Below are 112,215 nucleotides of genomic sequence, written 5' to 3'. Positions count from 1 at the left end.
TGGAAGCCGCCGCCCTCGCGGGGCCCGGCGGTGAGCCGGCCGCCCGCCTCGGTGACGTGGGCGCGCATCCCGGCCAGCCCGCGGCCCTCGGCGGCGCCGTTCCAGCCCGCGCCGCGGTCGGACACCTCCAGGACGAACGCGCACGGGCCGTCGGCCAGGCGCACCGAGGCCCTGGTCGGGCCGGCGTGCCGGAGCACGTTCGTGAGGGATTCGCGGACCACCCGGTAGACGGCGTCCTTGAGATGGGCGGGCACGGCGGGATCGGCAGGCTCGACGTCGACCGGCAGGCCCGCGGCGCGTACGCCGGCGATGAGGCCGGGCAGGTCGGAGGCCGGCGGGTCGATGCCGTCGAGCGCGGCGCGCAGGTGGGCCAGGGCGGTGGTGCTGGTCTCCCTGATCGCCCGGAGCGAGGCCCGTGCCTGCTCGGGGTCGTCGTCGAGGACGACGAGCGCGAGCCCGGCCTGCATGGCGATGGCGGCGAGCCCGTGACCGGCGGCGTCGTGCACCTCCCCGGCGATCCGCGCCCGCTCGGCCGCCACCACCTCGGCCTCGCCGAGCAAAGCCCCCGACCGCCCGAGCGCGGCGTCCGCCTGCCCGAACCCGATTTCCGCCGCGTGCGGGACGGTCTGCGGGACGGCCCCCGCTGTGTGCGGGACGGCGTCCGCCGTGTGCGGGACGGTCTCCGCTGTGTGTGGAGCGGCGTCCAGCGTGTGCGGAGCGGCGTCCGGCGTGTGCGGGGTGGCGGTCGCGGAGGCATCGGCGGTGGCGGCGGGCCGGACGGGACGAACGGTGGCGGCGGGATGGGCGACCGCGGGCGCCGGGATCCCCCAGGCCGCACCCACCGGCCAGGCCCCGCGCCCCGAAGCCGCATCCCCGCCCCCCGGACCGCACAACGCCCCGCCCCCACCAACGGGCACACCCGGGACGAACGCGGACGGCGACGAGGAGGGGGAAGTGAGCGCGGACGGCGACGCGGCGTGCGAGGCGAGCGCGGACAGCGGCGTGCTGTGGGGGGCGAGTGCGGACGGCGGTGGGGCGGTGTCGGAGGCGTGGGACGAGGGCGGGGGCTCGGCGTCGGCGGCGGCCGCCGCTGCCGCGGCCCTGGCCTGCGCGAGGCCGCTGAACGACCACGGGACGGCCAGCCACCCGGCCCAGGCCAGCATGACGACGACCGGGACGTCACCCGCCCGGCTCAGGCGCGACAGCGCCGCGACCGACCTGCGCAGGCGCCCGCCGCGTTGCGTGTGCTCGCTCACCATCCCCCACCCGGCCAGGCTCGTGTCGCCCCGATCCTAGCGAGTTCTGGGCGGCACGGTCCGATCACCGCCCGCCCGGCCGCCCCGAGACGATCTTGACGACAGGGCCCGGATCAGCCCCTCGGGCCCGCACACGCCCCTCGACGAGGGACTGCCCGCCGATCGGGCTCAGCACCCGGCCGGTCAGCCGGTGTCGGGGTGGCGGTCGGCGTCAGCGCATCCGGTCGGTCAGCCGGTGTCGGGGCGGGGCCCCGGGTCAGCGCATGCCGTCGGTGAGCCAGCGCAGGGGGTTGTCGTGGGTGATCAGGCGGATGACGTCCTCGCCGGTGCCGGCCTCGCGCAGGCGGGGGAGCAGGCTGTGGAACAGGTGGGCGTAGCCGCAGCCGCCGTACCGCTGGACCTGGGCCACGCGGCTCAGGCCGGTGCTGAGGAGCAGGCGGTCGGCGTGGCCGTCCTCGATGAGGCCGAGCGCGATCCTGGCCGCCTGGTCGGGGCCGAGCGCCAGGACGCTGAGGCTGACGTACGCGCCCGCCTCGGCGATCTTGCGGGCGCCGCCCAGGTCGCCGGAGTAGCCGGCGGCCACGCGGGAGCCGGGCAGGTTCTCGCCGAGCAGGATCTCCAGCAGCGCCGGGGCGTTCTGGCCGTGGGTGGCGACGGGCAGGCGCGACTGCCGGGAGGCGCGGGCGGCGGCGCGCAGGCAGCGCTCCTCGCGGGCGGTGGGCTCGGCGCCCCAGCTGCCGACCTCGCCGATCACGCCGGGGAAGACACCCGTGCCGTCCACGCCGCTGGAGATCTCGGTCATCAGGCGCCGGGTGAGCTGCTCGACGTCCTCGTCGCCGACGTCGGTGAACGGCTGGGCGAAGAAGCCGGTCGAGGCGATCACCGGCACCCGGCTGCCCGCCGCGATGCGGGCCAGGGCGGCGGCGTCGCGGCCCATGCCGAGACAGGTGAGCTCGACCACCAGGTTGAGCTCGTCGGACTGGCGCAGCTCGCGGAGCTCCGCGGTGACAGTGGTCTCCTCGTCGAGCCAGCGGTGGGGGTCGGAGTCGATGCCGACCGCCCAGCGCATGTCGTTGCGCAGGTGCTCGTGGGGGAGTACGGCGCCGTTCACCGCTGCCGCGCGGATCGGGCCGGTGACGGTGCGAAGGATGACCTCGGGCATAGCCGACATTAACCGATAGTTGCCGGAATACCCTTACTTCTGGCGGGAAATTTTACTCTTCGTCCTGTTTGGCGGCCTGCTAGTGGTCTGCAAGTGTTCCTGCCAATGTGGGCCGTATCCTGAGAGGCAGCCGACGACACGGGGGAGACGTGCCGATCCAGAACTCCGAGACGGGCGACGCCGACGTGATGAAGGACGAGGCCGCCGGCCGCTCTGCCATGCCCGCCCGCCGCGGCGGTCTGAAGGGCCGGCTCGACGGCATACGGTCCACCCGCGCGGGCGCGCTCACGCTGAAGATCGTGGTCGGCGTCATCGGCGCGGTGATGGTGGTCGGCGGCCTGATCATGGTGCCGTTCCCCGGGCCGGGCTGGCTCGTGGTGTTCGCCGGGCTGGCGGTGCTGGCCACCGAGTTCCACTGGGCCCACCGGGTGCTGGAGTTCGGCAAGCAGACGCTGCACGCCTGGACGCAGTGGTACAAGCGGCAGGGCTGGACGGTGCGCATCCTCGTGCTGCTGGTGACCGTGGCCGCCGCCGCGGTGATCGTCTACTTCGGCATGCTGACGCTCGGCATCGACCTGCTGGAGATCGCCCAGCGTTTCGTCTAGTTCCGCGGGGGCTTTCAGACCGGGTCGTTATCGTTCCCGGAATCGCCGCCTTTCCCTGCCTATTCTGCGGGCGTGCTCGCTCACCTAGCCGTCGCGCTGTCGCTGACGTTCCTCGCCCCGGCCGCCGCTCGGGCCGACCTGACGTTGCCGGAAACCGGCGGCATGAAATATCACGAGAAATCGGGCGACCCGGTACGGCTCAGCGCGTACGGCCTCGGCACCGGCCGCACCTACCTGCGCGCCGCCACCGGCGACTCCTTCACCCGGCAGAAGGGCCTGTCGGAGGTGGCGGTCTCGCCGGACGGCCGCCTGACGGCCGGGGTGCCGTCGTCCTACCGGGCGGGCTACGACTCCGTGGTCGTCACCGACCGGGCCACCGGCAAGACCGCGCGGATCCGTACCGTCAAGAAGCCCATGACGGCGGCCTACGCCTCCTGGTCCAGGGACGGCAGGAAGCTCGCGCTCACCGTCGAGCAGAAGAGCGGCGGGACGTGGCGGGTGCTCGGCTTCACGGTGGTGGACGTGCGCGCGGGCACCGCGAGCACGGTCCGCGTCGCGGGCCTGGCCCGGAAGGCCGGCTTCTGGTGGAGCCCCGACGGCAACCTCGTCAGCATGTACGGCACCGGCCTGCGCATCTACCGCCCCACGGACGGCGCGGTGCTGCGCACGTACGCGGACGTGGGCCTGCCGACCGGCCCCGAGGACTCCTACGCGCCCTCGGGCAAACGCCTGACGACGTGGTGCCCCTCGCGGTTCAAGGAGCAGGTGTGCCTGCTCGACCTGGCCACCGGCACGATCGCCCAGCGCGTGGCCGTCAAGCCGGCGGCCCTGTTCGGCTGGTGGGACGACACCCATCTGATCGCCGTCACGACGGCCGGGAAGGGCCGCCGCCTGTCGGTGCTCGACCTGACCGGCCGGACGACGCGGGTGCTCGCGGATGTGCCCGCCGCCACCTGGGCCGCCGAGCTGTGGGTCAACTTCGCCAGGACCCGGGTGTCATAGGTACAGGCCCGTGCCGTGGTCGGTCTCCTGGGTGGCCACCGCGTGCAGGTCACGCTCGCGCATGACGAGGTAGACCCGCGCGTGCACCTCGACCTCGAACTGGTCTTCCGGGTTGAACAGCACCTTGTCGCCCACCTTGACCGCGCGCACGTTCGTGCCGACGCCGCAGACCTCGCCCCACGACAGCCGGTTGGCCATCTTGACCGTCGCGGGGATGACGATCCCGGAGCCGCTGCGCCGCTCCTCGGCCTCCTGCTCCAGCCGGATCATCACTCGATCGTGCAGCATCTGAATCTCGAACTTGGGCGCTTCCACGGGTCACAGTTTACGAGCCGCCGCAGCTCCGGAATCCCGCGGTCGTCCCAGGTCCCGCCTTCCCCGGGGATGGGGTCACGGCAGCAGGAGCTCGGCGTACACCGGACGGTGGTCGCTGCCGACCGGCGCGAGCACCCGGAAGTCCCGCACCGCCATGCGGTCGCCGGCCAGCACGTGGTCGATCGTCACGCCGGGCAGCGGGCCCCATCCGCCCCACGTCGTGGACAGGCCGCGGCCCATGGCGTCGGCCGCGTCGCGGTAGCCGGCGGCCAGCAGCTCGCGCAGCGGGAGGTGGTCGAGGGTGGCGTTGAAGTCGCCGGCCAGCACGCGCAGCCGTCCGCCGCCGCGCGGCAGGCGCTCCAGCCCCGCCAGCCAGCACGGCTGCCGGCCCGTCCGCTTGGGGGCGCACGGATGCACCGAGACGATCTCCACCCGGGCCCCGCCGGGGTGCGTCAGCACGGCCGTGGCCTGGCCGAACCCGCCCGCCTCGATCAGCTCGCCGGCGGTGAGGGGATGGCGGGCGTACACGGCCGAGCCGCCCACGCCCTTGGCGCGCCACGTCACCGCGTACGGCAGCAGCTCGCGCAGCCCGGCCGCCGTCAGCCGCCGCTCGGCGAGGGGCGTGAACTCCTGCAACGTCAGCACGTCCGGCCGCAGCGACCTGACCTGCGCGGTCAGCTCGGCCGCGTCGGCCGTGCCGACCAGCAGGTTGGCGGCCAGCACGCGCAGCGGCGCGCCGTGGGCGGCCGGCGCGGGGTCGGGCAGCGCGCGGGGCAGCACCGCGACGCCCAGCGCCAGCACCGTGACCAGCGCGACCGCCCCCGCCGCCCACCGCCGCAGCAGCCCGGCGAGTGCCAGGCCCAGCGCCGCCCCCACCGCCGCGTGCGGCGTGAACGCGACCACCGGCACCCACGGCCAGTCCGGCTCGAACCCGCTCAGGCGCACCGCCGCCCAGACGGTGAACGGCGTCACCGCGATCCAGCTCATCCAGCTACGCACGTTCTGTATCGCCATATGTCGTGAAAGGCGTTCACGGCGTGAGAAAGTGTGCTGCATGCGCGACGTGGAAGCCCGGGTCCTGAACGCCATCGACGAGGCGGAGACCGTCGGCCTGCTGGCCGAGACGGTGCGCGTCCCGAGCGTCACGGGCACCGACGCCGAGTCCGACCTCCAGCACCGCTTCGCCCGCCTGCTCACCGAGGCCGGCCTGGACGTGGACGTCTGGAAACTCGACCTCGCCGACCTCACCGCGCGCGCCGGTTTCCCCGGCACCGAGGCCCCCAGGCAGGAGGGCTACGGCGTCGTCGCCGTGACCGAGGGCGAGGGCGTGCCGGCGCTGGCCCTCCAGGGCCACGTGGACGTCGTCCCGACCGGCGACCTGGCCAAGTGGGAGGGCAGCGACCCGTTCGCCGCCCGGATCACCGGCGACGTGCTGCACGGCAGGGGCGCCTGCGACATGAAGGCCGGCCTGGTGGCCAACCTGGCCGTCGTGCGGGCGCTGAAGCGGGCGGGGGTGCGCCTGGCCAGGCCCCTCGCGGTGCACTGCGTGATCAGCGAGGAGGACGGCGGCCTCGGCGCGTTCGCCACCCTGGCCAGGGGCCACACGGCGGAGGCCGCGGTGATCACCGAGCCCACCAGCGGCGCGGTCATCACCGCCAACGCCGGCGCGCAGACCTTCCGGCTGGAGGTCGCCGGCCGCGCCGCGCACGGCGCCACGCGGTACGAGGGCGTCAACGCGATCGAGGTCTTCTGGCCGGTGTTCGAGGCGATCAGGCGCCTGGAGGCCGACCGCAACCGGGACGTGCCGGAGCTCTTCGGCGCCAACCCCATGCCGTACCCCATCGAGGTCGGCACCGTGCGGGCCGGCGACTGGGCGAGCACCGTGCCGGACCTGCTGGTCGCCGAGGGACGCCTCGGCGTGCGCCTGGACGAGGACCCGGCCGCGGCGCGGGCGGCCTTCGAGGAGGCCGTCGCCTCGACCGGCCATCCGTGGCTGCGGGACAACCCGCCCGCAGTGACCTGGCCGGGCGGCCAGTTCGCCAGCGGCCGGCTGCCCGCCGGGCACGAGCTGCTCGGCGCGGTCGACCAGGCCGTCGCCGACGTCGCGGGCCGCCGTCCGGCCGAGGCGGCCGCGCCGTACGGGAGCGACCTGCGCCTGTACGCGGCGGGCGGCGTCCCGACCCTGCACTACGGCCCGGGGGACGTCCGGTTCGCGCACGCGCCCAGGGAGCAGGTCGAGCTGGCCGAGCTGCGCGAGGTCACCCGCGCGCTGGCGCTGCTCGCGGTGCGCCGCTGCGGCGTACTGTGAGCAGCTCCCGGTACGACGGTCACAGGGATGACTCGACCGGCAGGCCGGCCCCGACCCAGTCCTCGATGCCCTCGACGTACCGGCGCACGTCGGTGTAGCCGAGCGCGGTCAGCCGGTTGGCCACGGCCTTGCTGTTGCCGCAGGCCGGGTTGGAGCAGTAGGTGACGATGGTGGCGTCCTTGTCGGGCAGCAGCTCGGCGGCGCGCTCGGCGACCTCGCTCTCCACCAGGGCGACGGCCCCGGGCAGGTGCTGCTGGGCGTAGTAGGAGCCGCCGAGCGTGTCGAGCACGGTCACGCTGCCCAGACGGGCGTGCAGCTCCTCGCGGGTGATGGTCATTGTGGCCTCCGAGCGAAATGGACTAGAGTCCGGATGTGTGAATGGCCAGGAACCTAACGGACCGCAGTCCGGTTCGTCAAGCGAGTCGCTGGAGCTGCTGACCGGCAAACCGGTCAGGGAACGCGCGGACGCGGCCCGCAACAGGGAGAAGGTGCTCGCGGCCGCCGCGCGGCTGTTCGCCGAGAAGGGCGTGGAGGCCGTGTCGATGGACGCGGTCGCCGCCGAGGCGGGCGTCGGCAAGGGCACGCTGTTCCGCCGGTTCGGCGACAAGTCCGGGCTGGCGGTGGCGCTGCTGGACGCCCGCGAACGCGACCTGCAAGAGCGCGTGCTGTCGGGGCCGCCGCCCGTGGGCCCCGGCGCTCCGGCCGCCGAGCGCCTGACCGCCTTCACGGCCGCCTACCTCGACTACCTCTACGCCCACCTCGACCTGGTGCGGATGTCTGAGACGGCCAGCCCGGGGGCCCGCTACCGCATCGGCGCCTACCGCTTCTGGCACCGCCACGTCGCGATCCTGCTGGCCGAGGCCCGGCCCGGCGGCGACGCCGACGTGCTCGCCCACACCCTGCTGGCCGCGATGGGCGCGGAGGCGGCCGGGGTGCTGCGCGAGGAGTACGGCCGCGAGCGCGCGACCGCGGGCATCACGGCCCTGGCCGCCGCCCTAGCCCAGCCGGTCTAGCTCAGGCGGTCCGGCTCAAGTGGTTCGGGTCAGGCGGGGGCGGCCACCCGCCGCCGCGCCTCGGGCACGATCATCGGCGTGCCCGACTGCGGGTCCTGGATGATCTCGCACCGCAGGTCGAACACCCGGTGGACCAGCTCGGGCGTGACGATCTCGGCCGGCACGCCCTCGGCCACGACCTCGCCGGCCCGCATGACGATCAGGTGGGTGGCGTACCGGCACGCCTGGTTGAGGTCGTGCAGCACGGCGACCATGGTCCGGCCGGCCTCGTGCAGGTCGGCGCAGAGGTCGAGCACCTCGATCTGATGGGAGATGTCCAGGAACGTGGTGGGCTCGTCCAGCAGCAGGATCGGCGTCTCCTGGGCCAGCGCCATGGCCAGCCACACCCGCTGCCGCTGCCCGCCGGACAGCTCGTCCACGATCCGGTCGGCCAGCCCGGCGACGTCGGTCGCGCGCATGGCCTCGGCCACGGCCGCCTCGTCGGCCCTCGACCACTGGCGCATGAGCCGCTGGTGCGGGTAGCGGCCGCGGGCCACCAGGTCGGCCACGCTGATCCCGTCGGGCACGATCGAGCTCTGCGGCAGCAGGCCCAGCCGCCGCGCCACCTCCTTCGACGGCAGCGCGGTGATCACGCTGCCGTCCAGGTGCACGGCGCCCTTCCTGGGCCTGAGCATCCTGGCCAGCGCGCGCAGCAGCGTGGACTTGCCGCACGCGTTCGGGCCGATGATCACGGTGAAGGACTCGTCCGGGATGGCCACGCTGAGCTCGGTGGCCACGACGCGCTGGTCGTAGGCGAGGGTGAGGCCGGTGCCCGACAGGCGGTGGTCAACCATCAGTGACGATCCTTTCGCAGGAGCAGCGCGAGGTACGTGCCGCCGACGGCGGCGGTGACCACCCCGACGGGAAGCTGGGTCGGCGCGAGCAGCCGCTGGGCGACCAGGTCGGAGGCGGTCAGCAGCACCGCGCCCATGAGCGCCGAGGCGCCCATCGTGACGCCGGGGGAGCGGGTCAGCCGGCGGGCGATCTGCGGCGCGGCCAGCGCGACGAAGACGACGGGCCCGGCCGCCGCGGTCGCCACGCCGGTCAGCAGCACCCCGGCGGTGATGGCCGCGGCCCGTACGGCCTCGACCTTGACGCCCATGGCCCGGGCCGCGTCGTCGCCCATCTCGATCATCCGCATCGGCCGCGCCACCAGCGCGCACACCGGCAGCAGGACGGCCAGCGCCACCGCGACCGGGATCGCGTGGTCCCACCCGCGCCCGCCGAGGCTGCCGGTCAGCCACGCGCCCGCGGTGGCCGCGTCGTTGATGTTGGCCCTGGTCAGCAGGTAGTTGTTGACCGCCAGCAGCAGCGTGTTGGCGCCGATGCCGACCAGCACCAGCCGGTAGCCCTGCACGCCGCGCCGGAAGGCCAGCGCGTAGACCAGGACGGCGGTGACCACGCAACCGGCCAGCGCGCCGCCCGCGATCGTCATGGCCGAGCCGCCCCCGACGACGGCGAGGATGCCGCCCGTCGAGGCGCCGGCGGTGAAGCCGATGAAGTCGGGGCTGCCCAGCGGGTTCTTGGTCAGGCTCTGGAAGATCGCGCCGCCCGCCCCGAACGCCGCGCCCACCAGCAGCCCGGTGACCACGCGCGGGGCCCGCAACCTGCTCACGATCAGCTCGGCGACCGGCGTGCCCTGGCCGAACAGGGCGTCCAGGATGTCGGGCACTGAGACGGTGAACTCGCCGGTGGCGATCGCCGCCACGCCCACCCCGCAGCCGACCGCCACGAGGGCGGCGCAGACGAGCAGGGACCGGGGCGCGAGCCGTACGGACCAGGGGCCGAGACGTACGGTCACAGCGCCGCCACCCGCCTGCGCCGGGCCAGCAGGATGAAGATCGGCGCGCCGATCACCGCCCACACGATGCCCACCTGCACCTCTCCCGGACGCGCGATCAGCCGCCCGACGACGTCGGCGCCCAGCAGCAGCACGGGCGCGGCCAGTGCGGAGTACGGCAGCACCCACCGCTGGTCGCCGCCGACCAGCGCGCGCACGGCGTGCGGCACGACCAGCCCGACGAACCACAGCGGCCCGGCGGCGGCGGTCGCGGCCCCGCACAGCAGCGTGACGGCCACGCCGGTGAGGACGCGCGTCCTGCCGACCGCGACGCCCAGCGAGCGCCCGGCGTCGTCGCCGAGCGAGAGCATGTTGAGCGGCCTGGCCAGTGTCAGCCCGAGCACCAGCCCCGCCACCATGAAGGGAGCCAGCCGCGCCAGCGTGTCCGCGTTCTGCCCGGCCAGCGAGCCGGTCAGCCAGAACCGCATCCGGTCGAAGGTCTGCGCGTCCATGCGCAGGATCGCCGAGGCGACGGCCGTGAACACCATGCCGAGCGCGACCCCGGCCAGCGCCAGGCGTACCGGTCCGGCGCCGGAGCGGCCGGCCGCGGCCAGCGCGTAGACGACGACGGAGGCCACCGCGGCGCCGCCGAAGGCGAACCAGACGTACACGGCGGGGTCGGAGAGGCCGAACAGGCCGAGCGCGAGCGTGACGCCGAGCGCGGCGCCCTCGTTGATGCCGAGCAGCCCCGGGTCGGCCAGCGGGTTGCGGGTCAGGCTCTGGATGAGCGCCCCCGCCAGGCCCAGCGTCGCGCCGACGCCGATGCCGAGCAGCGTGCGCGGTATGCGCAGCTCGCGGATGACGACGTGGTCGCTGGAGCCGTCGGGGGCGAGCAGCGCGTCGATCACCGTCGAGAACGGCACCGACCGCGCCCCGAGCGCCACGCTCGCCATCGCCACCAGCGCCAGCACCCCCGCGGTCACGACCAGCCCGCTCACCAGCACGGACGCGGAGCGGCGCGGCCGTGGCCCCTCCCCGGTCCCCGCCGCGGAACCGGATCGGTGTTCCACGGTCCCCGCCGGACGCCCGCCGGCGGGCTCAGCCGTGTCCTCAGCCGGGCGCACCCGACCCCCTCTCGTAGCGGTCAAACTTAGGCAAGGCTAATCTAATGTCTCCGTAAGAAGGCAAGCCTAACCTTAGGAGCTGGACATGTCGGGACCGGTATTCGCGCGCAGAAGCTTCCTGGCCGCCACGGCAGGGCTCGCGGCGGCCCTGACGCTGTCGGCCTGCGGCGGCGGCACCCGGGCGGCGGGCGACGGCGGCGCCACCGCCTCGGCCGCGCCCGCCGCGCAGGGCTGGACGTTCACCGACGACCGCGACAGGAAGCTGGACCTGCCCAAGCGCCCGTCCCGGGTGGTGGCCCAGGTGGGCGCCGCCGCCGCGCTGTGGGACTTCGGCGTGCGCCCGGTCGCCGTCTTCGGCCCGCACAAGCTCGCCGACGGATCCAGGGACCCGCAGGTCGGCAACGTCGACATCGCCAAGGTCGAGGGCCTGGGCAACGTGTGGGACGAGTTCAACGTCGAGAAGTACATCTCCCTCCAGCCCGACCTGCTGGTCAGCGGCATGTACGTCAAGGGCGACCTCTGGTACGTGCCGGCGAAGTCGAAGGAGACCATCGAGCAGGTCGCCCCCACCGCCGGCGTCATGCTCACCGGCCGCAGCGCCACCCAGGTGATCGGCAGGTACGAGGAACTGGCCAGGTCACTGGGCGCCGACCTCCAGGGCGTGCCCGAGGCCAAGGCCCGCATGGAGGCCGCGACCAGGGAACTGGCCGCCTTCAAGGACCTCAAGATCCTCATGATGTCCGGCGGCGCCGACGCCATGTGGGTCGTCAACCCGCCCGAGTACCCCGACATCGTGCATCTCACCGAGAACGGCCTGGACGTCGTCAAGCCCGCGAAGGTCGACGAAGGTGGCTTCTTCCAGACCCTGAGCTGGGAGAACGCCGACACCTACGACGCCGACGTGATCCTCTACGACACCCGCACCCAGTCGCTCAAGCCCGAGGAGATGCTGAAGAAGCCCACCTTCGCCAAGCTCCCGGCGGTCAAGGCGGGCCAGTTCTACCCGTGGCGGGCCGAGGCCCCCTTCAGCTACCAGGGCTACGCCGCGTTCCTGGAGGAGCTGGTGTCGAACCTGAAGAAGGCCAAGAAGCTTCAGTAGGCCCCGCGCACCTCGACGATCTCGGCGAGCGGGAACTCCAGGTAGTCGCCGGCCTCCTCGCACCAGGCGTCGAGCGCCCCGGCGCGCAGCTCGCCATGGCTGATCGTGGCCGTCAGGCCGTCGGCCAGCGTGATGGCCGCCCGGACTCCCCGGTCGACGACGAAGCCGAGCAGCGACTGCTGGGCGGTCGGCAGCCTGGTCGCCATCCTGCCGATGACCGCCCAGGTGCGGCCGTGCTTGCCGGAGTCGTCCCGGCCGGCCGCGACCAGGCGGCGGGCGTGCTCGTGCGGGTCGGGGGCGGGCTCGGCGATCACGTACGGCGCGTGCGGCTGCGAGCCGGGCGTGAACTCCGACAGCTCGGCCACCTGCCCGCCGGGCAGCAGGATCAGCTTGCCGTTGTGCGGCTCCTCGGCCCTGGCCCGGTGGATGGTGATCTCCCCGGTGTCGGAGACGGGCACGGGGGAGTAGCCGTTCTCGCGCAGGGCGGCCAGCGTGCGCTCGGCCGGGGCCGCGCTGATCAGCACCGTGGGAGCCAGCAGCCGCAGGCCCAGCCGGGCCAGCCGCCGGTGCCCGGCGATCTCGGCGAGCAGCGCGGTGTCGCCCGCCTGCACGACGCAGCCGACCGTGGAGACCGTCACCTCGCCGTGCCGGCGCGCGGTGTCGCGCACCAGGTACTCAAGGGGCTGCGGGATCGTGCCGACCGTGGCCAGCTCGTCGAGCAGCTCGTCGGCGTCGTAGCCGTGGTCGAGCGCGCCGCGCACGCTCTCGGTGGTGAAACGCCACACCGAGGCCGCGCCGCGCGACTCGCGCTCGGCCACCCGGTCGAGCAGTGCCGCCAGCTCCGCCGACGGCGGCCCGGTCACCACCGCGGTGAGGTCGGGCCCGAACAGCGCGCTCCTGCGCACGCTGGCCAGCGCCCTGGTGGACGCCTCGGCCAGCACCGGATCGTGCTCGACCTGCGGGACGGCGTCGTCGTTCTCGTCGCCGGGGTCGGCGGTCAGCCCGGCCAGGGCGCGGCCGAGGTCGGTGAGCGCGCCGTTGGCCAGCAGGCCGAGCAGCGTGGCCTCCTCCAGCACGGCCGGCGCGCACTCGGCCAGCAGCGCCTGGTCGAGCAGCGGGGCGTGCCAGTGGACGTTGCGCACGAGGCTGTCGCGGTCGGCGAAGGCGGTGCCGGCCGGCAGATGGGCCAGCGCCGCCAGCATGGCCCTGCGCACCCTGGCCACCGCGCTGCCCGAGGGGTCGTCGCCGAGCACGGTGGCGTACTTGCCGTCGACCTTGCGCAGGGACGACCGTTCCATCCGCCACCACGCCGACAGCAGCACCCGCAGCCGGGCCGAGCCCTCGTCGAGCCGCCAGCGGTCGAACCGCTCGGTGGGGATCATGCCGCCCGACTGCTCGTCCCAGGCCAGCAGCCTGGCCACCGCGCAGACCTCCAGCAGCAGGCGGGTCTCGTCCTCGTCGCAGCCGGTCTCCTTGGCCACCCTGCGGACCTCGCGCACGCCCACCCCGCCGGTCTTGAGCAGCGGCAGCGGGGTCTTGGAGGTGTTGTCGAGCAGGGCCGCGCAGCGCTCGACCACGTGCGGGGCGGCCAGCGTCATCAGGTGGTCGACCTCCTCCGGGTCGACCGGGATCGAGGCCACCTCGGGCGCCTCGGGCTGGAACGGCGGATGGTAGGCGGGGCCGCGCAGGCACAGCGCCACCTCGCGGGGGATCTCGGCGACGTGCCAGCTCGGGCGGAACAGCAGGCCGTGGTCGGCGCACCACTTCTCCGGCGTGCCGGGGGTGACGAACCGGCCGCCGTCGACGTCGCGGGCGGGGCCGTCCCAGGCGAGGCGGCCGAGCAGCGCGAGCGTGCCGTCGGGGGCGGTGGCCGTCAGCCGGTCGAGGCGGCCGGGGTCGGACAGCAGCTCGATGACGCGGGCGATCGTGCGCCGCTTGTTGCCGTGGGCGGGCAGGCCGAGCACGCGGGCCAGGGCGCGCAGGGCGTCGTTGCTGATCGTCCAGGAGTTGAGGTAATGCTCCAGCGGCTCGCCCAGGCCGAGCGGCGCCGCCCACCAGCGCGCCACGCCCTCGGCCAGATGGATCACGCCGTCGGCGTCGGGCCAGGCCAGCGCGTGGTCGTACAGATGGTCGAGCCAGGGGGCCACCGTCTGGCCCGGGACGCCGAGGAAGGCGGCCAGCCCCTCGGGCGTCGGCCGGCTCATGGTCAGGCCCGCCTCGGCCAGTTGCAGGGCGGGCAGCGGCAGCCCCCGCATGGCCTCCATGACGGCGAAGCCGTTGCCCAGGCGCTGGGCCAGCGTGTCGAGCCTGCGGGGCCAGGGCGGCGCGATGGCGTCGGGCCTGTTGGCCAGGATGCGGGCAAGCCGGATTTCGTCTAGTGTGCGCAGCCAGCCGAGCAGGTGATCTTCCATCTGTCAGCACTCTCATGGGGTCGCGTGGGACTCACCGTGAGCCATGACCATCCACGGTAGTGCAGAGCACCCCTCTCTCAGGAGAGGACCGCCCAGACGATCTTGCCGTGGGGCGCGAGTGCCGACCACCCCCAGCGGAGGCTGAGTGATTCGACGATGTGGAGACCCAGGCCGCCGGTGTCAAGGGGGCCAGGGTATCGCAGCACGGGCACCGAGGTGCCGGGATCGGTGAACGCGCTGGTGACGAGCGAGCCGCGGCGCACCAGGGACATGTGGACCGGGCGCTGGCAGTGGGGCTCGTCGAGGCGCAGACCGTGGCGCAGGGCGTTGGTGGCGAGCTCGGAGACCACCAGCTCCATGTTCTCGGCCAGCTCGCCGAGCCCCCAGCCGGACAGGGTCCCCGTGGTGAAGCTGCGCGCGGAGTGGACCGAGGACGCGGTGGGCGGGAGCACGTACGTGGCGCTCGCGGACGGGCCGGTCACCAGGAGATCGCGAGCCGCCTCCGGCCACCAGCCGACGGGCGGCCACCAGTCGAACGTGGTCCACTGGCCGGACGCCGTGGTGGATTGCACGTGATCATTCTGCGGCAATCTCTCGTGCAGGTGCAAGAGCGAATGCACGTGCAGACAACTCGTGCAACCGCTACGGTTCTCCTCAAGTGGTCAATATGGGGGAAAGGGGATCTTGTCTGCGGCCCATGATCTTTCGGCCGCCAAGTGACAGACTGTGTCTTCAAGGAAACGACACAAGGAGCAGCACGTGTCCATTGATCCGCCCGGCTCCGGCTCGACCGTTCGGCGCATCATGCTGGGTGCGAGCCTCAGGCGCCTGCGCGAGGCCTCTGGGCTCGACCGCGGCCAGGCCGGGTTCCACATCCGGGCGTCCGAATCCAAGATCAGCCGCATGGAGCTCGGGCGTGTCGGGTTCAAGACACGTGACGTGGAGGACCTGCTCACCCTGTACGGCGTCGTCGACGATGCCGAACGCCGTGCCCTGCTGGAGATGGTCCGCGAGGCCAACACCCCCGGGTGGTGGCACAAGTACTCCGCCGAGCTGCCCTCGTGGTTCACGACGTACGTGGGCCTGGAGGAGGCCGCGAGCGTGATCCGTACCTATGAGGTGCAGTTCGTGCCCGGCCTGCTGCAGACGGCCTCGTACGCGCGATCGGTCTTCCAGCTCGGCAATCCCGACGCGAGTCCGGACAAGATCGAGCGCCGCGTGCACATGCGCATGCAGCGCCAGGAGCGCTTCACCCAGAAGGACGGCCCCAAGCTGTGGGCCGTCATCGACGAGGCGGCGCTCAAGCGGACCATCGGCGGGCGAGAGGTCATGTCCGAGCAGCTCCAGCATCTGCTGGAAGTCGCCGCCCTGCCCAACATCACCCTCCAGGTGATGCCCTTCAGGTTCGGCAAGCACGCCGCCGAGGGGGGCGCGTTCAGCATCTTGCGGTTTCCCGAGTCCGATTTGTCGGACGTTGTCTACGTCGAGCAGCTCTGGGGTGCCCTGTACCTGGACAAACGTGAGGACATCGACCCGTACCTCACCGCCATGGAGCAACTGTGCGTGGAAAGCACCACGCCAGGGGGCACCGTCGAGCTCATCGGCGGTCTTCTCAGAAAGATGTAGATGAACCACACCTACAACGGCATGCCCGCGGCCGACCTCACCCAGGTCGCCTGGCGCAAGAGCCGCTACAGCAACTCGCAGGGCAACTGCGTGGAGCTCGCGGAGCTTCCCGACGGAGGGATCGCGGTCCGCAACTCGCGCTTCCCCGACGGTCCTGCTCTCATCTATACCCGCGACGAGATCCGGGCCCTGGTGCTCGGCGCGAAGGACGGCGAGTTCGACGGCCTCCTCGTGTAACGGCCTGTTCACCTCCGGCGCGCTCCCGTAACGGGGGCGCGCCGGTGGCGTAACCGGCGGGGAATTTCCGCAGGTCAGGATGTCGTACATGCTCGACCAGATGAACCTGTACCCGATCGCCGACGACGTGCTGCTCGCGCCGGGCGGCAAGGTCGTGGTCCGCACGTACGGCGTGGCGCCCGCGGGCGCCGCCATCTCCTACCGCACCTGGGTGACCGGCCTGCGCGACCAGCCGCGCTACTGGCACTGGGGCCACTTCGAGGACGCCGCCTCCGGGCACCGCCGGGTGCTGGAGTGGCTGACCGGCAGGGGGCCGCGGCCTTCCCAGGCGCTGACCTGATCGCTATCCTCGTGCCAAGCAAATGCTTGGTAGAGGAGGCGTGGTGCGGCGCGCGATCCACCTGCTCGAAGAGGTCGACTTCCGGCCGATGAACTCCAGGCGGCCGCTGGAGTACCTGACCTGGCTGACCCGCTACAAACGCGAGGACGAGAGCCGCGCCGGGCCCGCCCTGACCACCGGCATGTCCATCAGGTCGCGCGAGATCGACCTCGTCGGCGCCTTCTACGCCGTGGGCATCACCGGCCACCCCCAGTTCAAGGCCGTCACACTGTGGGACTGCCACGGCGGGTGGGACGGCGGCTGGCGTCAGATGATGGACATCTACCAGGGCGTGGACGAGCGCCTGTTCCTGTCCGACATCGACGACCTGCGCTTCTCCGCCTTCTCCAGGCCGCTCGGCGCCGCGCCGGGCTGCCCGCCGCTCGCCGAGGCCCCCGCCGCCGAGTTCTACCTCTTCGAGAGCGCCCGGGTCCGCCCCGGGGCCGCGCTGGACTACCTGGACGCCGTCCGCGCCGAGCGCGCCCCGCTGCTGGCCGAGCACGGCCACACCCTGACCGGCCTGTACGAGGTGCTGTTCTGCGACACCGAAGCCGTCACCATGTGGGCCGTCTCGCTGGACGACCACCTGGCCACCCAGCGCGCCCGCGACGCCGCGCTCGGGCTCGACGACGAGGTCCCGCCCGATTCCCGGCTGCTCGACTGGGGCAGGCGGGCCCGCGGCTACCTCGAAGGCCCCTGGCGCGAGACCCTGCTCGCGCCGTTCCCCGGCAGCCGTCTGGCGCGGGAACCGCGGCCGGGTTAGCGTCGGCTGCGGAGGCAGCCATGACGGACCCGTACCTCTACGGCGTGGGCGAGGCCGGGGGCGTGGCGTCCGTGACCGTGCCGTACGCCGAGCAGGTGGCGCTCATGGACGACCTGCTCGCCGAGCTGAGCCCGGCCCAGTGGGACGCGCCGATCGCCCGGCACGGCACGGTCCGCGACCTGGTCCGGCACCTGGCCGCCAACGACGCCACCGTGGCCTTCTTCATGGGCCTGCCCGGCGCGGGCGCGGCCCCGGAGCGCCGGCGCTGGCGGGAGCAGGCCGGGGCGCTGCTGGAACGGCTCTCCAGCGTCGGAGAGGTGCTGCTCGGGGTGGAGGTGGCGCTGGCGGGGGTGCGCCCGGCCCGCGCGCCGCTGCGGCAGGCCCTGGTCCAGCGCACGTTCGAGACCTGGACGCACGCCGACGACATCAGGGCCGCGACCGGCCGCCCGCCCGCGCCGCCGCATGCCGGGCACGTGCGCCTGGTCGCCGAGTTCGGCCTGGCGCTGCTGCCCCGGGCGCTGCGGGGGCCGCGCCGCGACGTCTCGGTCACCGTCGTGCTGACCGGGCCAGGGGGCGGCACCTGGACGGTCCCGCTCTCGCGCACCCCGGGCCGGGACGCCGGGCTGATCTCGGCCGGCGCGGTGGACTTCTGCCGGCTGGTGGCCGGCCGGTGGCCCCCGGACGCCTTCCCGCACGCGTCGGAGGGCGACCGGGACCTCGCCCGCGACCTGATCCGCGCCGCCGCCACCCTCGGCTGCGACTGACGGGTCTCCTCAAGGGGCCGCGCCCCCGGCCTCCCCCCTCAGGCCACCGGCGAGTTCCAGCTCAGCAGCACCGGTTCGGCGTGCTCGAAGCCGAGCCGGGAGTAGGTGCCGGTGTCGAGCCGCAGCAAACGGCCGTCCGCCGGGTCGAGGCCGAGCCAGCGGGCGGCCAGCACGCGCAGGAAATGGCCGTGCGCCACCAGCACGACCCGCCCCTCGGCCCCGCGGGCCCGCTCGATCACCCGGTCGGCGCGCGCGGCCACCTCGGCGGCGCTCTCGCCGGGATGCTCCGCGTCGCCGGGGATCACGCCGTCACGCCACAGGTACCAGCCGGGCCGGGTCTTCCTGATGTCCGGCGTGGTGATGCCCTCGTAGCCGCCGTAGTCCCACTCCCACAGGTCGGGGTCGACCTCGTAGTCCGTCAAACCGGCCAGCTCCGCCGTACGGCGGGCCCGCTGCGCGGGGGAGACCAGCGCCAGCCCGAACGCGGACGCCTTGACCAGCGGCGCCAGCGCCCTGGCCTGATCCTCCCCCTCGGGCGTCAAGGGCAGGTCGGTACGGCCGGTGTGCCGGCCGGCCGTGCTCCATTCGGTCGCTCCGTGCCTCAGCAACAACATCTCATCCATGAGGTCCATCATCCGGCAGAGCCGCCAGCTCCTCGACGACAGGGGTGAAGGCGGCCAGGTCACGCTCGTGGTGCAGCACGAAGTAGGTGACGCCGTGCGCCTCGCGCCAGTGGCGCAGCTGGTCCGCGATGTCGCGGCGGGTGCCGAGCAGCACCTGCGGCGTGTCGCCGAGGCCCGAGCTGTCGGCGGCGCTCCACGACTCCTCCGGCTTGCGCTCGCCCACCTGCATCACGCTGGTGCCGATCTCCAGCAGGTGGTGGCGGGGGCTCCGCCGCAGCAGCGCCAGCTTGGCGAGGAACGCCTCCGGTCCGGCGTCGCGCGGGTCGGGGCCGGTGCCGTCCGCCTTGACGCGGGTGCCGAGGTTGACGATGTCGGCGTGCTCGGCGGCCAGGGCCAGCATGCGGGGGCCGCCGCCGCCCAGCAGGATCGGCGGGCGCGGGCGCTGCACCGGCCGGGGCTCCTGCTCCAGCCCGGCCAGGCGGTAGTGCGCGCCCTCGTACGTCAGCGGGCCGCCGTCCCACAGGCCCTTGATCACCTCCAGGGCCTCGCGCAGCCGGTCGAGGCGCACGCCGGGCGGGTCGAGCCGCAGCCCGGCCCGGTCGTACTCGTCGGCCATCCAGCCGGTGCCCAGGCCGAGCTCCAGGCGTCCGCCGGAGAGCAGGTCCAGGGTGGCGGCCTCCTTGGCCAGCACGGCCGGGTGCCGGAAGTCGTTGGCGAACACCAGCGTGCCGACGCGCAGCCGGGTGGTGGCGCAGGCCGCCGCCGTCAGCGCCGCGACGGGCGCGAAGCGCGGTCCGACCAGATGATCGGGCACCAGCAGCACGTCGAAGCCGGACGCCTCCAGCCGCCTGGCCCGCTCGGCCCACTCCTTGCCGGACCGCGCCCCGCGCAGCACCGCACCGAACCTGAACCGTCGCACGGCATCCTCCTCGACCCGGATCTTACCAAGCGCTTGCTTGGAGTGGCACACTGGTGGCCATGGAGATCCCGGTACGCCAGGCGACGGACGACGAGGTGGCGTTCTTCGGCGAGCACGGCTGGGTCCGCCTGGACCGGCTGGTCGCCCCGGACGCGGTCGGCGAGCTGCGCGAACGGGCCCGCGAGCGCCTGCGGTCGCGCAGCCGGGCCGGGGACACGCCGGTCGACCGGGCCTTCGGGCAGTCCCGCGACGTCGCCGCCGAGGACGAGCTGTTCGGCGCGCTGAGCACCAGCCCGGCCATGGGCCGCAACGCCGTGCGGCTGCTGGGCGGGGTGCGGGCCGTGCGCGTGCAGGTCACCAACCTGCTGGTCAAGGAGCCGGGCGAGCACGGCGCCACCGAGTTCCACCAGGACTTCCCGTGGATGCCCATGGACCGCTCGGCCATGCTGACCGTGTGGCTGGCGCTGGCCGACGTGCCCGCCGACATGGGGTCGCTGCGCTTCTACAGCGGCTCCCACCGCTGCGGCCTGCTCGGGCGCAGCTTCACCCGCGCCGGGGACGACCAGCTCAGCCAGCATCCCTGGCTCGCCGAGCTGGAGCTGTCGCCGCCGCTCGACCTGCGGGCCGGGGACGCCACCGTGCACCACGCGCTCACCGTGCACGGCGCGCCCGCCAACCGCCGCGACGCCGCCCGCCTGTCGTTCACCGTCACCTACTTCGACGCCGACGCCCTCTACACCGGGCTGCCGTACCGGCAGACCGACGGGCTCGGCCTGGAGGTCAACCGGCCCTTCGAGCACGAGAGGTTCCCGTGCCTGAGACCGTGAGGGGGCCGGTCGCCGACCTCGGGGCGACGCTGATGCACGAGCACGTGTTCGGGCTCAGCCCGGAGATCCTGTGGAACTGGCCGGACGTCCCGGAGGGCTGGGACCTGGAGCGGCGGGCGCGGGAGGCGGCGGCCAAGCTCGACGCGCTCAAGGCCGAAGGCATCGACACGATCGTCGACCTGACCGTCGTCGGGCTCGGCCGGTACGTCCCGGCGGTCCAGCGGGTGGCCGAGCTGACGTCGGTGAACATCGTGGCCGCCACCGGGCTCTACACCTACGACGCGCTGCCGCCGTACTTCGGGAACCGAGGGCCGGGGTCGCTGTTCGGCGGCCCGGACCGGCTGGCCGAGTTCTTCGTCCGCGACCTCGCCGAGGGGATCGGGCGGACCGGGGTGAAGGCGGCCATGCTGAAATGCGCCTCCGACCACCTCGGCATGACCAAGGGGTGCGAGCGGGTGTTCCGGGCCGTGGCCGAGGCCCACCTGGCCACCGGCGCGCCGATCACCACGCACTCGCACAGCGCCTCCAGGGGCGGGCTGGAGCAGCAGCGGCTGCTCGGCTCGCTCGGCGTGGACCTGGAACGGGTGGTGATCGGGCACGCGGGCGACTCGACGGACCTGGCGTACCTGGAGGAGCTGGTGGCGGGTGGCTCCTACCTGGGCATGGACCGGTTCGGCATCGAGACGATCAGCTCGTTCGAGGACCGGGTGGCGGTGGTGGCGGCGATGTGCGAACGCGGCCACGCCGGAAAAATGGTTCTAGGTCACGATTCGTACTGTTTCAATGACCGGTTCGACCCCGACGTCGTACGGCGTCGCCATCCGAACTACCACCTCCTGCACATCTCCCGCGACGTCGTGCCCGAACTGCGCAGCCGCGGCGTCACCGGCGACCAGCTCCACCAGATGCTCGTCGACAACCCCAGGAGGATCCTGCGATGACCTCTGCGACGCCCCCCGCTTCGGCGCAGGACTTCGACGTCGCCGCCGACTGGCACGTCGCCGCGCCGTACGACTTCCTGCGCCGCCTGCGCGCCGGACGGCCGGTGTTCCGCAGCGAGCACCTGGGCGCGTACGTGCTGACCCGCCACGCCGACGTGCGCGCCGCGTACGGCGACCCGGCCCGCTTCTCCTCCGAGGGCTCGCTCACGATCTCCCGCAGCCTCACCCCGCAGACCCGCGCCAAGCTGGGCGAGCACGGCTCGTTCCTGTCCAGCTTCGTGGCCAACGTGGACCCGCCCGACCACACCCGCCTGCGCCGCTCGGTCTCCCGGGCCTTCACGCCGCGGGCCGTCGCCGCCATGGAGGAGCGCTTCCGGCGGCTGAACGAGGACGTCCTCGACCGGGTCGCGCCGAGGGGCCGGGCCGACTTCGTCGCCGAGATCGGGCACGAGCCGTCGGTCAAGCTGACCGCCCGCTTCATCGGCGTGCCCGCGGCCGACGAGGCGTTCGTGCAGGCGCACGTCAAGGACTGGTTCATGCTGTTCCTGTCGCCGCAGCCGCCGGCCCGCCAGCTTGAGCTGGCCGACAGCTTCCTGGCCTACCTCGACTACGTCGACCGCCTGGTGGCCGCCCGCGCCAAGGACCCGCGGGACGACTTCACGTCCCTGATGACCTCGCTGATCGGCGACGAGCTGAGCCGTCGTGAGGTCGTCGAGCTGATCTCCACGATCCTGCTCGGCGGCAACGACACCGTCCCCAACCAGCTCGGCAACAGCGTCCTGCGGCTGCTGCGCGAGGACGCCTGGCCGGTGCCGCCGGACCTGATCCCGGGGGCGGTCGAGGAGTGCATGCGGATCGACGGCGCCTCCCTGGGCTCCTTCCGGCACGCCGTCCAGGACGTCGTCCTGCACGGCGTGACGATCCCGGCGGGCTCGCTCGTCCTGCTGTCCACCGACTCCGCCGGGCACGACGAGACCGTCTTCCCCGACCCGGACCGGTTCGTGATCGACCGTCCCAACGCCGCCGACCACCTGGTGTTCGGGTACGGCATCCACTTCTGCGTCGGGGCCGCGCTCGGCCGCCTGCAGCTGCGCACCGCGCTCGACGTCCTCGGGCGCCGCCTGCCCGGCCTGCGGCTCGCCCCGGACGCGCCCGTCGCCTACCGCAGGTCGCTGGTGGGGCGCGGGCTGAGCGCGCTGGAGGTGGAGTGGTGACCGCGGATCCCCCGAACGGGCGGTTCGGCGGGCGGGTGGCGCTGGTGACGGGGGCGGGGTCCGGCATCGGCGCGGCGTGCGCGGCCCGGCTGGCCGCCGAGGGCGCCCGGGTGGGCGTGCTCGACCTGCGCGCCGCCCCCGCCCGGGCCACCGCCGCCGCCGTACGGGCCCGGGGCGGCGCCGCCATGGCGCTGACCTGCGACGTGTCGGACGAGAAGCAGGTGGCGGAGTCGGTGGCCGCGCTGGTGGCCGCCTTCGGCCGGGTGGACGTGCTGCACTCCAACGCCGCCTGCCTCGACCGCGACGTCTACGGCCGCGACCGCGACCTGACCGCGATGGACGCCGCCGTCTGGGACCGCACGATGGAGGTCAACCTGCGTGGCGCGATGCTGCTGGTCAAGCACGTCGTCCCGGTGATGCGCGACGGCGGCGCGATCGTCCTGACCTCCTCGGTGTCGGGCCTGACCGGAGACGTGGACCACGCCGCGTACGGCACCTCGAAGGCGGCCCTGGTGGGCTTCACCCGCTACGTCGCCACCATGTACGGCGCCCGCGGCATCCGCTGCAACGCCGTCGCCCCCGCCCTGGTCATGACCGCCGCCGCCGAGCGCGCCCTCACCCCCGGGCAGCTCGCCGACAAGGCCGCCGAACGCCTCCTGCCCTGGCCCTGCGCCCCCGAGGACGTCGCCGACCTGGTCGGCTTCCTGGCCTCGGCCGAGTCCCGCTGCATCACCGGCCAGACCATCGCCCTCGACGGCGGCACCCTCGTCCACCGCCCGGAACACGCCATCCACCGCTCCCGCGCCTGACCGCAGGGGCCGGTGGGCGGGAGCCCGGACAGGGGATCTAAGGTCTGGAGAAAAGCGGACTAAGGGGGACGGATGGAGCCGGTCGCGGTCGGGCTGATCGGGGCGGGGCCCTGGGCGGAGATGGCGCACGCGCCGATGCTGGCCAAGGGCCCCCACACCCGGCTCGCCGGCGTCTGGGCCCGCCGCCCCGAACAGGCCGTCAGGCTCGGCGCCCCGGTGTACGAGCGGGTCGAGGAGCTGTTCGACGCCTGCGAGGCCGTGGCGTTCTGCGTGCCGCCCGGCGTGCAGGCCGAGCTGGCCGTCCGCGCCGCCCACGCGGGCAAGGGGCTGCTGCTGGAGAAGCCGCTCGCCGACTCCGTCGAGGGGGCCATGCGGGTGGCCGAGGCCGTGGCGGAGACGGGCGTGCCCTCGCAGATGATGCTCACCATGCGCTACGCCACCCCGACCCGCACGTTCCTGGCCCGCTGCGCCGAGATCCAGCCGTTCGGCGGGCACGCCGCCAACATCTCCGGCGCGCTGCTCGGCGGCAACCCGTTCGCCACCCCGTGGCGGCTGGAGCGCGGCGCCCTGTTGGATGTCGGCCCGCACGTGATCGACCTGCTCGACGCCGCGCTCGGCCGGGTCGTCGGCGTGCGCGCGCACGGCAACCCGCTCGGCTGGACCGGCCTGCTGCTGGAGCACGAGGGCGGCGCGGTCAGCGAGGCGTCCCTGTGCATGGCGGCCGTCGGCGACCTGCCGCCCTCGACGTTCGAGGTGTACGGCAGGACCGGCAACGCCGTCCTGCTGCCCGGCGACGAGGACCCCTTCGAGGTCGTGGCCGAGGAGTTCGCCCAGACCGTCCGGCGCGGCGGCGGCCACCCGCTGGACGCGGCGCACGGCCTGCGCCTGCAGGAGATCATCGCCGCCGCGGAGGCGCAGCTCGCCGCCTGACCCCGGTGGCCTTCGACGCCTGCCCCCGGGGGTTTCGACGCCTGACCCCGAGACCCCTTGACGTCGAGGACGTCTGGGGCATTGATAACGTTTGTCCGACGCGCAGTGCTGCAGCGAAGTCCGGTGCGATTCCGGCGCTGTCCCGCAACTGTCATAGCCAGGTCGCCTGCCTCTGCGCCGACGTCATCAACCCTCGTGGAAAAGGGTGATCCGTCGCTCATCGCGGGTCTCTCGGTTCCGACAGTGTGAAAGGACTACTCGTGAGGCCCGTACGCACGGCCTTCGCGGGCGCGCTGCTGGGAACGCTCGTCCTGGCCGGATGCGGCCAGACCGGCGCCAATGTCGCCCCCTCCGAACCCCCCACCCCTACCACCGCGGCGGCGAGCACCGGGGACTTCCCGGTCACCGTCGAGGCGGGCAACGGCAAGGTCACCCTCGCCAAGAAGCCCGAACGCATCGTCTCGCTCTCGGCCACCCACACCGAGACGCTGTTCGCGGTCGGCGCAGGCCCCCAGGTCGTCGCGGTGGACGACCAGTCGAACTACCCGCCGGAGGCGCCCAAGAGCGACCTGTCCGGCTTCAAGCCGAACGTCGAGGCGATCATCGCCAAGAAGCCCGACCTGGTCATCCTCTCCAACGACCAGGACAAGATCGTCGCCGAGCTGGCCAAGGTGAACGTCCCCGTCCTGCTCGAACCGGCCGCCACCGGGCTGGAGGAGGCGTACGAGGAGATCAGCGAGATCGGCGCGGCCACCGGCAACAAGGCCAAGGCCGACGAGGTCGTCTCCGGCATGAAGGCGGCCATGGCCAAGCTGGCCGCCGACGCCCCCAAGGACAAGAAGCTCACCTACTACCACGAGCTGGACCAGACGCCGTACGCCGCCACGTCCAAGACGTTCATCGGCCAGGTCTACGGCATGTTCGGGCTGACCAACATCGCCGACCAGGCCCCGGACGCGGCGGGCGGCTACCCCAAGCTGTCGGCCGAGTTCGTCGCCCAGGCCGACCCCGCGCTGATCTTCCTGGCCGACGTCAAGTGCTGCCAGCAGAGCAAGGAGACGCTGGTCAAGCGGCCCGGCTGGAAGAACCTCTCGGCCGTCAAGAACGACCAGGTGATCCAGCTCGACGACGACCTCGCCTCCCGCTGGGGCCCGCGCGTCGTGGACCTGGCCCAGGCGATCGGCGCGGCCGTGGCCAAGGCCGGCGGCGCGGGCTGAGCGTGACAGGCAAGGCGCAGCCGTCGAGGGCGCGTCCCGTCTGGGTGGCGGGCGCCCTCGCCGTGCTGGCCCTCACGATGGTCGCCGGGCTGCTCGGCGGCGCGGCGGACATCTCGCCGTGGCAGGTGGTCCTCCAGGTGGCGGACTGGTTGCCGTTCGTCTCGGCCGACTCGGGCCTCGCGCCGGTCGAGCAGGGCCTGCTGTACGAGCTGCGCCTGCCCAGGGTGCTCGTCGCCGCGGTCGTGGGCGGCCTGCTGGCCATGGCCGGCGCCGGGTACCAGGGCGTGTTCCGCAACCCGCTGGCCGACCCGTACCTGCTGGGGGCCGCCTCCGGCGCCGGGCTGGCCACGACGCTGGCCATCGTGCTGCTGCCCGGCGCGAGCGCGAGCATCCCCGTCGCCGCCTTCGCCGGGGCGGTGGGCGGGGTGTTCCTGGCGTACACGCTGGGCAACGCGGCCGGCCGCTCCGGCGGCGGCACCGGTGGCGGCACCGCGACATTGGTGCTGGCCGGGGTCGCGGTCACGTCGTTCCTGACCGCGATCCAGACGTTCGTCCAGCAGCTCAAGGTCGAGGAGCTGGAGCGCATCTACTCCTGGATCCTCGGCGACGTCGGCGGCGGATGGGACCAGCTCCTGCTGGTGCTGCCGTACGCCGCGGTCTCCTCCGTCCTGCTCCTGCTGCACGGCCGGATGCTGGACGTGCTCAGCGTCGGCGACGAGGAGGCCGGCAGCCTCGGCGTACGGGCCGGGCGGGTGCGCCTGACCGTCCTCGTGGCCGCCTCGCTGGCCACCGCGTCGGCCGTGGCGGTCAGCGGGCTCATCGGGTTCGTCGGCGTGGTCGTGCCGCACGTCGTCCGGCGGCTGGCGGGCGGCTCGTACCGGATCGTGCTGCCGCTGTCGCTGATCGGCGGCGCGGCCTTCCTCGTGGCGGCCGACCTCATCGCCCGTACCGTGATCGCGCCGGCCGAGCTGCCCATCGGGGTCGTCACGATGTTCGTCGGGGCGCCGTTCTTCGTCGGCGTCCTGCGCATGACCAGGCGGGTGGCCACGTGATCGGCGTACGGGCCCTGTCGGTGCGCCTGGGCGAGCGCGACGTGCTGACCGGCGTCGACGCGCACGTGCGGCGCGGCGAGTGGCTGGCGATCATCGGGCCCAACGGCGCGGGCAAGTCCACGCTGCTCAAGACCGTCATGGGCGCGATCGTCCCGCACCAGGGAGAGATCGTGCTCGACGAGCGCCCGCTCGCCGCGCTCAAGCCCCGCGAGCGCGCCAGGCTGCTGGCCTACGCCCCGCAGACGCCCGCCCTGCCGCCCGACATGACGGTCTTCGACTACGCCCTGCTGGGGCGCACGCCGTACATCCCCTACCTGGGACGGGAGAGCCGGCACGACCGCGAGGTGACCGGGTCCGTGCTGGACCGGCTGGACCTGACCTCCTTCGCCGGACGCCGCGTCGGCGAGCTGTCCGGCGGCGAGCGCCAGCGCGTCGTGCTGGCCAGGGCGCTGGCCCAGCAGGCCCCCGTGCTGCTGCTCGACGAGCCCACCACCGCGCTCGACCTCGGCCACCAGCAGCAGGTGCTGGAACTGGTCGACCGCCTGCGCCGCGCCGACGGCCTGACCGTCGTCACCACCCTGCACGACCTGACCGTCGCCGGCCTGTACGCCGACTCCCTGATGCTGCTGGCCGACGGCCACGCCGCCGCCACGGGCCGCCCCGAACAGGTGCTCACCGAGGCGCTGATCGGACGGCACTTCGACGCCCGTGTCAAGATCGAGCCGGGCCCCGACGGGCGGCCCGTGGTGCACCTGGTGCGAGGTGGGACGTGAAGCTGACCTATCGCGTGGAGGAGGGGGCCCGGCTGGGGTCCCTGCTGTGGGAGTTCGGGCCCGGCTTCCGGATGATCTCCTCGGCCATGCTCGGCGGCGGCATCGGCCCCCGCGAATGGGTGCTGAACGCCCAGGTCGTGGCCGGTTACGCGCGCATGGACCCGGTGGACCACCTGGTCGAGCTGGGCCCGTCCGGCCCCGGCGTCGGCATGCTGACCGCCGCCTCCGTCGACCGGTACGTGCGGGCCGCCGACGGGGGAGCCGAGGCCGTGGCCACCGTCGGGCTGCGCGTCCCCACCTGGGCCGCCGCCCCCGAGGGCGCCGCCGACCCCGAACTCGCCCCCATGCGGGCGGGCACCGTCAACATCGTCACCGTCCTGCCCGTCGCCATGACCGACGCCGCCCTGGTGAACCTGGTCATGACGGTCACCGAGGCCAAGACCCAGGCGCTGATCGAGGCCGGCTACCCCTGCACGGGCACCGCCTCGGACGCCGTCTGCGTGGTGGTGCCGCAAGACGGCCCCGAGCAGCTCTTCGGCGGCCCCCGCTCGGAGTGGGGCGCCCGCGCGGCCCGCGCCGTCCACACCGCCGTCCGCCGCGGCGCCGAGGCGTGGCGCCCCGGTGACTACAGGTGACGATTTTGGGGGAAGTAGCATGTGGACAAGGGCGTGACTCCCGATACTGAGTGGGTGACCGCATTGGCGATCGAACCGACGACGAGGCGCACCGTTCTTCCCGGCGCGCCGCCGTTCACAGTCGACGACCTGCTCAGGTTCCCCGACGACGGGAACCGCTACGAGCTCTTCAACGGGAGTCTGGTAGTGAGTCCTGCCCCCACCCCCCCGCACCAGGATGCGATCTTCCTGCTTCAGACGATCCTGCACCGCGCCCTGCCGGCGCAGCTGAAGGTGTACTCGACCGTCAACGTCCGAGCCTCGGAGAGAGACCTCTTCATCCCGGATCTGGCCGTCGTCACCAGAGACAAGGCCAGAAACGTCAAGCTCGTCTTCGAGGCCGCCGACGTCCTGCTGGCCGTGGAGGTGGTCAGTCCGAGCACCAAGACGCATGACCGGGGCAACAAGGCGGCCGCCTACGCCGCTGCGGGAATCCCCGCATACTGGCGCATCGAACTCGATGAGGGGCCTTCTCTCTACGTGTATGAGCTCGACGGCGGCTCCTATCGTGAACCCGTCGCCCACAAGGCCGGCACGATGGTGAGTCTGTCGTCACCCTGCCCGGTCAGCTTCGATCCCGAGGAACTGGTCGACTACTGAAGCCGTAGTCGGTCGCGGCGCCTTCGGGGGTGATGTGGCCGGACTCCAGGTCGGCCAGGATCGCCGCCGGGTCCCTTTCCGACGGGGGGCCGAGGCCGCCGCCGCCCGTGGTCTCCACGACGAACGCCTCGCCCGCCGCGAACCGCACGTTGTTGACCTTCGAGGCCAGGCGTTCCACCCGCCCGTCCAGGTGGCGCTTGTGGAAGCCGCCCACCCTGCCGGGCAGGCCGCCGTCCCGGCCCGGGGGCGGGAGGCGCAGGCGGTCGCCGCGGGTGGTGACGTGGCAGTCGGCCAGGAAGCGGTAGACGGTACGCGAGCCGAGCCCGCCCCGGAAGCGGCCGGGGCCGCCGGAGTCGGCGATCGTCCCGACCGACTCCACGATCAGCGGGCAGCGGCTCTCCACCGGCTCGGCCTGCGGCACCGAGTTGCGGCCGATGCCGAAGTGCACGCCCGTCGCGTCCGGCCCGTCCAGCCCCTGCCGGGCGCCCACCCCGCCGAAGTCGTAGGACAGATGGATCCAGTACGGCGCGCCCACCGCCGCGATCGAGAACGGCTGGAGGATCCCGCTGGCCGCGATCGCGCGGTCCGGCATCGCGTCCGACATCGCCTGGAACACCGCTTCCATGGCGGCGTAGATGGGGACGTACCGGCCGCCGCACGGATACGGCGAACGGGCGTTCAGCAGGGAGCCCTCCGGCAGGACGACCTCGATCGCGCGCAGGCAGCCGTCGTTCATCGGGATCGTCGGGTCCAGGAAGCAGCGCACCGCGAAGACGGCCGCCGCCAGCGACTGCGACGCCGAGGCGTTGATCGCGGCGGGCACCTGCGGCCCGGTGCCGGTGAAGTCGAGGACGGCCGCGTCCCCGCCGAGCGTGACGGCGACCCGTACGTGGTGCGCCACCCCCGGCCGCACCCCGTCGTCGTCGATCGGGTACGACGCCTCGAACCGTCCCCGGGGCAGCTCCGCCAGCGCCGCGCGGGTCCTGGTCTCGGTGTGGTCCAGGTAGTCCTCGACGCCCGCGGCCAGGCCCGCCACGCCGTACTCGGCCATCAGGGCCTCCACGCGGGCGGCGGCCACCGCCGTCCCGGCCACCAGCGCCCGCACGTCGCCCATGACCTTGTCGGGCGTGCGGCTGTTGGCCCGCAGGACGGCCTCCACGGCCGGTTCGAGGCCGTCCCGGGTGGCCAGGCGGACCGGCGGGAGCTGGAGCCCTTCGAGGAAGATGTCGGTGGCCAGCGGCGCCATGCCGCCGGCCGACAGCCCGCCCAGGTCGGAGACGTGGATCATGGTGGCGGTGAAGTACGCCGGGACCCCGCCGGCGAACACCGGCCGGTAGACCAGCAGGTCGTTGGTGTGCACGCCGCCCCGGTAGGCATCGTTGAGCGCGTACGCCTCGCCGGGCCGCATGGTGTGCGGCGGGACGTCCTTCAGCAGCTCGGGCAGCGCGACCTTCAGGGCCATGCTGTTCATCAGCGTGGTCGCCATGGACTGCGCGACCAGGCGGCCCCCGGCGTCCAGGATCGCCGCCGAGGCATCGGAGCCCTCCACGATGAACGTCGAGTACGCCGACCGCACCACCACGATGCTGGCCTCCTCGGCGGCCACGACCAGCGCGTTCCTCAGCACCTCGGCGGTCAGGGCGTCGTTCACGCGGCGCCCTCCAGGGTCAGGAGCACCGCGCCCGACGGGCCGGCCGCCGCCCGCCAGCCGGGCGGGACGACGATCGTGGACTCGGCGTCCTCGACGATCGCCGGGCCGCGCACCCGGTCCAGCGTCCGCCGGGTGTGCACGGGGACGTCGAGCCACCCGCCGGCCTCGGGGAAGTACGCCCTCCTGCGGCTCTCCGCGTCCCCACCAGACCCGGGTGCGGCGGGCGTGGCAGGCGCGGCGGGCGTGGCGGCGTCGGTGACGCGGACGCGGTAGCTGACCAGCTCGATCTCCCCCTGCTGGACAATCCCATACACCTGCGCATATTTCGCGAAGAACCGCGACGCCAGCTCCTCCCGCGACTCCGCCCAGTCCACGGTCAGGTCGTGCGACTGGCCCTTGAACCGCACGTCCACCGACCGGGCCACCCGCACCCGGGCGACGCCCAGGTCGGCGGCGGCGTCGGCGGCCAGCGCGGCGAAGACCTCCTCCGGGTCGCCCGCGTCCAGCCGCGACAACACCCGGTCCGTCGAGAGCGCCCCCGCCAGCAGCCCGGCCGCCGAGGCCACCCCGCAGTACGCGGGCACCACCACCGTCGCGATCCCGAACCGCCGCGCCACCCCGGCCGCGTGCATCGGCCCCGCGCCGCCGAACGCCACCAGCGCGAACCCCCGCGGGTCGATCCCGCGCTGGACCGTCACCACGTGCACGGCCGCGGCCATCGAGGCGTTGACGATCTCGTGCACGGCGTGCGCCGCCTCCTCCCGGGACACCCCGAGCGGCCCGGCCAGCCGGTCCACGGCCTTGGCCGCGAGCGGCGCCGACAGCGGCATCGAGGCCGAGGAGAGATAGCCGAGCACGAGGTCGGCGTCGGTGACCGTCGGCTCGCCGCCGCCGAGCCCGTAGCAGGCGGGACCGGGGGAGGAGCCCGCCGACCGGGGCCCGACGCGCAGCGCGCCCGCCGGGTCCAGCCACGCGATGCTGCCCCCGCCCGCGCCGACCTCGGCCAGGTCGATGGCCGGCGTCTTGATCGGCACGCCGGTGCCCGCCCGCCGGCCGCCGAAGCTGCCCTTGCCGCCCACGTGGAACTCGTGGGTGATCTCCGGACGTCCCCCGCGCACCACGCACGCCTTGGCCGTCGTGCCGCCCATGTCGAACGAGATCACGTCCGGCAGCCCGGTCGCGGCCGCCGCCAGCACCCCGGCGGCCGGGCCCGACTCGATGGTGGACACCGCGCGCCGGGCCGCCAGCTCGGCCGAGACGACCCCGCCGCCGGACTCCATGACGTGCACGGGCGCGTCGATGCCGATCGCGGCCAGGCGCTCGCGCAGGCGCGACAGGTAGGAGGTCATCAGCGGGCCGATGTAGGCGGACATGATGGTGGTGGTGGCGCGCTCGTACTCGCGGATCTCGGGCCAGATCTCGCAGGAGGCCACCACGTGCGGCACGTGCTCGCGCAGGATCGCCGCGGTCCGCCGTTCGTGGGCGGGCTCGGCGTAGGAGTGCAGCAGGCAGACGGCCGCCGAGGTGATGCCGCGCCGGGCGATCTCCGCGGCGGCCCGCCGTACCGAGCCGGGGTCCAGGGGGGTGAGCACGGCGCCGCGGGCCGAGACGCGCTCGTCCACCTCGAAGCAGTCGCCGGGCGCGACCGGGGGAGGGGGCGGCGTGAAGCGCAGGTCGTACCGGTCCTCCTCCACGCGGGCGTGACGGCCGAGCGGGACGGCGGCGCGGAAGCCCCGGGTGGTCACGAACGCCACCCGCGCGCCGGTGCGTTCGAGCACCGCGTTGGTCGCCAGCGTGGTGGCGTGCACGACCCGGGTGACCCGGGCGGGGTCCACGGATCCGAGCGCGCGAGTAACGCCGGTGAGTATGCCCGCGATGGGGTCGTCGTGGGTGCTCAGACACTTGGCCACGGCGGTGACCCCGCCGGGGCCGCTCAGGACCACGTCGGTGAAGGTGCCGCCGACGTCGACGCCGATCGCGAACCCCATCCCGGTACGGTAGATCCCCGAGCAAGCGCTTGTCTATGTATCGATCTCTTGACTTACGGCATCTGATTGGGAACCTGGATCTATTCAGTGTTTGGAGCCAAGATGGCGCGCATCACAGCTCTGGCGGGCGGCGTGGCGGCGGCGCTCGTGCTGCTCGCGATCCCCGCCGCTCTCCCCGCCGCGGCCCACAACCATCCCAGCGGGATCACCGATCTGGTGACGCCGGCCGTGGTGCGGGTGGAGGCGGTGTCCCATGTGGAGATCACCCTGCTCGACCACATCGGCGAGCTGAAACACGTGGAGCGCTCCTACGACATCCCGTTCGCCTCGGGCACGGGGACCGTCGTCAACCCCGAGGGCGACGTCGTCACGCTCAGGCGCAACGCCGTCAACCCCGATGACGTCGCCGTCTACGCCGCCAACAAGATCTTCGCCGAGCACCACAAGGTGAAGATCCCGCTCGACTACCAGAAGCACAAGCTCAAGGACGACCTGCTCGACCACCACCTGCAGGAGTGCTACCCGCCCAAGACCAGCACCGCCACCTGCATCATCGACGTGACCACCGACATCACGGTGTTCACCAACGTCTCGCCGCCCGGCCAGGGCCTGAAGTACAAGTGCATCAAGGCCGGCAAGACCCCCGACACGCCCGCCGTGCTGGTCCCGCTCACGCCCGCCGCCGGCAGCGTCGGCATGCCGACCGCGCCGCTCGCCGACAAGGTGCCCGAGCAGGAGGGCTCGCCGACCAACGTGGCAGGCTTCCTCGGCCGGCCGGGGCCCGGCGTCCAGGAGACCGTGCAGATCGCCCACCTGGCCAAGGGCGGGCAGGCCGGCGTGTCCGGCAGGCCGTTCGCCGACCCGGAGAAGAAGGTGGACGAGCCGGTCAAGCTGGGCGCCCTGGTCGACCAGGGCCTGGCCGGCGCGCCGGTGATCGGCGACAAGGACGGGCACGTCATCGGCATGCTCATCGGCGGCGGCAAGACGGCCGCCATGCTGGGCGTCAGGGAGATCACCGCCACCCTGGCCGCGGCCAAGGTCGCGCCGCGCAGGGGCGCGATCGACACCGCCTTCGAGGCCGCGCTGACCCGCTACCACACCAGGTACTACACCGAGGCGGCGCCGGGCTTCCAGCGCGTCCTGGAGCTCTACCCCGGCAACGTGGTGGCCGCCACGCTGCTCAAGACGTCGCTGGCCAAGCGCGGCGGCCCCGAGGACCAGGGCACCAAGCAGGCGGCGGCGCCCCCGTCGCGCTCCACGCCGCTGTGGCCGTTCCTGGTGGCGGGCGGGCTGCTGCTCATCGCCGGGGCCGGCCTGGTGTTCCTGCTGTGGCGGCGGCGGGCCCCGGAGAGACCGGTCGAGCTGCCGGAGACCCTGCCGGTGCCCTCGCCCTTCGACGAGGGCGCGAGCCAGACCGTCGTCGTGCGCCGCTCGCAGCCGTTCCAGGCGGTCCCGCAACAGCAGCAGGTGATGACCGCCCCCGACTCGCCGCCGGTCAAGTACTGCACCTCGTGCGGCATGAGGCTCGGCCCGGCCCATCGTTTCTGCGGCTACTGCGGCCATCCCATCGAGACGTGATGCAATTGAACGACAGATCGCTCATCGGCCAGGAGGTGGCCGGGTACTACATCGAGGACATCGTCGGCAAGGGCGGCATGGCCGTCGTCTACCTGGCGCTCGACCCCCGGCTCAGCCGCCGCGTGGCGTTGAAGATCCTCAACCCGGTGCTCTCCGTGGACGACAGGTTCCGCCAGCGCTTCATCCTGGAGTCCAGGACGGTCGCCAGCATCGAGCACCCCAACATCATCCCCATCTACGAGGCCAACGCCGACGCCGACGGCGTGCTCTACATCGCCATGCGCTACGTGGACGGCCTCGACCTGCGCCGGCTCATCTACGACCGGGGCCCGCTGCCGCTCGCCCAGGCCAGCCAGATCTTCGCCCAGACGGCCGCCGCGCTCGACGCCGCGCACGCCCACGACCTGATCCACCGCGACGTGAAACCGGCCAACATCCTGCTGGCCGGCGACCACGTCTACCTGACCGACTTCGGCATCACCAAGCACCGCTCGTCGATCTCCGGCCTGACCCAGACCGACCAGTTCATCGGCACGCCCCGGTACATGTCGCCCGAGCAGATCAACAAGGAGCACATCGACGGCCGGTGCGACCAGTACGCGCTGGCCTGCGTGGTCTACGAGGCGCTGAGCGCGCGGCTGCCGTTCCAGCGGGAGAACGACATCGCGCTGCTGTGGGCGCACCTGGCCGAGCAGCCCGCGCCGCTGTCGCAGCTGCGTCCCGAGCTGCCGCCGCAGGTGGACGTCGTGATGGCGCGCGCGCTGGCCAAGGCGCCCGAGCAGCGCTACGCCACCTGCGTCGAGTTCGTGACCGCGCTGCGCGACGCGATCAGCGGCCAGGAGGCCGAGCCGGGCGGCCGGCACCCGTCGGGGCCCCATCTGGTCCCGCACGCCGTCCCGCGCACCGGCCCGCACGCGGCGCCGGTCCCGGGAGCGGCGGCGGGTCCACAGGCAGGCCCGCGTACGGGGCCTCAGGCCGTCCCACAGACAGGACCGCAGCAGAGCCCGTACGCGGTGCCCGGCACGGGCCCGCACGGCCTGGGGCAGCCCTCGGGGCCGCACGAGGACCATTCCCGGCGCGCGGCCCCCACCCATCCCACGGCTCCGGCCAGGCGGCCGGGGCGGCTGCCGATCGTGGCGGTCACCCTGGTGGCCGCCGCGGCCGCGCTGACGCTGGTCGCGATGATCATCTTCAACCACCGCGGCGACACCTGGTCGCGCTACGCCGCCAGCGCCGCCGCCCCGCTGGCCTTCGAGTACCCCGGCGACTGGACCGCGCGCACCCACCAGGACCTGTTCGCCGTGGCCTCGCCGCACGCCACCGAGTTCGAGTCGCTGTTCGTGGCCGGTCCGGGCGCCGACTGGTCGGCGATCTCCCAGATCGTCGCCGACGACCCCGACAGCGCCGTGGGGGTGTACGTCCAGGTCTCCGACACCCTCGACGCGGGCGGCGACTCCGAGCAGATGAAGAGCAAGATGGACAACCTGCTGCCCGGCCAGGTGGACCTGGGCAAGCCGGTCCAGGACCAGGCGGGCAGCAGCCCGGCCACCCGCTTCGACGGCGTGCTGCACGACCCGGCCGGCGGCACCCGGCTCGGATTCGTCAGCTACGTCATCGACCGTCAGCCCAAGACCATGCTCGTGATGTACTTCTGCGCCAAGAACACCTGCGACGACGCCGTCCAGACGCGCATCAGGCAGAGCGTGCGCCCTTCGTAGACTTGTAACTGACTTGTGCCCGGCTTGACCTGGGTGTCCAAGCCGGGCATCGGCCGTCTACCCTCCGCCTGTGGGCATACGAATCGTCATCGCCGACGACCAGGCGATGGTCAGGGCCGGGTTGCGCATGGTCGTCGAGAGCGACCCCGGCATGGAGGTCGTCGGCGAGGCCGGCGACGGACGCGAGGCCATCGCGGTGGCCCGCCGCACCAGACCCGACATCGTCCTGATGGACATCTCCATGCCTCGGCTCGACGGGCTGGCCGCGGCCAAGGAGCTGCTGGACACGCCCTCGCCGCCCAAGGTCATCACGCTCACGACGTTCGACACCGACGAGAACCTCTACGCCGCGCTGCGCGCCGGCACCAGCGGGTTCCTGCTCAAGGTGTCGCCGCCCGAGCAGCTGCTGGAGGCGATCAGGGTGGTGCACGCCGGCGACGCGCTGCTCGACCCGGCCGTGACCAGCCGGGTCATCGCCACGTTCGCCGGTCGCGCCGACCCCACGCCCTCGCCGATGCTGGCCGAGCTGACGCCGCGCGAGCTGGAGGTGCTGCGGCTGCTGGCCAGGGGGCTGACGAACGCCGAGATCGCCAGGGACCTGTACGTCGGCGAGGCCACGGTCAAGACGCACGTGGCCAGGGTGCTGATGAAACTGTGCCTGCGGGACCGGGCCCAGGCGGTCGTCTTCGCCTACGAATCAGGGGTTGTGCGCCCTGGTGCGGCCTGAGGTTTGACGGACAGGGGGGTACGTATGTGTATATTTTCCGTGAGAAGGCGGTAGCAACAGGAGATATTTCATGCCATCGTTCCCCCGGGTGCTGTTCGACGAGGCCCACAGCGAGTCGTGGACCATCCGCCGCGAGGTCGCCGAGACCATCAATCCCGCCCATCCCGACGACAACAGCTACGCGCGCGCGGCAGCCGCGCTGCGCCATCTGGGGCACGACGTGCTCGCCCACACCGAAGGCGCCCTGACGGCCGGGGCGCTGTCCGGCCAGGACGTCCTGGTGATCGCCCACCCGTCCGGCGACCGGTGGGAGCGCACCACCGGCCACGGCAGCCCCGTCTTCGCCGCCGACGAGCTGGACGCCGTCGAGTCGTTCGTGGCCGAGGGCGGCGGGCTCGTGGTGCTGGCCGAGGAGGAGCAGGACAAGTACGGCAACAACGTCGCCGAGCTGCTCGCCCGCTTCGGCGTCGGCGTCGGTCACACGACCGTGCGCGACCCGAGGAACGCCCACCGCGAGGTCGCCACCTGGGTGCTCGCCGAGCGCGCCACGGGCGACGGCGTGCTGGCCGGCGTCCAGCGGGCCTGCTTCTACCGTTCGGGCGTCCTGACCGCCCCCGAGGAGGCGACGGTGCTGTTCGCCACCTCGGCCACCGCCGACCCGGCGGGCGCGCCGCTGGCCGTCGCCCTGCGGCACGGCAAGGGCCGGGTCGTCGTGTTCGCCGACTCCGACCTGTTCGGCGACGACTCGATCGAGGACTACGACCACCGCAGGCTCTGGGGCAACGTGATCACCTGGGCCGCCCGCGTCCCCGGCGGCGACGAGGCCGCCGGATCCCGGGACGAGGCCAAGGCCGCGCTGTTCGCCCGGCTCAAGGAGGCCGTGGAGGAGCTGCGCCCGCTGCAGGTCAAGGACGGCTCGGTGCCGGAGGACAAGGAGCGGGCCAAGGCGCTGGTCGCCGAGATCGGCCGCCGCGTGGGCGACATCGCGCCCTACTTCCCCCATGACGCCGCCTACCTCCAGGCCGTCCAGGACGACCTGGCCGCCTGGGCCGAGCAGGACCTCGGCGTGCCCGACTTCCTGCGCGCCCTGGACCTCTTCCACCCCGACACCCAGCGCGTGGACGGCCTGGAGCACGTCGTGGTGTTCCCCATGTACACCCAGAACGGCAACCTCAGCCGCAACCTCGAAGCCGTCTGGATCCGCACCATCTGGCCCGACTGGCTGGCCCGGCTGGAGGCCGGCGGCTACGACAACCCGATGTTCGTGCCGATCGCGTTCGAGGACTTCACCTCCGGCTACGACACCCACTCGGCCGTGCTGTTCCCCGAGACGGTCGCGGTAAGCCAGGCGCCGGCCCGCTTCACCTGGGGCGGCATCTTCGCCGACCGCGAGTCCGCCCGGTTCCGCCGGGTCTCGGCGGCGGCCGCCGCCACGCTCCGGCTCGACCTGCCGCCGGACGCCGCCCGCCTGCTGGACTCCCAGCAGCTCGCCCAGGACACGTTCGTGCTGTGGGACCTGATCCACGACCGCACGCACAGCCACGGCGACCTGCCGTTCGACCCGTTCATGATCAAGCAGCGGATGCCGTACTGGCTGTACTCGCTGGAGGAGCTGCGCTGCGACCTGACGGCGTTCGGCGAGGCCGTGGAGCTGGAGGGCAAGGGCGTGCCGCACGCCCGGTACGTGCAGCTCGCCATCCTGTTCGACCGGCTGTTCAGGTTCCCGGTCACCGGTGACCGGGTGCGCAACTACGACGGGCTCGGCGGCCAGCTGCTCTTCGCGTACCTGCACCGCAACGACATCGTCCGCTGGACCGACAACCGGCTCACGATCGACTGGGAGCGGGTCGCGGACGGCGTGGCCGACCTGCGGGGCGAGGTCGAGAAGTTGTACCGCGACAGCATCGACCGGTCCAAGCTGGCCCACTGGCTGGCCGCGCACGAGCTGGTCAGCGCGTACGTGCCGCCGGCCCCCGGCTCGGTGTGGGCCAAGGGCGTCCAGGCCCTGCCCGAGGAGCAGAAGGCCAAGGTGGACGCGGTGCTGCCGGACGAGTTCCCGCTCAGCATGTTCTACGAGGCCCTGCGCCGTAAGCTGACAGACGTGGTCGAGTCGACTAAGGGGATCCGCGCATGATCATCCTGGTGACGGGGGCCGGCGGCCCCACCGGGGAAGCCGTTTCCGAGCACTTCCGCAAGCAGGGGCACACCGTGATCGGGGTCGACAAGGACGACGTCGACCTGCTCGACCGCGCGGCCGTCCAGGACCTCGCGGCCCGGATCGACGCCGAGCACGGCCGGGTCGACGGCGTGGTCCACCTGGTGGGCGGCTGGCGCGGCTCGCGCACGTTCGCCGACACCCGCCTGGAGGACTGGGACGCCCTGCACGACCTGCTGATCCGCACGCTCCAGCACGTGTCGCTGGCCTTCGAGCCGCTGCTGCGCAAGAGCGACAACGGCCGGTTCGTGATCATCTCCGCCAAGGCCGCCCAGCGGCCCACGGCGGGCGGCGCGGCCTACGCGGCGGCCAAGGCGGCCTCGGAGGCGTGGACGCTGTCCCTGGCAGACGCGCTGTCCGGCACGAACGCGGCAGCGGTCATACTGGTGGTGAAGGCCCTGGTCAACGACGCGATGAGGGCCGCCAAGCCGGAGGCGAAGTTCCCCGGCTTCACCGACGTCGGCGACCTGGCGGCGGCGATCGCCGGTCTCTACGACCGCCCCGCCGCAGACATCAACGGCACCCGATTGGACCTCACTTCTTGATCCCCCGGCACGACCCCCAGCTCAAGGCGTTCGCCAGCGACAACTACGCCGGCGTGCACCCGGAGATCCTCCAGGCCATCGTCCAGGCCAACGGCGGTCACCAGATCGCCTACGGCGACGACGTCTACACCGAGGCGCTGCAGCAGGTCTTCCAGCGGCACTTCGGCGACGGGGCGCGGGCCTGGCCGGTCTTCAACGGCACGGCGGCCAACGTGGTCTCGCTGCGCGCGATGACCGCCCACTGGGAGGCGGTCATCTGCGCCGAGAGCGCCCACATCCACACCGACGAGGGCGGCGCCCCCGAGGTGGCGGGCGGCATCAAGCTGCTCACCGTACCCACGCCCGACGGCAAGCTCACCCCCGAGCTGATCGACCGCCAGGCGTGGGGCTTCGGCGACGTGCACCGGGCCCAGCCCAAGGTGGTGTCCATCTCCAACACCACGGAGTGGGGCACCGTCTACACGCCCGAGGAGATCGCCGCGATCTGCGCCCACGCGCACGAGCTCGGCCTGCTCGTCCACCTCGACGGCTCGCGGCTGACCAACGCCGCGGCCGCGCTCGACGTGCCGATGCGGGCCCTGACCACCGACGCGGGCGTGGACGTGCTCTCCTTCGGCGGCACCAAGATCGGCCTGCTGTACGGCGAGGCCGTCGTGGTGCTCAACCCGTCGGCGGCCACCGGCGTCGACTACATCCGCAAGACGTTCATGCAGCTGTCGTCCAAGATGCGGTTCGTCTCGGCGCAGTTCGAGGCGCTGCTCTCGGGCGACCTGTGGCTGCGCAACGCGCGGCAGGCCAACGCCATGGGGCGGCGGCTGGCCGAGGCCGTGGGGCGCATCCCGGGCGTCACGCTGCCCCGGCCCGTGGAGGCCAACGCGGTCTTCGCGATCCTGCCGGCGGACGTCACCGAGCGGCTGCAGAAGCGCTTCCGGTTCTACACCTGGAACGAGGCGACCGGCGAGGTGCGCTGGATGTGCGCCTTCGACACCACCGAGGCGGACGTCGACGCGTTCGCGGCGGCGGTCGCCGAGGAGATGCGAGCCTGACCGGCGGTCAGGAGGCGTGCCGCTCCGCCTGCGTGGCCAGGCGGGCGGCCTGCCAGCCGCCCATCCCGTGCACGCCGGGCCCCGGCGGCGTCGAGGACGAGCAGAGGAACACCCCCGGCAGCGGGGTGCGCCACGGCGCGGCCGACCAGACCGGCCGCCGCACGAGCTGGACCAGGTCGTTCAGCCCGCCGCCGATGTCGCCGCCGACCAGGTTGGGGTTGCCCGCCTCCAGGGCGGCGGGGCCGGTGGCGTGCCTGGCCAGCACCCGGTCGCGGAAGCCGGGCGCGTACCGCTCGATCTGGGCCTCGACGGCGTCCGTCATGTCCGCCGCCGAGCCGTTGGGGACGTGGCAGTAGGCCCACAGCGTGTGCCCGCCCCTGGTCGGATCGGCCGCGTACGGCTGCACGACCAGCACGTACGGGCGGGGCGAGTGCCGTCCGGCGGCGACCTCCGCCTCGGCGAGCGCGATCTCCTCCAGCGTCCCGCCCAGGTGCACGGTCCCGGCCCGCGCGACCTCCGGGTCACGCCAGGGCACCGGGCCGTCGAGCGCCCAGTCCAGCTTGAAGACACCGGGCCCGTACCGGTAGCGGCGCAGGCCGCGGCGGTAACCGGCGGGCAGGTCGGCCATCGCGAGGAACTGCCGGGGCGTCACGTCGAGCACCACCGTCCGGGCGTCGAGCTCGTCGAGCCGCTCGACCCGGTGGCCGGTCACCGCCTCGCCGCCCAGCGACCGCAGCTCGGCCACCAGGGCGTCGGCCAGCACCTGCGAGCCGCCGCGCACGACCGGCCAGCCCACCAGGTGGGCCAGCGCCCCGAGCACCAGCCCGTAACCGGCGCTGACGGGGGAGCGCAGGTCCAGCATGGAGTGCGCGGCCAGCCCGGCCAGCAGCGCCCGCCCCTCGACGGTGCGCAGCGCCCCGCGGCCGAACGTCGTGGCCGGCAGCGCGGCCGCGGCCCCGAACCCGGCCGCCCGCGCGAACGTGCGCGGCCCGGCCCGCCACGGCCCGAGCGGGCTGAGCAGCACCTCCATGAGCGGGAACCCGGCCCGCGCCGCCGCCCCCGCGGTCGCCTGCCAGACCCGGCCGTCCCTGCCGAGCCCTTCGGCCGTACGGGCCGCGTCGCGGTGCAGCAGCACGGCCGGACGGTCGTCGAGCGGATGGGCCGCGGCCACTGGCGGATGGGCGAACTCGACCCCCTTGAGGCCGAGCGCCCGCATCGCCGGCGAGGCCAGCGCCATCGCCATCACGGTGGCGCCCAGGTCGTGCACCCGGCCGGGCAGCGTCAGCTCGCCGGAGCGCAGCCCGCCGCCGAACCGGTCGGCCGCCTCCAGCAGCAGCACCTCGCGCCCGGCGCGGGCCAGCATGACCGCGGCGATCAGCCCATTGGGGCCCGACCCCACGACGACCGTCTCAGCCCTTGCCGTGACCATGGCGCCCGCCCTTCCGCGCTCCGGGGCTCCAGCCTCTCACGCCGCCCCGCGCGGGGGTTCAGGAGGCCAGGATCGACGGGTACGGCTGCGCGCCCCGCTGCTTGAGCAGGTCGGTCATCAGCTTGATCTCACCGCTCTGCCCCTGGACGATCTTCTGGGCCATGCCGGCCACCTCGTCCCGCTTGGACAGCTTGAGCAGCCCCTCGGCCATCTCCACGCCGCCCTCGTGGTGGCGGATCATGAGCTGCAGGAACAGCACCTCGGCCTGGACGCCCTGCAGCTCTTTGAGCTTGGCCAGCTCCTGCGGCGAGGCCATGCCGGGCATCGCGCCCGCAGCCGTGCCCGGCGCCGTGCCCGCGGTCGCGGGCGTGGCGCCGTGGCCGTGGCCCGCCATCCAGGCCATCGGGCGCTGGTCGGTCGCCTGGTCGAGGCCCCACTGCTGCAACCAGCCCTGGAACATGCCGCGCTGGTTGGACTGCGTGGTGATGATGTCGAAGGCGAGGTTCCTGATCTCCTTGGCCGGGCCCTTGTCCCGGATGACGAACGCCATCTCCACGGCCTGCGCGTGATGCGTGGCCATGTCGCGGGCGAACCCGGCTTCGGGCGAGGAGTCCCCGGGCGTGGAGTCGCGGCCGAACAGCAGGAACGCCGCGGCGAGGAGCACCAGCACGGCGCAGACGATCAGAACGGGTTTTCTGGCGGGCTTTTCCATGGCCAGTCCAGCGTACCCATCCCCGCGCAAGCTGTGATCCGACGCTTATGCGCCTCTTATTCTCCGCATACGCCGGTAGGGCATAGGGTGACCGAAGTCAGGTACGCCGATGGAGGGACGATGACGAAGGAGAAGGCGCAGGCGCGGCGCGAGCATCTGCAGAAGATGCGGGCCGAGCAGCAGCGCAAACAACGCCGCGCCGCACTGCTCATGTGGGGGACGGGCGGTCTCATCGTCGTGCTCCTCGTCGGCGTGGTCGGCATCTACCTGGTCAACCAGGCGCGCGCGACCTCGCTCGACGCGGTGACCAACTACAAGTACGAGGCCGGCCAGCACGTCGCCAAGACGGTCACCTACAAGGAGACCCCGCCCGTCGGCGGCGAGCACAACAACTACTGGCAGCAGTGCGCGGTCTACGACAAGCCGATCCACAACGAGCACGCGGTGCACTCGCTGGAGCACGGCGCGGTCTGGATCACCTACCGCCCCGACCTGCCCAAGGCGCAGCTCGACGCGCTGAAGGACGTGGCCACCTCCACCGGCCAGCAGGACTACATGCTGGTCAGCCCCTACCCGGGCCTGCCGGCGCCGATCGTCGCCTCGACGTGGGGCCACCAGCTCAAGCTCCAGGACCCGTCCGACCCCAAGCTCCCGGCCTTCATCAAGAAGTACCAGAACGGCCGTGACACCCCCGAGCCGGGCGCCATCTGCGGCGGCCAGGACGCCATCACCACCACGTCCGACCAGGCCCCGCTGCCGCCCGCGCCGACGGGCAACACCCCGATGGAGACGCTGGCGCCCTCGCCCAGCCAGTCCAAGTAACTCCCCTTCGCGACACGTCGAGGGCCCGGCTCCGGCCGGGCCCTCGACGTGTGTCCGGGGGCTCGTGCTAGAGCTCGCCGACGAGCAGGCCGCGGCGCAGGCGGGCGTACTCCTCGAAGGAGATGCGGCCGTCGCCGTCGGCGTCGGCGCGCTGGAAGGCGGCCGAGAGCCCGTCGTCGCGGTTCCACAGCGTGCGGAACTCCGCGGCGGTGAGCTCGCCGTCGCCGTCGTGGTCGGCGAGGTCGAAGGTGGCGCGGAACATGGGGTTCAGCACGCCGTCGAGCGCGCCCGTGCGCACCAGCGCCTGGAAGGACTCGACGTACTCCTCCCTGCTGATCCGGCCGTCGTGGTCGGCGTCGAGGGCGTGCACGTGGACGTCCCAGGTGTCGAGGAACGCCGCCACGACCTTCTCGCCCTCGGGGCTGTCCGGCCGCGCGCCGGCCCGCCGGATGCGGTGGCGGGCCAGCGCGAGGTAGTCGTCCTTGGTCAGGAAGCCGTCGCCGTCGGTGTCGAGGTCGTCGAAGTTGCGTTCCGCGCTGCCGCGCAGGAGCACCGGATCCATCCAAGCCTCCGTCGTCACGGATCGTCATGGTCTCGCGACTCACCGTAACGCGCGGATCCGTGACGGCCAAGGCCCGGTCCCGTTCCACGCGACCGGGCCCGCGGCTCAGGTCAGCGCCTCCTCCAGCGGTGACCACTCCAGGCCGTGCGCCTCGGCCACCGGGCGGCTGGTCAGGCGTCCCTCGTGGGTGCTCACGCCCGCGGCCAGGGCGGCGTCCGTGCGGACCGCCTCGCGCCACCCCTTGCCCGCGACGGCCAGCGCGTACGGCAACGTCACGTTGGTCAGCGCGAACGTCGAGGTGTGCGGCACCGCGCCCGGCATGTTGGCCACGCAGTAGAAGACCGACTCGTGCACCCGGTACGTCGGCTCGGCGTGCGTGGTCGGCCGCGAGCCCTCGAAGCAGCCGCCCTGGTCGATCGAGATGTCCACCAGCACCGAGCCCGGCTTCATCCGGCTCACCAGGTCGTCGGTGACCAGCATGGGCGCCTTGGCCCCCGGCACCAGCACCGCGCCGATGACCAGGTCGGCCTCCAGCACGGCCTTCTCGATCTCCAGGGTGTTCGACGCGACCGTCTGGCAGTGGCCCTGGTAGATCATGTCCGCCTGGCGCAGCTTGTCGATGTTGCGGTCGAGGAGCAGCACCTCGGCCTGCATGCCGAGCGCGATGGCGGCGGCGTTCATGCCGGACACCCCGGCGCCGATCACCACGACGTTCGCCGCCCGCACGCCGGACACGCCGCCCATGAGCACGCCCCTGCCGCCCTGCGAGCGCATCAGGTGGTACGCGCCGACCTGCGGCGCCAGCCGTCCGGCCACCTCCGACATCGGGGCGAGCAGGGGCAGCGAGCCGTCCCTGTTCTGCACGGTCTCGTAGGCGATGGACGTGACGCCCGAGTCGAGCAGGGCCCTGGTCAGCGGGCCCGAGGCGGCCAGGTGGAGATAGGTGAACAGGATCTGGCCCTTGCGCATCCGGTGGTACTCCTCGGCCACCGGCTCCTTCACCTTCATGATCAGGTCGCACGTGGCCCACACCTCGTCGGCGTGCGGCGCGATGACGGCGCCCGCCGCGGCGTAGTCCTCGTCCGGGATGGCCGAGCCGAGGCCCGCCTGCCGCTCGACGTGGACCTGGTGCCCGTGGCGTACCAGTTCGTGGACGCCCGCGGGGGTGAGTGCGACGCGGTATTCGCTGTTCTTGACCTCGCGGGGAACTCCGACCTTCATGGGGTCATCCCTCGTTCGCGTGGAAAGTTGCCGACAACCTGCGTTCTCATTTCCATTTTTCCTCCGATCTCACAGATAGGTGAGGATTTTTCGGCTGATTACCCCGCTGCTGCCCGTCCTCGATAAGCTCACCGGCAGCCCGAACGTCAGGATGGGGTCGTCAACGATGGACAGACCGGTAGAGGCGCCTCCCGCGGAGCCGGAAGAGCCGGAGGAGCCGAAGGCCAGCCGCCTCACCACCATCGTGCTGACCGTCTCGCTGGTGCTCGTCGTCGTCGTGGCGGGCGTGCTCGGCACGGTCGCCGTCCTGATGACCAAGAGCCCCGACAGCCCGCTCCTCGGCGGCGCGCCGCCGCAGCGCCTGGCCATCCCCATCCACTTCGCGCCGGTCAAGGAGACCAAGACCGCGCCCTGTCCGGGCGACCCGGCCGTGCTCGACGAGCAGCAGACCACCTGTTACCTCCTGGAGGACGGCGTCACGGTCGGCGCCGTGCAGCGGATCGAGGCCGTCCGCGGCACCGACAACTCCTACTCGGTGCGCATCGCGGTCGCGCCCGTCTTCAAGGACCGGCTGGTGCGGCTCATCGACGAGCTTCAGCCCACGCAGCGGCAGGTCGCGATCGTGCTGGCGCCCGAAGGCGAGCAGACGCCGAAGACGGTCCTGGCCGCGCCGGTCGTCACCCAGAGCATGGACGGCGACAGCCTGAGCATCGCGGGCTTCACCAAGGAGGAGGCCGACGCGCTGGTGGTCCGGATGCTCGGCACGCCGCCGTCCCAGCCGTCCCAGCCCGCGCAGCCGCAGTCGTCCCAGCCGGGCACCGACCAGCAGCCCCAGCAGCCGACGGACCAGCAGCAGCCCACGAACCAGCAACCCACGAACCAGCAGCAGCCGAACCAGCAGCCGAACCAGCAGCCGCAGCAGCCCACGGACACCGGCCAGGGCACCGCGACCACCGGCACGACCGCCCCCGCGGGCGTCGCTCGCGTCCCCGACAAGCGGTACGCGAGCTGCAAGGAGGCCCAGGCCGCCGGCGACGGCCCCTACACGCGCGGACGGCATGAGGAGTACTCCTGGTATCCCGACCTCGACCACAACGGCGTGGCCTGCAACAGCGCTGACATCCGCTAACCGAACAGGGCCCGGAGGGCGTCGATGCCGAAGTAGGCCAGGAAGACCAGCGAGACGGCCCACAACAGCCACGGGATCTCCGCGAACTTCCCCCGGGCCGCCTTGATCAGCGTGTACGAGATCACCCCTGCCCCCACCCCGTTCGTGATCGAGTACGTGAACGGCATCAGCGCGATCGTCAGGAACGCCGGCACGGCCAGCTCGATGTCGGTCCAGGGCACGTTCTTGGACTGCGTCATCATCAGCGCCCCGACCAGCACCAGCGCGGGCGCCGCCGCGGCCGCCGGCACCACCGCGGCGATCGGCGTGAACAGCAGCGTCAGCCCGAGCAGCGCCCCGGTCACGACGCTGGCCAGACCGGTGCGCGCGCCCTCGCCCACACCGGCGGCCGACTCGACGAACACGGTGTTGGCCGAGGCGCTGACCGAGCCGCCGATCATGCCCGCGACGCCGTCGACGGTCAGGATGCGGCCCAGCCGCGGCACCCGCCCGACCTGGTCCACGAGCCCGGCCTCGTCGCTGACGCCGATGATCGTGCCCATCGCGTCGAAGAAGCCCGACAGCACCAGCGTGAACAGCACCACGGTCGCGGTCAGCGCGCCCGCCCTGGCGAACCCGCCGAACAGGTCGAACTGCCACACCAGCCCGAAACTCGGCGCCGCGACCAGCGACTCGGGCATGTGCGGCACGACCACCCCCCACTCCTTGGCGGGGACCGGCACCAGCGCGTTGACCACGACGGCCAGGACCGCGGTGACCGCGATGCTGATGAGGATGGCGGCCGGGGTCCTGCGCACGTACAGGACGATCATCAGCAGCAGGCCGAAGCAGAACAGCGTGACCGGCCAGCCGGTGAGATGGCCGGTCGCGCCGAGCTGCACGGGGGTGCCGGTGCCCCGGGCGACGAAACCGGCGTCCACCAGGCCGATCAAAGCGATGAACAGGCCGATCCCGACGCTGATCGCGTGCTTGAGCGCCAGCGGGATCGCGTTCATGATCAGGGTGCGCAGGCCGGTGACCGCCAGGACGATGATGACCGCGCCCTCCAGCACGACCAGGCCCATCGCCTGCGGCCAGGTCATGTGCGGCGCGGCCTGGTAGGCGACCACCGCGTTCAGCCCGAGCCCGGCGGCCAGCGCGAACGGCGCGTTGCCGACGAACGCCATGAGCAGGGTGGACAGCGCGGCCGCCAGCGCGGTCGAGGTGGTCAGCTCGGCGATGGACAGCCGGGCGCCGGTGACGTCCTTCGCGCCGGCCAGGATGATCGGGTTGAGCAGGATGATGTAGGCCATCGCCATGAAAGTGGTCAGGCCGCCGCGGACCTCGCGTCCGACGGTCGTCCCCCGCCCGGTCAGCTCGAAGAGTCTGTCGAGCACCACACGTCCCCCTCGTCATGGCGAGGGGAGTGCGGGTCACCTACCCGGCGGGGGACATGATCACGCCTTCTCGTGCCGCCCGTGGCCGACCAGGCCGACGAACTCCTCCAGGCCGATCCGGCCGTCGCCGTCGGTGTCGGCGGCGTTGATGAACGCCTCGATCTCCTCCTCGGAGGCGCCGTGGACCCCCAGCGCCTCGTTGGCCTGCCTGATCTCGGCCGCGGTCAGCAGACCGTCGCCGTCGGTGTCGAAGCGACTGAACTCCGCCTCGGCGGCTTCACGACCGCTTGCCATCGGATACCTCCCCGTGATTGGACAAGGCGATATCTTCCGGCCTGATCGGAACGCGAGTCAACCGGAGCCCGGTCGCGGCGCGCACGGCGGCGGCGACGGCGGGGGTGGAGGAGAGCGTGGGCGGCTCGCCGGCGCCGCGGAGGCCGTACGGCGCGGACGGGTCCGGATTTTCCAGGATTTTCAGCTGCATGGGCGGCATGTCGAGCATGGTGGGGATCAGGTAGTCGGTGAACGACGGGTTCAGCACGCGGCCGTCGCGCACCTGGATCTCCTCCATGAGCGCCAGCCCGAGGCCCTGGGCCGTGCCGCCGTGGATCTGGCCCTCCAGCGCCTGCGGGTTCATGATCTTGCCCACGTCCTGCACCGCGGCCAGCTCCACCACCTTGACCAGCCCCAGCTCGACGTCCACGTCCACCACCGCGCGGTGCACGCACAGCGCGAGCTGCGTGTGCGAGTCGCCCTGCCCGGTCACCGGGTCCATCGGCTTCGTGGGCCGGTGCCGGTACTCGCGGGTCTCCTCGATCGGCCCGAACCTGGCCAGCGCCTCCCGCGGCGGCAGCCCCTCGAACCGCTCGCGCACCGCCTCGCAGGCGGCCTTGACCGCGCCGCCCGTCACGTAGGACTGCCGCGAGGCCGACGACGAGCCCGCCGAGCCCACGGCGGTGTCGGCGGTCGCCACGGTCACGTCCTCGATGCCCAGCTCGGTCCGTGCGATCTGGGCCTGGACCGTGACCAGGCCCTGGCCCACCTCGGCGGCGGCGGTGTGCACGGTGACCCGCGGCTCGCCGCCGACCAGCTCGGCCCGCACCCGGGCCGTGGAGTAGTCGTCGAAGCCCTCGGAGAAGCAGATGTTCTTGATGCCGACGCCGTAGCCGATCCCGCGCCGCACCGACTCGCCGTGCGTGGTCTGCGAGACGCCGCCCGGCAGCGCGCGCAGGTCCGCCCCCGTCCGCGGGGCGGGCAGCGGCATGGCCTCCAGCTCGCGCAACATGCCGGCCAGCGGCGCGGGGGAGTCGATCACCTGGCCGGTCGCCAGCGCCGAGCCCTGGGAGACGGCGTTGCGCGCCCGGATCTCGACCGGCGACAGGCCGCACGCCTCGGCCAGCCGGTCCATCTGCGACTCGTAGGCGTAACACGCCTGCACCGCGCCGAACCCGCGCATCGCCCCGCACGGCGGGTTGTTGGTGTAGACGCCCGCGGCGTCGATCCACACGTTCGGCACCTCGTACGGCCCGGCCCCCAGCGAGGCGGCGTTGCCGACCACGGCGGGGGAGGAGGAGCAGTACGCGCCGCCGTCCAGCAGGATGTCGGCCTTGACGTAGACCAGCCTGCCGTCGCGGGTCGCGCCGTGCTCGTAGCGCATCAGGGCCGGATGGCGGTGCACGTGGCCGAAGAACGACTCCTCGCGGCCGTAGACGATCTTGACGGGGCGGTTCAGGCGCAGGGCCAGCATGCACGCGTGCACCTGCATCGACAGGTCCTCGCGGGCGCCGAACGCGCCGCCGACGCCCGACAGCGTCAGCCGGACCTTCTCCGGCGGCAGGCCCAGGCAGGGGGCGAGCTGGTCGCGGTCCACGTGCAGCCATTGGGTGGCGATGTACAGGTCCACGCCGCCGTCCTCGGCCGGGACCGCGAGACCCGACTCCGGGCCGAGGAACGCCTGGTCCTGCATGCCGACCTCGTACTCGCCGGTGACGACGACCTCCGCCTCGAACGTGTCGCCCTTGCGCACCGGCTGGCGCCTGACGTACTCGCGCGACTCGCGCGGATCGGTCACCGCCGGGCGCGGCTCGTAGTCGACCACGATGGCCCGCGCCGCCCTGCGCGCGGTCTCCGGGTGGTCGGCGGCCACCAGCGCCACCGGCTCGCCCTGGTGGCGGACCTGGTCGATGGCCAGCACGGGCTGGTCCTTGTGGTCGAGCCCGTAGAACTTCTCGCCGGGCACGTCCTCGTGCGTCAGGACGGCCAGCACGCCCGGCATGCGCAGCGCCGGGCCCACGTCGATCGACCGGATCCAGGCCGACGGGTGCGGGCTGCGCAGCGTCACGCCCCACACCATGCCGTCGAGCCACAGGTCGGAGGCGTAGGCGAACTCGCCGGTCACCTTCAGCGTCGCGTCCGGCCGCCGCGCGCTCGTGCCGACCCCCTCGGCCCCGCCGACGCCTTCGGACCTGGTGGAGTGGACCGTCTCCGTCATCCTCCGAGTAGAGCACCGGCCCGGCCCGGCCTCCTATGCCCGTGACGTGAAATCCCGGTCATCGCTTGACAGAGCGGGCTTGTATATTCCTCCAAGTGCGCATCAGTGACCTGCTGGCGATCGACGAGCTGGGTCTCAGGCTGCTGGCCGGCGACCCGGAGCGCGAGTTCGGCACGGTCCACATCACCGACCTGCCCGAGCCGGGGCGCTACCTGTCCGGCGGCGAGCTGGTCCTGACCGGCCTGATGTGGCGCGACACCGCCGCCGACTCCGCCCGTTTCGTCACCGCCCTGGTCGAGGGCGGGGTGGCCGCGCTCGGCGCGGGCGCGGCCCGGCTCGGGCACGTGCCCGCCGACCTGGTCTCGGCCTGCCGGCAGGCCGGGCTGCCGCTGGTCGAGGTGCCGGTCGAGGTCTCCTTCCGCACGCTGGCCGAGCTGGTCGCGCCCCGGCTGTCCGGCGACGTGCGCGACGCGCTCGGGCGTCACCGCAGGCTCGTGGCGGCCCTGGCCGAGGGCGCCGACCTGCGCGGGCTGTTCGAGCTGACCGCCGCCGAGCTGGGCGTCACGGGCGCCGTCCTGTCCGCGTCCGGTGAGGTGGTCGTCGGTACGGCCGCCGATCCGGCGGGGCTGGCCAGGGCGTACCTGACCGCGCCCCGGCTGCCCGCGCTGGCCGGCGGCGCGACGCTCTTCGCCGTCGGACGCGGCCACCGGGCGGCCGGCTGGGTCCTGGCCTGCGACGGCGACCTGCTCGGCCGCGCCGACCTCGGCTACGAGCTGGCCGCCTGCGTGGCACTCGAACGCGGCCGCCTGGAGGAGGGCCGCCGGGTCGAGCGCCGCCTGGCCGGGCAGCTCGTGGCGGCCGCCCTGGCCGACTCCGACGCGGCCGAGCTCAACGCCCGGCTGCGCACGTGCGGCATCGACGCGGACGAACCGTACGCCGTGGTCAGCGCCACCGCCCCGCGCCCCGGCACCCCCACCGCCCCCACGGCCCCCTCCGTCCTCGGCGGCCGGATCCTGGAGGAACTGCTCGCCCGTGAGGTCGTCGCCGCGCCCGTCCCGGCCGAACCACCTCAGGGAAGCGGTGGCACGGCCGTCGAGGGTGGCGGTCGCAGCGGCGGCGGTGGGGCGGTGGCGGTGGTCGCGTTGCGGGGGAGGAGCGTCGGGGAGCTGGCCGCGCGGTTGCGGGCCGGGGCCGCCGTGCTGGCCGCGCTGCCCGGCACCCGCCTGAGCGTCGGCGTGAGCGGCGCGCTGACCGGCGCCGCCGCGCTCAAGGGCGGCGTGGAGGAGGCCGGGCACGCCAGGCGGCTGGCCGAGGCCCGCGACGGCGGCGTGGTCACCAGCGACGAGATCTACACCCACGCGCTGCTGCTGGCCACCGTGCCGGGCGACGTGCGCCGCTCCTTCTCCGACCGGCTGCTGTCCCCGCTGCTCGCCTACGACCGCCGCCACCAGTCGGGCCTCGTGCGCACGCTCGACGTCTTCCTCGACTGCTCGGGCTCGTGGAACGCCTGCGCCGAACGGCTCCACGTGCACGTCAACACGGTCCGGTACCGCATCCGCAGGATCGAGGAGCTGACCGGCAGGAACCTGTCGGCGATGTCCGACCGCGTCGACTTCTTCCTCGCCCTCCGCGACACCACCCCGCCGCGCTGACCTCACGCCTCCCGATCCGCCGCCCCCATCGCCGCCCGCACGGCCGCCAGCTCGGCGTCGGCCCGCCGCTCCCACAGGGCGTTGCCCCCGGACTCCGCGTTGGCCACCGCCTCGGTCGCGTGGGACAGCGCCTCGTCCAGCCGGCCGAGCATTCTGCAGGCCCTCGACATGGTGATGAGACACTCGACCATGAACCGGTACCCGGTTCTGCCGAGCAGCTTCATCCCCTCGCTCATGTGCTCCAGGGAGAGCTCGGGATCGCCCAGGTCGAGCAGGACCTGCGAGAGCACGACGTGCGCGTGTCCCTCATGCGTCGTGTCACCGCTCTGGCGGGCCGCGGCCAGGGCCCGCTCCAGAGGGTCCCGCGCCTGCGCGTGGTGCCCCATGCCCTGGTGGGCCGTGCCGAGCATCAAGCAGGCGAAGCGGACGCCGACTTCGGAGCCGATCTGCCTGGCGACCGCGAGCTGCTGTTCGGCGTGGGGCAGCGCCTCTTCGTAGAGCTGTCTGGCGACGTAGGCGTTCGACAGGTTTCCCAGCACGCGCATCTGCCCGAAGCCGTCGCCGAGTCGCCTCGCGATGGCCAGCTCGGCCTCCAGGTGGGGGATCCCCTCCTCGGGACGTCCGGTCAGGCGCAGCCCGTTGGCGATGTGGCCGTGGGCGATCTGCGCGCCGGCGTCGTCGCCCAGTCGTTCGCACACCCGCAGTGCCATGGTGTTGAGCGTCAGCATGTCGTGCCCCTCGTGCGACCGCTGCTGATGCCACAACATCGCGAACGCGAGCCGCACGCCGAGTTCGGCGATCCCGTCGTCCGGGGAGGAGAGGGCCTGGACGGCCACCGCGTTCAGGACGTGCTCCTCCGCCCGCAGCCAGGCGAGCGCCTCCTCGGGCGTGGCGAACGCCCGGGACGTCGCTTCGTCCACCGGGCGCCCGAGCTGGACGCGGTGGGGGTCGATGACGACGTTCGCCTGCCGGGCGGAGGCCGCGAAGTACCCGAGCACCCGCAGGAGCGGCTTTTCCGGATCGCGTACGGGCAGGTCGCCGGCGAACAGCCGGACGAGGTCGTGCAGCTGATGACGACCGTCCCCGGTACGTTCGATCAGGTTCGCCTCCGCCAGCCGGTCCAGGGCGCGCCGTGCCTCGTCCGGTGTTCTGTCCAGCAGCACCGCCGCCACGTCCGCGGTCAGGTCCGGCACGTGCAGCCGTCCGAGGAGAGGCAGGGCGCCGGCCGCCAGCCGGTCCACGGGACGGCTGCCGCCGGTGAGCCCGTCGTAGCTGGCGGCCAGGCTGGACCGTACGGCTAGGTCTCCCGCGGCCAGCTCGTGCAGCCGTCTGCGCTGGTCCGCCAGCCGGCTGCCGAGGGTGCCCACGCTCCACTCCGGATGATCGGCCAGGCGGGCGCCCGCGATGCGCAGGGCGAGCGGGAGGCCGTCGCACAGCCGGACCAGCGTCGACGTCCCGGCCGGGTCGGCGCCCACCCGTCCGTCGCCGGCCAGCTTGGACAACATCGTCGTCGCCTCCGCCTCCGACAGCCGTCCCAGCCGGAGCTGGACGCAGTCGTCGCCGACGTTGAGCGACTCCCTGCTGGTCACGAGCACGCTGACACCGAGCGGCGTGGACAGGAACGGCCGGATCTGGCCCAGCCCGGAGGCGTCGTCCAGGACCACGAGCAGGTTCCTGCCGTGCAACCTGCTGCGCCACATGGCCGCCGCCTCGTCCAGCTCGGCCGGGACGTCCTCGCGAGGCGTCCCGATCCCGCGCAGGAGCCGGCCCGCGAGCCCATGGGCGGACAGACGCGGCACGTTGGGGGTGCTTCCGCGCAGGCTCACGTAGAGCTGGCCGTCGGGGAAGCGGTCCCGCACGGCGTGCGCGACCCGTACGGCGAGGGCCGACTTGCCCACGCCGGGCGGTCCGGAGATCACGACGAGCGGATGCGGCGGGAGGTCGTCACGGGGAGCCAGCAGCGCTGTCAGCCGGACGGTCTCCTGCGCCCGGCCCACGAAGCCGATGAGCTCGCGCGGCAACTGGCGGGGAACCGTCTCGGCGGCGACGCGGACGGACGCCCGATCGCCCGCCAGCACGACCCGATGAGCCTCGCGCAGCCCCTGACCGGGGTCGATGCCCAGCTCCTCGGCCAGGCTCACCCGGACGTCCTCGTACGCCCTGAGCGCCTCCGCCTGGCGGCCCGACCGGCCCAGGGCGAGGATGAGCAGCTCGTGCAGACGCTCGCGCAGGGGATGGCGGGCGGCCAGTTCCCGCAGCGTGGCGATGGCTTCGCCGGCGCGGCCCTGATGCAGGAGGAGCTCGGAGCGGCCCTCGAAGGCGACCAGGCGCCGTTCGTCCAGCACGGCGCGTTCGGTCTCGGCGAAGGGGCCCGTCACCCCGCTCAGCGCCACGCCCCGCCAGAGGCCGAGCGCCTCGTCGAACAGGCGTAACGCCTCTTCCTGAGCACCCGTGCCCCGCGCGCGCAGTGCCGCGTTCACCAGCTCGGAGAAGGCGAAGGCGTCCACCTTGTGCGGTTCGACGAGCAGTTGGTAGCCGCCCGCCTTGCTGATCAGCAGCTTCGACCGCTCACCCGGCCTGCGGCCCGGCTCCAGGGTGCGCCTCAGCCCCGCGACGTAGGTATAGACGCTCTGCCCGGCACTGGCCGGGGGCTTCTCCCCCCACAGCCCCTCCACCAGCTGATCCATGGTCACGACCCGGCCCGGCGGGGAGACCAGCATGACCAGGACGGCCTGCTGGCGGGCGGGCCCCAGGTCGAACGCCACCCCGTCGCGGGCGCCGGTCACCGGGCCGAGAAGGCCGATGCTCAGACTGTCGCTCATCCCCGCACCTCGCTCATGCGCCCCGGGCACCCGTGGCCTGCCGTGCCTCTCGTACGGCCTCCTGCTCGCTCCTGGCCTCCTGCTGCCATTCCGAGGCCAGCCTGTCGGTCACGGCCGCGGTCAGGGCCGCGGTGACACAACCGGTGGCGCTGTCCAGCTCGCCCAGAGCCCGGTAGGTGCGTGACAGTCCGAGGAGGCACCGCAGCCGCGACACCCGGTTGCCGGCGGGCTCGATCAGCTTCAGGGCGAGCAGGAAGTTCGGCAGGGCCTGGTCCGGCATGCCCAGGTCGAGGTGGACCTCGCCGAGCACCCCTCGAAGGTGGGCCTGGTGGGTGGTGTCGCCGACCTCCTCGGCGTCGGCCAGGGCCAGGCAGAGGATCTCGCGGGCCTGTTCCAGCCGGCCGCATCTGTGGTGGGCCTCCCCGAGGATGAGCCTCGCGTAGCGGACGCCCACCCGCGCGCCGATCGGCCCCGCGACGGCAAGCTGCTGCTCCGCCAGGACGATCGCCTGCTCGAAGTCCTCATCGTGGTAGTGCACGTTGGCGAGGTTGCCCAGCGCGCGCTGCTCGGAGAAGGCGTCGCCCAGCCGCCTGGCGATCGCCAGCTCGATCCGCAGGTGCTCGACGGCCTCGTCACTCCTGCCCTTCATCCTCAGGGCCGTGGCCAGCTCGCCGTGCGCGTGCATCGCGATCTCCACGTCGCCGAGCCGTTCGCAGACCCGCAGCACCATCAGGCCGAGCTCCACCAGGTCCGTCGTACGGTAGGCGCGCTGCAGGGGCCAATGCAGGGCGAAGGCGAGCGCCAGGCCCAGCGCGGCGATGTCGTCGTCGTCGTCGGTGAGCGCCTGGCGGGCCGCGGCCAGCAGCACGGCCTCCTCCTCCAGCAGCCAGGCCGTCGCCTCCTCCCGCGTGCCGACCTGGTGCGTGACGGCCTCGGCGACCGGGCCACGCTGGACGCGGTGCGGGTCCATGACCTGGCTGGCCAGCCGGGCGGAGGCCGCGTAGTACGCGAGCGCGCGCAGCACCGGCTTCTTGGGGTCAGCAGGACGCAGCTCGCCCGCGAACAGGCGGACGAGGTCGTGGAGCTGGTAGTGGCCCGGCCGGGGGCGGTCGAGCAGGTGCGCGTCGGTCAGCCGTTCCAGGGCCAGGTCGGCGTCGGCGGGGTCGGCGTCGAGCAGGGCCGCGGCGGCCTCGGCGGTGATCTCGGGCACGTGCAGGAGGCCCAGCAGGGACAGCGCGCGGGCGGCCAGCCGGTCGAGGGGGCGGGGGCTGCGTTCGAGCGCGGTGAAGCTGGCCGCCAGACCGGCGCGTACGGCCAGGTCGCCGGCCACGAGCTCGTGCAGCCGCCGGCGTTCGTCGCCCAGCCGGCCGGCCATCGTGGCGACGCTCCAGTCGGGGCGGCTGGCCAGGCGGGCCCCCGCGATGCGCAGCGCCAGGGGCAGGCCCTCGCAGAGCCGGACGAGCTCGGCGGTGTCGCCCGCCCCGGCCCGCACGCGCTCCTCCCCGGCCAGCCCGGCCAGCATCGCGGCCGACTCCGCGGGGGACATCCGGCCGAGTTCGAGCTGGTAGGAGTCCTCGCCCCAGGTCATGCTCTCGCGGCTGGTCACCAGCAGCGCGGTGCCGAAGGGGGTGGACAGCAGCGGGCGGATCTGCGCCAGGTCGGCGGCGTCGTCCAGCAGGACGAGGACCCGGCGGCCGTGCAGGAGGCTGCGCCACGTCGCCGCCGCCTCGTCCAGGTCGGCGGGTACGGCGTCGGCCGCCACCCCCAGCCCCCGCAGGAACCGGCCGAGCACGTCGAGCCCGGTCAGCGCGGGCAGCTCCGGCGTCGCGCCGCGGCAGTTGACGAACAGCTGGCCGTCGGGAAAGCGGTCCTGGACCAGGTGGGCGGCCTGAGCGGCCAGCGCGGACTTCCCGACGCCCGGCGGCCCGGAGACGATCACCAGCGGCGTCGGCGGACGCCCGCCGCCGGGGGCCAGCCGCCGCTCCAGCTCGTCCAGCTCACGCGAGCGGCCCACGAACCCGGCCAGGTGGCGCGGGAGCTGGTGCGGCACCCCGTCGCCCCGCCACGGCCCGGGCTCCCCGCGCAGAACCAGCTGGTGACACTTGCGTAACCCCTCGCCCGGTGTGAGGCCCAGCTCCTCCAGGAGCAGGACCCGGCCCTCCTCGTAGACCTTCAGCGCCTCGGCCTGACGGCCCGAGCGGTAGAGGGCCAGCATGAGCAGCTCGCGGGTGCGCTCGCGCAACGGATGGCGGACGGTCAGGTCGCGCAGGTCGTCGGTGATCTCGTGGTGGCGGCCCAGGTGTAACAGGCTCTCGTGCCGCTGTTCCAGCGCGGCCAGGCGTAACAGCTCCAGACGGGAGCGTTCCCGTTCGGCGAACGGGCCGGTCAGGCCGCTCAGCGCGGTGCCGCGCCACATCGCCAGGGCCTCGTCCAGGAGCTGTACGGCGCGGCGGTCGTCACCCTCGCGGCGGCACGTGCGGGCCTCGTCCAGGCGTTCGGCGAAGCACAGGGAGTCGACCTGTACGGGCCCGACGTTGAGGGCGTATCCCGCGCCGGTGCCCGACAACAGCCGCGACGGGGCGCGCCGCCCGCGGTCGGGCTCGAAGGCGCGGCGCAGGCCGGCGACGTAGGTGTAGACGCTCTGCTCGGCGTTGCGCGGCGGCTCGTCGCCCCAGATCCCCTCGACGAGCCGGCTCATCGGGACGGGCCGCGCGGCGGCCGAGGCGAGGACGGCCAGGGTGGCCCGCTGCCGGGCCGGACCGAGATCGACGGGCCGCGATCCGCGTTCGGCGTGAACGGTTCCGAGAAGGCGGATGTAGATGTCGTCGCTCACGCGTCCTCCCCGTTCACAGCCCCGGCGTCCCCCTTGCCAGGGCAGCGTATTCAGAATCCCGTGGCGGTACGGCGATCACGCGACTGTAGATCAAATGTAGAAGGGTTCGGGTACGCTCGGCCCCGGTGGTGAGAAGAGGGGGCACATCCGCGGACCGGGCCTCATCGTCCCCTGCTGCTGGAGAGCGCTCGTCCATGGGATCGGTGCGGTTCGGAGCACAGCCACGCGCCGTACCCCCTCTTGCTGCGAGCCTCAGCAGCAGTGCTGGTCTTCCTGGAAGGAAGAGAGGGCAGACGTCGCGGCGTTCGCGGCCGTAACATTGCCTCCTATAGTCACCAAGGCGACAATCGCGGTGACTAGCGCGGACAGGGCAATACGCATGCGCATGGGGGGTTCTCCCTCGCCTGTGTGGGGTTGCTCGGACTTCATCATCTCAGGGAGCAACGACTGTGACCACATCTGACCTGGTCGGACTCCGCATCAAGACCGTTCGGCGACAGCGTGGCCTGTCACAGGCACAGCTGGCGCATCCAGAGTTGTCGGACAGCTATGTCTCCTTGATCGAGAGTGGCAAGCGTACCCCTACCCCCGCCGTCCTGGAGCTGCTGGCCCAGAAACTCGACTGCTCGCTGTCCTATCTGATCAACGGCGTGACCGCCGAGCAGATGGAGGACATCGAGCTGGCGCTCGGCTACGCGCGTCTCGCGCTCGAGAACGGTGAGGTCGCCGAGGCCCGGACGCGCTACACCGAGCTGCTGGCGAACAACAATCTGACAGGCTTGACAGCTTTGCGTCAAGAGACCGAATTCGGACTCGCCTTCGCCGCCCAGGCCAGCGGAGACTTCGACGGCGCGATCGCGATCCTGCTCAGGCTGTCGGAGGAGGAGCTGCCTCCCGACCGCCGCGTCGAGATCGCCTCCAACCTGTGCCGGGCCTACCGCGAGAGCGAGCGGCTCACCGAGGCGGTGGAGGTCGGCGAGCAGATGCTGAGCAGCACCACGCGACCCGCGTGGAACGATCTGCTCGTGGAACTCGGCGCCGGCCTGCTCGCGGCGTACATGGAGCGCGGCGACCTGCTGCGCGCCCGGCAGTTCGCGGCCGAGCTGCTGAACGCCGCCGACGCCCTCGGCACGCCGCGCTCGATCGTGGCCGCCAACTGGATGGCCTCCAACACGGCCTCCGCCACCGGGCACGCGGAGGAGGCGCTGTCCTTCGCCGAACGCGCCATGGCCGTGCAGCTGGAGACCGGCCAGCCGGGCAGCATCGCCAGGATGCGGCTCGCGCACGCCCGCAAGCGCCTGCTGGCCCGCCCCCAGGAGGCCGCGGCCGTACGAGACGTGCTGCGTGGCGCGATCGCCGAGTTCGAGCAGACCGCCACCAGCACCGTCGAGCGGGCGCGGCTCCTGGTGGAGCTGGCCCGTGCCGAGTGCATGACCGGTGACCTCGACGAATCCGTGGAGCATGCCGACAGGGGCAGAGGGCTGGTGCCCAACACCGCCTCCGCCCTCAGGGCCGAGGCGGAACTGCTGCTCGCCAGGGTCTACGGCTCGGTCGGCCGCATGGACCAGGCCGAGCGGCAGCTGTCGTCCGTACGCGACTCGCTCTCGCCGTTGCCCGACTCCCGCCGGTCGGCCGCCACCTGGTACGCCACCGCCGAGACGATGGAGCAGCTGGGCGACTCCGACGGCGCCGTGGACGCCTACCAGCGGGCTCTCGCCTGCGCGGGGCTGTAGCGAGGTCAGGACCGGGCGGTGGCGTCGGTAGCCTTGGGGGTGCCATGAAGAGTTCCCCGCTCGCGGCACTCACCGCGATTCTCGCCGCCCTGTTCGTGCTCGGCACCGCCACCCCGGCGCTGGCCCACGACTCACTCAAGAGCAGCGACCCGGCCAAGGGCGCCGAGGTCGAGGCCCTCGACGAGGTCAGGCTGGAGTTCACCGCCAAGGTGCGCATGCCGTTCGTCATCGTCCGGGGCGCGGACGAGGCCGTCTTCCAGGAGGGCAAGCCCGAGGTCGACGGCGCGGTGGTGCGGCAGGCGGTCAAGGGGCCGCTGCCGGGCGGGAAGTACACCCTCGCCTACCGGGTCGTCTCCTCCGACGGCCATCCCATCGAGGGCGAGATCCCCTTCACGGTCAAGGCGGCTCCGGCGGCCTCGCCGAGCGCGTCGGCCACCGACGCGGCGTCGGCCGCGCCCTCCACCGCCGCCCCCGCTCCCTCCTCCGCCGCTCCGGTCGCTCCCGCGGCCGACCAGGCGGCGGCCACGCCGAAGGGCGGCTTCCCGACCTGGCTGGTCATCGTGATCGGCGCGCTGGTCGGCATCGGCATCGGGTTCCTGTTCAGCGCGCGGAAGAAGAAGCCATGAGCAGAACGGCGCGGCTCGCGCTCGCGGGCGCGGTGGCGGCGGTCGCCGCCCTGGTGATCGGCATGATCGCCGGCGGCCGGGCCTTCCCCAGGATCATCCCCGGGCTGCCCGACGCCGGGGCGGTGGTCAGGTGGGGCCTGCCGGTGTCCAAGCTGCTGATGGACGTCACCGGCGTGCTCACCGTCGGCCTGCTGCTCACGGCCGCCCTGCTGCTGCCCAACGACAAGGGCATGCTCGGCAAGCCGGGCCTGCTCTACGTCAGGGCCTCGTCCTGGACGGCGCTCGGCTGGGCCGCCTCGGCGTTCCTGGCCATCGTGTTCACCACTGCCGACTCCTGGGGCCGTACGGTCCCGCAGATCCTCAACCGGGAATACCTGACCAGCACCGCCACCCAGACCACCCAGGGCGTGGCGCTCACGCTGGTGGTGCTGTTCGGGGTGGCCATCGCGCTGTTCTCGCGCGGCGCGATCACCGCCGGGTCCGCGGCCGGCCTGCTGGTGTTCGCGCTGGTGACGATGTTGCCGCCGCCGCTGACCGGCCACACCTCCTCCTCGCCCAACCACGACCTGGCCACCTCGGCGGTCTCGCTGCACCTGCTCGCGCTGGCCCTGTGGGTGGGCGGCCTGGTCGTGCTGGCCGCGCACGCGATGCGCGGGCAGCCGCAGCTCACCGTGGCCGCCGCCCGGTTCTCCGCGCTGGCGCTGTGGTGCTTCGTCGCGGTCGGCCTGTCCGGCGTGTTCAGCCTGGTCGCCCGGCTCGGCGCGCTGTCCGACCTGTGGACCACCCAGTACGGCCTGCTGGCCCTGGCCAAGATCGTCGCCTTCGTGCTGCTCGGCTACGTCGGCTACTGGCACCGGCAGCGCACGCTCGTCGACCTGGAGGCGGGCCGGCCCAGGGCGTTCACCCGGCTGGCCGGCGGCGAGACGCTGCTCATGCTGGCCACCGTCGGGCTGGCCGTCGCGCTGTCGCGCACGCCGCCCCCCGAGTTCAGCGTGCCCGCCGACCGGGCCTTCGAGCTGCTCGGCTTCCCCGTCCCGCCGGAGATCACGATCGCGAACGTGTTCTCGCTGTGGTGGTTCGACCTGTTCTTCGCCGCGGTGGCCGCCGTGCTCGCCGGGCTCTACGGCGCCGGCGTCTACCGGCTGATGCGGCGCGGCGACTCCTGGCCGTGGGGGCGCACCGCCGCCTGGTTCATCGGCATCGCGCTGCTGGTGTTCGCCACCCAGAGCGGCCTGGCCCGCTACGCCAAGGTCCTGTTCGACGTGCACATGATCGAGCACATGACGCTGTCCATGATCGTGCCGATCTTCCTGGTCCTGGGCGGCCCGGTCACGCTGGCGCTGCGTGCGCTCAAGCCGGCGGCCAGGCGGGGCGACAGGGGCCCCCGGGAGTGGATCACCACGATCCTGCACAGCCGGGCGGTCAAGGTCATGTCCCATCCGGTCGTGGCGACGGCCATCTTCGTCGCCTCCACCTACGCCCTCTACTTCACGCCGCTGTTCGAGTCGGCCATGCAGGAGCACCTGGGGCACATCTGGATGACCCTGCACTTCCTGCTCAGCGGCTCGCTGTTCTTCTGGGTGATCATCGGCGTCGACCCGGGCCCGAGCCGGCTGCCGTACGTCGGCCGGCTGCTGATGCTCTTCGTCACCATGCCCTTCCACGCCTTCTTCGGCATCGCGCTGATGATGACCGGCTCGGTGATCGCCGCCGGCTGGTACGAGCCGCTCGGCCGTACGTGGGGCGACAACCTCCTGCAGACCCAGCAGGACGGCGGGGCCATCGCGTGGGGCTTCGGCGAGATCCCGACGCTGCTCGTGCTGCTGGCCATCGCGGCCCAGTGGTACCGCGACGACGAACGGCAGGCCCGGCGCGCCGACCGCAAGGCCGACCGGGGCGGCGCACGCGACACCGAACTCGACACCTACAACGACTATCTCGCCCGTCTCAACCGCGCTGACAAGGGCGAGTAGCGGTTCGGCCATGGCACCCTATCCTCGGCTCACAGGTCTCAGGACCGCCGGGTAGCCTGTCTCACAGGGGAGAAGGGCATAACCTCATCAGCTAGCGTGCGCAGACCTTGAGGGGGGATTGCGCGACGCGTGCGGGGCGCCGGAGTGGGGACCGGCGCGGGCCCGGGGTGCCGAGGAAGGCGAGACCATTGGCGGAAGAGACACGCATGCGCGGGGGGCAGAGCCTGGCCGAGGCGCTCGAAGCCCTTCTGGCGCAATGGTCGGAGCGGACGGGGATCACTGTCGAGACCTGGGCGCTGCCCGGCACCGACGTGCCCTCGCGGGTGTCCGGCGGCGTCATGGAGACGATGCGCGAGGCGCTGTCCAACGTCGAGCGCCACAGCCGGGCCCGTACGGTCGCGGTGGCGGTGACCACGGGCCCGAGCGGCCTGCGCCTGACGGTCAGCGACGACGGCCAGGGCTTCGCCGAGGGCGGCGCGGGGCGCGGGATCGCCCGGATGCGGGCCGCGTTCGCCGAGCTCGGCGGCACCCTGTCGGTCAACGGCGTGCCCGGAGAGGGCACGACGGTGAGCGGGGCGATCCCCAGGCGACGCTGACGGCCAGGGACGGTCAGGGAAGGCCGGTCAGGGGAGGGTCAGGATCTCGCTGCCCGTCTCGGTGACCACGATGGTGTGCTCGAACTGGGCCGTGCGCTTGCGGTCCTTGGTCACCGCGGTCCACTTGTCGGGCCAGATGTCGTAGTCGATCGTGCCCAGCGTGAGCATCGGCTCGATGGTGAACGTCATGCCCGGCACCAGCTCCACCCGCAGCGACGGGTCGTCGTAGTGGGGGACCATGAGGCCGGAGTGGAAGCTCGTGCCGATGCCGTGGCCGGTGAAGTCGCGCACGACGCCGTAGCCGAAGCGCTTGGCGTACGCCTCGATGACGCGGCCGACCACGTTGAGCTGGCGGCCGGGGGCGACCGCCCTGATGGCCCGCATCATGGCCTCGCGGGTGCGCTCGACCAGCAGGCGCGACTCCTCGTCGACCTCGCCCACCAGGTAGGTGGCGTCGGTGTCGCCGTGGACGCCGCCGATGTAGGCGGTGATGTCGATGTTGACGATGTCGCCGTCGCGCAGCACGGTGTCGTCGGGGATGCCGTGGCAGATGACCTCGTTGATCGAGGTGCACAGCGACTTGGGATAGCCCTTGTAGCCCAGCGTGCTGGGGTAGGCGCCGTGGTCGATCAGGAACTCGTGGCCGATGCGGTCGAGCTCGTCGGTGGTGACGCCCGGGGCGATGTGCCGGCCGACCTCTTCGAGCGCCTGCGCGGCGATGCGGCCCGCCACGCGCATGCGCTCGATGATCTCGGGGGTCTTCACGTCGGACTCGCCGGTCGTGGGGCGCTTCTTGCCGACGTACTCCGGCCGCTCGATGTGGGCGGGGACCTTCCGGACGGGCGAGACTCGCCCGGGCTGGAGCAGTGTCGTCATGAAACACGAGTCTACGGGGCAGAATTGACCATGTGAGCGAAGGCCAGTGGTGGTTCTGTCTCAAGCACATGCGGGTCGAGCCCGACCAGGGCTGCCCCAACAAGGACCGGATGGGTCCCTACGCCTCGGAGGAGGAGGCGGCGGGCGCGTTGCAGCGCGCCGCCGACCGCAACAAGGCGTGGGACGAGGCCGAGCAGGAGGACGAGTGACCCCCGCCTACGGCACGACGGCGTAGGCCCGCACGGGGAAGGTGCCCATGCCCGCGATCATCGGGGGCGCGGCATGGAACCTGAACCCCTCCGCGGGCAGCGCCGACAACCCCGTCAGGTGCTCGACGATCGGGATCCCCGCCTTCAGCAGGATCGTGTGGGCGGGGCGTTCGCCGTGCGGCGGGGTGTCGTCGATGTTGAGCGAGTCGATGCCGACCAGCGCCGCGCCCTGGTCGGCCAGCCACGCCGCCGACTCGGGCGCCAGATACGGGTGGTCGCGGAAGTAGGCGGCGGTGCCGAAGTGGCGGTCGAAGCCGGTGTGGATCAGCACCGCCCGGCCGCGTACGTCGAGCGCGGTGTCGGGCGCGGTGTCGAGCACCACCTCGCGGCCGTCCCCCGAGGCCGGCACGACCAGGCCGGGCAGGTCGGCCAGGCTGCTCAGCGGCACCTGCGCCAGGTCCTGGCCGCCTGCGTAGCGGTGGTGCGGGGTGTCCAGGTAGGTGCCGGTGTTGGCGGCCAGCGTGATCACGCCGATCTCGAACTCGGTGCCCGGAGCGTAGACCTCGCGTGAGTCCCCCCTGCTCAGATGGGTGCCCAGCGTCGGCCCCGGGACGCCGGGATAGGTGGTCATGCCCTCGGTGATGCGGTGGCTGAGTTCGACGATCATGTGGCGGCTCCCACCCGGACGAGTCGGACGAGGGCCACCGTGCCGATGGCGGCCCAGACGAGGTTCAGCCCGGTCGAGGGCCAGGCGGCGTTGTAGGCGCTGTTGACCATGAGCCCGAGCGCGCCGAGCAGGTTGACGACCTGGTACGTCGCGCCGTCGCCGGACAGCCGCGCGGACGAGACCAGGGCGTACCCGGCCAGCAGCAGGGCGGCTCCGGCCCAGCCGACGGCGTCGAGGAGGAGATCCATGGCCGATATTCTCTGGATTTTTGGCCTTAAAGCACAAATAAAGAAAGCTAAAGGTAGACGTAAGCTGACCTGCATGGATATTGATCCTCGACGCCTGCGTGTCCTGCACGAGGTCGCCCGCCGCGGCGGCGTGATGCGCGCGGCCGAGGCGCTGTTCCTCACCCCCTCCGCGGTCTCCCAGCAGCTCGCCCAGCTCGAACGCGAGGTCGGGCTGGCGCTCATCGACCGCTCCCAGCGCCGCGTCTCGCTCACCCCGGCGGGACGCGTGCTCGCCGGGTACGCCGAGCGGGTCGAGGAGGAGCTGAGCGAGGCCAGGAAGGAGCTGACCAGGTTCACCGAACGCCTGGCCGGGCCGGTGCGGATCGCGGCCTTCCCCACGGCGATCAAGCACATGCTGGTGCCCGCGATGCGCGCCCTGGCCGAGCGCCACCCCCGCATCACGCCGGTCATCCACGAGGTCTACGGCCAGCCCGCCCTCCAGGAGCTGCGCCTGGGCGCGGTCGACCTGCTCATCACCGAGCAGGACATGAGCCTGCCGGTCCCGGCGCAGCCGTCGCTGAACGTCCGGCCGCTGCACGTGGACGAGTTCCGGGTCGTGCTGCCGCCGGACTGGCCCGAGCCGGAGTCGACGGCCGACCTGATGCGCCTGCCCTGGGTGGCCGCCGAGCCGGACCAGGCGTGCGGGCAGGCGCTCGACCGGCTCGCCGGGATCCACGGCGTCGAGCCGCGCAGGACGCACGTCGTCACCGACTTCTCGCCGGTGCTCGCGCTGGTGGCGGCCGGGCACGGGGTGGCGATCGTGCCCGCGCTGGCCCTGCTCGACGTGCCGGAGGGCGAGGTGCGGGTGAGCGAGGTACGGGAGGTGGGGGCGCGCCGCCTGGACGCGGTCACCCGGGTGAGCAGGACGCGGTCGGGCGAGCCGGACCCGGTGCAGGCGGTGGTGATCGGCGCCATCGAGGAGGCCACCGAGAACCTGCGGGCCGCCCTCGGCCCTCGCCTCGCCGCCCAGCCCTGACCTGCGAGCCGCCCTCGGCCCCTGGCCCGCGGCCGCGTTCTACTCCGACAGGCGGGGGCCGCTGACCTTCTCCAGCAGGCGGGCCAGGCGCTCGCGCAGCCCCGCCCGCCGCTCGACCTCACCGGCCGCCGCGCTGACCAGGTGCTGGGCGCCGTCGAAGGTGATCAGCCCGGTGGCCGGGACGGCGATGGAGTCGTGGGCCAGCCCGCTCAGCTCGGAGTCGGCGCCCTCGATCGCCAGGATGGTGGCCCCCGTACGGCGGGCGTCGTCGACGCGTTCCAGCAGCGGCACGGGCGCCGCCTGCTCCGACAGCACGAACAGGGTCTCGCCGCGGCCCGCCTGCCGCAGGCGGTCGAGGCCGACGCGCAGGTGGGCGGGGGCGTCGGCGGGCGGCGACCAGCGGATCAGGGTGGGGGCGAGCTGCGGCAGGCCGGAGAACCTGGCCTCGTCGCTGAGGTGGGCGGTGACGTGCCAGGGCTCGTCGTCCGGGGGGCCGACGAGCAGCAGGCCGCCCGGCGAGCGGGTGGTCCGCAGGGCCAGGCCCAGCTCGCGGGTGCGTTCGAGCCAGCCCGTCGTGGCCAGGAGCTCGCGCAGGAATGCCACCGAACCTGAGTCCATGCCTCCATGGTGCACGAGGAGCGCGGCGGAGGTGGCCCGTTCGCCGCCGGGTGGCGCCCCCGGGCTGCGGCCCGCGCCGCCGGGGCTGGCATGATCGGAGCCATGACAGATGTGAACGGGCTCTCCATCGCGATCCTCGGCGGCACCGGCGACCAGGGGAAGGGGCTGGCGCGGCGGTTCGCGCTGGCCGGGCACACGGTGCTGATCGGCTCGCGCAGCGCCGAGCGGGCCCAGGAGGCGGCCGGCTCGATCGGCTCGGGCGCGCGGGGCGGGGCCAACGCCGACGTGGCGGCCGAGGCCGACGTCGTGATCGTGGCGGTGCCGTACGAGGGGCACAAGGCGCTGCTGGAGTCGTTGCGCGCCGAGCTGGCCGGGAAGATCGTGGTCGACTGCGTCAACCCGCTCGGCTTCGACAAGCAGGGCGCCTACGCGCTGCCGGTGGAAGAGGGCAGCGCCGCCCAGCAGGCCGCCGCGGTGCTTCCCGAGAGCCGGGTCGTGGCGGCCTTCCACCACGTGTCGGCCGTGCTGCTGATGGACCCCGCCGTGGAGAAGGTCGACCTCGACGTGCTGGTGCTCGGCGACGACCGCGAGGCGACCGACACCGTGCAGGCGCTGGCCGAGCTGATCCCGGGGGTGCGCGGCGTCTACGGCGGCCGGCTGCGCAACGCCCACCAGGTCGAGGCGCTGACCGCCAACCTCATCTCGATCAACCGCCGCTACAAGGCCCACGCCGGGCTGCGCGTCACCGACGTCTAGAGCCAGCCCGCGTCCTCGGCGACGCGGACGGCGTCGATCTTGTTGCGGGCGCCCGTCTTGGTGATCGCGGCCGTGAGGTAGTTGCGCACCGTGCCCGGCGACAGGTGCAGGCCGGCGGCGATCTCCTCGGCGGTCGCGCCCCTGGCCGCCTGCCGGAGCACGGTGGTCTCGCGGGGGGTGAGCGGGCTCTCGCCGTACTCCATGGCCGAGGAGACCAGCTCGCTCTCCAGCACGCGCAGGCCGGCCGCGGTGCGCCTGATGGCCTCGGCCAGGCGGTCGCCCGGCGCGTCCTTGACCAGGAACGCCTCGATGCCGGCGGCCAGCGCCCGGCGCAGGTGGCCGGGCTGCCCCATGGCCGTGAGCACCAGGATCCGGCAGGACGGGAGCCGTTCGCGCAGCTCGGCGGCGGCGGTGATGCCGTCGGTCACCGGCAGGTCGATGTCCACGACCGCCACGTCGGGCCGGACGTCGAGGGCCACCGGCACGATCTCGTCGCCGCGCACGACCTCCGCCACCACCTCGATGTCCGGCTCCAGCCGGAGCAGGGCGGTGAGCGCGGCGCGGATCATGTGCATGTCCTCGGCCAGCAGCACCCGGATCACGCCGGAACCTCCATGGTCAGCAGGAAGCCGCCGCCGTCCGTGGGGGCGGCGGCGCACGTGCCGCCCGCCTGGGAGGCCCGTTCGGCGAGCCCGGTGAGGCCACCGCCGGGCACGCCGGGCTCAGCGCCCGGCTCGCCGCCGCCCGCGCCGTCGTTGGCGACCTCCAGGCGGACCCGGCCGTCCCGCAGCGACGTGGTGATCGTGCAGGTGGTGGCCCTGCTGTGACGCAGGACGTTGGTGACCGCCTCGCGCACCCCCCACGCCAGCGCCTCCTCGGCCCGCCGCGGCAGCGCCACGTCGGCCAGGTGCGCCTGGCAGCTCACCCCCGACGACTCCAGCAGCGCCGCCGCGCGGTCGGTCTCGCCGCTCAGCGACATCGCGCGGTAGCCGCGGGCCACGTGGCGGACGTCCTGGGCGGCCTCGCGGGCGACGCGTACCAGCTCGCCCACCTCGCCGCGGGCGGAGGCGGGGTCGCGGTCCATCAGGCGGGCGGCCAGGTCGCCCTTGAGCGCGATGGCGGTGAGGCTGCGGCCCAGGCCGTCGTGCAGGTCGCGGGAGATGCGCAGGCGTTCCTTGAGCACGGCGGCGTCGGCCAGCTCGGCCCTGGCCTCCTCCAGCTCGGCGGCGACGCGGACGAGCCGGACCAGGACGTAGATCATCGAGCCGGTGATGGGGATGGCGATCACGTAGAACAGGGTGACCACGGCGTAGTGGGGGCCGATCCACATGGTGGCGCCCTCGTACAGCATCATGAGGACGACCAGCGGCACGGCCCAGCGCAGCCCCAGGAACACCAGCAGGGTCCCGGCCAGCAGCGGGGCGGCGATCGACGACCAGCCGCTCGGCAGCAGGTAGTCGCCCGCGTAGGTGACGACGGCCTGGAGCACCAGCGTGGCCGGGAACAGCGGCGGGCGCCCGCCGCGCAGGGCGGCCCGCATGTTGACGTAGTGGGTGGAGACGACGGCGACCGTCACGGCCGCCGCGAGCAGCCCGATCGCCGGGCCGCCCATGAAGTAGAGCAGCCCGATGAGCGAATAGACGACCGAGACGCCCGTGATGAGCACGCGCGCGAGCCTCTGCGCCGAGGACGAGACCACCACAGCAGCGATTATGTCCGACTCAGGACCGGCGCGGTTCCCAGCGGAACCACGACCGGATCGCCACCACGCCCACCACCGCCCACCCGGCCAGGACGAGCGCCGGCACGAGCGCCTCCCCGGTCTTCGCCGCGTGCACCACGGCCGAGGTGGGCAGCAGGTCCAGCACCGGGCTCAGCCAGGAGGGCAGCGGGATCGGCCCCATCGCGCCCGCCGACACCGCGGCGACCAGGAACACCGGCATGGTGAACGCCCCGGCCAGCTCACTCCGCGGGATCGCCGCCGTGTACGCCGCCCCCAGCAGCGCCATGACGGCCGAGCCCGCGGCGGTCACGGCGGCGAACAGCAGCGGGTCGTCCGGCAGCGGCACCCCGGCGGCGAACCGCACGGCCACCGCGCACAGCACGATCACCAGGAAGGTCTGCGTGGCCGTGCTGGCGACCTGGCCGGCCAGGATCTGCGCGTCGGTCAGCAGCCCGGCGCGCAGCCGCTTGAGCACGAGCTGGTCGCGGCGGTTGGTCAGGGCGACCGCGATGTTCATGAACGCGGTGAGCGCCAGCACGATCGCCAGCGAGCTGTGGAACACCGCCGTCGCGAACGGCACGCCGCCCCCGGTGACGTGCCGCATCAGCGCCGGCATGCCCACGGTCAGCCCGACGGGGGTGATCACCGAGGCGGCCAGCATGGCGCGGTCGCGCCAGAACAGGCGGGTGCCGAGACGGTAGGTGGCGGTCAGGCTCATCGGGCGCTCCTGGGCAGGTCGAGGAAGAGGTCTTCGAGGGTGGCCGCGCGGACCTCCAGGCCGGTCAGCCGCAGCCCGCGGCCGGCCGCCCAGGTCAGCAGCGTCTGCGCGGCCAGGTCGGGGTCCTCGGCCCGGCAGACGGCGGCGCCGCCGTCCACGGTGACCGGCAGCGGCAGGTCGTCCGCGGAGATCCCGGCGGGCAGCCGGAACGTCACCCGTCCGCCCCGCGCGGCCAGCGTCTCGGCCATGCCGCCGGCCGCGACGATCTCACCCCTGTCCATGATCGCCATGGACGAGGCCAGGCGCTGGGCCTCCTCCAGGTAGTGGGTGGTGAGCAGGATCGTGGTGCCGCGCGCGGCCAGGCCGGAGACGACCTCCCACGTGTTCGCGCGGGCCTCGGGGTCCATGCCGGTCGTGGGCTCGTCGAGGAACAGCACGTCGGGGCGGCCGAGCAGGGCGAGCGCCAGGTCGAGCCGGCGCTTCTCGCCGCCGGAGAGCTGGCGCACCCTGGTCCCGGCCCTGTCCGTCAGGCCGGCCAGGTCGAGCGCCTCCCCGGCCGGGCGCGGCGCGGGGGTGAAGTCGCGCCAGACCGCGACCGTCTGGGCGACCGTCAGGTCGGGGAAGAACCCGGCCTCCTGGAGCATGATGCCGACGCGCTGCCGGACGGCCGCGCGGTCGGACCAGGGGTCGAGGCCGGCGATCCGGACGGCGCCGCCGTCCGGCCGCTGGAAGCCGGCCAGCACCTCGACCGTGGTGGTCTTGCCGGCGCCGTTCCGGCCGAGCAGGGCGAAGATCTCGCCCTCGCCCACCCGGAACGACACGCCCCTGACCGCCGGGAATGTCCCGTGGTTCTTCCTGAGCTCGGTCACCTCGATCATGTGTCCGACTATGGCCGGACGGGTCAGGGGGCCGACAGTGAAGAATTCACGACTTCCTGGACAGCTTCAGCAGCGCGTCCGTGACCCCCTCGGGGTCGATCACCTGGTGCAGGTGGAGGCCGGGCAGCCGGGTCACCGGCCAGCCGCGCCCGGCCGCGTCGCGGGCCACCTCCTCGTACGGCGGCCCGAACCACAGGCACGAGCACCTGACCGCGTCCCAGCCCGCGGGCACGGGGACGGGCTGCGTGTAGTAGTCGAGGGGCAGTCGCGGCTGCTCGCCCGTGACCAGCAGCCGCTGGGCGGGGTCGGGGAGCATGGCCACGATGTCCTCCTCGTCCCACCAGTCGGTCCAGCGCGGCAGCACGCCGTCGGGGCCCGCCAGGCCGCGCAGGAACGGCAGGAAGCCCTCCTCGGCCGTCCTGACCAGCCCCTGGGACGGCGGCACGTGCGCGTCGGCGAACACGCAGGCCACCACCCGGTCGCCCAGCCCCTCCTTGATCACCGGCACGAAGAACCCGGCGTTGCTGTGCGCCACCAGCACGAGCGGCCCGTCGGAGGGCACGGCCGCGCGCACCGCCGCGGCCACGCGCGGCCAGTACGGCGCCCCGCCGGCGGACACGCCGGTCAGGTCGGGGACGACGGCCGCCCGGCCGCGCCGCCCCAGCGACTCGGCCACCGGAGCCCACGTCGAGGGCCCGACGGAAGGGCTGTGCACCAGCACGAAGGTCGTTTCCATGGCCCCCACCCTGTCAGACGACGAGGGCGTGCCGGGAGACGGGTTTCCCGGCGCCGTCGTAGGCCGCCCAGGCCGCCGCGAGGTCGCACACCGCCCGCGACAGCTCCTCCTCGGGGAACAGGAAGTGCAGGCGCAGGTGGGCGGCGTGGCCGCCCAGCGGGTCGAAGGAGCCGCCCGGCGGCACCGCGACGCCGTGCCGGAGCGCCACCTGGGCGAAGGAGCCGGCGTCGCCGCGCGGCAGGCGCACCCAGACGGTCTGGCCGCCCTGGGCCGGCTCGAACGTCCAGGACGGCAGGCGCGCCCGCAGCTCGGCGCACAGGTGGTCGTGCCGCCGGCGCAGGGCGCGTACGCGGGTCTCGCGCACCTCGTCGAGGCGGCGCAGCAGCGCGACGGCGGCGAGCTGGCTGAAGACCTCGCCGCCGAGATCGTGCACGGCCCGCAGCCGGGACAGCCGCGAGACCACCGGCGCCGCCGCGCGGATCCAGCCCACCCGCAGCCCGCCCCACACCAGCTTGCTCAGCGAGCCGACGGTGACGACCCGCTCGCCCCCGCCGAAGGCGGCCACCGGCGCCGGCGTCCCGCCCGAGAAGCACAGCTCGGCGCAGACCTCGTCGTCGATCAGCGGCACGTCGTGCGCGGCGGCCAGGGCGGCCAGCCGCCTGCGGCCCGGGTCGTCCATGACCGCGCCGTCGGGGTTGCGCGCGGTGGGCACGCCGTAGACCAGCGCCGGCCGCTCGCGCACGGCGGGCCGTGCCTGGTCCTCACCCAGGTCGACGGGCTTGACGACGGCCGCCGCGTGCCGGAACACCTCCAGCGCGCCCGGGTACGTCGGCGACTCGGTCAGCACGGTGTCGCCCGGCGCCACCAGCAGCCCGGCCAGCAGCGTGAGCGCCTGCTGCGCGCCCGTCGTCACCATGATCTGGTCCGCCGTGGTGGGCAGGCCGCGCGCGGCGTAGTAGCCCGCCAGCGCCTCGCGGAGCGCGGGGTGGCCCGCCGGGTGGTAGCCCAGGTCGCGCAGGCCGGCCACCCGCGCCCCCGCCTCCTGGTACGCCTCGAACAGTGCCGGCGGCGGGTCGTCCGGCGCCGCGCAGGTCAGCAGCCGCACGCCGTCGGAGTCGTGCAGGAGGTTCAGCATCAGCGGGTTGGCCGCCACGCCGTCGGCCGTCCTGGTGGCCGGCGGGTCGCCCGGCGCGACGCGGGTGCCGCTGCCCTGGCGGCGCGTCACCCGGCCCTCCTGCTGGAGCAGCTCGTAGGCGGCGACCACCGTGCCGCGGCCGACGGCGAGCCGGTCGGCCAGCACCCGGTCGGGCGGCAGCCGTTCGCCGGGCGGCAGCACGCCGTCGTCGACGAGCGCCCGCAGCCGGGCGGCGAGCAGCAGGTAGAGCGGCCCGCGCCCGGAGGCCCACCGGCCCAGCAGGTGGACGAGGTCATCGGGATTGGCTCTATTCATGGACCAATTCTCCGGTATTGGCTCTGCACCCGCACACCAATCCGGGGGATATTCGATGACATGAGTGATTTTCGCCCTGAGACGCGTGCCGTCCACCTGCCGCAGCCCCCGGTCGAGGGCAGCCGGCCGATCGGCATGCCCATCTACCAGAGCGCCGGGTTCGCCTTCGACGACCCCGAGCTGATGGGCGTGGCGATGACCCGTCCCGACGACGCCTTCGTCTACGGCCGCGACACCAACCCCACCGTGCGCGCCCTGGAGCTGGCGGTGTCCGGCCTGGAGGGCGGCGCCGCCGCGCTGGCCGCCGCCTCCGGCATGGGCGCGATCAACACCGTGCTGCTCGCCCTGCTCAAGCCCGGCGACCACCTCATCGCCCAGCGCTCCCTGTACGGCGGCACCGCCACGATGCTCAACGACCTGGCCGGCAGGTTCGGCATCGCCGTCACCCACGTCCCCGAGAACGACCCCGCCGCGTTGCGCGCCGCCGTCCGGCCCGAGACGCGGCTGGTCTACCTGGAGACCATCAGCAACCCGCTGGGGCTGGTCGCCGACCTGCCCGCGATGTGCGCCACGGCCCGCGAGCTGGGCGTCCTGTCGGTGGTGGACAACACCTTCGCCACGCCCGTGCTCTGCCGCCCCCTTGAGCACGGCGCCGACGTCGTCGTGCACTCCGCCACCAAGTACCTGTCCGGCCACGGCGACGTGATCGGCGGCATCGCCGTCTTCGCCGACCCCGACCTGTACGGCAGGGTCTGGCACTTCGCCACCGAACTGGGCGCCGCGGCCGCGCCCTTCACGGCCTGGCTGACGCTGCGCGGGATCCAGACGCTGCCGCTGCGCATGGAGCGCCACTGCGCCAACGCCGACCTCCTGGCCCGCCGGATCGCCGAGCACCCCGCCGTGTCGGCCGTCCACTGGCCGGGGCTGCCCGCGCACCCGTCGTACGAGCTGGCCGCCAAGCTGCTGCCCGCCTTCGGCGGCGTGTTCTCCTTCGAGCTGGCCGGCGGGCGGGCGGCGGGGGAGGCGTTCATGCGGTCCGTACGGCTGGCGCGCATCGCCCCCTCGCTCGGCGGCGTCGAGACCCGCGTCATGCAGCCCGCCACCACCTCCCACCGCTTCCTCGGCCCGGAGGACCTGGCCAGGCACGGCGTGAGCGAGGGCATGGTGCGCGTGGCCGTGGGCATCGAGCATCCCGAGGACCTGTGGGCAGACGTGGCCCAGGCGCTCGGATAGCGTCGGCTCATGCCCGCCGATCGCGGGCGCACGACCGAAGGAGAGCCGTGACCACCGTCACTTACCAGGACGTCCTCGACGCGGCCGGCCGGATCGAAGGGCACGTGCTGCGCACGCCCGTCCTGGAGATCTCGCCGGGCCTGTTACTGAAACTGGAGTTGCTGCAGCACTCGGGCTCCTTCAAGGTGCGGGGGGCCTTCAACCGCATCCTGTCGGCCGGCCCGTTGCCCGCCGCCGGGGTCATCGCGGCCAGCGGCGGCAACCACGGATTGGCCGTCGCCCACGCCGCCAGGGCGCTCGGCGTGCGGGCCGAGATCTTCGTGCCGGAGGTGACGAGCCCGGTGAAGGTGGCCGGGCTCAAGGCGCTCGGCGCGCACACCACCCAGACCGGGGCGATCTACTCCGAGGCCGCGGAGGCCGCCGCCAAGCGCGCCGCCGAGACGGGGGCGCTGGCCGTGCACGCCTACGACCAGATCGAGGTGCTGGCCGGGCAGGGCACGACCGGGCTGGAGATCATGGAGCAGACCGGGGGCGTGGACACGGTGGTGGTGGCCGTGGGCGGCGGCGGGCTCGCCGGCGGGATCACCCTGGGGGCCCGTGCCGGGGGAGACGCGCCGCGGATCGTGGCGGTGGAGCCGTACGCCATCCCCACGCTGCACGAGGCGCTGCGCGCCGGGCGTCCGGTGCCGGTGCAGGTGGGCGGGGTGGCGGCCGACGCGCTCGGCGCCACGCAGCTCGGCGGGCTGGCGTTCGAGGTGTTGTCGGGGGCCGGGGTGGACAGCGTCCTGGTGGACGACGACGCGATCGTCGCGGCCCGGCGGACGTTGTGGGAGCGGCACCGGCTGGTGGCCGAGCCCGCGGGCGCGGCGGCGTACGCGGCGCTGCTGTCGGGGGCCTACCGGCCCGCGGCGGGTGAGCGGGTGGCCGTCGTGGTCTGCGGCTCCAACACCGACCCCGCCACGCTCTCCGGCGCGGCGGGGTGAGCCCGACCCAGGTGCGCGGGACGCGGGAACGCGCCCGGGGCCTTTCCGCGGTGCGGGAACGCGCCCGGGGCCTTTCCGTGGTGGGAGAAGGCGCCCGGGGCCTTTCCGGGGCGCGGGAAGGCGCTCGCGGTCAGCAGTAGGTGTGCTCGGGGGCCGGGAAGGCCCCCGAGGTCACCTCGTCGGCGAAGGCCCGCACCGCGCGGTCCATCTCCGAGGCCAGGTCGAAGTAGCGCTTGACGAACTTGGCCGGGCGCGGCGTCAGCCCCATCATGTCCTGCCACACCAGGACCTGCGCGTCCGTGGACGGCCCCGCCCCGATGCCGACCGTGGGGATCGACAGCGACGTGGTCACCCGGTGGGCCAGATCGGCCGGCACGCACTCCAGCACCACCGCGAACGCCCCGGCCCGCTCCAGGTCCTTGGCGTCGGCCATCAGCTCCTCGCCCGACTGGCCGCGCCCCTGCACCCGGTAGCCGCCGAGCGCGTTGACCGACTGCGGCGTGAGCCCGAGGTGCGCCATGACCGGCACGCCCGCCGACACCAGCGCCTCGACCTGCGGCAGCACCCGCCGGCCGCCCTCCAGCTTGACCGCGTGCGCCCCCGCCTCCTTCATGAACCTGGCCGCCGACTCCAGCGCCTGCTGCGGCGACCCCTGATACGACCCGAACGGCAGGTCCGCCACGACCAGCGCCCGCGACGACCCCCGCACCACGGCCGCGGTGAGCGGGACGAGGTGGTCGAGGGTGACCGGGAGGGTGGAGTCGAAGCCGTAGACGACCATGGCCGCGGAGTCGCCGACCAGCAGCACGGGCACGCCCGCCTGGTCGAACACCCGGGCCGTCATCGCGTCGTAGGCGGTGACCATGGGCCACCGCTCTCCGCGCTCCTTGGCCGCCGCGAGGTCGCGGACGGTGACCCGGCGGCCCGACGCGCCGCCGTACAGCGTGGTGGAAGACATGGAACTCCCTCCAGAAACGTCTCGAGGCGTCCCAGTGACGTCCCCGGACTCCTTCGATGATGTCATGAGGGGAAATCCAGTGGCGAAACTGTCGGTGCCTCTTGACACAATCGACGCGGAGGTAAACGACACACCATGGCTCTCGACCAATACCGCAGGCTCTTCCGGCTGCCCGGCGTCCGCACTCTGCTCCTGGTGGGGATGCTCGCGCGCGTCCCGGCCACCGCCATGGGAATGGCGCTCACCCTCCACGTGGTCTTCGGGCTGCGCCTCGGCTACGTCGAGGCCGGCGTGGTGACGATGGCCAGCACGGTCGGCATGGCCGTCGGCTCGCCGCTGTCGGGCCGGTTCGTCGACCGCCACGGGGTGCGTCCCGTGCTCGTCGTCACCACCCTGGCCCAGGCGGTGTTCTGGTCGTGCGCGTGGGCGCTGCCGCTGCCCGCCCTCGCCGTCGCGGCAGCCGTGGCGGGCCTGCTCAACCTGCCGGTGTTCAGCGTGACCAGGCAGTCGCTGGCCGCGCTGGTGCCGCCGGAGCAGCGGCGCACCGGGTTCACGCTCGACTCGATGCTGGTCGAGCTGTCGTACATGACCGGTCCCGCGCTCGCCGCGGCCGGCATCACCACGCTGGGCAGCACGACGACGCTGGTCCTCATCGGCGTCGGCATCACGGCCGCGGGCCTCGGCCTGATCGTGTTCAACCCGCCCACCCGGTCGGCCGTCGAGCTGGAGGGGCCGGTGGTGAAGGTGCCGCGGCGGCAGTGGCTCACGCCGGGCTTCGTCGCGCTGCTCGGCACCACGGCGGCGGCCACCTTCATCCTCACCGCGACCGAGCTCGGGCTGGTGGCCACCATCAACACCGCGGGCGAGACGCAGTGGGTGGGCCTCGCCGTGGCGATCTGGTGCCTCTACTCGCTGGTCGGGGGCTTCGTCTACGGCGGGCTGTCGCGCGGCTTCTCGCCCCTGGTGCTCATCGCGGGCATGGGCCTGCTGACCATCCCCGTGGGCCTGGCCGGCGCCGACTGGCGGTGGCTGATCCTGGCGATGCTGCCCGCCGGCCTGCTGTGCGCCCCGGCGCTGTCCTCCACCGTCGACGTGCTCAGCCGCTGGGTGCCCGCCGCGGCCAGGGGCGAGGCGATGGGCCTGCACGGCACGGCCCTGCTCATCGGCGGTGCCGCGTCCTCGCCGATCGCCGGGGCGATCATCGACGGCAGCGGGCCGACGTGGGCGTTCGTGGTGGCGGGGCTGGTCGGGGTGGTCATGGTGGCGGTCGCGCTGCCGCTGTGGCGGCGGCGTCCGCCGGTCGCGGGCACGCCGGTCGGGGCCAAGGAGCACGTGCTGCCTCCGGCGGCGGCCAAGAGCTGATCCGGCGGCGGTTCCAGCCTGCCGGCCGTTCGGGCCGGGGGGCCTGTCAGCGGTGTCCGCAGGGCCTTGGGACGGCCTGTGCGGGGGGTGAACGGGGTTTCCCGTTTGTTTCCCCGTGCGCACTCCGCCCGTCAGGCGAAAGTTACGAAACGAGACCGTTGCGTATCGGAATACCTTGCGATACGGTGACGTTGCGAAACTTGGTCGTATCGAAATTAAGGACGTTCTCATGGATCAGAACGCGGGGCATCCACGCAGGTGGGGCATCCTGGGAGTGCTGGTGTTCAGCCTCCTGGCGGTCGTGCTGGACAACACGATCCTCAACGTGGCGATGAAGACCATCGCCGACCCCCATGCCGGCTTGGGCGCGACGCAGGGTCAGCTGGAGTGGGCGATCAACTCCTACACGCTGGTGTTCGCCGGGCTGCTGTTCACCTTCGGCGTGATCGGCGACCGCACGGGCCGCAAGCGCATGTTGTTCATCGGCATGGCGCTGTTCGGCCTGGCCTCGCTGGCCAGCGCCTACTCCCAGGACCCGATGCAGCTGATCCTCGCCAGGGCGGCGATGGGTATCGGCGGCGCGGCGATCATGCCGGCCACGCTGGCGATCATCTCCAACGTGTTCCCGCCCGGCGAGCGTGGCAAGGCGATCGGCATCTGGGCCGGCGGCGTGGGGCTCGCGGTGGCGATCGGCCCGATCACCGGCGGCCTGCTCATCGAGCACTTCTGGTGGGGCTCGGTGTTCCTGATCAACGTGCCGATCGTGGTGATCAGCATGTTCCTCATCGCCGCCTTCGTGCCCGAGTCGCGTGACCCGAAGCCGTCCAGGCTCGACCCGGTGGGCGTGCTGCTGTCGATCATCGGTCTGGTCGCGCTGGTCTACGGCATCATCCGCGGCGGCGACCTGGGCACCCTGGCCAGCGCCGAGGTGATCGTCCCGACGGTGGCCGGCCTGCTCGTGCTGGGCGTGTTCGTGTGGTGGGAACGTCGCATCGACAACCCGGTGTTCGACGTGCGCAACTTCAGCAACGTACGGTTCAGCTCGGCCATCGGCATGATGGGCCTGGTCTTCTTCGCGATGATGGGCGGGATGTTCTTCCTGACCTTCTACCTGCAGATCGTGCTGGGCTTCAGCCCGATCCAGGCGGGGGCCCTGATGATCCCGTTCGCCGCCGCGCAGCTCATCTTCGCGCCGCTCAGCCAGCGGGTGAACCAGCTCTTCGGCGCCAAGCTGTCGGCCACGGTCAGCATGCTCGTGGTGACCGCGGCGCTGGGCAGCTACGCGCTGATGGACGTCGACACGCCCGTGGTGCTGATCGAGATCATCTTCTTCGTCCAGGGCGCGGCGATGGCGAACATCATGCCGCCCGCGACCACCGCCATCATGGAGGCGCTGCCCAGGGAGAAGGCCGGTGTGGGCTCGGCCATGAGCAACACCGTCCGCCAGGTCGCCGGCGCGCTCGGCGTGGCCGTGCTCGGCTCGGTCCTGTCCAGCAGCTACCGCGGCGAGATCGCCTCGGCGCTCCCGGCCGGCGCCCCGCACGCCGCCGGTGAGTCGATCATGGCGACGATGGAGTTCGCCGGGAAGCTCGGCGAGCGCGGCCATGCGCTGATCAAGCCCGCCTTCGCCGCCTTCGTCGACGGCATGCACGTCACGGCGATGGTGTCGGCCGTGATCGGCCTGGTGGGCGTCGCGGTGGTGGCCAAGTGGATGCCGGGCAAGGCGCGCCCGGTCCAGCAGGCGGAACAGAAGGAACCAGCGGTAGTGTGAGGCCGCGATGACGATCCAGGATTCAGGGACTGCCCGCCCGGCGGGCCGTCCGCGCAGCGAGAAGGCCGAGAAGGCGATCATCGACGCGACCCTCGACCTGATCGGCGAGGGCATGGGGGTGTCGGAGCTGTCGATCGAGGCCATCGCGTCGCGGGCGGGCGTCGGCAAGACCACGATCTACCGGCGCTGGTCCAACAAGGAGGACCTGGTCGTCGACGCCCTGTCCACGCTGAAGGCGCCGCTCCCGCCGCTGTCCGGCATCTCCGTGCGTGACGACCTGATCGTCCTGCTCGACGCGATGCGCCGGGAGGCGGGCCAGGCCCGCACCCGCTGCGTGATGAACATCGCGATGAGCGAGGCCGATCGTTATCCCCGGCTGATGGAACGCTTCGTGAAGCGGGCCGTCGAACCGCGCAGGGAGGCGCTGCGCTCGGTGGTCGAGCGCGGCGTCGCCACCGGCGAGCTCCGGCCCGACCTCGACGTCGACCTGGTGATGGCCCTGTTCTCCGGCACGATGATGTGGCAGTCGAAGTGGGGGCCGGCCGGCGACCTCCCGGCCGACCTGGCCGAACGGGTGGTCGACATGGTCCTGCTCGGGCTGGCCGGAGACCGCGCCGAGCCCTGAGCCGCCCTCACCCGCCACGGAGGCGCGTCCCTCGGGACGGCCTCCGTTCGTCGTTCCGGGGGCCTGTGCCCTACTGTCGCGCCATGCCCTGACCCGCCTGCGCCGCCGGGCCGGGGGCGTCGGTCAGGGTGAAGGGCACGGTGGCGGCCACGCGGCCGTTGACGATGACGTCGAGCTCGCGCGGGCCGGGCGGCTCGTTGCGGGTGGTGACCGGGCGGAAGGAATGGCTCTTGCGCAGCGTGAACGCCGCCCCCTCGGCGGTGGCCGAGCGTTCGCCCAGGTGGAAGACGCGGCGCGAGCCCGCCCGGCGGACGGCGTACCTGAGCACCAGCGGGCCGGGCGCGCCCGCCGTGACCGTGACGGTGAAGGTCAGGCTGCCGCCGACGGCGACCGTGTCGGACTCCAGGGTGAGCGCCCGCGCCGAGCCGCTGCCCGGCGTGGCGCCCAGCAGCGCGAGCGCCTCGGGATGCCCGGACCGCAGCAGCCCGCGCACCGCGTGGCGGACGACCCGCTCGACGTGCGAGCCGCCGCCCGCCCGCCAGCGGGCCAGCACGGCGAGCGCCGCGTCGGGGTGGTCCTTGGCCAGGTCGTTGACGTGGTTGGCGACCGAGCGGCGGACGTATTCGCTCGGGTCGTCGCGCAGCAGGTCGAGCAGGGGCAGGGTGGGGCCGGGCGCCATCAGCCAGCCGACCCGCGGCGCCCACGGCAGGCGCGGCCGGGAGCCTTCGGAGGCCAGGCGGCGCAGGTGCTCGTCGGGGGATTCGGCCCAGCCGTACATGATCTTGAGGGCGTCGTCGCGGTGGTGGTCGAGGTAGGGACGCACGGCGAACTCGCTTGTCGAGTACGGCGTGAGCGCCGCCAGCGTGGCCATCGCCGCCTCCAGGTGGCCGAGCCCGTGGACGGCGGTGTGGTCGGTGAGCGGCCAGCCGCTCCACAGGTCGAGCTCCCCGCGCGCGGCGCAGGCCCGCACCAGCTCGGCGGCCCGCGGGTAGGGCAGCGGGAGGGCGTCGTGGAGGGCCGCGGAGACGTGCCTGACGCGGCCCTTCAGCTCCAGTGGGCCGAGCCCGGCCAGGGCGTGCTCGGTGAACCGGGCGCGCGGGAACGACGGCCACACGGCGGCCATGCCGCCGGCCAGCACCGAGACGGACCGGGCGTTGATCAGGTCTTTGAGCGGTTGTGCCACGCGCCCACCCTGCCACGCACGACCGACAATCCGCCCGCCCCTCCGGAGTGGCGGGGGCGGGCGAGCCTGCCGGTCGTCTTGCGGAAGAAGGCGGGCGGGGCAGCCCGTCGTCCTGCGGGGGGACGACGGCGGTGGGTCAGCCGGTCGTCTCCCGCCACCGGTTGGTGATGGGCAGACGGCGGTCGCGCCCGAAGTTCTTCGGCGTGATCTTGGGACCCGGCGGGTACTGGCGGCGCTTGTACTCCGCCAGGTCCACCAGCCTGATCACCCGCGTGACCAGCGCCGGGTCGTGCCCGGCCGCGATGAGCTCCTGCGAGCCCATGTCCTTCTCCACATAGTCGTCCAGCAGCCGGTCCAGCACCTCGTACGGCGGCAGCGAGTCGGTGTCGCGCTGGTCGGGACGGAGCTCGGCGCTGGGCTCCTTGGTGATCGAGTTCTCCGGGATCGGCTGCTCGACGGCCATCAGGAAGCCCTCGCAGGTGTGCGCGTTGCGCCACCTGGCCAGCTCCCACACCATCGTCTTCGGCACGTCCTTGATCGGGGCGAAGCCGCCGGCCGAGTCGCCGTAGAGGGTGGAGTAGCCGGTCGCCAGCTCGCTCTTGTTGCCGGTGGTGAGCACCAGGTGGCCGTGCTCGTTCGAAAGGCCCATGAGGATCATGCCGCGCACCCTGGCCTGGAGGTTCTCCGCGGCCAGGCCGGACAGCTCGATCTCCTTCTCGAAGGCCGTGACGATCTCGGCGATCGGCGCGATCCTGGAGTTGATGCCCTGCCTGGCCACCAGGTCCTCGGCGTCGGCCAGCGAGTGGTCGGAGGAGTAGCGCGAGGGCATGAGCACGACGTGGACCCGGGACGGGCCGATCGCGTCGGAGGCGATGGCCGCCGTCAGGGCCGAGTCGATGCCGCCGGACAGGCCCAGGATGACCGACTGGAAGCCGTTCTTGGCCACGTAGTCGCGTACCGCGAGCACCAGGGCCGAGTACACCTCGGCGGCCAGGTCGAGCCGCTCGGCGACGGGGGCGGGCGCCGCCGGGTAGGGCGCCACGGGCTCCTGCGAGAGCACCCGGCGCTCCACGGTGATCGTGGTGCCGTCGAGGGCGTCGTGGGGGAACGTCCCGGGCTCGGCGTCGGCGACCGGCAGGTCGAGGTCCACGACCAGCAGCTCCTCGCGGAACTGACCGGCCCGCGCGACCAGCTCGCCCGAGCCGTCCACGACGATCGAGTCGCCGTCGAAGACCAGCTCGTCCTGGCCGCCGACCTGGTTGACGTAGGCGAGCGCGCAGCCGGCCTCGCGCGCCCTGCGGGCGCACAGCTCCAGCCGTACGTCGTCCTTCTCCTTCTCGTACGGCGAGGCGTTCGGCACCACCAGCAGCCCGGCGCCCGCCTGGCCGACGACGGACACCGGCCCGCCCTCCTGCCAGAGGTCTTCGCAGACCGCGATCGCCACGTCCACGCCGTGCAGCCGGAAGATCGGCAACCGGTCGCCGCGCACGAAGTAGCGGTACTCGTCGAACACGCCGTAGTTGGGCAGGTGGTGCTTGGCCGTGCGGGTGACGACCTCGCCCTTGTGCAGCAGCGCGGCCGCGTCCAGCGGCGCGCCCTTGGGCTGCCCCACGCGGGGGGCCAGGCCGGCGCGGTCGACGTAGCCGACGACCACGGGGAGGTCGCCCAGTCCCTCGCGGTCGAGCCTGCGCGCCACCTCCTCCAGGGTCCTGATGCTGGCGTCCACGAAGGACGTGCGCAGCACCAGGTCCTCGACGGGATAGCCGGTGAGGAACATCTCGGTGAAGACGACGAGGTGAGCGCCCCGCTCGGCGGCGTCACGGGTCCACGCGACCAGCCGCTCGGCGTTGGCGGCGAGGTCGCCGACGGTCGGGTTCGTCTGTGCCAGGGCTATGCGCAGTTGTGCCACGTCATTAGCCTAGTACGACCCGATTTTTATCGTCAAAGCGACGAAAAGTGTCCCATGTCGCCAGGAGTGACCAATCCGGACTCGTAGGCCGCCATCACCAGCTGCGCCCGGTCGAACAGCCCCAGGTGGTCCAGCAGCGACTTCACCAGCGCCGACACCTCCTCCTCGGGCAGCGCGAGCGTCTGGCCGATCTGCCGGTTCGTCAGCCCGCGGGCGACGAGTTTGAGCACGTCGAGCCGGGCGTCGGAGAGCCCGGCCAGCGCCGGCGGCGAGGCCGGGTCGGTGCGGCCGGCGAACGCCGAGATCAGCCGGGTGGTGACCGCCGGGTCGATGAGCGCGTCCCCGACGGCGGCCGCCCTGATGGCGGCCAGGAACTGCTCGGGGGCCGAGGTCTTCAGCACGAAGCCGCTCACGCCCGCGCGCAGCGCCGCGTACAGGTTCTCGTCGCTGCCGAACGTCGTCATCATGACGACCTTGGGCGGGCGTTCCCCGGCCAGGATCCGGCGGGCGGCGGCCAGGCCGTCCAGGTGCGGCATCTGGATGTCGAGCAGCACGACGTCCGGCCGGTGCGCGCGCACGCCCGCGATGGCCTCCTCGCCGTTGGCGGCCTCGCCGGCCAGCGCGACGCCGTCCTCGCTGTCGAGCATGGCGCGCAGCCCCGCCCGTACGAGCGCCTGGTCGTCGGCCACCAGCACGCGCAGCACCCGCTCGTCGGCGGCCGCGGCCGGCGCGGACGACGACGGCGCTGGGGACGACGGCGTCGGGGACGGCGGGGGCGGCGGCTCCTCCAGCCGCTGGGCCAGCATGTCGGCCTCCAGCCGGCGCAGCCCGGCCGACAGGTCGAGTCCCAGCTCGTCCCGCCACACCGCGCGGGCCCGGCGCAGCGCGGCCAGCGCGTCGCCCTGACGGCCCATCCGGTACAGCGCGAGGGCCAGCAGCCGCCACGCCTCCTCGCGCAGCGGGTGGGCCGAGGCGTGCGCCTCCAGGTCGGCCACCAGGGAGGTGGCCCGGCCGAGCGCGAGACCGGCGTCGGCGCGCCGCTCGACCGCGATCAGCCGCAGCTCCTCCAGCCGGCCCGCCTCGGTCGCCGCCCAGGTCAGCTCGGCGAACTCGGCCAGCGCCGGCCCGCGCCACAACCCGAGCGCGCTCTCCATGGCCGCCCACACCTGCGGCGGCGGCCCCTCGGTCTTCACCAGGCCCTCGAACCGCCACGAGTCCACCTGCTCGGGCGCGGCGCGCAGCGCGTAGCCGGGCGCGGCCGAGACCAGCACCTCGGCCTCCTCGCGCGGCGCGCGGCCGGGCTCCAGCGCACGCCGCAGCCGGGAGACGTAACCCTGGATGGTGGACAGGGCCTGCGCGGGCGGATCGCCCGGCCACAGCTCGTCGATGAGGGTGTGCACGGGCACGGCCCGGCCGCCCGCCACGAGCAGACGGGCGAGCACCGCCCGCTGCCGCTGGCCGCCGAGGTCGAGGGGGACGCCGTCGCTCCAGGCGTGGAACGGTCCCAGTGCGGTGAATGTCAGCATGTCAGGGGTAAGCGTAGAGGGAGAACACGTCCGGGGATATGGCGAATTGTCACAGGGGGAGTTCGGCGTGGACAACCGTGCCGCCTCCCGGTCCCGCTCGTACGGCGCAGGTGCCCCCGAGCTCGGCGGCCCGTTCGCGCATCGAGCCCAGCCCGACGCCGGGCCGCGCGTCCGGCGGCAGGCCGATCCCGTCGTCGGCGACCGTGACGCGCAGCCGGTCGTCGCGGCGCAGCGCCACCGTGATCCGTGAGGCACTGGCGTGCTTGCGGGCGTTGGTGAGCGCCTCCTGCACGATGCGGTAGGCCGCGACCTCGACCGCGGCGGGCAGGCCGGTCAGCTCGCCCGACGTCTCGATCGGCGTCCCGGCCAGCTCCTCGATCGCGCCGGCCAGGCCGAGCTCGTCCAGGGCGGGCGGGCGCAGGCCGTAGACGAGCTGCCGGATGTCGCCGGTCACGGCGTCCATGCCGGCGCGCAGCCCGGCCAGCAGCCGGTCGGCCTGCTCGGGGGCGCTGTGCACGGTCAGCCGGGCGGCGTTGATCGACATGGCCATGCCGGTGAGCGACTGGCCGAGCCCGTCGTGCAGGTCGCGGCGCAGCCGCCGCCGTTCCTCCTCCCGCGCGGTCAGGATGCGCTCGCGCGAGCGCTGCAACGCCGCCGTCAGCCGTACGGCGTGCGCGGCGTCGGCGATGTACGGCGTGATCGTGGCGATCACCCGCTCGTCGTGGGCCGCGGGGAACCTGCGCCGGTCCGTCGGCCCGATCAGCAGCAGCCCGACCGGCTCGCCGTGCCACACCAGCGGGACCGTCCTGGCCGCCGCGCCCACCACGCCGGACGTGGTGACCGCGCCGTCGGCCTCGACCGCCACGCCGGTCACCGACAGGCCCTCGCGCAGCACGTCGAGCGTGGCCAGCAGGCCGTGCACCGGGTCGGTGTGCTGGAGCCGGTGCCGCAGCCGCCGGGCCAGCGTGCCGGGGACGCCGGTGCTGCCGTACAGCAGGCGGTCCACGCCGCGTTGCAGGCCGCGGCGCATCGGCTGGAAGAACGCCCCGGCGAACAGGGCCGCCGGGATCCCGGCGATCCGGTCCACCTCCGACAGGAACAGGCTGAGCGCCGCGCTGACCGCCACGTACACGAGGGTGATCACGATGGCCAGGCCGGTGCCCACCAGCGCCCTGCTGATCAGCGTGTCGATGCCGAACAACCGGTAGCGCAGCACCGCCACGGCGATGGCCGCCGGGATCAGCGGAATGGCCAGCGAGGCCACCCACCAGACGTCCGCGCCGAGCATCCAGGGCACCAGCAGGCCCGGCAGGGCCACCAGCAGCCACAGCAGCTGCCGCCGCTCGACCGCGTCGCCGCGCCGGAAGCGCACGACCAGCGAGGCGAAGGCCAGCACCATGCTCGCCGAGAGCGTGCCGTGCCCGGCCTCGCGCAGCTCCGGCCGGTCGGTCAGCAGCCCGGCCCAGTCCAGCGCCTGCCCGGCCACGGCCGGCGCGATCACCGCCCGCCAGCGCCGCGACAGCAGCCTGCCCACCGGGTACAGCAGCGGCAGCAGGACGCCGAGGGTCAGCTCGCAGACGTTCCAGGTCAGGTTGACGACCGGCCAGCGCGGCCCCGGCCGTGCGTCGAGCAGCTGGTAGAGGTTGGCCGACAGGATGTTGGCCGCGGCGCTCGCCCCGCCCAGGCACAGCAGCCAGCCGATGATCAGCCGCGGCCTGCTGTGCACGAGGATCGCGCCGAAGACCGGGAAGGCCGTGCCCGCCATGTCCTCCGGCGCGAACGGCAGCGGCGTGTACGGCGACGGCGGCAACTGGGCGGTCACCCAGATGTCGGCCAGCTCCAGCACGACGGCGAACGTGGCGATCCCGATCGCGACGCGGGGAGTGGCCAGCCTCGTCACCGCCCGGCGCGCCCAGACTGCGTGGCGCATCCCACCATTTCCTTCCGTGATCGGCAGGAAATTATCGGGACGAAGCCAACATCCGATCAAAATTCTCTCAACGGCGGCGGATTCCGTGGAGCGCCGCCCCGGACCTCAGGCCGCGTCAGCGCCGCCGGATCGCCGGGCCGAGGGCCAGCATGCCGGCCGCCGAGACCAGCGCGACGCCGCCCACGGCGAACCACAGCGTCTTCGGCCCGGCCGCGAGCAGCGGGCCGCCCATCAGCGGCGCCAGCACCGAGGCCAGCGACCAGGCGAAGCCGAACAGCCCCGAGTACCGCCCCCGCAGGTGCTCGGGGGCCAGCGCGGCCACGATCGTCCCGGAGATGCCCGCGGTGATGATCTCGCCGACGGTCCACACCGCGATCGTGACGGCCAGCCAGAACGTCGTGGTGACGAAGGCCGTCAGCGCGAACCCGGCCCCCATGACCGCCAGCCCGAGCGCGAACGTGCGGGAGGGGTCCCTGCGCCCGAGCCAGCCGGAGACCAGCGGCTGGACGACGACGATCAGCACCCCGTTCAGCGCCATGGCCAGGCCGAACTGCCCCGGCGTCAGCTTCACCACCGACGTCATCGCGACCGGCAGCATGGTCACGGTCTGCAGGTAGACCAGCGCGTTGCCGAGCACGACCAGCGTGAAGGCCACCATCAGCCGGTCGCGCAGCACGACGCCGAACCCGCCGGACGACTCGCGCGCCGCCGGCCGCGTCTCCGGCACCGCCCGCCACACCAGCGCGGCGAAGACCAGGCACGAGACCGCGTCGATCCAGAACAACCAGGCGAACCCGACGCTCGCCAGCCAGCCGCCGGCCGTCATGCCGACCGCGTAACCCAGGTTGATCGCCCAGAACAGCAGCCCGTACGCGCGGGCCCGCTCCGACGGCGACACCAGGTCGGCCACCAGGGCGCTGGACGCCGGCCGGTAGATGTCGATCACCAGCCCGAGCACGAACATGGACGCGACGATCGCCGGCAGCGAGGTGCTGTAACCGAGCGCCAGCATGGTGGCCGCGGTGGCCAGCATGCCGCCCGCCAGCGTGACCCGGCGCCCGATCCGGTCGGTGAGCACGCCGGCGAGGATCTGCGACAGCAGCGAGCCCGCGCCGTAGACGCCCATGACCAGGCCCACGGCGGTCACCGACATGCCGCGGGAGTGGGTCAGGTACACGCCGGTGAACGGCATGACCAGGGTGCCCAGGCGGTTGACGAGGGTGCCGCTCCACAGGGCCCAGAAGGGCCGCGGCAGTCCGCCGATCTGGGAGCGGAGGAAGGAAGGCTTCTCAACAGCGGTGCTAGACACGGACCAAGGGTCAGGTCTGGAGGGCCGAGGCGCCATCGATTTAGTGCACACTAAAACCATGGCCGTCACCTGGGACCTCAAGCCGGAGGACGTCGCGCGTATCCGGTTCGCGTTCTCGCCCATGTGGGAGCTGGTCGCGAGCCTGCGCACCCTCCAGGACCCCTCCAGGCAGTCGATCCACCTGCCCTGGGTCAAGGCCGTGCGCCCCCGGCTGGCCGGGCTCGACCTCGACGAGCTGTTCGCGCTGGTGCCGCCGACCGGCTACCTGGCCGACTTCATCACCCCGCCCCCGCAGACGCCGCTGCCCGACTTCGCCGCCGAGCTGGAGCAGGTCCGCGGCACGCCGCCGGAACGCGCCCGCACGGAGGCCGCGACCATCGCGGGCACCGACCGGGCGCCGCTCGACCGGTTCATGGCGGATCCGGAAGCCGGCGTGGCGCGGGTGGCGGGGGCGCTGGAGACGTACTGGCGGGCCTGCTTCGAGGAGTTCTGGCCGCGCGTCTACGGGCTGCTCGAACGCGACGTGCTGCGCCGCTCCCGCCAGCTCGCCCAGGGCGGGGCCAGGGAGCTGTTCGCCGGGCTCGGCCCCGCCGTGGAGTGGACGGGGGAGCGGCTGCTCATCGACCGGCCCTGGTGCCACGCGGGCGGCCTGCACGGCGACGGGCTGCTGCTGGTGCCGAGCGCGTTCTACTGGCCGTCGGTGGCCGTGATGTCGGCTCCGTACCAGTCGATGCTCGTCTATCCGGTGCTCGGCGTCGGCACGCTGTGGGAGCAGGGCCCGCCGCCCGCCCCCGGCGCGCTCGCCGCGCTCATCGGCCGCAGCCGGGCGCAGATCCTGCTCGCGCTGGCCGAGCCGAGCACCACCTCGGCGCTGGCCGCCCGCATGTCGCTCACCCCGGGCGCGGTCAGCCAGCACCTCGGGGTGCTCAGCGACGGCGGGCTGGCGGTGGGCCTGCGCCTCGGCAAGCAGGTCGTCTACCGCCGGACGGCGGCCGGCGACATGCTCGCCGGCGCCGCCCCCTGACCGGCTCCCCTCCGGGGGTTCAGGCGTACCTGGACGACTCCAGCAGCCAGTCCAGGTGGGCGCGCGGCGCGGCCAGGTAGGCGCAGGCGACCTTGCTGACGTCCCTGGCCGCCTTGGGCGGGAGGTCGTCGAGCGGCAGCCGCCTGGCCGCCCGGTTCATGTCCTGGCAGCGCCCGGCGATCCGGTCGAGCACCCACGCCACGGCCTCGCGCTCGCCCAGCCCGAGCTGCCGCACCGCCAGCACGACCAGGTTGTGCACGTCGCCGCGCTCCTTGGGCCGCGAGGCCACGTCGTTGCACCAGGCCGTGACGTCGCTGCAGGCCTCCACCAGCTCCCGCCACGGGTCGCACTGGACCACCCAGGCCGGCACCTCGACCCGCAGGCACGGCTCCACCAGGTCGTACAGGTAGGGGCCCACGGTGCCCCTGCGCAGGGCCGGGTACTCCTCCAGCGTCGGCATGCGCCCGGCCGCCCGGTTGTCGGCCTCGGTGCGGCACGCGTCGGCCTGGCGGCGCAGGTTGACCGCGAAGCGGGCCCGCCACTGGTCGCTCATCCGCGCGCTGGTCACCCGCCACAGATCGGCGAATGCGGCCTCCAGCGGGTGCCGGGCCGCGCCCTTGAGCATGCCGCCGAAGATGTCCAGCGGGCACGACCCCTCGTCCAGCTCGTCGTCGAGGTGGAACAGCCAGGTCAGCCACTGGGCGAACAGCGCCGCCGCGGCCGCGTCGAACTCGGCGAACGCGCGCCCGGCCATCCGGTGGAAGCCCACCCCGGCGTCGGCGCGCAGGCCCGTCCGCCTGGCCCAGTCGATGACCGCGGCCTCGATGGCGTACACGGCCGGGTGCATCCGGCAGGGCGCCGCCATCGCCGGCACCCGCTCGACGAGCGGCAGCAGCGCCAGCGCGGGCGAGCCGCCCTTGCGCGGCAGCGGCAACATCGGCTTCCAGTGCAGGACCGAGCGGAGCGCGGTGCGCACCGTGGCGAACACGGTGGTGCTCACGGCCGTGTTCACAGCGGACCGTAAAGCCAGTTGCCCGCGGCGTTCGGGTCTGAGCTGCGGTAGTAGTCCTCGGCCGCGCGGATCAGCTCCTCGACGGTGAGCGCGCCTCTGCCCTCCCGGTCGAGCCGGTCGAACGCCTCGTCCACGTCGTCGTAGGCGGTGCCGAACGCGCTGAGCATCGTCCGGAACTCGCCCGGCCGGATCAGGCCGTCGCCGTCGCCGTCGCAGAGCTGGGCCACCGCCACCGTCGCCGGCCGGAACACCGGCTCGTACCGGTCGCCGGTGACGAACGCCGCCGTCATCCCGCCGCGGAAGTCCGTGCGCGCGATGCCGGAGTCGCCGTCGCGGTCGAGCGCCCGCGACAACGTCGACCAGATGCCGTCGAAGCTGCCGACGAGCCGGTTGCCGGTGACCGAGGTGGGGGACTCCCCGAAACCCACCAGCAGGCGTGCGCCCAGCCCCAGCAGGTCCTCCCGTTCGACGACGCCGTTGCCGTTCGCGTCGATGTGGTCGAACGCCCGATCGAGCTTGTGATTGAGCAGGTCGATAGCCACCAATGCCTCCCCCGAGACTAACTGCGTGATCACAGTAGATCTGGGCGGCCCCTTTGTCAGTGAGGCTCGCACCGGCACCCCCCGTAACGTGTGCGAAACACGGGCACGGCATGCTGATATCAAGACCCGCACCGTCTTCAACGAGGGGACGCCTTGGACCGCCAGCAGGAGTTCGTGCTCCGCACGCTAGAGGAACGCGACATCCGGTTCATCCGGCTCTGGTTCACCGACGTCCTCGGCTTCCTCAAGTCCGTCGCGATCGCGCCCGCCGAGCTGGAAGGCGCCTTCGCCGAGGGCATCGGCTTCGACGGCTCGGCGATCGAGGGCTTCGCCCGCGTCTACGAGTCCGACATGCTGGCCAAGCCCGACCCCTCGACGTTCCAGATCCTGCCCTGGCGCAGCGAGACGCCGGGCGCGGCGCGCATCTTCTGCGACATCCTGATGCCCGACGGCACCCCGTCGCACGCCGACCCGCGCTGGGTGCTCAAGCGCACCCTCGCCAAGTGCGCCGACATGGGCTTCACCTTCTACACCCACCCCGAGATCGAGTTCTTCCTGCTGAAGAACCGTCCCGAGGCCGGGCAGCGCCCCGAGCCGATCGACTCCGGCGGCTACTTCGACCACACGCCCCACAGCTCCGGCCACGACTTCCGGCGCCAGGCGATCATGATGCTGGAGTCGATGGGCATCTCCGTCGAGTTCAGCCACCACGAGGGCGCCCCCGGCCAGCAGGAGATCGACCTGCGCTACGCCGACGCGCTCACCACGGCCGACAACATCATGACGTTCCGGCTGATCATGAAGGAGGTCGCCCTGGAGCAGGGCATCTGGGCCTCGTTCATGCCCAAGCCGTTCACCGAGCACCCCGGCTCTGGCATGCACACGCACATGTCGCTGTTCGAGGGCGACCGCAACGCCTTCCACGAGGCGGGCACCGACTACCGGCTGTCGAAGATCGGCCGCTCGTTCATCGCGGGCCTGCTGCGGCACGCCGCCGAGATCACCGCCATCACCAACCAGTGGGTCAACTCCTACAAGCGGCTGTGGGGCGGCGCCGAGGCCATCGCGGGGCAGGGCGGCGAGGCGCCCTCCTACGTGTGCTGGGGGCACAACAACCGCTCGGCGCTGGTCCGGGTGCCCATGTACAAGCCGCACAAGGGCGGCTCGACCCGCATCGAGTTCCGCTCCCTCGACTCGGCGTGCAACCCGTACCTGGCCTTCGCGCTGGTGCTGGCCGCCGGGCTCAAGGGCATCGAGGAGGGCTACGAGCTGCCGCCGGCCGCCGAGGACAACGTCTGGACCCTGACCAGCGCCGAGCGCCGGGCCCTGGGCATCCAGCCGCTGCCCGGCTCGCTCGACGAGGCCATCGCCGTCATGGAGCGCAGCGAGCTGGTGGCCGAGACGCTGGGCGAGCACGTCTTCGACTTCTTCCTGCGCAACAAGCGGGCCGAGTGGCGCGAGTACCGCCGTACGGTCACCGAGTTCGAGCTGGGCCGCTACCTGCCGGTGTTGTGAGGCCGGGCGGGGGAGACCCGCCCGGTTCAGCCCTTGAACTCGCGCACCTCGACCGGCAGCACGCCCACGGCGCGGGCGAGCCGGCGTCCCCACTCCAGCGCGGCGTCCAGGTCGGGGGCCCGGATGACGGTGAACCCGCCGACGTGCTCCTTGCCCTCGGTGTAGGGGCCGTCGGTGGTGAACGTCTCGTCCGCGCGCATCCGGATCACCGACGCCTGCTCGGCCGGGGCCAGGCCGCCGGAGAAGACCCACGCGCCGGCCGCGCGCATCTCCGCCTCGACCGCGCCGATGTCGCGCATGATCGGCTCCAGGACCGCGGGCTCGGGCGGCGGGCCGTCGGGCTCGAACAGGGTGAGCAGGTACTGCTTCATGGGGCGTGGTCCTTCCTCGTGCGTCCGCATCCCCCCGGACGCCGTCAGTCGGCGGGGGCGCGGTCGGCGCTGTCGAAGACGATGTGCTCCAGCAGGTCGGCCTCGGCGCGGGTGAGCACGTGCGCGCTGACGGCCGGGGCCGGGTCGCCGCCGGTCACCCGGGCCAGCAGGCTCTCCCAGCGGCGGCGGTGGCGGGCGAACGTGCGGGGCGCGACCACCCGGCCCCTGGCGTGCTGCCCGGCGACCGCCGCCTCCGGCGGCGCGTCGAGCAGCAGCAGATGGAAACTCGCCCGCTGCCTGCGGGCCAGCCAGGCGAACCCCTTCAGCACGTACGTGGCGCAGCCCCGGTTGTGCGCGAGGACCGCCTGACCGCCGGCCAGCGCCCGGCTGATGCGGCTCAGGTGGGTGGCGAACACCACGGCGCGGCGCACCGGACGGGGGGCCCAGAGGATCCGGCCGTCCCAGCGCAGGCGGGACTGCCCCGAGTCGATCACCACGACCGCGTCGGCGGCGACGGGCGCGCTCTCGGCGCCGTGGAGGCCGTAGAGGCGGCGCAGCAGCGTGGTCTTGCCGGCGCCGGGCAGCCCGGTCAGCACGACCAGCGACCCGGGCGGAAAGCGTAACGTCGCCCGCTGCACAGACCCACCCCGCCCGATCGGATTCGCCTTGACCCCTGTTCGCGCCAGCATAGGGCGCGGGGGCGGGTGGCGGGCGGGCCCGGCCGCCGGAACGGTCCGACGGGATTCACCGGGAATGGGCCCGGGGCGGGGAAATCACGGGATAAGGTACTGCCGACGCCTTGATCGGTCTCACCCCGGATACAGATGCGGCTCCGGGTTGGGGCCGATTTTCGTTGTTCCTCACCCCCGAGTCACATCCGTGCCATCGACGGCGCCGACCCTGGGAGGGGACGGCCGGGGGCGGCCGGGGAAGTTTCGGCCACGCCTGTGGCGTTATGGCATGAGTCGGCCGCCGCTCAGGGACCCCCAGCATCGTGGTAATCCGGGAGTCCAGTAAAATCGGCCTACTCTTTACGATATTTCCGGACTTCTCGCCTTCTAGGGCGATATTGGAGGGTGTGGCATGACGACGGCTGCCCTGCAGACCGTGTTGACCGTTCCCGAGCGTTTCCGGGGCCCGGTGGGAGTCGCCAACGGCGGCTGGATCGCGGGCACCATGGCAGAGGCGCTGAACGGCGGCCGATCAGCGGTCGAGGTCACGCTGCACGCGCCCACGCCCCTGGAGACCGAGCTGCGCCTGGAGCACGTCGCCAACAGCGTCTCGCTGTCCGACGGCGACAAGGTCCTGGTCGAGGCCATCCCCGTCGCCGAGACCCTGACCGGGCCCGGGTTCGTGCCGTTCACCGACGCCGCCCGCGCCGAGGCAGGGTTCGTCGGCCTGAAGGCCCACCCGTTCGCCGAGTGCTTCGCCTGCGGCCTGCGCGAGCCGGGCGACGGCCTGCGCATCTTCCCCGGCCCGGTGGAGGGCTCCGACCTGGTCGCCGCCGGCTGGCGGGTGCCGTTCACGGTGAGCGGCGAGGACGGCGTGCCCGCCTCGATCGTGGGCGCGGTGCTCGACTGCATCACCGGCTGGGCGCACTTCGGCCCCGGCGAGTCGGCCCTGCTCGGCCGCCTGGTCGTGCAGATCAACGGCCCGGTGCTGCCGGGTGGCCGCTACTCCGTCGTGGCCCGTCCGACCGGCCGCGACGGCCGCAAGATGTACGGCGAGAGCGGCATCTACGAGGACGACGGCACCCTGGTGGCCGCCGCCCGCGCCACGTGGATCGCTCCACGCTGACCTGCGTCTGCGAACGGCCCCCGAGCTCGGCTCGGGGGCCTTTCTCATGCCCCGGTGATCCGTTCCAGGACGGTCGTCACCGGCTGCTCGTCGAACAGGATCGTGTAGTGGTTGCAGTCGGGCACGACCTCGTCGCGCAGGCCGGGCACGCGGGCGGTCCAGGTGCGGGCGACCTCGTCGGGGAGCATGCCGGTGTCCTGGTTCAGCAGGCCGCGCGGGGCCCTGAGCAGGTAGGCGGGCGCCTTGATCGCGGCCAGCGCGGCGCCGATCTCGGCGGTCTCGGTGCGCATCCAGCGCCCGTCCGCCATCACGGCCTCGCCGACCGCCCGCGAGCGCAGCGCGCCCTCGGGGCCGTCGAGGTCGTAGCGCACGTACGCCTCCACGTCGGGGCTCCAGTGGCCGACGAAGGCCGGGTGGGCCTTGAAGAAGTCCACGTACTCCTCCGGGGAGGCGAACGTCCGGCGCAACCGGTCCAGCGCGGGGCCGAGCGTGGCCGCCAGCGCGGCGTCGGGGTCCGCGCCCTCGGGCAGGGGGAGGGGGAGGCCGCCGTCCACCAGGACGACCCGGTCGAAGTCGCGCTCGGCCGCGGCCAGCACGGCCACGTACGCGCCCATCGAATGGCCGGCCAGCACCGCGTCCGGGCCCGCGCCGACGTGCTCGGCGACGCGCAGGACGTCCTCGGCGTGCCGGGGCAGCCCGTACGGGCCGGGCAGGGAGGCGCTGTGACCACGGCCGCGCAGGTCCATCGCGATCAGCGACCACTCCTCGGGCAGCCGTCGTCCGACCGCGCCCCAGGCCATCAGCGAGGCGCTGATGCCGTGGACCGCGATGACCTTGCGGGGGCCGGTGCCGAACGTGGCGACGCGGAGCCCGTCCACTTCGTCGAATCTCATAGCCGGATCTTAGGGACGCCGTCCGGGGCCGGGAGTCACCGGCCGTCGCGCGGGCAGTTCGCACGGCGGGCGTAAGGACGTTTTCGCCAAAAAATGCGGATAAATTACCCGATATGCGCATCACCGTGATCGAGCACGAGGCCGGCGCCGGGCTCGGCCACCTGGCGGACTGGCTGGGTCTGACCTGCGACGTCGTACGGCCGTACCGGGGCGAGCCGGTGCCGGAGCGGGCCGCCGACGGCCTGATCGTGCTCGGCGGCGCCGCGGCCGCCTGGGAGGACGAGCGCAGCCCCTGGCAGCCGGCCACCCGCGCCCTGCTGCGCCGCGCCGTGGCGGAGGGCACGCCCACGCTGGGCATCTGCCTCGGCGCCCAGCTGCTCACCATGGCGCTCGGCGGCACGGTCGAGCGCGGCGGGAACGGCCTGGAGGTGGGGGCGTGCGAGGTCGTCGCGCTGCCCGCCGCCGCCTCCGACCGGCTGCTGTCCGGCGTCCCGGCCCGGGCCACCGCCATCCAGTACCACCAGGACGCCATGACGCGGCTGCCGCAGGGCGCGGTGCCGCTGATGACCGGCGCCCAGTACCCGAACCAGGCCTACCGGGTCGGCGAGCGCGCCTGGGCGGTGCAGTTCCACCCCGAGGCCACCCCGGAGATCTTCACCTCCTGGACGGCGGAGTCGGACCTGGCGGCGGCCGAGGACCTGAACGCCGCCGTCAAGGCCGCCGGGCCCGCCCTGGTCGCGACCTGGCGCCCGGTCGCACAGGCGTTCGCCCAGGTGGTCAGAGCCTCCCGCCCGGCCTGACAGCCCACCCGGGCGGCCAGGAGCCGGACGCCGGTGCGGGTCAGAACCAGCGGTCGCGGCCGAGGCCGTCCGTGGCAGATGACTCAGCAGCCGACGACTCAGCGGCCGATGGCTCGGCGGCCCGGTCGTGGCGGCGGGTGAGCAGGTGGGCGACCGCGTGCACGCCGCCCACCGTCAGCGGCAGCGCCGCGAGCCCGTACGCGGCCGACCGCCCCGGCGCCGCCACCACCCCCGCCCGCCGCAACCGCCGCCACGCCCACGCCGAGAACGGGATCACCACCAGCGGCGCCGTCGCCACCCCCGGCGTGTACCCCCGCGTGGCGGCCGCCTGCGCCAGGTGGACGACCCCGTGCAACCCGAACCCGGCCAGCACCGCCTGGAACACCGGGCTGCGCCCGCCGCTGCGCGCCCCCAGCGCCGAGGCCCCCGCCACCACGCCGCCCATCAGCCCGATCGCCACGTTCACCCGCGCCTGCGACACCTCCAGCCGCTCCCACGGCACCCCCGGGTACAGCCGCTCCAGCCGGGGACGGGCCCGCCGCGCCCATCCCGCCATGGTCGCCAGCTCCTCGGCGTCGTGCACGGCCCAGGCCGCCAGCAGTCCCCAGGTCACCGCCGCGGGCATCCGGCTCATGTCGTCCCCCTCCTCAGCAAAACACAACGCTACGTTGCGTTGTACTCTACGGCTTTCCGGAAGCCACCTGTCAAGATGAGCAGGTGCCCAGGATCGAATCGACCGCCGCACGCCTGGCCAAGCTCGGCTTCGCCGACGGTGCCAGAGCCGCCCAGCTGCTCGACCGCACCCCGGCCGACCTCGACGGCCTCCTGGAGTTCCTGGTCGCCGTGGCCGATCCCGACCTGGCCCTGGTCTCGCTGACCCGCCTGGCCGAGCGCGAGCCGGCCGTCCTGACCGCGGTGCGCGAGGACGAGCGGCTCAGGGCGCGCCTGTTCGCCGTGCTCGGCGTCAGCGCCGCGCTCGGCGAGCACCTGGTCCGCCATCCCGGGCAGACGGCCCTGCTGGCCGAGCCCGAGCTGGGCGAGGCGCGCGCCGCGCTGCTGCGCGCCGTCGGCGCCGAGCCCGGCGAGCCCGAGCCGCGCGCCGGCGACCCCGACCCGCTGGTGGCGCTGCGGGTCGCCTACCGGGGCCGGCTCATGCACCTGGCCGCCCGCGACCTCACCGGGCAGGCCACGCTCCCGGAGGTCATGGCCGAGCTGTCCGACCTGGCCGGCGCGGCGCTGGAGGCCGCCCTCGCGATCGCCCGCGCCGAGGTCGACGACTCCGAGGCGCGCCTGGCGGTCATCGGCATGGGCAAGTGCGGCGCGCGCGAGCTCAACTACATCAGCGACGTCGACGTGATCTTCGTCGCCGAGCCGCGCGAGGGCGCCGACGAGACCAAGGCGCTGCGGTCGGCGACCCGGTTGGCCCAGGCCATGATGCGGGCCTGCACGGCGGCCACCCAGGAGGGCTCGCTGTGGGAGGTCGACGCCGGCCTGCGTCCCGAGGGGCGGTCCGGCCCGCTGGTCCGCACCCTGGCCAGCCACCTGGCCTACTACCGCCGCTGGGCCAAGACCTGGGAGTTCCAGGCGCTGCTCAAGGCCCGTCCGGTGGCGGGCGACCAGGAGCTCGGCGAGTCCTACGTCCAGGCGGTCAACGACCTGGTCTGGACGGCCGCCACCCGCGAGCACTTCGTCGAGGACGTCCAGGCCATGCGCCGCCGCGTCGAGTCGCACGTGCGCGCCGAGGGGGAGCGGCAGCTCAAGCTGGGGCCCGGCGGGCTGCGCGACATCGAGTTCGCCGTCCAGCTCCTGCAACTCGTGCACGGCAGGCTCGACCCGCTGCTGCGCCGCCGGGCCACCCTCCCGGCCCTGGCCGCCCTCTCCCGCGGCGGCTACGTCGGCCGCGACGACTCGCGCGGGCTCGCCGAGGCGTATTCGTTCCTGCGCCAGGTCGAGCACCTGTTGCAGCTCCACCGGCTGCGGCGGACCCACCTGCTGCCCACCGACGAGGCCGACCTGCGCAGGCTCGGCCGCGCCCTCGGCATGCAGGCCGACCCGGTGGGGGAGTTCACCGCCCGGTGGCGCCGGCACGCCATGGAGGCGCGGCGGCTGCACGAGAAGCTGTTCTACCGGCCGCTGCTCCAGGCGGTGGCCCGGCTGCCGGAGTCGGAGGCGCGGCTGTCCACGGCCGCGGCGGCGGCCCGGCTGGAGGCGCTCGGCTACGTCGATCCCAACGGCGCCCTGCGGCACATCGCCGCGCTGACCACGGGCGTGTCCAGGCGCGCGGCCATCCAGCGCACGCTGCTGCCCGTCATGCTCGGCTGGTTCGCCGACACGCCCGACCCCGACGCGGCGCTGCTCGGCTTCCGCCAGGTCAGCGACAAGCTCGGCAGCACCCCCTGGTACCTGCGGCTGCTGCGCGACGAGACGGCGGTGGCCGCCCGCATGGCCCGGGTGCTCGGCACCGGCCGCTACGCCACCGGACTGCTCATGCACGCCCCCGACGCGGTCGCGATGCTCGGCTCCGACGCGGAGCTGGCCGTGCGCCCGCCCGAGTCGCTGCGCGGCGAGGCGTCGGCCGCGGTGTCCCGGCACGCCGGCGACCCGGAGACCGCGGTGGCGGCCGTGCGCGGACTGCGCCGCAGGGAGCTGTTCCGCACGGCCGTCGCCGACATCTCGGGGCTGCTCGACATCGAGGCCGTCGGCACGGCCCTGTCGTCGCTCACCGACGTGACCCTGCAGGCCGCGCTCGACGCCGCGCTGGCCAAGGCCCCCGAGGTGACCAAATTCGCGGTCGTCGCCATGGGCCGGCTCGGCGGCATGGAGTGCTCGTACGCCAGCGACGCCGACGTGATGTTCGTGCACTCGCCGCTGCCCGGCGTCGAGGAGCGGGAGGCCACCGACGCCGCCTTCGCCGTGGCCAACGAGCTGCGCCGGCTGCTGTCGCTGCCCGCGCCCGACCCGCCGCTGCTCATCGACCCCGACCTGCGCCCCGAGGGCCGTCAGGGGCCGCTGGCGCGCACGCTGGCCTCCTACCGGGCCTACTACGCCCGCTGGTCGTCGCCGTGGGAGGCGCAGGCGCTGCTGCGCGCCCGCTTCTCGGCCGGCGACGCCTCGCTCGGCGCCGCGTTCACGTCGGTGATCGACGAGCTGCGCTACCCGGCCGGCGGGCTGCGCGAGGACGCGATCAGGGAGATCAGGCGGCTCAAGGCGCGCATGGAGGCCGAGCGGCTGCCGCGCGGCGCCGACCCCGCCCTGCACACCAAGCTCGGCCCCGGCGGGCTGTCGGACGTGGAGTGGGTGGCCCAGCTGCTCCAGCTCTGCCACGCGGGCGAAGTGCCGGCCCTGCGCACCACCCGTACCATCGGGGCGCTGCGCGCGGCGGCGGCCGAGGGGCTGCTGGACCCGGCCGACGAGCGCGTGCTGGCCGAGGCGTGGCGGTTCGCCTCCCGGGTCCGCGACGCGATCATGCTGGTCCGGGGCAGGCCGGGGGACAGCGTGCCGGCCGAGTCGGGGGAGCGCCGGCTCATCGCCCGTACGCTCGGCTACCCGCCGGACGGCTCGGAGGACTTCCTCGACGACTACCGCCGCGTCACCCGCCGCGCCCGCCAGGTCGTCGAGCGCGTCTTCTACGGGGGTTGATCCCGGTCCGCGGCCGGGTGTATCAAGGCGCAGGTGTTATCCGTTTACGTGGACCTGGCCCTCGGCCTGGTGGTGTCGTTCCTGCTGCTCTCACTGCTGGTGAGCGGGGTCAACGAGGCGTTCGTGCGCCTGCTCGCGATCCGCAGCAAGTTCCTGTGGGCCTACCTCAGGGACACCCTCGACGGCGCCGACGCGCAGGGCAGGTCGTGGCTGCCCGCCAAGGTGCGCGACGTGTTCGCCGCGCTGCCGTTCACCCGTGATCCCCGGCCGGTCCACAGCGACCAGCCCGCCCCCGCCGAGCCCGGCACGCTGCCGGTCGCCGAGCCCAAGGCGCAGGACGCCATGGTCAAACTGCTGTACGAACGCGTCCAGGAGATCGACCACCCGACGAAGGGCCGGACGAGCATCGCCAACATCCCGCCCGGGCGCTTCGCCGTCGCCCTGATGGAGATGGCGGCCGCCGAGCCGGAGGGCGTCGAGGGCTTCCTGGCCAAGCTCAAGGAGATGGGCAGCCCCCTGTACGGCCACCTGCGCGGCGTCTGGGAGACCGCGCAGCGCGACCTCGACCGGTTCAGGCAGGGCGTCGAGACCTGGTTCGACGGCGAGATGGAACGCCTGTCGATGTTGTACAAGCGCTACGTCAAGTGGGTGGTGGCCGTCCTCGGCCTCCTGGTCACGCTGCTGTTCACCATGGACGGCCTGGAGTACGGCAAGACGCTGCTGCGCGACAACGCCTTCCGCGCCTCGGTGACCGCCGTGGCCGAGGCGGGCCCGGCGGCCTACGACGAGCTCAAGGCCCGGTGCGGCCAGTCAGACCCCGTGCCGTGCATCACCGAGACGCTCAGCGAGCCCGCGATGGTCCAGATGCTCCAGCACGCGCTGGTCAGCATCGCCATCCCGGCCGAGGGCGACCCCACGCTGCACTGGAACGGCGCCACCTGGTGGAGCCGGCTCACCACCCCCAGCCACTGGCCCGGCTACCTGCTGACGTACGTGGCCCTGCTGTTCGGCGCCCCCTTCTGGTGGGACGTGTTCCGCCGCATCACCGGCATCAAGGCCCGGCGCAAGGACCAGTGAGCAGGCCGCCGGATCAGGCGCTCATGGCGTACAGCACGTCCCGCAGCGACTCCTCGCGTCCGCGCAGCCAGACCAGGCGCAGGGCCAGCGCGGGCGCCCGGCAGTCGAGCGCGACCAGCGCGCCGGAGCCGAGGTCGGCGCCCAGCGCGAAGTCCGGCAGCAGGGCCTGCCCGAAGCCCTGCCTGGCCCACTCGCGGGCGGTGGCGATGCTGGTCAGCTCCCTGCGCGGCACGTCCGGGCCGAACGCCTGGTCGGCCGCGAGCCGGATCGAGCAGCCGGGCGGGCTCACCAGCAGCGGCTCCCGCTCGCCGTCCGGCGCGGCGACCAGCGACAGCGCGACCTCGCCGACGTCGAGGAAGTCCATGCCGGGCGGCGGGGTGAACCCGAGGCCGCCGATCCGCGGGCCGAGGTCGAGCAGGAGCGCCGCGTCCAGGTCGCCGGAGGCCACCTGGGCCAGCAGGTCCTGCCGCATCAGGGAGCGCACGTCCACGTCCAGGTCGGGGCGGCGTTCGGACAGGCGGCGCAGCACGGCCGGCAGCCGGGCGGCGGCCAGCATCTCCAGCGCGCCGACGCGCACCCGGCGGCGCCGGCCGGTGACCGCGCGGCGCACCTCCTCGGCGTGGTCGAGCAGGCCCTGCGCGCGGCCGAGCAGCGCGGCGCCGGCCTCGGTCAGCCGCATGCCCTGCGGCGTGCGCTCGAACAGCGGCACGCCGAGGCTGCCCTCCAGCCTGCGCACCTGCTCCGACACCGACGCCGGGGCCAGGCCGAGCGCGTTCGCCGCGCCGGTGACGGTGCCCGCCCCCGCGACGGCGACAAAGCCCCTCAACTGCCGCAAGTCCATATAAAGCAGCATAAGGTTTTCCCGAATGCCCCGTACGGCGCCGCCTGTTGAGGGGGAAAGCGGCGTTTGACCAGGCTGTGGGCATGCGAATGTTCGGTTTCTCCCTCGCCTACTTCCTGGTGATCCTCGACACGACCGTGCTGACGATCGCGCTGCCGGACCTGCGCGCCTCCCTCGGCGGCTCGCTGGCCGGGCAGCAGTGGGCGGTCAACGCCTACACCGTCGCCTTCGCCGCGTCGCTGCTCACCGCCGGCGCCGTGGCCGACCGGTTCGGCGCGGCCCGCGTCTTCAAGGCCGGGGTGGCGTTGTTCGGCGCGCTGTCGCTGCTCAGCGCGGCGGCGCCGGACCTCGGCGTGCTGGTCGTGCTGCGCGCGCTGCTCGGCGTGGCCGCGGCGCTGTGCACCGGCGGCTCGCTCGGGCTGCTCGCCGAGATGTTCCCGGCGCCCGCCGCCCGCGCCCGCGCCACCGGCCTGTGGGCGGCCGTCACCGGCTCGGCGCTGGCCGCCGGCCCCCTGCTCGGCGGCCTCCTGGTCGGACTGTCCGGCTGGCGCGCGGTCTTCCTGGTCAACGTGCCCTTCGCCGTGGTCAGCCTGCTGATCATGCGGAACGTCGCCTCCCCGCGCGGCGCCCGCCGGATCGACTGGCAGGTCCAGGCCCTGGCCTGCGTGCTGCTCGGCCTGGTCGCCGAGGCCCTGATCGACACCTCCGCGCTCGCCGCCGGGCTGGCCGTGGCCGTCCTGGTGGCGCTGGTGCTGGTGGAGCGCCGCAGCCACGCCCCCGCCCTGCCCGGCGGCCTGCTCGCCGCCACCTGGCCGGAGCTGCTGGCCGGGACGGTCGCCAACTTCGCCTTCTCCGGCGCGCTGTTCGTGCTCACCCTCCTCCTCCAGGACACCCGCCACCTGTCCCCGGTCGCCGCCGGGCTCGCCTTCCTGCCGCTCACCCTGCCCATGACGGTGAACCCGCTGCTCACCGGCCGCCTGGTGGCCCGCTACGGCCCCCGTCCGCCGATCCTGGGCGGTCTCGCCCTCCTCGCGGCCGGCCTGGCGGGGGTGGCGTTCACCGACGTGCTCGCGCCCTGGCTGGTGGTCATGGGGTTCGGGCTGTCGTTCGTGTTCCCGGCGCTGATGGCGGGCATGGTGAACGCCGCCCCCGCGGGCACGGCCGGCACCGCGGGCGGCGTGCTGAACGCCTCCCGCCAGGTCGGCGCCACCCTCGGCGTGGCGGTGCTGGGCGTCGTCGGGCGGCCCCTGCTCGCCGCGGCCGTCCTGACGGCGGCGACGTTCGGCTGCTACGCCCTGGCGGCCGCCCGCGCCCGGCATGCCGCGCGGGGACGACGGGAGGCCGCCGCAGTATCGTGAGGCGCACGAGTCAGACGACCGGCGAGGTGACAGTGCGTTTCCAGCATTCCGCGGACATCTGGCGGGACTTCCCCGACCTGGTGCCCTTCGCGCTCCACGTGGCGGGCGTCGACGCCGCCGCCCGCGTCGACGACCAGGTGGCCCGCTACTGCGACCTGGCGGCCCGGCGGGCCGCCCCCGAGAGCGAGCTGCCCGAGATCCAGGCGTGGCGGCGGGCGTTCACCCGGATGGGGCTCAAGCCGACGCAGTACCGGTGCGCGTCGGAGTCGTTGCTGCGCCGCTTCAGGAAGGAGGGCGCACTGCCGCGCCTGCATCCCCTGATCGACCTGTGCAACGCGGTCTCGATCGCCTTCGCCGTGCCGGTGGCGGTGTTCGACGTCTCCCGCGTCTCCGGCTTCGTCGAGGTGCGGTACGCCTCGGGCGAGGAGACGTACCTGACCTTCTCCGGCGAGACGGAGCACCCGGCCGCCGGAGAAGTGATCTTCGCCGACGCGGACGGCCAGGCGCACGCGCGCCGCTGGACCAACCGGCAGAGCGGCCTGTCGGCGGTCCGCGACACCACCACCGACGTGCTCATCGTGGCCGAGGCCCTGCACGAGACGGCCCGCGCGGACGTCGAACGCCTGGCCACGGCCCTCTACGACGAGCTGACCGCCCTGTGGCCGGTGTCGCCGAAGTCGGAGATCCTCACCGCGTCGGCGCCCCGCTTCGACTTCTGACCACGGGGCGGTCCCCGCTCACGGCTCAGCAGGGCGTGAAGTAGACCTTCTGGGTGCCCGACAGGACGCCCCACTCGCCGGCGGGCTGGCCGCAGCCGAACCACCGCTGGCCGACGAGCTGGTCGCCGTTGAAGTAGGCGAAGACGACGAGGAGGTCGCCGCCGGGCGGCGGCGGCGGGATGGCGTGAGCCGGGGTCGAACCGAGACAGAGCGCGCCGGCGGCCAGCACCGCGGCTAACAGCCCTCGTCTGATCCTCATGACGGTCCTCCAGATCCTTCGGGCGCGTTCGGCCGATGGCCGGTTGCGTGATCTGGGATCAAGGTAACCGCGTTCGCCGAACCCCGCCAGAGCCCTCCCAATCGGCCGTCGCGGGGCCGATCGACCGGCCCGAAGGGCGCGGTGGCTCGGTTCCGCGGGAGTGAGCGGGAAAGGGCCCGGTGCCGTCATCGGCGCCGGGCCCCCTTCGTTCCGGGTTCTCCCGATGGGAGAACCGCGGCCTCACACGTCGTAATACAGCTCGAACTCGTGCGGGTGCGGACGCAGGCGGATCGGGTCGACCTCGTTCTCCCGCTTGTACGACACCCAGGTCTCGATCAGGTCGGGCGTGAACACGCCGCCTTCGAGCAGGTAGTCGTGGTCGGCCTCCAGCGCGTCGAGCACCTCAGGCAGCGAGCCGGGCACCTGCGGCACCTGGCGGGCCTCCTCCGGCGGCAGCTCGTACAGGTCCTTGTCGACCGGCTCCGGCGGCTCGATCTTGTTCCGGATGCCGTCGATCCCCGCCATCAGCATCGCCGAGAAGGCGAAGTACGGGTTGCACGACGGGTCGGGCACGCGGAACTCGATGCGCTTGGCCTTCGGGTTGGACCCCGTGATCGGGATGCGCACGCAGGCCGAGCGGTTGCGCTGGGAGTAGACCAGGTTGACCGGGGCCTCGTAGCCCGGGACCAGGCGGTGGTAGGAGTTGACCGTCGGGTTGGTGAAGGCCAGCAGCGACGGCGCGTGCCGCAGCAGGCCGCCGATGTAGTAGCGGGCGGTGTCGGACAGGCCCGCGTAGCCGACCTCGTCGTAGAACAGCGGCGAGCCGTCCTTCCACAGCGACTGGTGGCAGTGCATGCCGGAGCCGTTGTCACCGAAGATCGGCTTGGGCATGAACGTGACGGTGTGGCCGTACTCCAGGGCGGTGCTCTTGATGACGTACTTGTAGAGCATCAGGTTGTCGGCCGTCTTGAGCAGCGTGCCGAACCTGAAGTCGATCTCCGCCTGGCCCGCCGTGCCGACCTCGTGGTGCTGCATCTCGACGTCGATGCCGCACTCGATGAGGTTGCGCACCATCTCCGAGCGCAGGTCGGTGAAGTGGTCCATCGGCGGGACCGGGAAGTAGCCGCCCTTGTAGCGCGGCTTGTAGCCCAGGTTGCCGCCCTCGGCCCGCTTGCCGGTGTTCCAGGCGCCCTCGATGGAGTCGATGTAGTAGTAGCCGGCGTTCGCCTTCGTCTCGAAGCGCACGTCGTCGAAGATGTAGAACTCGGCCTCGGGGCCGAAGTAGGCCGTGTCGGCGATGCCGGTGCCCTTGAGGTACTCCTCGGCCTTGCGCGCCACGTTGCGCGGGTCGCGGCTGTAGGCCTCGCCGGTCAGCGGGTCGTGCACGAAGAAGTTGAGGTTGAGCGTCTTGTGCTGGCGGAACGGGTCGAGCACCGCGCTGGACGGGTCGGGCAGCAGCAGCATGTCCGACTCGTGGATCGCCTGGAAGCCGCGGATGGACGAGCCGTCGAACATGAGCCCGTCGGTGAAGACGTTCGCGCCGAAGTTCTCGACCGGGAAGGTGAAGTGGTGCGTCGTCCCCGGCAGGTCGGTGAACCTGACATCGACGAACTGCACCCCTTCGTCACTGATGAACTTCAGGACGTCGTCGGCGGAGTTGAACACTCTCGAACCTCCCTGAGGGACTGGCCATCATGCCGACGCTAGGTCGCGGCCGTTTCCGTACGGTGTCTCGATTGTTTCGCATGTGTTACGCAGGGTCACGTCCCCTGGGACGTGTCGCAGCCTCCGTCGAAATCCGGCCGGACGTCCAGGTCGTAGGGGTCGGTGGCCGGGCCCGTCGGCGCGACGGAACCGGGCGGGTCGTCCTCGTAGACGGGGTGGACGAACCCGTCGTCGATGTCGCAGTCGGCCGGGGTGCTGCTCATGCCCCAGTCCACGTACACGGCGGGCTTGCCGTCCGAGCGGTAGAGCTGCACCTCGCCGGTGAGCTGCGAGACCAGCCGCATGGTGGTGGCCGGCACGCCGGGCCGGCGCACGGCGTAGACGGCCAGGTAGTTCACGTCGACCTTGACGCCGTGCAGCCCGTCCTCCCGGAAGGTGCCGAGGCGGGCGGTGCCGTTGATCTTGACCACGTCGGTGGCGAGCTCGGCGCTGCCGGGGGCGAAGCTGTGCACCATCTGGCGGCTGTCGTACTTCTTGCCGCCCAGCTCCTTGTAGAACTCCTCGCGCTGGTCGGGGTCGAGCAGCCCGGCGAACGCCTTGGGCCTGCCGCCCAGCAGCGTCTCGCGGTCGAGCAGGGCCGCCGCCAGCAGGGCGCGGGTGCGCTCCAGGCCCTTGGCCACCTCCGCCTTCGACAGGCCGCCCAGCGCCTTCGCCGCCGGCATCACGAGGCCCGCGGCGCCGTCGGCGTAGCGCTCGGCGGGCGAGCCGGCGAAGGGGTCGTCCGCGTCCACGGGGTTCGCGGGCACGGACAACGCCTCCAGGCCGGGGTTCCCGCCGAGCAGGTCGGGGCGGTAGGTGACCACGAGCCCCGCGGCGCCCACGATCGCGCACAACGCGATCAGGGCGACCGACATGCGCCCGAGCCGGCGCGGGCCGTGGTCGACCCGAACGTGATCGGCGGGTAAGCGGTCCCGCCGCGGCGGGCGTGGCGCGCGTTGCCGCGTGACGCCCTCCTTGGCCCCCTTGGCGGCGGACGAGCGCATCCTGCGGCGCTCGCCCTCGTCGATCTGCGCGATCACCTCGTTGAAGCGCGCGTCAAGGTCATCCCCGTGTGGCATGGCGACCATGATGGCGAGGGCAGAGCGCGGTTGGGTCACGATGCCGACCGCCCCGGGGGCCGGATACCGTTGACGGCATGAGCAGCAACGAGCCTCGGTGGACGCAGACCTGGCTGGGCGGCATCCGGTCCGCCGGGATCGACCTCGGATACCCGGGTGAGCGTCTCGGGCTGCCCGAGGAGGGCAGCGGATCGGTCGCCGGGTGGGGGCGCAGGATCGCCGCGCTCGTGATCGACTGGATGATCTGCACCTGGGTCGTCGTGCAGCTGCTGCTCAGGATGAACCCGGCCGAGTCCCCGTGGGCGCCCGTGCTGGTGTTCGCGCTCCAATACCTGCTGCTCGTCGGCTTCATGGGCCAGACGTTCGGCCACCGGCTGGCCGGCGTCCGCGTCGCCGCCATGGACGGCGGCGCCCCGCGCCTGCTGCCCGTGCTGGTGCGCACCGTCCTGCTCGGCCTGGCCCTGCCGGCCCTGATCTGGGACCGTGACCACCGCGGGGTGCACGACCGGGTGTCCAACACCATGGTCGTCCGGATGTGACGACCCGCCGGGCCGGGACGGGCCGGTGGTTCGGCCCGCTCATGGTGGCGGCGGTGTGCGTGCAGGCGGCGACGTTCGCGGCCCGTCCGATGGTCAGCTACCGGGCCATCGAGATCGGCGCGGGCAACCTCGGCATCGGGCTCATCACCGCCGGGTTCTCGGTGCTCCCGCTCTTCGCGGCCGTCTCCGCCGGGCGCTGGGTTGACGCCTCCGGCGAGCGCGGCGCGGCCCTGCTGGGCGCCGGGCTGATCACCGGCAGCGCCCTGGGCCTGGCCGTGGCCCGCTCGTTGTGGGCGCTGGTGCTGCTCAACGCGCTGTTCGGGCTCGGGCACCTGCTGTCCGTCGTCGCCCAGCAGGCCGTCATCGCCAACCGGGTGGCCGCCGGGGGCCACGACCGCGCCTACGCGCGCTTCACCGTGTTCACCTCGCTCGGCCAGCTCGCCGGGCCGTCCGCCGCGGCCCTCGTGGCGGGTGGCACGCTCGCCACGAGCGGCGACGCGGGCGGTGCGGCCGGCGTCGGGCCCGCCCTCGTCGTGGCGGCCGGGTTCGGGCTGGTGGCGGGGCTGGCGAGCCTGTGGACCGACGGGCCGGGCCCGGCGCGCGGGCGGGCCGCCGTCCGGCGTTTCCCGCTGCGCGGCACGCTCGGCCAGGAGGGCATGTGGCAGGCCCTGGTCACGAGCCTGGCCACGGTGTCCACGATCGACCTGGTGCTGGCGTACCTGCCGGCCTGGGGGCAGAGCCGCGGCGCCGGGGTGGTCGCGGTCGGCGCGCTGCTGGCGCTGCGGGCCGCCACCACCATGGCGAGCAGGCTTGCCATGGAACGCCTGGTCCTGCGGTACGGCCGCCGCGCCGTCCTGGTGACCAGCACCGTCGCCGCCGCGGTCACCGTCGCCGCGCTGCCGCTGTGCGGCCCGGCCGCCGCGGTGCCGGTGGTCGCGCTGATGGGCTTCGCGCTGGGGCTGGGCCAGCCCCTGACGTTGTCCTGGGTGGCCGGTCGCGCGCGGGCCGGCGAGCGCGGCACGGCGCTCGCGCTGCGCCTGACCGGCAACCGGCTGGGTCAGGTGCTGGTGCCCGCCGTGGCGGGCGTGGTGGCGGGGGCGACCGGCGTGCTCGGCGTCTTCGCGCTGAGCGCCGCCATGCTCGCCGCCACCGCCGGTCTGGCCGCCCGCGCGCCGATGAGCACCGCGGAGTAGGAATCCGTACCGGGTTTGTTTTCTTACCCGGTACGGTTATCGTGGAGTCATGATGGCGGGACTCAGGGAGCGCAAGAAGGAGCAGACGCGGCGGCGCATCGCGGAGACGGCTCTGCGCCTGTTCGCCGAGCGCGGCTACGACGCGGTGACGGTCAACGAGATCGCCGAGGCGGCCGGGGTCGCGAAGGTCACGCTGTTCGCGTACTTCCCCAGCAAGGAGTGCCTGGCCCTCGACGGCGTCACGGAGGACACGGCCGCGATCGTGGCGGGCCGGGCGCCGGGCGTCTCGCCGCTCGGCGCGCTGCGCGAGCACTACCGGACGATGGCCGCCCAGGGGGCGCGGGACGTGGACGTGGAGGGGCTGCTGACCCGCGTCCGGGTGATCGCGGCCACCCCGGCGCTGCTGGCGGCCGTCCAGCTGACCCACGCGGGCGAGCGGCACGCGCTGGCCGCGGCGCTGGGCGAGGCCGTGGGCGCGCCCGCGGGCGACCTGACCGCCCAGCTCATGGCGGCCCAGATCACCGCCACGATCACCACGCTGCAGGAGGCGTTCTTCCACCGGCTCGCCTCGGGGGACTCGCTGGAGGAGGCGGGCCGGCTGCTGGCGGACGACGTCGAGACGGCCTTCGATCTCCTCGAAAACGGCTTTTCATCCATAAAAGAGGAAAAACAGTGAAAAAAGGGATTAACTATGACACTGGGTTTCTGAACGGCCCGCAGCTCAGCCGCCGGACCTTCGATCCCGACGTCGTCGCCCGCGAGATGCGGGTGATCGCCGACGAGCTCCACTGCACGGCCGTCCGCGTCTCCGGCGGCGATCCCGACCGGCTCTCCGTCGCGGCCGAGCGGGCCGCGGCGGCCGGTCTGGAGGTGTGGTTCGCGCCCTTCCCCGTGGACGCCACCCCCGAGCAGGCCGTCGCCCTCTACGCCGACTGCGCCGCGCGCGCCGAGTCCCTGCGCCGCACCGGCGCCGAGGTGGTGCTGGTCGCCGGGTGCGAGACCAGCGCGTTCTGCCACGGCTTCATCCCCGGCGCCACGTACGGCGAGCGCCTGCAGGCCATGACGACGGCCGACCTCGCCTGGTGGCAGACGACGGCCGCCGACGTCGCGCCCCGCTTCAACGCCTTCCTGGCCGAGGCCGCCGCGGCGGTCAGGGCCCGGTTCGGCGGCCGGCTCACGTACGCGTCGGGCCCCTGGGAGTTCGTCGACTGGACGCCCTTCGACATCGTCGGCGTCGACGCCTACCGCGCCGCCCACAACGCCGCCGACTTCCCCGCGGAGGTGCGCGCCCACTTCGCCCACGGCAAGCCGGTGGCCGCCACCGAGTTCGGCACCTGCGCCTACAAGGGCGCGGGGGAGCGGGGCGGCTCGGCGTGGCTGGTGCCCGAGGGAGCCGTGCCCGACGAGGGCGAGCAGGTCCGCTACTTCGCGGAGTTGCTCGACGTCTTCGAGGTCGAGGGCCTGGCGGCCGCGTTCTGGTTCACCTTCGCCGCCTACAACCGGCGCGGCGCCGACGACCTCGGCTCCTACGGCGTGGTCAGGATGCTCGACGAGACCCGCTGGGAGCCCAAGGAGGTCTTCGCGGCGCTGGCGGCTAGGTATTCGCGCAGGTGAAGATGGCCGTGCCGGGGATGTGCCGGCCGCGCAGCGGGCTCCAGCCGCCCCACGCCCGATCGTGCCCCTGCGGCCACTCCGGCTCCAGCAGGCCGGTGAGGGTCAGCCCGGAGGCGGCCAGCAGGCCGATCCAGTCGCCCATCGTGCGGTGGTGCTCGACGTAGGAGGGGGTGCCGTCGTCGTCCCGCTCGACGTAGGGCGAGCGGTCGAAGTAGGAGCGGTCGGAGGTGAGCCCGCGCGGGCCGGGATCGTCGGGGAAGGCCCACCGGATCGGGTGGCTCACCGAGAACACGAACCGGCCGCCCGGCCGCAGCACCCTGCGCACCTCGCGGAAGACCGCCAGCGGGTCGGCCACGAACGGCAGCGCCCCGTACGCCGAGCACGCCAGGTCGAAGGCGCCGGACGCGTACGGCAGCGACTCGGCGTCGGCCTGCGCCACGGGCACCCGCAGGCCGGTGTCGAGGTCGATGCGCTGGGAGTGGCGCAACTGCCGGTGGGAGATGTCGAAGGCGGCCACCCGGGCCCCCTGCGTCACCAGCCACCGCGCGCACTGCGCCGCGCCGCAGCCGATCTCCAGCACCCGCCGGCCGCGCACCTCGCCCAGGAGTTGCGCCTCGGCTTCGTCGACGCCCTCCGGGCACCAGACGAACCCGGTGTCCCGCAGGAAGCCGCCGTGCTCGACCTGGTAGTCGTCGGCGTTGCCGTCCCACCAGTGGCGGTTGGCCCGCGAGGAGACCGACAGCACTAGCGCATCTTCGGGCCGCGCGGCATGCGGGCCCCCTTGGGCATCGGGCCCTTGGGCATCGGCAGGTTCTTCGGCAGCGAGCGCAGCCGGTCCTTGACCTCGTTGACCGAGGGCTTCTTCAGGTTGCGCGGCAGCTTCATGATGTGCCGCTGGAGCTTGGCGATCGGCACCTGGCCCTCGCCGTCGCCGCACTGGATGTCGTAGATCTCGACGCCCAGCACCACGCGCGCGACCCGCTTCTTCTCGGCCGCGAGCATCTTGGCCACCCGGTTGCCGGGCCCCTCGGAGACCAGCACGACCCCCGGGAAGCCGACGACGAGGTGGACCAGGTCCTGGTCACGGTTGACCGCGATGGCCGGGGTGACCTGCCAGTTGCCCCGCATGCCCTGCAGGACCGCGGCGGCGGCGCCGGTCTGGCCGTGCAGGATCGAGTACTGGGCCTTCTGGGCGAGCTGGCCGAAGACGACCAGCCCGACGGTGAGCGCGGCCAGGACGCCGATGAACACCGAATACCACAGGTAGTCCGTGACCAGGCCGATCACGACGACCACAGCCAGCGTGCCCACCGCCGAGAGGAAGACGATCGGCATCCCCTTGGGATTGGCCTGCTTGATGATCTGCGCGATCATGCGGAGCTGCTTGATGCGCCCCGGCTTCTCTGGATCCTCGGACTTTGCCATGCTCAGAAGGATACAAACCAACTGGTGCACTATGGAAAACGCGACCGGCCTTTGTCGCTAGATCTTCACCGTGATCGACAGCCTCGGGTCCGCGACGTGGTGCGACGCCTGGAGCGTGTACTCGCCCTCGACCGTGCGCCAGCCGTCCTCCCACACCTGGAAGGCGCTGTCGGGCAGGAACACGGTCGTGATCACGGTCTCTCCCGGCCCGGCCTCGACCACGTCGAACCCGGCCAGGCGGCGGTCGGCGCCCCGGCAGAGGTAGATCTGCACGACCTCGCGGCCGAAGCGGTCGCCGGTGTTGGTCAGCGCGACGGTCACGGTCGCGCCCTCGGCGGCGATGGAGTCGTAGCTCCACGTCGTGTAGCCGAGGCCGTGGCCGAACCAGAAGGCCGGAACCCGCCCCGACCGCTCCCAGGCCCGGTACCCGATGAACGCGCCCTCGTCGTAGGCCACAGCGCCGTCCACGGGGGTGACGTCCGTGACGGGGGCGTCCGCGAGCGTGGCGGGCCAGGTGGTGGGCAGGCGGCCGCCGGGCTCGGCGCGGCCCGACAGCACGTCGGCCAGCGCTGACCCGGCCTCCTGCCCGGGGAACCAGGTCAGCAGCACGGCCGCGACCTCGTCCGCCCACGGCATCTCCACCGGCGAGCCCGCGTTGACCACGACCACCGTGCGCGGGTTGGCCGCGGCCACGGCGCGGATCAGCTCGTCCTGGCGGCCGGGGAGTGCCAGGGTCTCGCGGTCGAAGCCTTCGCTCTCGACCTCCGGCGTGGTCGAGGCCACGACTACCGCCACGTCGCTGTCCGCCGCCACCCGCACGGCCTCGGCGATCAGCTCGTCCGCCCCCGGCGCCGGGTCGGCGTGGCCCAGCGTGTACGCCACGAACGCCATGCCCCCGAAGGCCCCCGCCGGATGCGTCACGCTCAGCTCGTACGACTCGCCCGCGGCCATCTCGACGGCGAAGCGCCGCTCCGGCGGCGACAGGAACGCGGCCGCCGGATCGCCACCTTCCGGCTCGATCGTCGCGTCGAGGACGGTCTCGCCGTTCACCGTGACGGTGAAGGCGCCCACGCCCGCCACCGACAGCTCGTGCCGGCCCGACGTGCCCGGCGTGTACGCCGCCCGCAGCCGCACCGCCCCGAGCCGCTCGCCGTCCACGTCCGGCGGCAGCTGGCCGACCCACCGCGCCTCGGCCGCCGCCAGCGGATGCTCGGCCAGCAGGCCGCCGCCCGCGGCGAGGAACTGCGCCACGACCGGGCAGGCCAGCGGCGCCAGGCGGATCCGCGGGTCGGTCCCGACGGCGTGCCGGACCTCGACGCCCTCCAGCGCGCTCAGCCCGGCCAGCGGCGAGACGATCCGGTCGGGGAAGACCTGGGCGCTGCCGCCGCCCATGACCCGGGCCTCGCCGGCCGCCGAGCCGATGAGCGCGAGCGTGCGCACGTCCCGCAGCGGCAGCACGCCGTCGTTGGTGAGCAGGGTGAACCCGCGCGCGGCCACCTCGCGGGCCAGCGCGAGTCCGTCGATGGGGCCGTCGATGGGGCCGTCGATGGGGCCGGGGACGGGCCGGTCCTCGCCGCCGCCGAGCGCGCCCGTACGCTGTGCCAGCCGCAGGACGCGCCGGACCTTGTCGTCGACCACCGACTCGGGCACCCGCCCCTCCCGGACGGCGGCCTCCAGCTTGTCCCCCCACGGGCCGAACGGGCCGGGCATGGCCACGTCGGTGCCGCCGAGGGCGGCGGCCTCGGTGCTGCGCACGGCCGTCCAGTCGGACACGACGAGCCCGTCGAACCCCCACTCGTCCTTCAGCACGCCGTTGACCAGGGCGGAGTGCTCGGTCATGGTGGTGCCGTTCACCGCGTTGTAGGCCGTCATCAGCCCCCACGCGCCGGCCCGCACCACCCGCTCGAACGGCCGCAGGTACACCTCGCGCAGCGTCTTCTCGTCGACCCGCACGTCCACGGTGAAGCGGTCGGTCTCGAAGTCGTTGGCCACGAAGTGCTTGGGCGTGGTGGCCACGCCGCCCTCCTGCACGCCCTCGACGTAGGCCGCGCCGATCTCGCCGGTCAGGTACGGATCCTCCGAGAAGCACTCGAAGTGCCGGCCGCCGAGCGGGGAGCGGTGCAGGTTGATCGTGGGCGCGAGCAGCACGTGCACGCCCTTGCGCCGGGCCTCCTGGGCCAGCAGCGCGCCGGCCCGCCGGACGAGCTCCACGTCCCAGGTGGCC

105 protein-coding genes (2 of these 105 only partly in view) are annotated in these 112,215 nt (G+C 73.3%); 53 read left to right on the top strand and 52 right to left on the bottom strand.

The window, feature by feature from the left end; genetic code table 11:
• Both ACIBK9_RS31125 and ACIBK9_RS31120 read right to left on the bottom strand, forming a co-directional pair.
• Positions 1-1,259: the 5' portion of a sensor histidine kinase gene (locus tag ACIBK9_RS31125; RefSeq protein WP_397162328.1), read on the bottom strand. 34 nt of this gene lie to the left of the window's left edge; 1,259 of the gene's 1,293 nt are visible here — the first part of the coding sequence; its start codon is at positions 1,257-1,259; its stop codon lies off the left edge, out of view.
• A gap of 253 nt (positions 1,260-1,512) precedes the next feature.
• The gene (locus ACIBK9_RS31120) at positions 1,513-2,418 is read right to left on the bottom strand and encodes an aryldialkylphosphatase (protein ID WP_358302470.1); all 906 of its coding nucleotides are present in this window, start codon (positions 2,416-2,418) and stop codon (positions 1,513-1,515) included.
• 149 nt (positions 2,419-2,567) lie between these two features.
• Here ACIBK9_RS31120 and ACIBK9_RS31115 point away from each other — a divergent pair, with 149 nt between their 5' ends.
• Both ACIBK9_RS31115 and ACIBK9_RS31110 read left to right on the top strand, forming a co-directional pair.
• The gene (locus ACIBK9_RS31115) at positions 2,568-3,023 is read left to right on the top strand and encodes a TIGR02611 family protein (protein WP_397162327.1); all 456 of its coding nucleotides are present in this window, start codon (positions 2,568-2,570) and stop codon (positions 3,021-3,023) included.
• Between the two features lie 72 nt (positions 3,024-3,095).
• Entirely contained in the window at positions 3,096-4,025 is a 930-nt protein-coding gene (locus ACIBK9_RS31110; protein ID WP_397162326.1) for a TolB family protein, read from the top strand.
• Here the strand turns inward: ACIBK9_RS31110 and ACIBK9_RS31105 are convergent.
• Positions 4,020-4,340, bottom strand: coding sequence for a co-chaperone GroES (locus tag ACIBK9_RS31105; RefSeq protein ID WP_357700902.1), 321 nt, complete (start codon positions 4,338-4,340; stop codon positions 4,020-4,022). The two genes, ACIBK9_RS31110 and ACIBK9_RS31105, sit on opposite strands and share 6 nt — an antisense overlap.
• A gap of 75 nt (positions 4,341-4,415) precedes the next feature.
• A complete protein-coding gene (locus ACIBK9_RS31100; RefSeq protein WP_397162325.1) occupies positions 4,416-5,327 on the bottom strand; it encodes an endonuclease/exonuclease/phosphatase family protein in 912 nt (303 codons plus the stop codon).
• 67 nt (positions 5,328-5,394) lie between these two features.
• Here ACIBK9_RS31100 and ACIBK9_RS31095 point away from each other — a divergent pair, with 67 nt between their 5' ends.
• Entirely contained in the window at positions 5,395-6,648 is a 1,254-nt protein-coding gene (locus ACIBK9_RS31095; RefSeq protein ID WP_397162324.1) for an ArgE/DapE family deacylase, read from the top strand.
• A gap of 19 nt (positions 6,649-6,667) precedes the next feature.
• Here ACIBK9_RS31095 and ACIBK9_RS31090 read toward each other — a convergent pair whose 3' ends face one another.
• Positions 6,668-6,985: a rhodanese-like domain-containing protein gene (locus tag ACIBK9_RS31090; RefSeq protein ID WP_352323684.1), complete on the bottom strand. Its 318-nt coding sequence runs from the start codon at positions 6,983-6,985 to the stop codon at positions 6,668-6,670.
• A gap of 37 nt (positions 6,986-7,022) precedes the next feature.
• On the opposite strand from ACIBK9_RS31090, the gene ACIBK9_RS31085 reads away from it, so the two are divergent.
• Entirely contained in the window at positions 7,023-7,661 is a 639-nt protein-coding gene (locus tag ACIBK9_RS31085; RefSeq protein ID WP_397162323.1) for a TetR/AcrR family transcriptional regulator, read from the top strand.
• Positions 7,662-7,690: 29 nt separating this feature from the next.
• Here the strand turns inward: ACIBK9_RS31085 and ACIBK9_RS31080 are convergent, their stop codons facing one another.
• The 3 genes from ACIBK9_RS31080 to ACIBK9_RS31070 are packed head-to-tail and all read right to left on the bottom strand — an operon-like array spanning position 7,691 to position 10,478.
• A complete protein-coding gene (locus ACIBK9_RS31080; protein ID WP_397162322.1) occupies positions 7,691-8,494 on the bottom strand; it encodes an ABC transporter ATP-binding protein in 804 nt (267 codons plus the stop codon).
• A complete protein-coding gene (locus ACIBK9_RS31075) occupies positions 8,494-9,501 on the bottom strand; it encodes a FecCD family ABC transporter permease (RefSeq protein ID WP_397162321.1) in 1,008 nt (335 codons plus the stop codon). The genes ACIBK9_RS31080 and ACIBK9_RS31075 overlap by 1 nt, the downstream gene beginning before the upstream one ends.
• Positions 9,498-10,478: a FecCD family ABC transporter permease gene (locus ACIBK9_RS31070; protein ID WP_397162320.1), complete on the bottom strand. Its 981-nt coding sequence runs from the start codon at positions 10,476-10,478 to the stop codon at positions 9,498-9,500. Before ACIBK9_RS31070 ends, ACIBK9_RS31075 begins: the two co-directional genes overlap by 4 nt.
• A 211-nt stretch (positions 10,479-10,689) precedes the next feature.
• On the opposite strand from ACIBK9_RS31070, the gene ACIBK9_RS31065 reads away from it, so the two are divergent.
• Positions 10,690-11,703, top strand: a complete 1,014-nt coding sequence (locus ACIBK9_RS31065) for an ABC transporter substrate-binding protein (RefSeq protein WP_397162319.1) — start codon at positions 10,690-10,692, stop codon at positions 11,701-11,703.
• Here the strand turns inward: ACIBK9_RS31065 and ACIBK9_RS31060 are convergent.
• Complete coding sequence (locus ACIBK9_RS31060; protein WP_397162318.1) at positions 11,697-14,114, bottom strand: helicase-associated domain-containing protein; 2,418 nt, start codon at positions 14,112-14,114, stop codon at positions 11,697-11,699. The two genes, ACIBK9_RS31065 and ACIBK9_RS31060, sit on opposite strands and share 7 nt — an antisense overlap.
• A gap of 77 nt (positions 14,115-14,191) precedes the next feature.
• Positions 14,192-14,686 (bottom strand): ATP-binding protein, encoded by a 495-nt coding sequence (locus tag ACIBK9_RS31055; RefSeq protein WP_387665912.1) that lies wholly within the window; start codon positions 14,684-14,686, stop codon positions 14,192-14,194.
• Between the two features lie 232 nt (positions 14,687-14,918).
• On the opposite strand from ACIBK9_RS31055, the gene ACIBK9_RS31050 reads away from it, so the two are divergent.
• From ACIBK9_RS31050 to ACIBK9_RS31030, 5 genes are all read left to right on the top strand, one after another.
• Positions 14,919-15,740 carry a helix-turn-helix transcriptional regulator gene (locus tag ACIBK9_RS31050; RefSeq protein WP_352323686.1) on the top strand — a complete coding sequence of 274 codons (822 nt, stop codon included), beginning with the start codon at positions 14,919-14,921 and terminating at the stop codon, positions 15,738-15,740.
• Complete coding sequence (locus ACIBK9_RS31045) at positions 15,741-15,977, top strand: DUF397 domain-containing protein (protein ID WP_352323675.1); 237 nt, start codon at positions 15,741-15,743, stop codon at positions 15,975-15,977.
• 88 nt (positions 15,978-16,065) lie between these two features.
• Complete coding sequence (locus ACIBK9_RS31040) at positions 16,066-16,317, top strand: hypothetical protein (protein ID WP_352353565.1); 252 nt, start codon at positions 16,066-16,068, stop codon at positions 16,315-16,317.
• 43 nt (positions 16,318-16,360) lie between these two features.
• On the top strand, positions 16,361-17,119 hold the full coding sequence (locus ACIBK9_RS31035) for a hypothetical protein (RefSeq protein ID WP_397162317.1): 759 nt from the start codon (positions 16,361-16,363) through the stop codon (positions 17,117-17,119).
• 20 nt (positions 17,120-17,139) lie between these two features.
• Positions 17,140-17,883 (top strand): maleylpyruvate isomerase family mycothiol-dependent enzyme, encoded by a 744-nt coding sequence (locus ACIBK9_RS31030; protein ID WP_397162316.1) that lies wholly within the window; start codon positions 17,140-17,142, stop codon positions 17,881-17,883.
• Between the two features lie 38 nt (positions 17,884-17,921).
• Here the strand turns inward: ACIBK9_RS31030 and ACIBK9_RS31025 are convergent, their stop codons facing one another.
• A complete protein-coding gene (locus ACIBK9_RS31025; protein WP_352323671.1) occupies positions 17,922-18,506 on the bottom strand; it encodes a histidine phosphatase family protein in 585 nt (194 codons plus the stop codon).
• A complete protein-coding gene (locus ACIBK9_RS31020) occupies positions 18,499-19,425 on the bottom strand; it encodes a TIGR03621 family F420-dependent LLM class oxidoreductase (RefSeq protein WP_397162315.1) in 927 nt (308 codons plus the stop codon). The genes ACIBK9_RS31025 and ACIBK9_RS31020 overlap by 8 nt, the downstream gene beginning before the upstream one ends.
• A gap of 59 nt (positions 19,426-19,484) precedes the next feature.
• On the opposite strand from ACIBK9_RS31020, the gene ACIBK9_RS31015 reads away from it, so the two are divergent.
• From ACIBK9_RS31015 to ACIBK9_RS30970, 10 genes are all read left to right on the top strand, one after another.
• Complete coding sequence (locus tag ACIBK9_RS31015) at positions 19,485-20,252, top strand: phytanoyl-CoA dioxygenase family protein (protein WP_397162314.1); 768 nt, start codon at positions 19,485-19,487, stop codon at positions 20,250-20,252.
• On the top strand, positions 20,237-21,193 hold the full coding sequence (locus ACIBK9_RS31010; protein WP_358302417.1) for a phosphotriesterase-related protein: 957 nt from the start codon (positions 20,237-20,239) through the stop codon (positions 21,191-21,193). Before ACIBK9_RS31015 ends, ACIBK9_RS31010 begins: the two co-directional genes overlap by 16 nt.
• A complete protein-coding gene (locus ACIBK9_RS31005) occupies positions 21,190-22,407 on the top strand; it encodes a cytochrome P450 (RefSeq protein ID WP_397162313.1) in 1,218 nt (405 codons plus the stop codon). Before ACIBK9_RS31010 ends, ACIBK9_RS31005 begins: the two co-directional genes overlap by 4 nt.
• Positions 22,404-23,216 (top strand): SDR family NAD(P)-dependent oxidoreductase, encoded by an 813-nt coding sequence (locus tag ACIBK9_RS31000; protein WP_387665929.1) that lies wholly within the window; start codon positions 22,404-22,406, stop codon positions 23,214-23,216. The genes ACIBK9_RS31005 and ACIBK9_RS31000 overlap by 4 nt, the downstream gene beginning before the upstream one ends.
• Positions 23,217-23,288: 72 nt before the next feature.
• On the top strand, positions 23,289-24,146 hold the full coding sequence (locus tag ACIBK9_RS30995) for a Gfo/Idh/MocA family protein (protein ID WP_397162312.1): 858 nt from the start codon (positions 23,289-23,291) through the stop codon (positions 24,144-24,146).
• Positions 24,147-24,406: 260 nt separating this feature from the next.
• A complete protein-coding gene (locus ACIBK9_RS30990) occupies positions 24,407-25,363 on the top strand; it encodes an ABC transporter substrate-binding protein (RefSeq protein ID WP_397162311.1) in 957 nt (318 codons plus the stop codon).
• Positions 25,364-25,365: 2 nt separating this feature from the next.
• Positions 25,366-26,415, top strand: a complete 1,050-nt coding sequence (locus ACIBK9_RS30985) for a FecCD family ABC transporter permease (protein WP_397162310.1) — start codon at positions 25,366-25,368, stop codon at positions 26,413-26,415.
• Positions 26,412-27,188 carry an ABC transporter ATP-binding protein gene (locus ACIBK9_RS30980; RefSeq protein WP_387665940.1) on the top strand — a complete coding sequence of 259 codons (777 nt, stop codon included), beginning with the start codon at positions 26,412-26,414 and terminating at the stop codon, positions 27,186-27,188. The genes ACIBK9_RS30985 and ACIBK9_RS30980 overlap by 4 nt, the downstream gene beginning before the upstream one ends.
• Positions 27,185-27,823: an adenosylcobinamide amidohydrolase gene (locus ACIBK9_RS30975; RefSeq protein ID WP_397162309.1), complete on the top strand. Its 639-nt coding sequence runs from the start codon at positions 27,185-27,187 to the stop codon at positions 27,821-27,823. The genes ACIBK9_RS30980 and ACIBK9_RS30975 overlap by 4 nt, the downstream gene beginning before the upstream one ends.
• A gap of 21 nt (positions 27,824-27,844) precedes the next feature.
• Positions 27,845-28,462: a Uma2 family endonuclease gene (locus ACIBK9_RS30970; RefSeq protein WP_397162308.1), complete on the top strand. Its 618-nt coding sequence runs from the start codon at positions 27,845-27,847 to the stop codon at positions 28,460-28,462.
• On the opposite strand, the gene ACIBK9_RS30965 is transcribed toward ACIBK9_RS30970, so the two are convergent.
• Positions 28,428-30,113, bottom strand: coding sequence for a hydantoinase B/oxoprolinase family protein (locus ACIBK9_RS30965; protein ID WP_397162307.1), 1,686 nt, complete (start codon positions 30,111-30,113; stop codon positions 28,428-28,430). The two genes, ACIBK9_RS30970 and ACIBK9_RS30965, sit on opposite strands and share 35 nt — an antisense overlap.
• Complete coding sequence (locus ACIBK9_RS30960) at positions 30,110-32,101, bottom strand: hydantoinase/oxoprolinase family protein (RefSeq protein WP_397162306.1); 1,992 nt, start codon at positions 32,099-32,101, stop codon at positions 30,110-30,112. Before ACIBK9_RS30960 ends, ACIBK9_RS30965 begins: the two co-directional genes overlap by 4 nt.
• A gap of 102 nt (positions 32,102-32,203) precedes the next feature.
• Between ACIBK9_RS30960 and ACIBK9_RS30955 the strand changes: the two genes are divergently transcribed.
• The 6 genes from ACIBK9_RS30955 (at position 32,204) to ACIBK9_RS30930 (ending at position 39,930) form a co-directional block, all read left to right on the top strand.
• On the top strand, positions 32,204-33,679 hold the full coding sequence (locus ACIBK9_RS30955) for a hypothetical protein (protein WP_397162305.1): 1,476 nt from the start codon (positions 32,204-32,206) through the stop codon (positions 33,677-33,679).
• Entirely contained in the window at positions 33,679-35,397 is a 1,719-nt protein-coding gene (locus ACIBK9_RS30950; protein ID WP_397162349.1) for a serine/threonine protein kinase, read from the top strand. Before ACIBK9_RS30955 ends, ACIBK9_RS30950 begins: the two co-directional genes overlap by 1 nt.
• A 70-nt stretch (positions 35,398-35,467) precedes the next feature.
• Entirely contained in the window at positions 35,468-36,124 is a 657-nt protein-coding gene (locus ACIBK9_RS30945) for a response regulator transcription factor (protein WP_125630960.1), read from the top strand.
• Between the two features lie 70 nt (positions 36,125-36,194).
• Positions 36,195-38,258, top strand: coding sequence for a DUF6421 family protein (locus ACIBK9_RS30940; RefSeq protein WP_397162304.1), 2,064 nt, complete (start codon positions 36,195-36,197; stop codon positions 38,256-38,258).
• Positions 38,255-38,884, top strand: coding sequence for an SDR family NAD(P)-dependent oxidoreductase (locus ACIBK9_RS30935; protein WP_397162303.1), 630 nt, complete (start codon positions 38,255-38,257; stop codon positions 38,882-38,884). Before ACIBK9_RS30940 ends, ACIBK9_RS30935 begins: the two co-directional genes overlap by 4 nt.
• Complete coding sequence (locus ACIBK9_RS30930; RefSeq protein WP_352353523.1) at positions 38,881-39,930, top strand: low specificity L-threonine aldolase; 1,050 nt, start codon at positions 38,881-38,883, stop codon at positions 39,928-39,930. The genes ACIBK9_RS30935 and ACIBK9_RS30930 overlap by 4 nt, the downstream gene beginning before the upstream one ends.
• A gap of 7 nt (positions 39,931-39,937) precedes the next feature.
• On the opposite strand, the gene ACIBK9_RS30925 is transcribed toward ACIBK9_RS30930, so the two are convergent.
• A complete protein-coding gene (locus ACIBK9_RS30925) occupies positions 39,938-41,359 on the bottom strand; it encodes a phytoene desaturase family protein (RefSeq protein ID WP_397162302.1) in 1,422 nt (473 codons plus the stop codon).
• Positions 41,360-41,417: 58 nt separating this feature from the next.
• Positions 41,418-42,071, bottom strand: coding sequence for a DUF305 domain-containing protein (locus tag ACIBK9_RS30920; RefSeq protein ID WP_397162301.1), 654 nt, complete (start codon positions 42,069-42,071; stop codon positions 41,418-41,420).
• Positions 42,072-42,191: 120 nt separating this feature from the next.
• On the opposite strand from ACIBK9_RS30920, the gene ACIBK9_RS30915 reads away from it, so the two are divergent.
• The gene (locus ACIBK9_RS30915) at positions 42,192-42,893 is read left to right on the top strand and encodes a DUF3105 domain-containing protein (protein WP_358302375.1); all 702 of its coding nucleotides are present in this window, start codon (positions 42,192-42,194) and stop codon (positions 42,891-42,893) included.
• Between the two features lie 67 nt (positions 42,894-42,960).
• Here the strand turns inward: ACIBK9_RS30915 and ACIBK9_RS30910 are convergent, their stop codons facing one another.
• Together ACIBK9_RS30910 and ald are read right to left on the bottom strand one after the other, a co-directional pair.
• The gene (locus tag ACIBK9_RS30910) at positions 42,961-43,455 is read right to left on the bottom strand and encodes an EF-hand domain-containing protein (RefSeq protein WP_387665967.1); all 495 of its coding nucleotides are present in this window, start codon (positions 43,453-43,455) and stop codon (positions 42,961-42,963) included.
• A gap of 105 nt (positions 43,456-43,560) precedes the next feature.
• Positions 43,561-44,676 carry an alanine dehydrogenase gene (gene ald, locus ACIBK9_RS30905; protein ID WP_364332030.1) on the bottom strand — a complete coding sequence of 372 codons (1,116 nt, stop codon included), beginning with the start codon at positions 44,674-44,676 and terminating at the stop codon, positions 43,561-43,563.
• Positions 44,677-44,842: 166 nt separating this feature from the next.
• Here ald and ACIBK9_RS30900 point away from each other — a divergent pair, with 166 nt between their 5' ends.
• On the top strand, positions 44,843-45,805 hold the full coding sequence (locus ACIBK9_RS30900; RefSeq protein ID WP_397162300.1) for an excalibur calcium-binding domain-containing protein: 963 nt from the start codon (positions 44,843-44,845) through the stop codon (positions 45,803-45,805).
• On the opposite strand, the gene ACIBK9_RS30895 is transcribed toward ACIBK9_RS30900, so the two are convergent.
• The 3 genes from ACIBK9_RS30895 to ACIBK9_RS30885 are packed head-to-tail and all read right to left on the bottom strand — an operon-like array spanning position 45,802 to position 49,672.
• A complete protein-coding gene (locus ACIBK9_RS30895; protein ID WP_397162299.1) occupies positions 45,802-47,181 on the bottom strand; it encodes an NCS2 family permease in 1,380 nt (459 codons plus the stop codon). The two genes, ACIBK9_RS30900 and ACIBK9_RS30895, sit on opposite strands and share 4 nt — an antisense overlap.
• A gap of 60 nt (positions 47,182-47,241) precedes the next feature.
• Complete coding sequence (locus ACIBK9_RS30890) at positions 47,242-47,475, bottom strand: EF-hand domain-containing protein (RefSeq protein WP_352323877.1); 234 nt, start codon at positions 47,473-47,475, stop codon at positions 47,242-47,244.
• On the bottom strand, positions 47,459-49,672 hold the full coding sequence (locus tag ACIBK9_RS30885; RefSeq protein WP_358294276.1) for a molybdopterin cofactor-binding domain-containing protein: 2,214 nt from the start codon (positions 49,670-49,672) through the stop codon (positions 47,459-47,461). The genes ACIBK9_RS30890 and ACIBK9_RS30885 overlap by 17 nt, the downstream gene beginning before the upstream one ends.
• Before the next feature lie 95 nt (positions 49,673-49,767).
• Here ACIBK9_RS30885 and ACIBK9_RS30880 point away from each other — a divergent pair, with 95 nt between their 5' ends.
• On the top strand, positions 49,768-51,324 hold the full coding sequence (locus ACIBK9_RS30880; RefSeq protein WP_397162298.1) for a PucR family transcriptional regulator: 1,557 nt from the start codon (positions 49,768-49,770) through the stop codon (positions 51,322-51,324).
• A 2-nt stretch (positions 51,325-51,326) separates the two neighbouring features.
• On the opposite strand, the gene ACIBK9_RS30875 is transcribed toward ACIBK9_RS30880, so the two are convergent.
• Both ACIBK9_RS30875 and ACIBK9_RS30870 read right to left on the bottom strand, forming a co-directional pair.
• Entirely contained in the window at positions 51,327-54,146 is a 2,820-nt protein-coding gene (locus tag ACIBK9_RS30875) for a BTAD domain-containing putative transcriptional regulator (protein ID WP_397162297.1), read from the bottom strand.
• A gap of 13 nt (positions 54,147-54,159) precedes the next feature.
• A complete protein-coding gene (locus tag ACIBK9_RS30870; RefSeq protein WP_397162296.1) occupies positions 54,160-56,979 on the bottom strand; it encodes a BTAD domain-containing putative transcriptional regulator in 2,820 nt (939 codons plus the stop codon).
• Between the two features lie 449 nt (positions 56,980-57,428).
• On the opposite strand from ACIBK9_RS30870, the gene ACIBK9_RS30865 reads away from it, so the two are divergent.
• The 4 genes from ACIBK9_RS30865 (at position 57,429) to ACIBK9_RS30850 (ending at position 61,907) form a co-directional block, all read left to right on the top strand.
• Positions 57,429-58,712: a tetratricopeptide repeat protein gene (locus tag ACIBK9_RS30865; protein WP_397162295.1), complete on the top strand. Its 1,284-nt coding sequence runs from the start codon at positions 57,429-57,431 to the stop codon at positions 58,710-58,712.
• A gap of 44 nt (positions 58,713-58,756) precedes the next feature.
• Complete coding sequence (locus tag ACIBK9_RS30860) at positions 58,757-59,338, top strand: copper resistance CopC family protein (RefSeq protein ID WP_358294267.1); 582 nt, start codon at positions 58,757-58,759, stop codon at positions 59,336-59,338.
• Complete coding sequence (locus ACIBK9_RS30855; protein ID WP_397162294.1) at positions 59,335-61,311, top strand: cytochrome c oxidase assembly protein; 1,977 nt, start codon at positions 59,335-59,337, stop codon at positions 61,309-61,311. The genes ACIBK9_RS30860 and ACIBK9_RS30855 overlap by 4 nt, the downstream gene beginning before the upstream one ends.
• A 206-nt stretch (positions 61,312-61,517) precedes the next feature.
• Positions 61,518-61,907: a sensor histidine kinase gene (locus tag ACIBK9_RS30850; RefSeq protein WP_397162293.1), complete on the top strand. Its 390-nt coding sequence runs from the start codon at positions 61,518-61,520 to the stop codon at positions 61,905-61,907.
• A 27-nt stretch (positions 61,908-61,934) separates the two neighbouring features.
• On the opposite strand, the gene map is transcribed toward ACIBK9_RS30850, so the two are convergent.
• Positions 61,935-62,783, bottom strand: a complete 849-nt coding sequence (map, locus tag ACIBK9_RS30845) for a type I methionyl aminopeptidase (protein WP_352353489.1) — start codon at positions 62,781-62,783, stop codon at positions 61,935-61,937.
• A 32-nt stretch (positions 62,784-62,815) separates the two neighbouring features.
• On the opposite strand from map, the gene ACIBK9_RS30840 reads away from it, so the two are divergent.
• The gene (locus ACIBK9_RS30840; protein ID WP_352323881.1) at positions 62,816-62,992 is read left to right on the top strand and encodes a hypothetical protein; all 177 of its coding nucleotides are present in this window, start codon (positions 62,816-62,818) and stop codon (positions 62,990-62,992) included.
• 7 nt (positions 62,993-62,999) lie between these two features.
• Here ACIBK9_RS30840 and ACIBK9_RS30835 read toward each other — a convergent pair whose 3' ends face one another.
• The gene (locus ACIBK9_RS30835; protein WP_397162292.1) at positions 63,000-63,659 is read right to left on the bottom strand and encodes a cyclase family protein; all 660 of its coding nucleotides are present in this window, start codon (positions 63,657-63,659) and stop codon (positions 63,000-63,002) included.
• The gene (locus tag ACIBK9_RS30830; protein WP_397162291.1) at positions 63,656-63,907 is read right to left on the bottom strand and encodes a hypothetical protein; all 252 of its coding nucleotides are present in this window, start codon (positions 63,905-63,907) and stop codon (positions 63,656-63,658) included. Before ACIBK9_RS30830 ends, ACIBK9_RS30835 begins: the two co-directional genes overlap by 4 nt.
• 73 nt (positions 63,908-63,980) lie before the next feature.
• Between ACIBK9_RS30830 and ACIBK9_RS30825 the strand changes: the two genes are divergently transcribed.
• Complete coding sequence (locus ACIBK9_RS30825) at positions 63,981-64,922, top strand: LysR family transcriptional regulator (protein WP_352353485.1); 942 nt, start codon at positions 63,981-63,983, stop codon at positions 64,920-64,922.
• A gap of 39 nt (positions 64,923-64,961) precedes the next feature.
• Here the strand turns inward: ACIBK9_RS30825 and ACIBK9_RS30820 are convergent, their stop codons facing one another.
• Complete coding sequence (locus tag ACIBK9_RS30820) at positions 64,962-65,540, bottom strand: hypothetical protein (protein WP_358294258.1); 579 nt, start codon at positions 65,538-65,540, stop codon at positions 64,962-64,964.
• Positions 65,541-65,642: 102 nt separating this feature from the next.
• Between ACIBK9_RS30820 and npdG the strand changes: the two genes are divergently transcribed.
• Complete coding sequence (gene npdG, locus ACIBK9_RS30815; protein ID WP_358294256.1) at positions 65,643-66,296, top strand: NADPH-dependent F420 reductase; 654 nt, start codon at positions 65,643-65,645, stop codon at positions 66,294-66,296.
• Here npdG and ACIBK9_RS30810 read toward each other — a convergent pair.
• The 6 genes from ACIBK9_RS30810 to ACIBK9_RS30785 are packed head-to-tail and all read right to left on the bottom strand — an operon-like array spanning position 66,293 to position 71,801.
• Positions 66,293-66,898: a response regulator transcription factor gene (locus ACIBK9_RS30810; protein WP_352323860.1), complete on the bottom strand. Its 606-nt coding sequence runs from the start codon at positions 66,896-66,898 to the stop codon at positions 66,293-66,295. The two genes, npdG and ACIBK9_RS30810, sit on opposite strands and share 4 nt — an antisense overlap.
• The gene (locus tag ACIBK9_RS30805) at positions 66,895-67,998 is read right to left on the bottom strand and encodes a sensor histidine kinase (protein ID WP_397162290.1); all 1,104 of its coding nucleotides are present in this window, start codon (positions 67,996-67,998) and stop codon (positions 66,895-66,897) included. The genes ACIBK9_RS30810 and ACIBK9_RS30805 overlap by 4 nt, the downstream gene beginning before the upstream one ends.
• 19 nt (positions 67,999-68,017) lie before the next feature.
• Positions 68,018-68,737 carry an ABC transporter permease gene (locus ACIBK9_RS30800; RefSeq protein WP_387666006.1) on the bottom strand — a complete coding sequence of 240 codons (720 nt, stop codon included), beginning with the start codon at positions 68,735-68,737 and terminating at the stop codon, positions 68,018-68,020.
• On the bottom strand, positions 68,734-69,615 hold the full coding sequence (locus ACIBK9_RS30795) for an ABC transporter ATP-binding protein (protein ID WP_397162289.1): 882 nt from the start codon (positions 69,613-69,615) through the stop codon (positions 68,734-68,736). Before ACIBK9_RS30795 ends, ACIBK9_RS30800 begins: the two co-directional genes overlap by 4 nt.
• Before the next feature lie 46 nt (positions 69,616-69,661).
• Positions 69,662-70,351 (bottom strand): alpha/beta hydrolase, encoded by a 690-nt coding sequence (locus ACIBK9_RS30790; RefSeq protein ID WP_397162288.1) that lies wholly within the window; start codon positions 70,349-70,351, stop codon positions 69,662-69,664.
• A gap of 13 nt (positions 70,352-70,364) precedes the next feature.
• Positions 70,365-71,801: a PLP-dependent aminotransferase family protein gene (locus tag ACIBK9_RS30785; RefSeq protein ID WP_397162287.1), complete on the bottom strand. Its 1,437-nt coding sequence runs from the start codon at positions 71,799-71,801 to the stop codon at positions 70,365-70,367.
• 60 nt (positions 71,802-71,861) lie between these two features.
• Between ACIBK9_RS30785 and ACIBK9_RS30780 the strand changes: the two genes are divergently transcribed.
• Together ACIBK9_RS30780 and ACIBK9_RS30775 are read left to right on the top strand one after the other, a co-directional pair.
• On the top strand, positions 71,862-73,034 hold the full coding sequence (locus ACIBK9_RS30780) for a trans-sulfuration enzyme family protein (RefSeq protein WP_397162286.1): 1,173 nt from the start codon (positions 71,862-71,864) through the stop codon (positions 73,032-73,034).
• Positions 73,035-73,081: 47 nt separating this feature from the next.
• Positions 73,082-74,017, top strand: coding sequence for a serine/threonine dehydratase (locus ACIBK9_RS30775; protein ID WP_397162285.1), 936 nt, complete (start codon positions 73,082-73,084; stop codon positions 74,015-74,017).
• A 130-nt stretch (positions 74,018-74,147) separates the two neighbouring features.
• Here the strand turns inward: ACIBK9_RS30775 and panB are convergent, their stop codons facing one another.
• Positions 74,148-74,975 (bottom strand): 3-methyl-2-oxobutanoate hydroxymethyltransferase, encoded by an 828-nt coding sequence (gene panB / locus ACIBK9_RS30770; RefSeq protein WP_397162284.1) that lies wholly within the window; start codon positions 74,973-74,975, stop codon positions 74,148-74,150.
• A gap of 135 nt (positions 74,976-75,110) precedes the next feature.
• On the opposite strand from panB, the gene ACIBK9_RS30765 reads away from it, so the two are divergent.
• The 3 genes from ACIBK9_RS30765 (at position 75,111) to ACIBK9_RS30755 (ending at position 78,733) form a co-directional block, all read left to right on the top strand.
• Positions 75,111-76,337 carry an MFS transporter gene (locus ACIBK9_RS30765; protein ID WP_397162283.1) on the top strand — a complete coding sequence of 409 codons (1,227 nt, stop codon included), beginning with the start codon at positions 75,111-75,113 and terminating at the stop codon, positions 76,335-76,337.
• Between the two features lie 229 nt (positions 76,338-76,566).
• Positions 76,567-78,108: an MFS transporter gene (locus tag ACIBK9_RS30760; protein ID WP_358294236.1), complete on the top strand. Its 1,542-nt coding sequence runs from the start codon at positions 76,567-76,569 to the stop codon at positions 78,106-78,108.
• 7 nt (positions 78,109-78,115) lie between these two features.
• Positions 78,116-78,733 (top strand): TetR/AcrR family transcriptional regulator, encoded by a 618-nt coding sequence (locus ACIBK9_RS30755; RefSeq protein ID WP_387666025.1) that lies wholly within the window; start codon positions 78,116-78,118, stop codon positions 78,731-78,733.
• A gap of 70 nt (positions 78,734-78,803) precedes the next feature.
• Here the strand turns inward: ACIBK9_RS30755 and ACIBK9_RS30750 are convergent, their stop codons facing one another.
• The 5 genes from ACIBK9_RS30750 to ACIBK9_RS30730 all read right to left on the bottom strand — a co-directional run bounded on the left by ACIBK9_RS30750 (position 78,804) and on the right by ACIBK9_RS30730 (position 86,590).
• Entirely contained in the window at positions 78,804-79,916 is a 1,113-nt protein-coding gene (locus tag ACIBK9_RS30750) for a DNA alkylation repair protein (RefSeq protein ID WP_397162282.1), read from the bottom strand.
• 136 nt (positions 79,917-80,052) lie between these two features.
• Entirely contained in the window at positions 80,053-81,825 is a 1,773-nt protein-coding gene (locus tag ACIBK9_RS30745; RefSeq protein WP_358294231.1) for an NAD+ synthase, read from the bottom strand.
• A gap of 32 nt (positions 81,826-81,857) precedes the next feature.
• Positions 81,858-83,351, bottom strand: a complete 1,494-nt coding sequence (locus ACIBK9_RS30740; RefSeq protein WP_397162281.1) for a BTAD domain-containing putative transcriptional regulator — start codon at positions 83,349-83,351, stop codon at positions 81,858-81,860.
• A 49-nt stretch (positions 83,352-83,400) separates the two neighbouring features.
• Complete coding sequence (locus ACIBK9_RS30735) at positions 83,401-85,281, bottom strand: sensor histidine kinase (RefSeq protein ID WP_397162280.1); 1,881 nt, start codon at positions 85,279-85,281, stop codon at positions 83,401-83,403.
• A gap of 115 nt (positions 85,282-85,396) precedes the next feature.
• A complete protein-coding gene (locus tag ACIBK9_RS30730) occupies positions 85,397-86,590 on the bottom strand; it encodes an MFS transporter (protein WP_358294225.1) in 1,194 nt (397 codons plus the stop codon).
• 58 nt (positions 86,591-86,648) lie between these two features.
• Here ACIBK9_RS30730 and ACIBK9_RS30725 point away from each other — a divergent pair, with 58 nt between their 5' ends.
• Positions 86,649-87,614, top strand: coding sequence for a DUF5937 family protein (locus ACIBK9_RS30725; RefSeq protein ID WP_397162279.1), 966 nt, complete (start codon positions 86,649-86,651; stop codon positions 87,612-87,614).
• A gap of 19 nt (positions 87,615-87,633) precedes the next feature.
• On the opposite strand, the gene ACIBK9_RS30720 is transcribed toward ACIBK9_RS30725, so the two are convergent.
• Positions 87,634-88,614: a terpene synthase family protein gene (locus ACIBK9_RS30720; protein WP_358294221.1), complete on the bottom strand. Its 981-nt coding sequence runs from the start codon at positions 88,612-88,614 to the stop codon at positions 87,634-87,636.
• A gap of 8 nt (positions 88,615-88,622) precedes the next feature.
• Positions 88,623-89,168, bottom strand: a complete 546-nt coding sequence (locus ACIBK9_RS30715) for an EF-hand domain-containing protein (protein ID WP_364331930.1) — start codon at positions 89,166-89,168, stop codon at positions 88,623-88,625.
• Positions 89,169-89,321: 153 nt separating this feature from the next.
• Between ACIBK9_RS30715 and glnA (ACIBK9_RS30710) the strand changes: the two genes are divergently transcribed.
• Entirely contained in the window at positions 89,322-90,683 is a 1,362-nt protein-coding gene (gene glnA / locus ACIBK9_RS30710; protein WP_352353441.1) for a type I glutamate--ammonia ligase, read from the top strand.
• A 26-nt stretch (positions 90,684-90,709) separates the two neighbouring features.
• Here glnA (ACIBK9_RS30710) and ACIBK9_RS30705 read toward each other — a convergent pair whose 3' ends face one another.
• Positions 90,710-91,054 carry a YciI family protein gene (locus ACIBK9_RS30705; protein WP_397162278.1) on the bottom strand — a complete coding sequence of 115 codons (345 nt, stop codon included), beginning with the start codon at positions 91,052-91,054 and terminating at the stop codon, positions 90,710-90,712.
• 44 nt (positions 91,055-91,098) lie between these two features.
• Positions 91,099-91,692, bottom strand: a complete 594-nt coding sequence (locus ACIBK9_RS30700) for an AAA family ATPase (RefSeq protein ID WP_397162277.1) — start codon at positions 91,690-91,692, stop codon at positions 91,099-91,101.
• Between the two features lie 445 nt (positions 91,693-92,137).
• Between ACIBK9_RS30700 and ACIBK9_RS30695 the strand changes: the two genes are divergently transcribed.
• The gene (locus ACIBK9_RS30695; protein ID WP_358294213.1) at positions 92,138-92,851 is read left to right on the top strand and encodes a hotdog fold domain-containing protein; all 714 of its coding nucleotides are present in this window, start codon (positions 92,138-92,140) and stop codon (positions 92,849-92,851) included.
• Positions 92,852-92,895: 44 nt separating this feature from the next.
• On the opposite strand, the gene ACIBK9_RS30690 is transcribed toward ACIBK9_RS30695, so the two are convergent.
• Positions 92,896-93,744 (bottom strand): alpha/beta fold hydrolase, encoded by an 849-nt coding sequence (locus ACIBK9_RS30690; RefSeq protein WP_397162276.1) that lies wholly within the window; start codon positions 93,742-93,744, stop codon positions 92,896-92,898.
• Positions 93,745-93,857: 113 nt separating this feature from the next.
• Here ACIBK9_RS30690 and ACIBK9_RS30685 point away from each other — a divergent pair, with 113 nt between their 5' ends.
• Complete coding sequence (locus ACIBK9_RS30685; RefSeq protein WP_397162275.1) at positions 93,858-94,544, top strand: type 1 glutamine amidotransferase; 687 nt, start codon at positions 93,858-93,860, stop codon at positions 94,542-94,544.
• 40 nt (positions 94,545-94,584) lie between these two features.
• On the opposite strand, the gene ACIBK9_RS30680 is transcribed toward ACIBK9_RS30685, so the two are convergent.
• Positions 94,585-95,178 (bottom strand): HXXEE domain-containing protein, encoded by a 594-nt coding sequence (locus ACIBK9_RS30680; protein WP_397162274.1) that lies wholly within the window; start codon positions 95,176-95,178, stop codon positions 94,585-94,587.
• 83 nt (positions 95,179-95,261) lie between these two features.
• Here ACIBK9_RS30680 and ACIBK9_RS30675 point away from each other — a divergent pair, with 83 nt between their 5' ends.
• Both ACIBK9_RS30675 and ACIBK9_RS30670 read left to right on the top strand, forming a co-directional pair.
• Entirely contained in the window at positions 95,262-98,183 is a 2,922-nt protein-coding gene (locus tag ACIBK9_RS30675) for a bifunctional [glutamine synthetase] adenylyltransferase/[glutamine synthetase]-adenylyl-L-tyrosine phosphorylase (RefSeq protein ID WP_397162273.1), read from the top strand.
• A 33-nt stretch (positions 98,184-98,216) separates the two neighbouring features.
• Entirely contained in the window at positions 98,217-99,260 is a 1,044-nt protein-coding gene (locus ACIBK9_RS30670) for a hypothetical protein (protein WP_397162272.1), read from the top strand.
• Positions 99,261-99,273: 13 nt separating this feature from the next.
• Here the strand turns inward: ACIBK9_RS30670 and ACIBK9_RS30665 are convergent, their stop codons facing one another.
• Entirely contained in the window at positions 99,274-100,101 is an 828-nt protein-coding gene (locus ACIBK9_RS30665; RefSeq protein ID WP_364331905.1) for a LysR family transcriptional regulator, read from the bottom strand.
• An 83-nt stretch (positions 100,102-100,184) separates the two neighbouring features.
• On the opposite strand from ACIBK9_RS30665, the gene ACIBK9_RS30660 reads away from it, so the two are divergent.
• Together ACIBK9_RS30660 and ACIBK9_RS30655 are read left to right on the top strand one after the other, a co-directional pair.
• Positions 100,185-101,459: an MFS transporter gene (locus ACIBK9_RS30660; protein ID WP_397162271.1), complete on the top strand. Its 1,275-nt coding sequence runs from the start codon at positions 100,185-100,187 to the stop codon at positions 101,457-101,459.
• A 32-nt stretch (positions 101,460-101,491) separates the two neighbouring features.
• A complete protein-coding gene (locus ACIBK9_RS30655; RefSeq protein ID WP_397162270.1) occupies positions 101,492-102,178 on the top strand; it encodes a B3/4 domain-containing protein in 687 nt (228 codons plus the stop codon).
• A 25-nt stretch (positions 102,179-102,203) separates the two neighbouring features.
• Here the strand turns inward: ACIBK9_RS30655 and ACIBK9_RS30650 are convergent, their stop codons facing one another.
• The 3 genes from ACIBK9_RS30650 to ACIBK9_RS30640 all read right to left on the bottom strand — a co-directional run bounded on the left by ACIBK9_RS30650 (position 102,204) and on the right by ACIBK9_RS30640 (position 105,220).
• A complete protein-coding gene (locus tag ACIBK9_RS30650; RefSeq protein ID WP_352353417.1) occupies positions 102,204-102,437 on the bottom strand; it encodes a hypothetical protein in 234 nt (77 codons plus the stop codon).
• A gap of 240 nt (positions 102,438-102,677) precedes the next feature.
• On the bottom strand, positions 102,678-104,102 hold the full coding sequence (gene glnA / locus ACIBK9_RS30645; protein ID WP_352323044.1) for a type I glutamate--ammonia ligase: 1,425 nt from the start codon (positions 104,100-104,102) through the stop codon (positions 102,678-102,680).
• Between the two features lie 95 nt (positions 104,103-104,197).
• Positions 104,198-105,220 (bottom strand): hypothetical protein, encoded by a 1,023-nt coding sequence (locus ACIBK9_RS30640; protein WP_397162269.1) that lies wholly within the window; start codon positions 105,218-105,220, stop codon positions 104,198-104,200.
• A 77-nt stretch (positions 105,221-105,297) separates the two neighbouring features.
• On the opposite strand from ACIBK9_RS30640, the gene ACIBK9_RS30635 reads away from it, so the two are divergent.
• The 4 genes from ACIBK9_RS30635 to ACIBK9_RS30620 are packed head-to-tail and all read left to right on the top strand — an operon-like array spanning position 105,298 to position 108,566.
• On the top strand, positions 105,298-105,759 hold the full coding sequence (locus tag ACIBK9_RS30635; RefSeq protein ID WP_358294195.1) for an RDD family protein: 462 nt from the start codon (positions 105,298-105,300) through the stop codon (positions 105,757-105,759).
• Positions 105,756-106,952, top strand: coding sequence for an MFS transporter (locus ACIBK9_RS30630; protein ID WP_397162268.1), 1,197 nt, complete (start codon positions 105,756-105,758; stop codon positions 106,950-106,952). The genes ACIBK9_RS30635 and ACIBK9_RS30630 overlap by 4 nt, the downstream gene beginning before the upstream one ends.
• Before the next feature lie 49 nt (positions 106,953-107,001).
• Complete coding sequence (locus ACIBK9_RS30625) at positions 107,002-107,628, top strand: TetR/AcrR family transcriptional regulator (protein WP_397162267.1); 627 nt, start codon at positions 107,002-107,004, stop codon at positions 107,626-107,628.
• Entirely contained in the window at positions 107,625-108,566 is a 942-nt protein-coding gene (locus ACIBK9_RS30620) for a hypothetical protein (RefSeq protein WP_397162266.1), read from the top strand. The genes ACIBK9_RS30625 and ACIBK9_RS30620 overlap by 4 nt, the downstream gene beginning before the upstream one ends.
• On the opposite strand, the gene ACIBK9_RS30615 is transcribed toward ACIBK9_RS30620, so the two are convergent.
• The 3 genes in view from ACIBK9_RS30615 to ACIBK9_RS30605 are tightly spaced (at most 57 nt apart) and all read right to left on the bottom strand, a layout consistent with a single transcriptional unit that may run on beyond the window.
• Positions 108,547-109,311 carry a class I SAM-dependent methyltransferase gene (locus ACIBK9_RS30615; RefSeq protein WP_397162265.1) on the bottom strand — a complete coding sequence of 255 codons (765 nt, stop codon included), beginning with the start codon at positions 109,309-109,311 and terminating at the stop codon, positions 108,547-108,549. The two genes, ACIBK9_RS30620 and ACIBK9_RS30615, sit on opposite strands and share 20 nt — an antisense overlap.
• Positions 109,311-109,991, bottom strand: a complete 681-nt coding sequence (locus ACIBK9_RS30610; protein WP_352323051.1) for a DUF4191 domain-containing protein — start codon at positions 109,989-109,991, stop codon at positions 109,311-109,313. The genes ACIBK9_RS30615 and ACIBK9_RS30610 overlap by 1 nt, the downstream gene beginning before the upstream one ends.
• Positions 109,992-110,048: 57 nt before the next feature.
• Positions 110,049-112,215, bottom strand: the 3' portion of a protein-coding gene (locus ACIBK9_RS30605; protein WP_397162264.1) for a glycoside hydrolase family 3 C-terminal domain-containing protein. It continues 203 nt past the right edge of the window; only the last 2,167 of its 2,370 coding nucleotides appear in the window; the start codon falls outside the window, past its right edge; the stop codon is at positions 110,049-110,051.

Source organism: Nonomuraea sp. NPDC050227, from assembly GCF_044459705.1.
GTDB lineage: Bacteria > Actinomycetota > Actinomycetes > Streptosporangiales > Streptosporangiaceae > Nonomuraea.
This window is presented reverse-complemented; position numbering and strand designations above follow the sequence as displayed.

Coding starts and splice junctions, on each gene's coding strand:
- ACIBK9_RS31120 (WP_358302470.1), bottom strand. CDS start 2,418: ATGCCCGAGGTCATCCTTCGCACCGTCACCGGCCCGATCCGCGCGGCA.
- ACIBK9_RS31100 (WP_397162325.1), bottom strand. CDS start 5,327: ATGAGCTGGATCGCGGTGACGCCGTTCACCGTCTGGGCGGCGGTGCGC.
- ACIBK9_RS31095 (WP_397162324.1), top strand. CDS start 5,395: ATGCGCGACGTGGAAGCCCGGGTCCTGAACGCCATCGACGAGGCGGAG.
- ACIBK9_RS31090 (WP_352323684.1), bottom strand. CDS start 6,985: ATGACCATCACCCGCGAGGAGCTGCACGCCCGTCTGGGCAGCGTGACC.
- ACIBK9_RS31080 (WP_397162322.1), bottom strand. CDS start 8,494: ATGGTTGACCACCGCCTGTCGGGCACCGGCCTCACCCTCGCCTACGAC.
- ACIBK9_RS31065 (WP_397162319.1), top strand. CDS start 10,690: ATGTCGGGACCGGTATTCGCGCGCAGAAGCTTCCTGGCCGCCACGGCA.
- ACIBK9_RS31060 (WP_397162318.1), bottom strand. CDS start 14,114: ATGGAAGATCACCTGCTCGGCTGGCTGCGCACACTAGACGAAATCCGG.
- ACIBK9_RS31050 (WP_352323686.1), top strand. CDS start 14,919: ATGCTGGGTGCGAGCCTCAGGCGCCTGCGCGAGGCCTCTGGGCTCGAC.
- ACIBK9_RS31045 (WP_352323675.1), top strand. CDS start 15,741: ATGAACCACACCTACAACGGCATGCCCGCGGCCGACCTCACCCAGGTC.
- ACIBK9_RS31040 (WP_352353565.1), top strand. CDS start 16,066: ATGCTCGACCAGATGAACCTGTACCCGATCGCCGACGACGTGCTGCTC.
- ACIBK9_RS31030 (WP_397162316.1), top strand. CDS start 17,140: ATGACGGACCCGTACCTCTACGGCGTGGGCGAGGCCGGGGGCGTGGCG.
- ACIBK9_RS31025 (WP_352323671.1), bottom strand. CDS start 18,506: ATGGATGAGATGTTGTTGCTGAGGCACGGAGCGACCGAATGGAGCACG.
- ACIBK9_RS31015 (WP_397162314.1), top strand. CDS start 19,485: ATGGAGATCCCGGTACGCCAGGCGACGGACGACGAGGTGGCGTTCTTC.
- ACIBK9_RS31005 (WP_397162313.1), top strand. CDS start 21,190: ATGACCTCTGCGACGCCCCCCGCTTCGGCGCAGGACTTCGACGTCGCC.
- ACIBK9_RS30995 (WP_397162312.1), top strand. CDS start 23,289: ATGGAGCCGGTCGCGGTCGGGCTGATCGGGGCGGGGCCCTGGGCGGAG.
- ACIBK9_RS30960 (WP_397162306.1), bottom strand. CDS start 32,101: ATGGGGTTCGCGATCGGCGTCGACGTCGGCGGCACCTTCACCGACGTG.
- ACIBK9_RS30955 (WP_397162305.1), top strand. CDS start 32,204: ATGGCGCGCATCACAGCTCTGGCGGGCGGCGTGGCGGCGGCGCTCGTG.
- ACIBK9_RS30950 (WP_397162349.1), top strand. CDS start 33,679: ATGCAATTGAACGACAGATCGCTCATCGGCCAGGAGGTGGCCGGGTAC.
- ACIBK9_RS30940 (WP_397162304.1), top strand. CDS start 36,195: ATGCCATCGTTCCCCCGGGTGCTGTTCGACGAGGCCCACAGCGAGTCG.
- ACIBK9_RS30935 (WP_397162303.1), top strand. CDS start 38,255: ATGATCATCCTGGTGACGGGGGCCGGCGGCCCCACCGGGGAAGCCGTT.
- ACIBK9_RS30925 (WP_397162302.1), bottom strand. CDS start 41,359: ATGGTCACGGCAAGGGCTGAGACGGTCGTCGTGGGGTCGGGCCCCAAT.
- ACIBK9_RS30920 (WP_397162301.1), bottom strand. CDS start 42,071: ATGGAAAAGCCCGCCAGAAAACCCGTTCTGATCGTCTGCGCCGTGCTG.
- ACIBK9_RS30915 (WP_358302375.1), top strand. CDS start 42,192: ATGACGAAGGAGAAGGCGCAGGCGCGGCGCGAGCATCTGCAGAAGATG.
- ACIBK9_RS30910 (WP_387665967.1), bottom strand. CDS start 43,455: ATGGATCCGGTGCTCCTGCGCGGCAGCGCGGAACGCAACTTCGACGAC.
- ald (WP_364332030.1), bottom strand. CDS start 44,676: ATGAAGGTCGGAGTTCCCCGCGAGGTCAAGAACAGCGAATACCGCGTC.
- ACIBK9_RS30900 (WP_397162300.1), top strand. CDS start 44,843: ATGGACAGACCGGTAGAGGCGCCTCCCGCGGAGCCGGAAGAGCCGGAG.
- ACIBK9_RS30890 (WP_352323877.1), bottom strand. CDS start 47,475: ATGGCAAGCGGTCGTGAAGCCGCCGAGGCGGAGTTCAGTCGCTTCGAC.
- ACIBK9_RS30885 (WP_358294276.1), bottom strand. CDS start 49,672: ATGACGGAGACGGTCCACTCCACCAGGTCCGAAGGCGTCGGCGGGGCC.
- ACIBK9_RS30875 (WP_397162297.1), bottom strand. CDS start 54,146: ATGAGCGACAGTCTGAGCATCGGCCTTCTCGGCCCGGTGACCGGCGCC.
- ACIBK9_RS30860 (WP_358294267.1), top strand. CDS start 58,757: ATGAAGAGTTCCCCGCTCGCGGCACTCACCGCGATTCTCGCCGCCCTG.
- ACIBK9_RS30855 (WP_397162294.1), top strand. CDS start 59,335: ATGAGCAGAACGGCGCGGCTCGCGCTCGCGGGCGCGGTGGCGGCGGTC.
- ACIBK9_RS30850 (WP_397162293.1), top strand. CDS start 61,518: ATGCGCGGGGGGCAGAGCCTGGCCGAGGCGCTCGAAGCCCTTCTGGCG.
- map (WP_352353489.1), bottom strand. CDS start 62,783: ATGACGACACTGCTCCAGCCCGGGCGAGTCTCGCCCGTCCGGAAGGTC.
- ACIBK9_RS30835 (WP_397162292.1), bottom strand. CDS start 63,659: ATGATCGTCGAACTCAGCCACCGCATCACCGAGGGCATGACCACCTAT.
- ACIBK9_RS30830 (WP_397162291.1), bottom strand. CDS start 63,907: ATGGATCTCCTCCTCGACGCCGTCGGCTGGGCCGGAGCCGCCCTGCTG.
- ACIBK9_RS30825 (WP_352353485.1), top strand. CDS start 63,981: ATGGATATTGATCCTCGACGCCTGCGTGTCCTGCACGAGGTCGCCCGC.
- ACIBK9_RS30820 (WP_358294258.1), bottom strand. CDS start 65,540: ATGGACTCAGGTTCGGTGGCATTCCTGCGCGAGCTCCTGGCCACGACG.
- npdG (WP_358294256.1), top strand. CDS start 65,643: ATGACAGATGTGAACGGGCTCTCCATCGCGATCCTCGGCGGCACCGGC.
- ACIBK9_RS30800 (WP_387666006.1), bottom strand. CDS start 68,737: ATGAGCCTGACCGCCACCTACCGTCTCGGCACCCGCCTGTTCTGGCGC.
- ACIBK9_RS30795 (WP_397162289.1), bottom strand. CDS start 69,615: ATGATCGAGGTGACCGAGCTCAGGAAGAACCACGGGACATTCCCGGCG.
- ACIBK9_RS30790 (WP_397162288.1), bottom strand. CDS start 70,351: ATGGAAACGACCTTCGTGCTGGTGCACAGCCCTTCCGTCGGGCCCTCG.
- ACIBK9_RS30785 (WP_397162287.1), bottom strand. CDS start 71,801: ATGAATAGAGCCAATCCCGATGACCTCGTCCACCTGCTGGGCCGGTGG.
- ACIBK9_RS30780 (WP_397162286.1), top strand. CDS start 71,862: ATGAGTGATTTTCGCCCTGAGACGCGTGCCGTCCACCTGCCGCAGCCC.
- panB (WP_397162284.1), bottom strand. CDS start 74,975: ATGTCTTCCACCACGCTGTACGGCGGCGCGTCGGGCCGCCGGGTCACC.
- ACIBK9_RS30765 (WP_397162283.1), top strand. CDS start 75,111: ATGGCTCTCGACCAATACCGCAGGCTCTTCCGGCTGCCCGGCGTCCGC.
- ACIBK9_RS30760 (WP_358294236.1), top strand. CDS start 76,567: ATGGATCAGAACGCGGGGCATCCACGCAGGTGGGGCATCCTGGGAGTG.
- ACIBK9_RS30755 (WP_387666025.1), top strand. CDS start 78,116: ATGACGATCCAGGATTCAGGGACTGCCCGCCCGGCGGGCCGTCCGCGC.
- ACIBK9_RS30740 (WP_397162281.1), bottom strand. CDS start 83,351: ATGCTGACATTCACCGCACTGGGACCGTTCCACGCCTGGAGCGACGGC.
- ACIBK9_RS30735 (WP_397162280.1), bottom strand. CDS start 85,281: ATGCGCCACGCAGTCTGGGCGCGCCGGGCGGTGACGAGGCTGGCCACT.
- ACIBK9_RS30725 (WP_397162279.1), top strand. CDS start 86,649: ATGGCCGTCACCTGGGACCTCAAGCCGGAGGACGTCGCGCGTATCCGG.
- ACIBK9_RS30705 (WP_397162278.1), bottom strand. CDS start 91,054: ATGAAGCAGTACCTGCTCACCCTGTTCGAGCCCGACGGCCCGCCGCCC.
- ACIBK9_RS30695 (WP_358294213.1), top strand. CDS start 92,138: ATGACGACGGCTGCCCTGCAGACCGTGTTGACCGTTCCCGAGCGTTTC.
- ACIBK9_RS30690 (WP_397162276.1), bottom strand. CDS start 93,744: ATGAGATTCGACGAAGTGGACGGGCTCCGCGTCGCCACGTTCGGCACC.
- ACIBK9_RS30685 (WP_397162275.1), top strand. CDS start 93,858: ATGCGCATCACCGTGATCGAGCACGAGGCCGGCGCCGGGCTCGGCCAC.
- ACIBK9_RS30680 (WP_397162274.1), bottom strand. CDS start 95,178: ATGAGCCGGATGCCCGCGGCGGTGACCTGGGGACTGCTGGCGGCCTGG.
- ACIBK9_RS30665 (WP_364331905.1), bottom strand. CDS start 100,101: ATGGACTTGCGGCAGTTGAGGGGCTTTGTCGCCGTCGCGGGGGCGGGC.
- ACIBK9_RS30660 (WP_397162271.1), top strand. CDS start 100,185: ATGCGAATGTTCGGTTTCTCCCTCGCCTACTTCCTGGTGATCCTCGAC.
- ACIBK9_RS30650 (WP_352353417.1), bottom strand. CDS start 102,437: ATGAGGATCAGACGAGGGCTGTTAGCCGCGGTGCTGGCCGCCGGCGCG.
- ACIBK9_RS30640 (WP_397162269.1), bottom strand. CDS start 105,220: ATGCCACACGGGGATGACCTTGACGCGCGCTTCAACGAGGTGATCGCG.
- ACIBK9_RS30635 (WP_358294195.1), top strand. CDS start 105,298: ATGAGCAGCAACGAGCCTCGGTGGACGCAGACCTGGCTGGGCGGCATC.
- ACIBK9_RS30625 (WP_397162267.1), top strand. CDS start 107,002: ATGATGGCGGGACTCAGGGAGCGCAAGAAGGAGCAGACGCGGCGGCGC.
- ACIBK9_RS30610 (WP_352323051.1), bottom strand. CDS start 109,991: ATGGCAAAGTCCGAGGATCCAGAGAAGCCGGGGCGCATCAAGCAGCTC.